This window comes from Azospirillum sp. TSH64 (assembly GCF_003116035.1).
GTDB lineage: Bacteria > Pseudomonadota > Alphaproteobacteria > Azospirillales > Azospirillaceae > Azospirillum.
Window position 1 is genome coordinate 3,182 of record NZ_LGQW01000015.1, and the last position, 115,343, is coordinate 118,524.

Annotated in this window: 90 protein-coding genes and 3 pseudogenes (1 of these 93 cut by a window edge); 45 read left to right on the forward strand and 48 right to left on the reverse strand. The window is 66.4% G+C overall.

The annotated features are described in order from the left end of the window. From TSH64_RS01555 to TSH64_RS01570, 4 genes are all read right to left on the reverse strand, one after another. A partial coding sequence (locus TSH64_RS01555; RefSeq protein WP_247872698.1) for a DUF4347 domain-containing protein occupies window positions 1-3,558 on the reverse strand: 3,558 nt, incomplete at its 3' end. 532 nt (window positions 3,559-4,090) lie between these two features. Then, on the reverse strand, window positions 4,091-4,777 hold the full coding sequence (locus TSH64_RS01560; RefSeq protein ID WP_109095379.1) for a tail fiber protein: 687 nt from the start codon (window positions 4,775-4,777) through the stop codon (window positions 4,091-4,093). Between the two features lie 77 nt (window positions 4,778-4,854). Further along, on the reverse strand, window positions 4,855-5,175 hold the full coding sequence (locus TSH64_RS01565) for a hypothetical protein (protein ID WP_109095380.1): 321 nt from the start codon (window positions 5,173-5,175) through the stop codon (window positions 4,855-4,857). A gap of 110 nt (window positions 5,176-5,285) precedes the next feature. Next, a complete protein-coding gene (locus TSH64_RS01570; RefSeq protein ID WP_109095381.1) occupies window positions 5,286-5,957 on the reverse strand; it encodes a tail fiber protein in 672 nt (223 codons plus the stop codon). Between the two features lie 421 nt (window positions 5,958-6,378). On the opposite strand from TSH64_RS01570, the gene TSH64_RS01575 reads away from it, so the two are divergent. From TSH64_RS01575 to TSH64_RS01585, 3 genes are all read left to right on the forward strand, one after another. Further along, window positions 6,379-6,948, forward strand: coding sequence for a GNAT family N-acetyltransferase (locus tag TSH64_RS01575; RefSeq protein WP_109095382.1), 570 nt, complete (start codon window positions 6,379-6,381; stop codon window positions 6,946-6,948). 217 nt (window positions 6,949-7,165) lie between these two features. Beyond that, a complete protein-coding gene (locus TSH64_RS01580; protein WP_109095383.1) occupies window positions 7,166-7,657 on the forward strand; it encodes an RT0821/Lpp0805 family surface protein in 492 nt (163 codons plus the stop codon). Window positions 7,658-7,772: 115 nt separating this feature from the next. Beyond that, complete coding sequence (locus TSH64_RS01585; RefSeq protein ID WP_109095384.1) at window positions 7,773-10,142, forward strand: HAD family hydrolase; 2,370 nt, start codon at window positions 7,773-7,775, stop codon at window positions 10,140-10,142. A gap of 72 nt (window positions 10,143-10,214) precedes the next feature. On the opposite strand, the gene TSH64_RS35540 is transcribed toward TSH64_RS01585, so the two are convergent. Beyond that, window positions 10,215-11,438 (reverse strand): glycosyltransferase family 9 protein, encoded by a 1,224-nt coding sequence (locus TSH64_RS35540; RefSeq protein ID WP_158285326.1) that lies wholly within the window; start codon window positions 11,436-11,438, stop codon window positions 10,215-10,217. 432 nt (window positions 11,439-11,870) lie between these two features. Here TSH64_RS35540 and TSH64_RS35545 point away from each other — a divergent pair, with 432 nt between their 5' ends. Next, window positions 11,871-12,044, forward strand: a complete 174-nt coding sequence (locus tag TSH64_RS35545) for a hypothetical protein (RefSeq protein ID WP_158285327.1) — start codon at window positions 11,871-11,873, stop codon at window positions 12,042-12,044. 121 nt (window positions 12,045-12,165) lie between these two features. Here the strand turns inward: TSH64_RS35545 and TSH64_RS01595 are convergent, their stop codons facing one another. The 4 genes from TSH64_RS01595 to TSH64_RS01600 form a co-directional block, all read right to left on the reverse strand. Beyond that, the gene (locus TSH64_RS01595; RefSeq protein ID WP_109095386.1) at window positions 12,166-14,514 is read right to left on the reverse strand and encodes a carbamoyltransferase C-terminal domain-containing protein; all 2,349 of its coding nucleotides are present in this window, start codon (window positions 14,512-14,514) and stop codon (window positions 12,166-12,168) included. A 35-nt stretch (window positions 14,515-14,549) separates the two neighbouring features. Beyond that, window positions 14,550-15,782: a hypothetical protein gene (locus TSH64_RS35205; RefSeq protein ID WP_146207970.1), complete on the reverse strand. Its 1,233-nt coding sequence runs from the start codon at window positions 15,780-15,782 to the stop codon at window positions 14,550-14,552. Between the two features lie 159 nt (window positions 15,783-15,941). Then, entirely contained in the window at window positions 15,942-17,126 is a 1,185-nt protein-coding gene (locus tag TSH64_RS35210) for a glycosyltransferase family 9 protein (protein WP_146207971.1), read from the reverse strand. Window positions 17,127-17,166: 40 nt separating this feature from the next. After that, on the reverse strand, window positions 17,167-18,366 hold the full coding sequence (locus TSH64_RS01600) for a radical SAM protein (protein ID WP_109095387.1): 1,200 nt from the start codon (window positions 18,364-18,366) through the stop codon (window positions 17,167-17,169). Between the two features lie 389 nt (window positions 18,367-18,755). Between TSH64_RS01600 and TSH64_RS01605 the strand changes: the two genes are divergently transcribed. From TSH64_RS01605 to TSH64_RS01615, 3 genes are all read left to right on the forward strand, one after another. Then, complete coding sequence (locus tag TSH64_RS01605; protein ID WP_158285328.1) at window positions 18,756-19,148, forward strand: transposase; 393 nt, start codon at window positions 18,756-18,758, stop codon at window positions 19,146-19,148. Continuing rightward, complete coding sequence (tnpB, locus tag TSH64_RS01610; protein ID WP_109095389.1) at window positions 19,145-19,492, forward strand: IS66 family insertion sequence element accessory protein TnpB; 348 nt, start codon at window positions 19,145-19,147, stop codon at window positions 19,490-19,492. The genes TSH64_RS01605 and tnpB (TSH64_RS01610) overlap by 4 nt, the downstream gene beginning before the upstream one ends. A gap of 82 nt (window positions 19,493-19,574) precedes the next feature. Next, entirely contained in the window at window positions 19,575-21,200 is a 1,626-nt protein-coding gene (locus tag TSH64_RS01615) for an IS66 family transposase (protein ID WP_109095390.1), read from the forward strand. A 448-nt stretch (window positions 21,201-21,648) separates the two neighbouring features. On the opposite strand, the gene TSH64_RS01620 is transcribed toward TSH64_RS01615, so the two are convergent. Further along, on the reverse strand, window positions 21,649-22,791 hold the full coding sequence (locus tag TSH64_RS01620; RefSeq protein ID WP_109095391.1) for an FkbM family methyltransferase: 1,143 nt from the start codon (window positions 22,789-22,791) through the stop codon (window positions 21,649-21,651). A 378-nt stretch (window positions 22,792-23,169) separates the two neighbouring features. Between TSH64_RS01620 and TSH64_RS01625 the strand changes: the two are divergent. Continuing rightward, window positions 23,170-24,250, forward strand: a pseudogene (locus TSH64_RS01625) (IS701 family transposase); the annotation flags it as partial. 250 nt (window positions 24,251-24,500) lie between these two features. On the opposite strand, the gene TSH64_RS01630 reads toward TSH64_RS01625, so the two are convergent. Further along, window positions 24,501-24,977 (reverse strand): transposase, encoded by a 477-nt coding sequence (locus TSH64_RS01630; protein WP_348770316.1) that lies wholly within the window; start codon window positions 24,975-24,977, stop codon window positions 24,501-24,503. Here TSH64_RS01630 and TSH64_RS01635 point away from each other — a divergent pair. From TSH64_RS01635 to TSH64_RS01650, 4 genes are all read left to right on the forward strand, one after another. Beyond that, window positions 24,966-25,358: a transposase gene (locus TSH64_RS01635; RefSeq protein WP_158285315.1), complete on the forward strand. Its 393-nt coding sequence runs from the start codon at window positions 24,966-24,968 to the stop codon at window positions 25,356-25,358. The genes TSH64_RS01630 and TSH64_RS01635 overlap by 12 nt on opposite strands. Then, complete coding sequence (tnpB, locus tag TSH64_RS01640; RefSeq protein ID WP_109095288.1) at window positions 25,355-25,702, forward strand: IS66 family insertion sequence element accessory protein TnpB; 348 nt, start codon at window positions 25,355-25,357, stop codon at window positions 25,700-25,702. The genes TSH64_RS01635 and tnpB (TSH64_RS01640) overlap by 4 nt, the downstream gene beginning before the upstream one ends. 82 nt (window positions 25,703-25,784) lie before the next feature. After that, window positions 25,785-27,407: an IS66 family transposase gene (locus tag TSH64_RS01645; protein ID WP_109095289.1), complete on the forward strand. Its 1,623-nt coding sequence runs from the start codon at window positions 25,785-25,787 to the stop codon at window positions 27,405-27,407. A gap of 6 nt (window positions 27,408-27,413) precedes the next feature. After that, window positions 27,414-27,626, forward strand: coding sequence for a hypothetical protein (locus TSH64_RS01650; RefSeq protein ID WP_109095290.1), 213 nt, complete (start codon window positions 27,414-27,416; stop codon window positions 27,624-27,626). Window positions 27,627-27,860: 234 nt separating this feature from the next. On the opposite strand, the gene TSH64_RS01660 is transcribed toward TSH64_RS01650, so the two are convergent. The 3 genes from TSH64_RS01660 to TSH64_RS01670 form a co-directional block, all read right to left on the reverse strand. Next, on the reverse strand, window positions 27,861-28,247 hold the full coding sequence (locus TSH64_RS01660) for an IS630 transposase-related protein (protein WP_109095180.1): 387 nt from the start codon (window positions 28,245-28,247) through the stop codon (window positions 27,861-27,863). Window positions 28,248-28,411: 164 nt separating this feature from the next. Next, window positions 28,412-29,887: a GSCFA domain-containing protein gene (locus tag TSH64_RS01665; protein ID WP_109095181.1), complete on the reverse strand. Its 1,476-nt coding sequence runs from the start codon at window positions 29,885-29,887 to the stop codon at window positions 28,412-28,414. Window positions 29,888-30,203: 316 nt separating this feature from the next. Then, window positions 30,204-31,421 carry a tetratricopeptide repeat protein gene (locus TSH64_RS01670; protein ID WP_109095182.1) on the reverse strand — a complete coding sequence of 406 codons (1,218 nt, stop codon included), beginning with the start codon at window positions 31,419-31,421 and terminating at the stop codon, window positions 30,204-30,206. Window positions 31,422-31,710: 289 nt separating this feature from the next. On the opposite strand from TSH64_RS01670, the pseudogene TSH64_RS01675 reads away from it, so the two are divergent. Continuing rightward, a pseudogene (locus tag TSH64_RS01675) lies at window positions 31,711-32,166 on the forward strand (transposase); the annotation flags it as partial. Window positions 32,167-32,353: 187 nt separating this feature from the next. On the opposite strand, the gene TSH64_RS01685 reads toward TSH64_RS01675, so the two are convergent. Beyond that, window positions 32,354-33,111, reverse strand: a protein-coding gene (locus TSH64_RS01685) for an IS5 family transposase (protein WP_109095184.1) whose coding sequence is annotated in 2 segments (ribosomal slippage) — window positions 32,354-32,778 and window positions 32,778-33,111 — 759 coding nt in all. Because the reading frame shifts where the segments join, the coding sequence is not laid out codon by codon here. Window positions 33,112-33,181: 70 nt separating this feature from the next. On the opposite strand from TSH64_RS01685, the pseudogene TSH64_RS01690 reads away from it, so the two are divergent. After that, window positions 33,182-33,451, forward strand: a pseudogene (locus TSH64_RS01690) (transposase); the annotation flags it as partial. Between the two features lie 276 nt (window positions 33,452-33,727). Beyond that, window positions 33,728-34,873 (forward strand): FkbM family methyltransferase, encoded by a 1,146-nt coding sequence (locus TSH64_RS01700; RefSeq protein ID WP_109095185.1) that lies wholly within the window; start codon window positions 33,728-33,730, stop codon window positions 34,871-34,873. Between the two features lie 70 nt (window positions 34,874-34,943). On the opposite strand, the gene TSH64_RS01705 is transcribed toward TSH64_RS01700, so the two are convergent. Continuing rightward, window positions 34,944-36,050: a ketoacyl-ACP synthase III gene (locus TSH64_RS01705; protein ID WP_109095186.1), complete on the reverse strand. Its 1,107-nt coding sequence runs from the start codon at window positions 36,048-36,050 to the stop codon at window positions 34,944-34,946. A 261-nt stretch (window positions 36,051-36,311) separates the two neighbouring features. Here TSH64_RS01705 and TSH64_RS01710 point away from each other — a divergent pair, with 261 nt between their 5' ends. The 6 genes from TSH64_RS01710 to TSH64_RS01735 all read left to right on the forward strand — a co-directional run bounded on the left by TSH64_RS01710 (window position 36,312) and on the right by TSH64_RS01735 (window position 40,038). Continuing rightward, window positions 36,312-37,076, forward strand: coding sequence for an SDR family NAD(P)-dependent oxidoreductase (locus TSH64_RS01710; RefSeq protein WP_109095187.1), 765 nt, complete (start codon window positions 36,312-36,314; stop codon window positions 37,074-37,076). 9 nt (window positions 37,077-37,085) lie between these two features. Then, complete coding sequence (locus TSH64_RS01715) at window positions 37,086-37,754, forward strand: Rieske 2Fe-2S domain-containing protein (RefSeq protein ID WP_109095188.1); 669 nt, start codon at window positions 37,086-37,088, stop codon at window positions 37,752-37,754. Continuing rightward, window positions 37,751-38,740, forward strand: coding sequence for an RHO alpha subunit C-terminal catalytic domain-containing protein (locus TSH64_RS01720; protein WP_109095189.1), 990 nt, complete (start codon window positions 37,751-37,753; stop codon window positions 38,738-38,740). The genes TSH64_RS01715 and TSH64_RS01720 overlap by 4 nt, the downstream gene beginning before the upstream one ends. Then, complete coding sequence (locus TSH64_RS01725) at window positions 38,737-39,300, forward strand: GNAT family protein (RefSeq protein ID WP_109095190.1); 564 nt, start codon at window positions 38,737-38,739, stop codon at window positions 39,298-39,300. Before TSH64_RS01720 ends, TSH64_RS01725 begins: the two co-directional genes overlap by 4 nt. A 73-nt stretch (window positions 39,301-39,373) precedes the next feature. Then, entirely contained in the window at window positions 39,374-39,619 is a 246-nt protein-coding gene (locus tag TSH64_RS01730) for a plasmid stabilization protein (RefSeq protein ID WP_109095191.1), read from the forward strand. Next, window positions 39,619-40,038, forward strand: a complete 420-nt coding sequence (locus TSH64_RS01735; RefSeq protein WP_109095192.1) for a type II toxin-antitoxin system VapC family toxin — start codon at window positions 39,619-39,621, stop codon at window positions 40,036-40,038. The genes TSH64_RS01730 and TSH64_RS01735 overlap by 1 nt, the downstream gene beginning before the upstream one ends. A 139-nt stretch (window positions 40,039-40,177) precedes the next feature. Here the strand turns inward: TSH64_RS01735 and TSH64_RS01740 are convergent, their stop codons facing one another. From TSH64_RS01740 to TSH64_RS01755, 4 genes are all read right to left on the reverse strand, one after another. Further along, window positions 40,178-41,461, reverse strand: coding sequence for a DUF1501 domain-containing protein (locus TSH64_RS01740; protein WP_109095193.1), 1,284 nt, complete (start codon window positions 41,459-41,461; stop codon window positions 40,178-40,180). 14 nt (window positions 41,462-41,475) lie between these two features. Continuing rightward, window positions 41,476-43,080, reverse strand: a complete 1,605-nt coding sequence (locus TSH64_RS01745) for a DUF1800 domain-containing protein (RefSeq protein WP_247872678.1) — start codon at window positions 43,078-43,080, stop codon at window positions 41,476-41,478. Between the two features lie 111 nt (window positions 43,081-43,191). Then, window positions 43,192-44,310, reverse strand: coding sequence for an SRPBCC family protein (locus TSH64_RS01750; protein ID WP_109095195.1), 1,119 nt, complete (start codon window positions 44,308-44,310; stop codon window positions 43,192-43,194). Window positions 44,311-44,380: 70 nt separating this feature from the next. Continuing rightward, window positions 44,381-45,532, reverse strand: a complete 1,152-nt coding sequence (locus TSH64_RS01755; protein ID WP_247872679.1) for a sialidase family protein — start codon at window positions 45,530-45,532, stop codon at window positions 44,381-44,383. 295 nt (window positions 45,533-45,827) lie between these two features. On the opposite strand from TSH64_RS01755, the gene TSH64_RS01760 reads away from it, so the two are divergent. From TSH64_RS01760 to TSH64_RS01780, 5 genes are all read left to right on the forward strand, one after another. Next, a complete protein-coding gene (locus tag TSH64_RS01760) occupies window positions 45,828-46,442 on the forward strand; it encodes an NUDIX hydrolase (RefSeq protein ID WP_109095197.1) in 615 nt (204 codons plus the stop codon). A 6-nt stretch (window positions 46,443-46,448) separates the two neighbouring features. Beyond that, on the forward strand, window positions 46,449-46,742 hold the full coding sequence (locus TSH64_RS01765) for a hypothetical protein (protein WP_109095198.1): 294 nt from the start codon (window positions 46,449-46,451) through the stop codon (window positions 46,740-46,742). Window positions 46,743-46,878: 136 nt separating this feature from the next. Continuing rightward, window positions 46,879-48,807 carry an alkaline phosphatase PhoX gene (locus tag TSH64_RS01770; protein WP_109095199.1) on the forward strand — a complete coding sequence of 643 codons (1,929 nt, stop codon included), beginning with the start codon at window positions 46,879-46,881 and terminating at the stop codon, window positions 48,805-48,807. A gap of 277 nt (window positions 48,808-49,084) precedes the next feature. Next, entirely contained in the window at window positions 49,085-49,309 is a 225-nt protein-coding gene (locus tag TSH64_RS01775; protein WP_109095200.1) for a hypothetical protein, read from the forward strand. Window positions 49,310-49,367: 58 nt separating this feature from the next. Further along, window positions 49,368-49,601, forward strand: coding sequence for a hypothetical protein (locus TSH64_RS01780; protein WP_109095201.1), 234 nt, complete (start codon window positions 49,368-49,370; stop codon window positions 49,599-49,601). A gap of 4 nt (window positions 49,602-49,605) precedes the next feature. Here TSH64_RS01780 and TSH64_RS01785 read toward each other — a convergent pair whose 3' ends face one another. The 3 genes from TSH64_RS01785 to TSH64_RS01795 all read right to left on the reverse strand — a co-directional run bounded on the left by TSH64_RS01785 (window position 49,606) and on the right by TSH64_RS01795 (window position 53,099). After that, entirely contained in the window at window positions 49,606-51,150 is a 1,545-nt protein-coding gene (locus TSH64_RS01785; RefSeq protein ID WP_109095202.1) for a glycosyltransferase, read from the reverse strand. Next, window positions 51,147-52,313: a lysylphosphatidylglycerol synthase transmembrane domain-containing protein gene (locus TSH64_RS01790; protein ID WP_109095274.1), complete on the reverse strand. Its 1,167-nt coding sequence runs from the start codon at window positions 52,311-52,313 to the stop codon at window positions 51,147-51,149. Before TSH64_RS01790 ends, TSH64_RS01785 begins: the two co-directional genes overlap by 4 nt. A 129-nt stretch (window positions 52,314-52,442) precedes the next feature. Next, a complete protein-coding gene (locus tag TSH64_RS01795) occupies window positions 52,443-53,099 on the reverse strand; it encodes a hypothetical protein (RefSeq protein ID WP_247872680.1) in 657 nt (218 codons plus the stop codon). Here TSH64_RS01795 and TSH64_RS35215 point away from each other — a divergent pair. Next, the gene (locus tag TSH64_RS35215; protein WP_146207961.1) at window positions 53,098-53,451 is read left to right on the forward strand and encodes a hypothetical protein; all 354 of its coding nucleotides are present in this window, start codon (window positions 53,098-53,100) and stop codon (window positions 53,449-53,451) included. The genes TSH64_RS01795 and TSH64_RS35215 overlap by 2 nt on opposite strands. Before the next feature lie 95 nt (window positions 53,452-53,546). Here the strand turns inward: TSH64_RS35215 and TSH64_RS01800 are convergent, their stop codons facing one another. Then, window positions 53,547-56,153 carry a right-handed parallel beta-helix repeat-containing protein gene (locus TSH64_RS01800; protein WP_109095203.1) on the reverse strand — a complete coding sequence of 869 codons (2,607 nt, stop codon included), beginning with the start codon at window positions 56,151-56,153 and terminating at the stop codon, window positions 53,547-53,549. A 189-nt stretch (window positions 56,154-56,342) separates the two neighbouring features. Continuing rightward, a complete protein-coding gene (locus TSH64_RS01805; protein WP_109095204.1) occupies window positions 56,343-57,395 on the reverse strand; it encodes a M23 family metallopeptidase in 1,053 nt (350 codons plus the stop codon). 128 nt (window positions 57,396-57,523) lie between these two features. On the opposite strand from TSH64_RS01805, the gene TSH64_RS01810 reads away from it, so the two are divergent. From TSH64_RS01810 to TSH64_RS36720, 3 genes are all read left to right on the forward strand, one after another. Next, window positions 57,524-57,778 carry a type II toxin-antitoxin system RelE/ParE family toxin gene (locus TSH64_RS01810; protein WP_109095205.1) on the forward strand — a complete coding sequence of 85 codons (255 nt, stop codon included), beginning with the start codon at window positions 57,524-57,526 and terminating at the stop codon, window positions 57,776-57,778. After that, on the forward strand, window positions 57,771-58,139 hold the full coding sequence (locus TSH64_RS01815; RefSeq protein ID WP_109095206.1) for a helix-turn-helix transcriptional regulator: 369 nt from the start codon (window positions 57,771-57,773) through the stop codon (window positions 58,137-58,139). The genes TSH64_RS01810 and TSH64_RS01815 overlap by 8 nt, the downstream gene beginning before the upstream one ends. Before the next feature lie 146 nt (window positions 58,140-58,285). Next, the gene (locus TSH64_RS36720) at window positions 58,286-59,725 is read left to right on the forward strand and encodes a carbohydrate-binding domain-containing protein (RefSeq protein ID WP_348770314.1); all 1,440 of its coding nucleotides are present in this window, start codon (window positions 58,286-58,288) and stop codon (window positions 59,723-59,725) included. A gap of 68 nt (window positions 59,726-59,793) precedes the next feature. Here TSH64_RS36720 and TSH64_RS01825 read toward each other — a convergent pair whose 3' ends face one another. After that, window positions 59,794-61,308, reverse strand: a complete 1,515-nt coding sequence (locus TSH64_RS01825) for an HlyD family type I secretion periplasmic adaptor subunit (protein WP_109095277.1) — start codon at window positions 61,306-61,308, stop codon at window positions 59,794-59,796. Between the two features lie 16 nt (window positions 61,309-61,324). Next, entirely contained in the window at window positions 61,325-63,616 is a 2,292-nt protein-coding gene (locus tag TSH64_RS01830) for a type I secretion system permease/ATPase (protein WP_247872681.1), read from the reverse strand. Between the two features lie 288 nt (window positions 63,617-63,904). On the opposite strand from TSH64_RS01830, the gene TSH64_RS01835 reads away from it, so the two are divergent. The 3 genes from TSH64_RS01835 (at window position 63,905) to TSH64_RS01845 (ending at window position 67,780) form a co-directional block, all read left to right on the forward strand. Then, a complete protein-coding gene (locus TSH64_RS01835; RefSeq protein ID WP_109095207.1) occupies window positions 63,905-64,882 on the forward strand; it encodes a hypothetical protein in 978 nt (325 codons plus the stop codon). Window positions 64,883-65,105: 223 nt separating this feature from the next. Beyond that, window positions 65,106-66,362 (forward strand): arabinose transporter, encoded by a 1,257-nt coding sequence (locus TSH64_RS01840; RefSeq protein WP_109095208.1) that lies wholly within the window; start codon window positions 65,106-65,108, stop codon window positions 66,360-66,362. 179 nt (window positions 66,363-66,541) lie between these two features. Beyond that, complete coding sequence (locus TSH64_RS01845) at window positions 66,542-67,780, forward strand: glycosyltransferase (RefSeq protein ID WP_109095209.1); 1,239 nt, start codon at window positions 66,542-66,544, stop codon at window positions 67,778-67,780. A gap of 237 nt (window positions 67,781-68,017) precedes the next feature. On the opposite strand, the gene TSH64_RS35550 is transcribed toward TSH64_RS01845, so the two are convergent. Further along, complete coding sequence (locus TSH64_RS35550) at window positions 68,018-72,697, reverse strand: DUF4347 domain-containing protein (RefSeq protein ID WP_158285313.1); 4,680 nt, start codon at window positions 72,695-72,697, stop codon at window positions 68,018-68,020. A gap of 571 nt (window positions 72,698-73,268) precedes the next feature. Here TSH64_RS35550 and TSH64_RS01855 point away from each other — a divergent pair. Then, window positions 73,269-73,931 carry a hypothetical protein gene (locus TSH64_RS01855; RefSeq protein ID WP_109095210.1) on the forward strand — a complete coding sequence of 221 codons (663 nt, stop codon included), beginning with the start codon at window positions 73,269-73,271 and terminating at the stop codon, window positions 73,929-73,931. A 20-nt stretch (window positions 73,932-73,951) separates the two neighbouring features. On the opposite strand, the gene TSH64_RS01860 is transcribed toward TSH64_RS01855, so the two are convergent. The 9 genes from TSH64_RS01860 to TSH64_RS01900 form a co-directional block, all read right to left on the reverse strand. After that, the gene (locus tag TSH64_RS01860; protein WP_109095211.1) at window positions 73,952-74,677 is read right to left on the reverse strand and encodes a hypothetical protein; all 726 of its coding nucleotides are present in this window, start codon (window positions 74,675-74,677) and stop codon (window positions 73,952-73,954) included. Window positions 74,678-74,842: 165 nt separating this feature from the next. Continuing rightward, window positions 74,843-75,436, reverse strand: coding sequence for a YigZ family protein (locus tag TSH64_RS01865; protein ID WP_109095212.1), 594 nt, complete (start codon window positions 75,434-75,436; stop codon window positions 74,843-74,845). Window positions 75,437-75,452: 16 nt separating this feature from the next. After that, the gene (locus tag TSH64_RS01870; protein WP_109095213.1) at window positions 75,453-77,861 is read right to left on the reverse strand and encodes a calcium-binding protein; all 2,409 of its coding nucleotides are present in this window, start codon (window positions 77,859-77,861) and stop codon (window positions 75,453-75,455) included. Between the two features lie 99 nt (window positions 77,862-77,960). Then, window positions 77,961-78,257, reverse strand: a complete 297-nt coding sequence (locus TSH64_RS01875; RefSeq protein WP_109095214.1) for a hypothetical protein — start codon at window positions 78,255-78,257, stop codon at window positions 77,961-77,963. A gap of 141 nt (window positions 78,258-78,398) precedes the next feature. Then, window positions 78,399-79,964 carry a flippase gene (locus tag TSH64_RS01880; protein ID WP_109095215.1) on the reverse strand — a complete coding sequence of 522 codons (1,566 nt, stop codon included), beginning with the start codon at window positions 79,962-79,964 and terminating at the stop codon, window positions 78,399-78,401. 220 nt (window positions 79,965-80,184) lie between these two features. Beyond that, window positions 80,185-81,432, reverse strand: coding sequence for an aminotransferase class I/II-fold pyridoxal phosphate-dependent enzyme (locus tag TSH64_RS01885; protein WP_109095216.1), 1,248 nt, complete (start codon window positions 81,430-81,432; stop codon window positions 80,185-80,187). Next, window positions 81,432-82,424: a UDP-N-acetylglucosamine 4,6-dehydratase (inverting) gene (gene pseB, locus TSH64_RS01890; RefSeq protein WP_348770315.1), complete on the reverse strand. Its 993-nt coding sequence runs from the start codon at window positions 82,422-82,424 to the stop codon at window positions 81,432-81,434. The genes TSH64_RS01885 and pseB overlap by 1 nt, the downstream gene beginning before the upstream one ends. Before the next feature lie 272 nt (window positions 82,425-82,696). Continuing rightward, complete coding sequence (locus TSH64_RS01895) at window positions 82,697-83,950, reverse strand: glycosyltransferase family 4 protein (RefSeq protein ID WP_109095218.1); 1,254 nt, start codon at window positions 83,948-83,950, stop codon at window positions 82,697-82,699. A gap of 106 nt (window positions 83,951-84,056) precedes the next feature. Continuing rightward, the gene (locus TSH64_RS01900) at window positions 84,057-84,725 is read right to left on the reverse strand and encodes a hypothetical protein (RefSeq protein WP_109095219.1); all 669 of its coding nucleotides are present in this window, start codon (window positions 84,723-84,725) and stop codon (window positions 84,057-84,059) included. Between the two features lie 191 nt (window positions 84,726-84,916). On the opposite strand from TSH64_RS01900, the gene TSH64_RS01905 reads away from it, so the two are divergent. Next, a complete protein-coding gene (locus tag TSH64_RS01905; RefSeq protein WP_146207962.1) occupies window positions 84,917-86,770 on the forward strand; it encodes an ABC transporter ATP-binding protein in 1,854 nt (617 codons plus the stop codon). Beyond that, the gene (locus TSH64_RS01910; protein ID WP_109095221.1) at window positions 86,767-87,294 is read left to right on the forward strand and encodes a hypothetical protein; all 528 of its coding nucleotides are present in this window, start codon (window positions 86,767-86,769) and stop codon (window positions 87,292-87,294) included. The genes TSH64_RS01905 and TSH64_RS01910 overlap by 4 nt, the downstream gene beginning before the upstream one ends. Before the next feature lie 188 nt (window positions 87,295-87,482). On the opposite strand, the gene TSH64_RS01915 is transcribed toward TSH64_RS01910, so the two are convergent. Next, window positions 87,483-88,427 (reverse strand): replication protein RepA, encoded by a 945-nt coding sequence (locus TSH64_RS01915; RefSeq protein ID WP_042695567.1) that lies wholly within the window; start codon window positions 88,425-88,427, stop codon window positions 87,483-87,485. Between the two features lie 707 nt (window positions 88,428-89,134). Between TSH64_RS01915 and TSH64_RS01920 the strand changes: the two genes are divergently transcribed. The 6 genes from TSH64_RS01920 (at window position 89,135) to galE (ending at window position 97,683) form a co-directional block, all read left to right on the forward strand. Next, window positions 89,135-90,622: a mannose-1-phosphate guanylyltransferase/mannose-6-phosphate isomerase gene (locus tag TSH64_RS01920; protein ID WP_109095222.1), complete on the forward strand. Its 1,488-nt coding sequence runs from the start codon at window positions 89,135-89,137 to the stop codon at window positions 90,620-90,622. Between the two features lie 248 nt (window positions 90,623-90,870). Further along, window positions 90,871-91,290 carry a hypothetical protein gene (locus TSH64_RS01925; protein WP_109095223.1) on the forward strand — a complete coding sequence of 140 codons (420 nt, stop codon included), beginning with the start codon at window positions 90,871-90,873 and terminating at the stop codon, window positions 91,288-91,290. A gap of 3 nt (window positions 91,291-91,293) precedes the next feature. After that, the gene (locus TSH64_RS01930; RefSeq protein WP_109095224.1) at window positions 91,294-93,498 is read left to right on the forward strand and encodes a peptidase domain-containing ABC transporter; all 2,205 of its coding nucleotides are present in this window, start codon (window positions 91,294-91,296) and stop codon (window positions 93,496-93,498) included. 4 nt (window positions 93,499-93,502) lie between these two features. Beyond that, window positions 93,503-95,011: an HlyD family type I secretion periplasmic adaptor subunit gene (locus TSH64_RS01935; protein WP_109095225.1), complete on the forward strand. Its 1,509-nt coding sequence runs from the start codon at window positions 93,503-93,505 to the stop codon at window positions 95,009-95,011. Between the two features lie 110 nt (window positions 95,012-95,121). Then, window positions 95,122-96,522, forward strand: coding sequence for a DUF2142 domain-containing protein (locus TSH64_RS01940; protein WP_109095226.1), 1,401 nt, complete (start codon window positions 95,122-95,124; stop codon window positions 96,520-96,522). Between the two features lie 165 nt (window positions 96,523-96,687). Next, the gene (galE, locus tag TSH64_RS01945) at window positions 96,688-97,683 is read left to right on the forward strand and encodes a UDP-glucose 4-epimerase GalE (protein WP_109095227.1); all 996 of its coding nucleotides are present in this window, start codon (window positions 96,688-96,690) and stop codon (window positions 97,681-97,683) included. 39 nt (window positions 97,684-97,722) lie between these two features. On the opposite strand, the gene TSH64_RS01950 is transcribed toward galE, so the two are convergent. The 8 genes from TSH64_RS01950 to TSH64_RS01985 all read right to left on the reverse strand — a co-directional run bounded on the left by TSH64_RS01950 (window position 97,723) and on the right by TSH64_RS01985 (window position 108,100). Then, the gene (locus tag TSH64_RS01950) at window positions 97,723-98,679 is read right to left on the reverse strand and encodes a UDP-glucuronic acid decarboxylase family protein (protein ID WP_199237387.1); all 957 of its coding nucleotides are present in this window, start codon (window positions 98,677-98,679) and stop codon (window positions 97,723-97,725) included. Between the two features lie 46 nt (window positions 98,680-98,725). Continuing rightward, window positions 98,726-99,589: a glucose-1-phosphate thymidylyltransferase RfbA gene (gene rfbA, locus TSH64_RS01955; protein ID WP_109095228.1), complete on the reverse strand. Its 864-nt coding sequence runs from the start codon at window positions 99,587-99,589 to the stop codon at window positions 98,726-98,728. 12 nt (window positions 99,590-99,601) lie between these two features. Continuing rightward, window positions 99,602-100,492 (reverse strand): dTDP-4-dehydrorhamnose reductase, encoded by an 891-nt coding sequence (gene rfbD, locus TSH64_RS01960; protein WP_109095229.1) that lies wholly within the window; start codon window positions 100,490-100,492, stop codon window positions 99,602-99,604. Continuing rightward, the gene (rfbB, locus tag TSH64_RS01965) at window positions 100,489-101,556 is read right to left on the reverse strand and encodes a dTDP-glucose 4,6-dehydratase (protein ID WP_109095230.1); all 1,068 of its coding nucleotides are present in this window, start codon (window positions 101,554-101,556) and stop codon (window positions 100,489-100,491) included. The genes rfbD and rfbB overlap by 4 nt, the downstream gene beginning before the upstream one ends. Before the next feature lie 84 nt (window positions 101,557-101,640). Further along, window positions 101,641-102,192 carry a dTDP-4-dehydrorhamnose 3,5-epimerase gene (gene rfbC, locus TSH64_RS01970; RefSeq protein WP_109095231.1) on the reverse strand — a complete coding sequence of 184 codons (552 nt, stop codon included), beginning with the start codon at window positions 102,190-102,192 and terminating at the stop codon, window positions 101,641-101,643. A gap of 3 nt (window positions 102,193-102,195) precedes the next feature. Then, window positions 102,196-105,630, reverse strand: coding sequence for a glycosyltransferase (locus tag TSH64_RS36550; protein WP_282188089.1), 3,435 nt, complete (start codon window positions 105,628-105,630; stop codon window positions 102,196-102,198). Between the two features lie 213 nt (window positions 105,631-105,843). Further along, complete coding sequence (locus TSH64_RS01980) at window positions 105,844-107,262, reverse strand: ABC transporter ATP-binding protein (RefSeq protein ID WP_109095233.1); 1,419 nt, start codon at window positions 107,260-107,262, stop codon at window positions 105,844-105,846. After that, a complete protein-coding gene (locus TSH64_RS01985; protein ID WP_199237388.1) occupies window positions 107,252-108,100 on the reverse strand; it encodes an ABC transporter permease in 849 nt (282 codons plus the stop codon). The genes TSH64_RS01980 and TSH64_RS01985 overlap by 11 nt, the downstream gene beginning before the upstream one ends. Window positions 108,101-108,911: 811 nt before the next feature. Here TSH64_RS01985 and TSH64_RS01990 point away from each other — a divergent pair. From TSH64_RS01990 to cysN, 3 genes are read left to right on the forward strand one after another with little or no spacing between them, the layout of a single operon-like run. Further along, window positions 108,912-109,742 (forward strand): sulfotransferase, encoded by an 831-nt coding sequence (locus TSH64_RS01990; RefSeq protein WP_109095234.1) that lies wholly within the window; start codon window positions 108,912-108,914, stop codon window positions 109,740-109,742. Continuing rightward, a complete protein-coding gene (gene cysD / locus TSH64_RS01995) occupies window positions 109,732-110,739 on the forward strand; it encodes a sulfate adenylyltransferase subunit CysD (RefSeq protein ID WP_282188090.1) in 1,008 nt (335 codons plus the stop codon). The genes TSH64_RS01990 and cysD overlap by 11 nt, the downstream gene beginning before the upstream one ends. After that, window positions 110,739-112,673: a sulfate adenylyltransferase subunit CysN gene (cysN, locus tag TSH64_RS02000; RefSeq protein ID WP_109095235.1), complete on the forward strand. Its 1,935-nt coding sequence runs from the start codon at window positions 110,739-110,741 to the stop codon at window positions 112,671-112,673. Before cysD ends, cysN begins: the two co-directional genes overlap by 1 nt. 249 nt (window positions 112,674-112,922) lie before the next feature. Here cysN and TSH64_RS02005 read toward each other — a convergent pair whose 3' ends face one another. Both TSH64_RS02005 and TSH64_RS02010 read right to left on the reverse strand, forming a co-directional pair. Next, entirely contained in the window at window positions 112,923-114,356 is a 1,434-nt protein-coding gene (locus TSH64_RS02005) for a UdgX family uracil-DNA binding protein (protein WP_109095236.1), read from the reverse strand. Window positions 114,357-114,367: 11 nt separating this feature from the next. Next, window positions 114,368-115,343, reverse strand: partial view of a putative DNA modification/repair radical SAM protein gene (locus TSH64_RS02010; protein WP_109095237.1) — the 3' portion only. 236 nt of this gene lie beyond the right edge of the window; the window shows 976 of its 1,212 coding nt (coding positions 237-1,212); its start codon lies off the right edge, out of view; its stop codon occupies window positions 114,368-114,370.

Consider the following 115,343-nt stretch of genomic DNA (forward strand, 5'->3'; position numbering starts at 1 on the left):
TACGCTCGGCACCACGCTGTTCACCGGCGTGCTGTTGGTGATGGCGGTGTAGGCCGAATAGGCGGTCGTCGTGTTGGAGTTGCCGTCGTTGGCGACCACCGCCACCCGCAGATATTTGTGCGCGTCGGACGTCGTCAGCGTGTAGCTGGCGCTGGTCGCTCCGCTGATCAGGGTCAGGTTGGTGCCGCTGTTGTCGTCGGCCCGGTACCATTGATAGCTGTAGCTCAGCGTGTCGCCGTCCGGGTCGCTCCAGTTGCCTGTTCCCCCGGTCAGGGCGTTGCCCACCGTCGCCGTGCCCGTCACGCCCGGCACCACGCTGTTCACCGGTGGGCCGTTGCCCGCTGCCGCAACCTGCGACGAGTAGACCGACGTGGCCGTCTGGGTGCCGCCCTGTCCGTCGTTGGCGGTCACCACCACGCGCAGGTACTTGTGGCCGTCCGAACTGGTCAGCGTGTAGCTGGAACTCGTCGCGCCGCTGATCGCGGTCAGGTTGGTGCCGCTGTTGTCGTCTGCCCTGTACCATTGGTAGCTGTAGGTCCGGCCATCGCCGTCGGCATCGCTCCAGGTGCCGTTGGTGGTGCTCAATGCGTTGCCGACCGTCGCCGTGCCCGACACGCTCGGCACCACGCTGTTCACCGGCGCGCTGTTGGTGATGGCGGTGTAGGCAGCGGTCGCCGTCTGGGTGCCGCCCTGTCCATCGTTGGCGGTGACCACCACGCGCAGATACTTGTGGGCATCGGACGTGGTCAGCGTGTAGCTGGCGCTGGTCGCACCGCTGATCGCGGTCAGGTTGGTGCCGCTGTTGTCGTCTGCCCTGTACCATTGGTAGCTGTAGGTCCGGCCATCGCCGTCGGCATCGCTCCAGGTGCCGTTGGTGGTGCTCAATGCGTTGCCGACCGTCGCCGTGCCCGACACGCTTGGCACCACGCTGTTCACCGGCGCGCTGTTGGTGATGGCGGTGTAGGCCGAATAGGCGGTCGTCGTGTTGGAGTTGCCGTCGTTGGCGACCACCGCCACCCGCAGATATTTGTGCGCGTCGGACGTCGTCAGCGTGTAGCTGGCGCTGGTCGCTCCGCTGATCAGGGTCAGGTTGGTGCCGCTGTTGTCGTCGGCCCGGTACCATTGATAGCTGTAGCTCAGCGTGTCGCCGTCCGGGTCGCTCCAGTTGCCTGTTCCCCCGGTCAGGGCGTTGCCCACCGTCGCCGTGCCCGTCACGCCCGGCGCCACGCTGTTCACCGGTGGGCCGTTGGAGGAGGAGCCGCCGCTGACGGTGATCTGGCTGGTCCGCGCGGTGCTGGTTGTTTCGCCGTCGTTGACGGTGATCGTCGCGGTGCGGGTGCCCGCGGTGGCGCTGCCGGCGGTGTTCTTGTACTGGATCAGCTGGATCACCGCCTGATACCCCGCCACGCTGGCGGCGCCCCGCAGGGTGATCGTCGACGAGTCGTTGCCGGTGACGCTGATTCCGTAGGTCTTGGCCGTCGCCACGGATGCCGTAAGCATGCTCAGGACTTCCGCCGCGCCGTCCGACGTGCCGGATAGGGTGATGGTGGCGCCGAGCAGGCGCGTGTCGCTGTCCGTCTGGGTCAGGGCGGCATTGGGAGCGATCAGCACACCGGAGGAGGGCGTGGAGGTGGTGACGGACTCCCCGGTACCGGTGCCCGCCCCGTTCAGGTCGACCGACGGCTCGCCCGCGTTCCAATGCACCTCATAGGCGCCGAGGTCGAGGGCGCCGTCGCGGATGCGGTCGATGCCGCGGATGTCGTAGCTGCCGCCGTAGCGGTTCGTGTTGCTGCTGTCGCCGGCGTTGAGGAAGGTCGTCGCGGTCGAGGCCGGACGATAGTCGCGCAGGCTCTTGGTGGCGTTGGTGGAGTCGACGAAGATCGCGTTGCCGGTTATGGCGCCCTGGTAATTGCTTCCTGTGTTGAGGGTGACCTTGCCGCTGTTGTAAATGATCGCGTTCGGGTCGGAGAAGTTCGTTGTGCCAAGTTTTCCCGAGTTTCCGGCAATGATCGTGTTGTAGACATTGACCGTGGCCGTGCCCGTCGATCCGCCGTAATAGGTGCCGATCGCCGCGGTCTGGATGGCGGCAGCCGCGGTATCGTTGTTGATGTAGCTGTTGTTGGCAATGGTGACGTTCCGGATATTGGCCGTAAAGGCCGACGTGGTGCTTTGCACCATGATGACGCCACCCGGATAAGAGACCGAGGCTGCGCCAGCATTCATCAGGTATGTGTTGTCGACAAAGAGGCTGTTTTCGATCGTGGTCGTTCCTGTCACCAATGATTTTATCGTCGAGAAAGCAGCGGTCCCGACCACAACGCTCGAATTCTCACGGAATACGGAATTTTTGACTGTCAAATCTGTGGCTGTATTTGCTGTAGCGATGATGTTGCTTAAATTATTTTTGAAGGTCACGCCATCAACTACGAGAGACCCGTTCTGCAACATCAGAAGGCCCTGGTTACCAAGCGAGGTGTAAAATCGCTCGAAGACCAAATTCTTGACCGTCAGCGTCTTGCCTGTCGCGTTGAAGGAGATGCCCCGGTAGTCACTCGACGTTGTTGTATTGTCACCATTGTCGCCGGAGATCGTGATATCGGCGATACCGTCGCCATCCACGTCGCCGTTGATCGTGAAGTCCTGAGCCGCCGCCGCCACAAGGGCCGTCGTGTTGCCCAGGGAAACCGTGCCGGACGTCAGCGTCGAGCTGAACTCGATCACGTCCCCGGCGGCCGCGTTCACGATCGCGTTGTTCAGCGTCCCGGCCCCCGTTCCAGTCGCCGTGGTGACGACGACGGTTGTCAGGCGACCGGTGAAGCTGTCCATGGAGGAGCGGGCGAAGGGATTCGTCGCCTCGATGGCTCCGCTCTGCACCTCCAGCGTCCAGTTCTGCCCGGCGGCGTTGCCGGTCTCGTCGTTGGACACCGCCACGTCGGCGCCGGTGAGCCGATGGACCGTCTGAACGAACTTCTGCCCCGCCTGTCCGGCGCCGACGTTGCAGGCATAGAAAAGAATGTCGCCGCCGGGCTTCAGCGCGGCGCCGATCGCCTGGAGATCCTGCCCACGGTTCGCCAAGCCGTCCGCCCAATAGGAGCGGCCGGCGATATAAAGATGGCCTTCGTTGCCGTGACTGACGACCTGGACCGAATCCAGGCCGGACATCCCGGACAGGGCGTCCGCCATCTGGCCCAGCGCTTCCTTCTGGGGATCGAGCAGGACGACCTTGGCATCGGGGGCGATGTCCTTGATCAGCGTCTGGTAGTCGGGCACCGACGTATCGACGAACACCACCGACCGGTAGCTTTGCTCGTTCTGCGGCTGCGCGTCCGAGGGCAAGCCCGGAGCGGGGAAAGACGCCCTGTCGGCCGCCGGCGCATCCGGTGCCTGTGGCGTCGCCGCGGCATCGGGTTGCAAGGCGTCGGTGGCATGCGGCTGGCTGTCAGGCGTCGGTTGGTCAGGCTGGACATGCTGCTCTGCCGCCGTCGCCGCACCGGCGGCGTCGAACATGAAGCGCGGCTCCAGCGCCATGGCAAACGATGGGGTCGGTTTGCGCGCCATGCCGGAACCCTTCTTCCCGCCAACGCCCTTCGCATTCCAAATCCGCATAGTATCCCCCACCGCTAGACCGCCCGGTCCCATGCCGAAATCGATTATCTATGAGTGTGCAAAGTGGGTAAAAATACCCTTTATCTGGCGCATAGCAATAGCTTGAAAATCCAAATTGAAGCTGTCATCCGGACATTTTTTGGATATCTGCACGCATGTTGTGTAAAGTTGTTTCATCAAGAGACAAATGGTTTTAAGTCCTATACATATGACAATTTTGTCATAATCGCGTCGGCCCATCATTGGTCGGGGTCTGGCTCAGGGTCTTTTCCGTGCTGCATCAGGCACTTGCAGTCACAGCGGCAAAACCGGATTTGGATTGGAAATCCCGATTTCCGCCATTCCGGCCGGATGAAAACCGCGTGGAAAAATGATTTGATATCAATGATTTATTCCGAGAGAGGCCCCCAATTGTACGGTAGGGATCGGGACGCCGCATGGGAGAAGCGCCCCGGTCCACCGGACGGAGCCGGGGCGCTCCGTATCAATCACGCGACGGGAAATAGCCCAGCATGAAGATGAAGAAGAACAGCGACTGGTAGGGTTGCAGGTTGTTGAGCGGGACCGGGGTGGACACGACGCCTCCTCCCGGGCTCACCTGCACGGTGGCGCCCGTGGGGCCTCCGCTGACCGTAGCCTGCGTGGAGAGCGCCCCCATCAGCGAGCTTCCAGTGGGTGGCGTCGGCAGGTTGGCGGCGTGGATGTACGGTCCGTCGACGGTCACGTCGGTGCTCGGGTCGATGAACGGTCCGCCCAGCACGGCAGGAATGGAGGACGGGATGTTGCTGGTGCCGACCGCGGGGTTCAGCGGCACGGTGACTGTCGCGTTGAACGGAACGGTGCCGCCCGCGCTGCCGCCCTGGAAGGTGGCGCCGTGGGTGTGCGCCGGCAGGTTGTTTCCGATGATCCCCGTGAACTGCGAGCCGCCCGCATTGCCGGTGTTGATCGTGCTGCTGGTGTAGGGGCTGGTGCCCGGCCCCACCATCACGCGGCCGCGCAGGTCCGGCAGATTGAACGTCGAGTTGTTCGATGCGCTGCCGAAGGCCCCGGCCGTGATCGCCCACAGGGCCTGGAATTGAGCGGAGTTCACCGCCTGCCCCAGGCATTGCTGCGTGTTCACGGGGGCAAAATTGCCGGCGAATGGAAAGACGGATCCTATGTAGAAATCCATGGCGAAATCTCCGGTGGAAACGATGCGCTGGGACGGACGGTGCGCGGTGTCGTGCGAAGGCGCCTGGCTGCCGGGGCTCAGTTCAGGATCAGCTCGAAGCAGCCCCGCTCGGGGTCGCGCGGAATGACGCGCACGATGTAGAATGGCCCCAGCGGTCCCATCGTCGGATGGTCGATCTGGAAATTGCCGTTCCACAGCTGGCTGGGGCCGTAGGTTTCGAACAGAGCCGAAAAGGACGTGCGTTTCGCCCAGCGCGGCGTGCATTCCGGACGAACCGTCAGCTTCGTCAGCTCGACGTCCATGATCACGGACCCGTCTTCCGGGGCCAGGAAGCGGAACGTCTGGCCGAGATGCGGGGCGAACATCTCGTGAGAGATGGTGGCAATGTCGATGGTCATCTCAAAGGTCCGGGCTCAAGTTCTGAAATCACGGCTGTCGTTCCGATCATGCGGAGCCAACGCGCCGCGTCCGTCCATCCGGTGTTCGACGATCGGGGAAGACGTCCGGATCAGTCGCGCATCGGGAAGATGCCGCTGGTGACGATCAGCATGGTCAGTGCCAGATAGGGCTGCATGTTGTTCACCGGAGACGGGTTGGTGACGCCGCCGCCCGCCGCGATGCTGACCGTGCCAGTCAGTCCGCCCATCGTAACGGTGCCGGTGGCCGAACCGACCAGGGCGGAGCCGTTCGGCGCGGTGCCGGAGCTGTAGGGGCCCTCCATGGTGATGCCGGAGCCGTTGGGGTCGTTGATTTGAAAGGCGCCCAGATAGTTGCTGCCGCTCGCCGGGATGTTGCTGCCGCCGACGACGGTGCTCAGCGGGATGGCTGCGGCGGCGGTGACGGTCGCGCTGGTGCTGCTGCCGACCGGAGTGAAGGTCGCGGCGTGTGTGTGCGCCGGCAGGTTCTGCTTGGTGAGCGTGTTGTTCGCGACGCCGCCGAAGTTCCCTGGATTGAGCGTCTGGTTGTTGAGATAGGGGCTGGTGCCCGAGCCGACCATCACGCGGCCGCGCAGGTCCGGAAGGTTGAAGTTGGTCGTGCCGTTGCCGCCATACATCGCGCCGGTGATCGCGAAGAGGGCCTGATTCTGACCGACCTGCATCTGCTGGCCCAAGCACTGCGCCGTGTATTGCGGAGCGTAGGCTCCGGTGAACGGGAAAACCAAACCGAGGTAAACTTCCATGGCGAAACCTCCTGAATATGAAACCCGTTGCGACGAGCTGTGAACGGCACCCCTCCGAGGACGCGTCACCACGTCGAATGCGATAAAAGCATGCAGGCACACTCTCTTATCAGGTTGATTGGGTGGCAATGGCCGATACAAAAAGTTACTTTTCTTCACAAAAATTTTTGATGATCCCGCCCTGATTGCATACTTTGATATGTATAATGGGCCGCGGCGCTTTCCGGTGAGCTATCCGGGGCGTCCCGCTAAGGGGCCCGTCCGTTTGTCTGTCCGGCAGCGCGGGAATCATTGCGCAGAGCGGCCGTTGCCTCTGTCGACCCGCATGACGCGCCGATGGGCCGGGTGGCGATTCTTGCGTTGGATGCGCGTCATCGGCTATGCAGAACCCTCGCATATGCTACCGGGAGGGGTGTGGCCGATGGCCGTTCTGAATGGGTCGCTGCCTCTGCTCGGCGGGCTGACGGTGCGTTTCCCGCGCCCGTCGGACGATGACTTCCTGCTGGGCCTGTTCATGGACGCGCGCCCCTGGCTGGGCAAGGCGCACCACGACCGCGACTTCATCCGGACGCTCTACGAACAGCAGTACAGCGCGCGGCGCATGGGGCAGGAAACCCGCTATCCGGAACATCTCGACTTCGTCATCGAGAAGACGGGACAGCCGGTGGGACGGATCGTCATGGATCTCGGCCGCTACGACTGGCGGGTGTCGGAGGTGGAGATCCATCGTCTGGCGCGCGGCAAGGGCATCGGTACCGATCTGCTGCGCAGCTTTCAGGGAACTGCGGCGCAGATGCGCATTCCGATCACCCTGTCGGTGGCCGAGGTGGATACGCGCGTCCACTGGTTCTACCACCGGCTTGGCTTCGATCTTCTGGCGAAGACGTCTCCGTCGCTGGAACTGATCTGGCTTCCGCCGGGCCATCCCGGTATTCAGCACCTGCCGCCGCAGATCCTGCCCGCCCAGATGCGGCCGGGCGGAGCCTCCTGACCTGACCCCGACGGTCGGCAGTGACGGCCGGGCGGACCGATGTCGCGGAGGTTGAACGCACCCCCTCGCTCCATGGCTCCGCAAGCTGGGTGGAATTGATGAGGTCGACCTGGAACGCCGCTGTGCCCTGGTGGCAGGCGTTCCGCCAAGGACGTCTGCACAAACGGCAGCGCTTGCGCTATGATCGGGGAACAATCCTCGGAAAAGAGAGCCTCCGATGCGTGCCCACATCCGCCCCACCCGTATCGCTGCCGTTGCTGTGCTTGCGCTGTCCACCGCACTGGCCGGCTGCCAGACCGGCTCGATGGGGACCAAGGAGGGGGTCGGCACCGTCGGCGGCGCCGTCGCCGGCGGCCTGATCGGGTCGCGCTTCGGCGGCGGTTCGGGCAAGCTGGTGGCGGTCGGCATCGGCACGCTCTTGGGCGCCTTCGCCGGCCGCGAGATCGGCGCCTCGCTCGACCACGCCGACCAGCAATATGCAGACCGCGCCGCCTATCAGGCCTACAGCGCGCCCATCGGCCAGCGGATCAGCTGGAACAACCCGCAGTCCGGCAACCAGGGCACCGTCGTGCCGGTCCGCGACGGCTATGACGGCTCCGGCTCCTATTGCCGCGAGTTCCAGCAGACCATCGTCGTCGGCGGCCGCACCGAACAGGCCTTCGGCACCGCCTGCCGCCAGCCCGACGGGTCGTGGAAGATCGTGGGGTAGGGGAGCAGGAGGGAGCGACGGCTTTTCTGCGTCCACTTGCCGACCTCCGCTTGACAAAGGAAGATGGGCGGCGCTTCCCGTCGCTCCCTCTGTCTAACGATCCCGGCCAGCTCCTATGAACCTGTCCACCATTCTCGACCGCCAGCCTCTGCTGGTGTCGTTCGACGTCTTCGACACCCTCCTGCTGCGCCGGTTGGAGCAGCCTGGCGACCTGTTCGAGGTGGTGGGAGAGCGGGCGCGCGCCGCAGGGCTGATCGATCCTGGATTGACGCCCGTGCTGTTCCGTCTGGCACGCGAGGAAGCGGAGCGCCGGGCAAGGACAAGGGTCGCAAGCGCAGAGGTGGGGCTCGCGGCCATCCATGCCGAACTTCGCCACCTCCTGTCCGAAACGGTCGATCCGGCGATGCTGGCCGCCCTGGAACTGGAGGTGGAGGCCGAATGGATCTTCGCCAATCCTCTGCTGCTGACCGTGCTGCAAGACCTGTCGGCAGCCGGGGTTCCGGTGGTCCTGCTGTCCGACATGTATCTGGAACCTGCCGATCTGGCGCGGCTGCTGACGGGAGCCGGGATTGGGCCGGAGCTTTATGGCCGCCTTCATGTCTCCGGTGTCGAAGGCTGCTCGAAACGGGATGGCGGCCTGTTCCGGCTGCTGCTGGCCACCCATCCAGGGATCCCTCCCGGACGCATCATCCATATCGGGGACGATCCGTTGGGCGACATCGCCATGGCGCGCGCCGCCGGGGTGGAGGCGATCCATTATGTGCCGGGACCAGGACTGACGCGCCTGCGCGAGCGAGAGCGCAGCGTGATGGGGCTGGTGGGCGAGGCATCCCCCCCGCCCCGGCGGCTGGCCGCACTAGCCGGACAGGAAGACGGGGCAGACGAGGCCTTCCCGCTGGAGTTCGGCGCCCTGGTGTTGGGACCGGCGGTGGCGGAATATTGCCGCTGGGTGGTTGAGGAATGCCGGCGCCAGAACATCCGCCGCATCGCCCCGCTGATGCGCGAGGCTGTGCTGTTCGCCCCGTTGATGCGCGACTGGATCGCCCATCGCGGCTATGACATGGAGGTGGTGGCGCTCCACCTGTCCCGTCAGGCGCTGATGCCGCTGGAGTTGGCAGGGTTGGACGCCGCTGCGGCCCGCCGCATCCTGGGGGAAAGGCCGCATCTGCCCTGGGACAGGCTGCTGGTCCAGGCGGGTGGGACGGTGTCGGCAGCTTTGCTGGACCTCGCCGGACTGACGCTGGAAGAACTTCTGGCCAAGCCGGCGACGGATGGAGGGAGTGCCGTTGACCGGGTGCTGACCCTGTTCGATGATCCGGAGCTGCGTTTCCGCGCCGCACGTCTGGCGGAGGAGGCGCGTGAGCGGCTGCTCGACTATCTGGCGCAGGTCCTGGGGCGGGAAGAGCCGGTGGCGCTGGTCGATCTTGGCGCGCGCGGCAGCACGCCCGCCGCGGTGGCCCGGCTGCTGCCGGAGGGGCGGCGGCGCTGCCGCATCTTCCTGGCCTATGCGGTTGCCGACATCGTCGCCGCCCTTGCCGACGGCATCAGAGTCCAGATTTTTGCCGGACAGGACAGGACGGGGATGGCCCTGGGCCGGGTGCTCTATCGCAGTCCGCAAATCCTGGAACGGGTGCTGACCGGGCTGGACGGCACGACATTGGGTCATCGGCGGGATGCCGATGGACGGGTGGTTCCGCTTTTGGCCCAACCTCCAGCGGCTGGGGAGGAGCGGCAGCTTTTGGCTCTGCTGCAGCAGGGCATTCGCCGCTATGCCGGCCTGATGACCGCCGTCTATCCGGCACGGGGGGAGACGGTGGCGGTGACGGGGGTGCAGGCCCTGCTGCCGTTGGCCGCGACCCTGCTGCGGCCGACCGGACTGGAGGCGGACATCCTGGGCGGCCTTGCCTATGACCAGAATGACGGCACGGACGGAGAGCGCATCCTCTGCGATGCCACGGCTTTGGCAACCGTGCAGCCGCTGATAGAGATGGGGGAGGGGCCGGTCTTGGCCCTGGCTCTGGGATTGCGCCCGGCTCTTGCCCCCTGGCCGCAGGGCGCATTGACCCGCCTGGTTCCCGGGATCTTCCACCAGCCGGCTGATCGGCTGGGGCTGGAAGGCGGGCATGGCCCGGTTTGCCGGGCACTGGTGGAGCGGTTGCGGGGACGGACGGACGGCCGCTTCGGCATCCTGGCCGTGGGCGGCGATGGTGGGATGGGGCCGGACTTCATCCGCTATGCCCGCGAGGCCGAACTGGAGCTTGCGGCCTATGCCGACCTGATGGGGCATCTCGTCCCGCCCCCCTTGTTCCATGGGGTGCCGGTGCGGGACATGGGCGAAATGGCCGGCTTGGAGTTGCCTCTGGTGCTGGTGACGCTGGGCTATGCCGACCGGCTGGCGGTGCTGATGCGCGATCAAGCTGTGGCCGGCGGACTGTCGCCGCCGCGCCTGATCACCCTGGGCCGACCGGACTTGGAGCGGGCCTGATCAGGCATTGGCATCGCAAAAGGGCCTCTTGTTGCGATGCCGATGCTTCCCTTGGCAGCCGTGAGGGCGCATCTATGGGATCATTGAGCCAAAGAGGTTGCGGCAAGCGGTCAGCACCTCGTTTACAGTGACGGCTGCAATGCAATGCGGGCTGTCGACCACACAGCCCTGCGCACAACGGGGATCAGATGGCTGTGCCGGTTGAACAATGACGGTGCGCACTCCCAATGGGCCAAAGCGTTGGGGATCATTGTCGTGCATGGGAGACGCTCCGTGGGGGTGGCACGAGATCTCCACCACGGGGATGCCAGCCGCCGCCGCCAGATGCAACGGGCCTGAGTCGTTTCCAACAAACCCTTGCAGATAGGACAACAGCGCCACCGACTGCCGTAAGGTCGTCCTGCCGCACATGTTGAGAACTTGGCGACGCAAGCCTGCGTCCACACCAGCCACAATGGCTTCGCCAATCGGCCGGTGTTGCGCGGCACCCAACAGAAAAATCCGCGCCCTTGGGTTGGTACAGAGGGTTTGCGCCACAGCGGCGAAGCGGTCCGCTGGCCAGCACCGCCGGCCATTTTGCGCACCAATGCCAAAACCAACCCCCTGGATGGCCTGTCCTCCCGCCTCCCAAAGCAGCGCCATCGCGACGGCTTGGTCGTCTGGTGTCAGGGTCAGGGTGTAGCGCGGTGTTATGGGCGCGCCCCCCAACTGCTCAACCAACAGCCCCATCGCCTGCGCTTCATGGCAGGAGGTGTTCAGGATCAGTCGATCTGACCAACTAGCCTGATAGCCCGTGTTGAACCGTTCAATGTCCTGAACATAGCTAGAGGTAACGGCCATTATGCGGGGGACTTGGGCCAGGACAGCAAAGTGTAGGGCGAAATAATGATCAGCGGCTGGGCGCAGAATGACGGCTGCGGCGACGCCATGCAGAAAGCGGCGCACCACAGGCAACCAGCGTGCAAGATGGGCTGCGCCCTGGGCCGGGTTTTGGAGGCTGCCCCCCCCCTCGATGAACAGAGTGCGATCGACATCAGGGCAGGTTTCAATGAGATTCCGGACCTTGTCGGAACCCAAGTATCGGATCTCGCCCTGCCACGCACGGCGTAATGTCTGCAAGGCCGGTGTTGCCATCACAGCATCGCCGATCTCATCCAGCTTGATCACGGCCAAGGGAGCCGTATGGTCCAGCATAGGCTGTGGGGGAGGCGGCTCTACTGGCGGGAGTCGCTGGCAAAGCTCGGCGGTCAGATCGGATAACGCGGCATCGACTGTGGCCTTGTCAGCCTCCGCCATTTCTCCGTCCCAGACATGCGCGCTGGGAGCAGTGTGCCGCTCCAAAACAGACAGAGCCTGTGTCAACCGTGAGCTCACCGCCATGGTGGAGGACTGAACACTGTCCCGCAACAGAGGCAATGCCAGCGGACGGGATTTGTGGCAATCGCGTCCGCTCCATTGCAAAGGAGCCGGCAAAACCAGCCAGTCTTGGGGCAGGCGCCCTAGGCGCCCACCTGCAGTGAGATGGCGCCAAGCAATGACGTGACCCAACCAGCGGTCCAAAGCAATGGGAGTATTGGCACACAGATGGGCCAATCTCTCACCGCTCAGCAGTGCACCTGCCAGATAATGCTCTGGGCGGCGAAAGGATGGGGGGGCATACGCGCCAGATGGTGGACAGGGGAGGGCTGTTCGGACCAGACACAGGTCGGTGGCGATTGGGAACGATGCTTGTGGACAGACGAGCAGTCCGTCATCGGCCAAGCAGAGAAGTATCGTTTCTTCGGCAATTCCGCAACGGGACAACACCTCAGCGTCCAGTCCCGTCCTGGGGGCTGGCAGGACACGCGTGCGCTGATCAACAAGCTCATCAGCATCACCTCGGCCATCCAATACAACAACTGACCAGTCCGTGGGCAGACCGTCGCGCCAAGCGGCAATGACGGCTGCCGGCCAAGCGCCGGTTCCAATCAGCACATGGGGCATGCGTCGTCTCTGCCAGCCAGCCGGTTCTGCAAACGCTCATTCATAGCATCACGTCGACCATACCTATGGTTTCCACCAAAACGCCATGGTCGGCCGCCTGTGTCGTGATCGCGGCAAAGATGTCGTCCTCAAACTGGTTCGCGGCGATGATGAACCGCCGTGCACCGGCATCCAAGGCTTGGGAGAGGGAAAGGACAGGCACTCCAGTTACGCTTTGCCCCGGTTTGGCATTGGCATCACTGAACATGCCCACCGTCAAACCATGACGGTGGGCATAAGTCAGCACCGCATGTCCAATAACACCTGCTCCGGCGATGCAGACATTCTGCCAACCACGGCTGAGCGCGGCGGCGACCATGCGTCGGGCTGCATCATCATCCCGCCGCAGGCGCTCCTGCTCCCAGTCCGTTTCCAAATGACCAGGAATATAGGTATCAAGCCGCTTGTAAAGCTCATGTGACCAATAATGCTGTATATAGCGGCCTTTTCGACGTTGCAGAAATTGATCTGCTGGAAGATCAATCCGCTGCGCAATATTTTGCTTTTTGGAAATCAAAAATCCTTCAATCGCTAAATAGTCGATATCTGTATACAAGAAACATTCCAAGGCGTCCTGTGGTGTCTCTACAATCGTTTCTCCGTTCACATTAAAAGATGTGTTCATGATTACAGGAATGCCGGTCAAGCCCTGAAAAGCTTTGATAATTGCATACATGCCTGGATTGGCATCTTGTCTGACAGATTGCACGCGAGCCGTACCATCGACGTGAACCACAGCAGGGATACGGTCACGTTTGTCCGGTTTGACCGGACAGATCAGCAACATGAACTCCGACCGATCGGCGACGTCAAAATACTCATTCACAAACTCCGCCAGACAGGCAGGCGCAAAAGGACGGAACATTTCCCGATGCTTGATCCGGGCATTGAGAATGTCCTTCATCTCAGCATGCAGTGGACTTGCCATGATGCTGCGATGCCCCAAGGCACGCGGTCCAAACTCTGAGCGCCCTTCAAACCGGGCCACCACCTTGCCCGCAGCCAAATGTTGCGCCACAGTCCAGGCAATGTCCTCTGGCTCGTCCCACGTTAAGCCCAGCGCGCGCATACTGGCCAGCAGCTCATCAGGGCCATAGTCTGGTCCAAGAAAGACATGCTCCAATCGTCGACCGGGTCTGCACCGTCCTTTTTCGGCAGCGATGTGGAGTGCAGCTCCCAATGCCGTACCATCATCGCCAGAGGCGGGTTGAACAAAGATGTGCTTGAAGCCTGCCTGCTGATAAATCCGTTGATTCATCAGACCGTTCAGCCCAACACCGCCAGAAATGCACAGCGCGTCCACCTCAGAGGGAAGGCGGGCGCGCAGATTTTGGGCGAGCTGCACCCCGATCCCTTCGATAAAGCGTTGAAGGCTGCACGCAATATCGAAATGTCTGGGTTCGAACGGAGTGCCGGGAACGCGCGCGCCACCCAGCAGCCTCTTAAATTTGCGACTGATTCCAGGCCAGAACTCCCCTGGGCAGTAGGGCATTTCTTGGCGGATCAGTAGATCATCAAATGTCAGATGCAGCGCGCCGTTGTGATCGACCGCTCCCAAACCGGCAAACAGGTCAGCGTAGCGGGGAGTGCCGTAGGCCGACATGCCCATGACCTTGTACTCGTCCCCCAGCCAGCCGAAGCCGAGAAATTCGGTGAAGTTGCGATAGAGAAGTCCGAGGCTGTGTGGCCAAACAGTGTTCCCCAAACGCCGAATGCCTTGAGCACTCCCTTCCGCCAAGCTGATGGTCTCAAACTCGCCGTGACCATCGATGGTCAAGATGGCAGCCTGGTCAAAGCCGGAAGGGTAAAAAGCACTAGCGGCATGACAGTCGTGATGGCGCACTCCAATGACTTCAGCATCAGGAAACTGGCTTACCAAATACTTCTCGACGTCAGCAAGTTGGAAGTAACGGTTAAGATTCCAGCGAATACGGCGCAAGGTCTCTTCTTTGACATCCTCATCCATTCCCAAACGATCACAGAGGGCCGCCAAATACGTAAAGGGGTACATCATGGGGCGGCACACCGTGGCGTGCGGTGCCACTTCACAAATGGCTGTCTTCAATACAGTGGCGGCTTCGGCGGGCAAGGCGCTGTCCAACCAGCTGAACAGCTTTTCCTCTAAGATCAAAATTGGCGCGTAGTTGAAGGCAACATAACGCACGCGGCCCCATTGATGCCGGTCTGCCAAAGCCAAGATTTCGCGAATACATGCTGATGGGTACCCACCATCATGCTTGATGTTGGAAAAGCGTTCTTCCGTCATGCAAGCCAGACTGTCGCCCTCAAGCGACACCAGCGCTGCCGATGAGTCGTGGTACAGGCTGAGACCGAGGACAAGATCGCGCATGATGGGCACTCGTATGATGAGCTATCAGAACCCGGTCACGACCAGAACCGGCCTGGACGAGGGCTCGGTACATGGCCTGCCATGCCTTTATACCCTTCTGTTAGGTAATACCGAGCTGGGTGATAGTAGTCAGCGGGATTATTGCTGATCAGAAAGCGTGACGTCAGGCAATCTTTGCGAACAAAGAAGGCGTTTGTGCCATTCAAATTGCACCCCACCATTTGATAACCTTTTTCCTGTCCAAGGTCGAACAATGCAGAGAGACTAGCTCCTTGATAGTCATCCAATTTCCAAGAATGATCAGGATCATAATCAATGGTCCACCGCAATGGTGGTGGGAACTTGCCATTATACTCAATAATTGTTACTAGAGGATTGACAGCAGAAATATTTTCCCAAACGTAGTAGTCATTTCCGTCAATGTCCACACTTAGGACGCCTATTTCACCACTATAAGCATTGGAAATCAGGTCATTGATATTGTCTCTATTAATAAAGCTATTCATGAGTTTTAATTTTCCGTCAGAAATATATGCAGAAAAATTGTTGCGAATTGAAGCGCAGCTAACTGAACTGCCTTCAATCCAGAGCCCCTCCCACCCCTGCTTTAGAAGGAGGAGACTGTTGTTTTCCATTCCATCGCCAACACCAAACTCAACAAAGCGACGCGGGATTGGCCGCTCCAGGCGATTGATGATTTCCGCCAGGATTCCATCCTCGTCATGCTGGGAATAACATTTGTAGCCATGCCTCTCAACCCGTCGCGGGTCGGACAGCCGCGGCTCTGACAAAAGCTTGCGGATTTCAGCCTGACACAACAGGGTATGAATGTGCTCCAGGCGGCGGGTATTGGAAAGCAGATCACCAAGATGCGGAGCTATTTGTGTGGCAGAGGCTTGAGTCTCGGCCATATCGAGCACTTCGATATTGGCAGAAACACAGCCAGGAATGAGCTGAAGAAGAATTTCTTGCCGGAAAGACAAGGAACAAACCAAAACGACGTCAGCTCCGCTTTGGGGCAGAGCATCTGGATGGATAACAGGCAGGCCAAAAACGCCCTCCGAATTACCCTCTGGTGCACGATCAACAACAGCCACAAGATTCAGTCCTGCCAGAAATCCGGAGGTCAGCAATGCCTTTGTCAAGGAACCTGCTGGCGAGAGGCAAACCTGCCGCTGATCTCGAAGAAGATCAGGCAAAATATGAATTAATTTTTCCAAGACAAAATCTGGTATTTTGATCTGGTTATTAAAAGGTGATTTCATCATATTTACGGTCCTGTGTGAGATGTTGAAGGTCAACAAGAAGACATAGAAGAAGACGTGAATTTCCAAAATCTGCTGCAGGGAAATTAATAAGGATGGATTTCCGATATGTTGAATATCACATTTATATTTTCCTAGGCTGCTTTATCTTATTAAATTGTTCTACAAAAGGGGAACGACAGCTTTGGTTACCTGCTCAACAACCTGCTCGGAGGCTGCCCGAATGCAGGTGTGAGGCCAGCCTGGATAATCGAGATGCCAATTTTCTCCATCATCGGGCACCCAAATCACACTGGGCACTCGATATGCGGAGGCAATGTGGGCACTGGCAGAACGCGGCGCCATCACCAGACGCGCATGCCGAACCGCACGGAGCATAGTCATTTCATCCCCCATTCCCAAGGGAATAACCCGTTGTAGCGCGATGCTCTGATCAGGCTTCCCAACCAAAACGACCGGAAGTGGACACTGGTCGATGATTTGTTGCAAGGCACTGTTTGACAGATTGGGACGAGCCCAATTGGCAGCGGTCTGCAACACGGCATACCGGCCCGGCTCCAATCCAGGCAGTGGGGGAACGAGCGGCAGGTCTAGATTGGGTAAGGCGTCGAAGTCTAAGCCTATACCCAAATAATAGCATCCCAGATAATTCCCTGCGGGTGATGTGTCTTTCTGCCTATGAAACAAAGAGGAGTTTTCCGGTATCACCAACCCATTATGCCCATGGATCAGGAGGGTATCGGAGTAAGCTGTTGCTATATCCTTCAAATACCGGAAGTGCACACGGTGCATGGGAAAGCGACGGGAGAATTCGCGAGCTGTGCTCAGCGCGCACAACCGATCGCCCAATCCCCAACCAGCGGGAATGGTGATGGTCAAGTCGCGCGGCAACGCTTGATCTTCGCCGACCCGCTTGGCCAACGTCTGACGGAAATCCAGATGTGCCGCCAACTCACTCCGGTAAGCCCGCTGGTCATAACGGTCACAAAGGGAAACGAGTTCAAATCCCAATCTTTGCGCTTCCGGTGTGAGGGTTCGCAAGATGTCCCCCCCATACCGGGTATGGGCAACCACCACAGCGTCGGGTCGCAGTCGCTCAATGTCATCATACGCAAAGACGTCCAGGTTTCCGATGATCTCACCCCGCTTCGCCACGTTGCGATCCAACGTTCCCAAAATGGTCGTCCCCAGGAACGCACCGCGCAGATACAGCACAGTCACCAGATCACAATGGGGAGCGATCAGAATGCGCGCACCCCGCTCGGAAAGCCGCGCCAAGTGCTGGCAGGCGTCATCAAGAACCACCTGAGGGGGCGGCATAAGCTCATTTTCGACAAAATAGACCATGCGGTCTTATTCCCTATCTCGTGCAGTCCACGTGATGCCGTCAGTCGAGATATCCGCCCAAAACGACCAGCTCCAATCCCTTTTCGCGCCAATGTCTCTGATCGAAGTAAATTTCTGAGCTGTAGGCGGGAGAAAAAACGAACATCAGATCAGGAGCAAAGGCACCAATTTCATCGTAGGAGACAACAGGGATGCCATGACTGGATGTTTTCCCCCTGGGCTCCCGATCAGCCAGGGCCACCACGTTCACGTCTCTCAAGGCGGTATTTTCCAACAGCTTGAGGATCATTGGATTGGTTGGAGCCAGCACCACACGCCGCTTATCGCGAGCCCATTCGCCAGCCCAGGCATTGATGCGCTCCGCGATACCGAACAGAGAATCAGAGACAGGACCAGCGCACCGATCGCACAAGGACAGCTTGCCGTTTACCCCATCTTTCAGTTGCCGTTGCATTTCACGATGGCGATGACCGTGCCAAATCGCACCAATATCCTCGTCAGGAACTTTGCCGATCGGTTGTTCGCCCTTTGCATCCCAACAGCACGGCACACAGGTGCCATCGACCAAAATACAGAGTTCTGTCTTGAGCTTGACGCAATTGCGGCGGTTTTCAACCTCATCTTCCGGCAAGAACAAGGTCAGATCACCCCCATTGGGGTGCTTGTCTGTACGCTTTTCAATAAATTTTACGTTCTGATGGCGGCCAAAATGCTCAGCCATCATTGAGAAATCTTCATCTTGATTGTATGATGTCCGCAAAAATTGGACAACGATTGTGGTATTGCTGCCGCGACGCTCATTCTCCCGAATAAACTTCGAAATGTTGTCCTTTACCTTTTCAAAATGATTGTTATTTCTAATTCTTCTGTAGGCTTCTGGTTGCATACTGTCCAAGCAGCAGAGAACATAGCTGGCATTTTCCAGCAAGAGATCAATTTTTTCATCGTTCAACAGAATAGCGTTGGTCGAGACCCGGCCAGGACCATAGCCATGCTCTTTAAAGTAACTCAATGCCTCGCGTAGGTATGGGTAGGCTAGCGTCTCGCCGAAGTGATGAAACCAATGAATAGGCATCTGATTGACCCAAGATTGGTCCACAATGGTCTTGAAAAGGTCAAGATCCATATGCCCAATGTTTCGATTGAGGCCGGCAGGCCGCGCGCACATCGCACAGTCGATATTGCAGACATTGGTGATCTCGACCTGAAACAGACCTGGAGGTGCAACACGGAAGCTCATAGTTATGTTCTCCTATCAGGCCTGACTTTGGCCGAGGGAAGGCTGACCATGCGATTGGTATAGGGCAAAAAATGCGAGGATGTCACGAGGTCACAATGAGATTTGATTCTACTACGGTATAAATGTCGCTTTTGTTAACAATAGCGGCATTGGTTGAGGCCATGGTGCGCCCCTCCTCCGCGGCAGATGACACGCGCCTGAAGAATGTCGAGTTTGCAACGGCCATACGTTTGCCGCTGCATGCAGCGTTTTCCCCCTCGGCGACGGCAGCGGATGCTGGTGATGATCCTGGTTGAAATCCGTACCCCTCTGCCGAGCACCGCCTTGTGACCGAGCGGGGAAGCTGAATCATGGGGCCTGTCCCTATGGCTATCCCTATGGCAGTCCCTATGACTATCCAACGCGTCGAGGTGATTACGGGTCTGGAGAAGCGGCGGCAGTTCACTGATGAGGAGAAGCTGCGGCTGGTCGAAGAGGCGTTCCGGCCCGGCGTCAAAGCGACCGAGGTTGCCCGACGCCAAGGCGTGGACGTCAGCCTGCTGTATCGCTGGCGCCGCCAGTTCTTCGGTCAGCAACCCCGGCTGCCGGCCTTCATGCCGATCACCGTCGCCACCGATGAGCCGTCGCTAGAGGACGCGCCGGAACCGACCCCAGCCTCCTGCACTCCGCCCGACGGCATCATTGAGGTTGAGTTCGCTGCGGCCCGCCTGCGGATCACCGGCCCGGCCGATCCGGCTCTGGTCGGAACGGTGATCGCCGCGTTGTCGGGGTGGTCAGCATGATCCCGGTGCCGTCAGGCGTGCGGGTCTGGCTGGTCGGCGGGGTCACCGACATGCGTTGTGGAATGAACTCGCTGGCGCTGAAGGTCCAGGAAGGGCTTGGCCGCGACCCTCATGCCGGCGATCTATACGTCTTCCGTGGGCGTCGCGGCGACATGGTGAAGTGCCTGTGGCACGATGGGCTCGGCATGTCGCTGTACGCGAAGAGGCTTGAGCGAGGCCGCTTTATTTGGCCCAGTCCGGCTGACGGAGCCGTGGCCATTTCCGCGTCTCAGCTCGCGTATCTGCTCGACGCAATCGACTGGCGCAATCCCCAGCAAACCTGGAGGCCACGCTCGGCCGGATAGGCTGCGGCACAGTGAATCAGCCCGCCGTGATCCGGCAGGAAGAGCAAGGATCGATGCGGGTTTCAGGGTATAATCCGGCCCTATGGACGCCTTGCCCGACGACATTGCCAGCCTGCGCGCCGCCTTGGCGCAGGCCGAGGCGCGGGCGGACGCGGCCGAAGCCGAAGCGGCGCGGGCCAGGGCGATGGCGTCGAATACCGAGGCGCTGATCGCCGGCCTGAAGCTGGAAATCGAGAAACTCCGGCGCGAACTCTATGGCACGCGCTCCGAGCGTAAGGCGCGCCTGCTGGACCAGTTGGAGTTCCAGCTCGAAGAGCTGGAAGCAACGGCCAGCGAGGACGAGTTGGCGGCCGAGCAGGCCGCTGCCAAAACCACCGCGGTGGCGGCCTTCACCCGCAAGCGGCCGTCGCGCCAGCCCTTTCCCGACCATCTGCCGCGCGAGCGCGTCGTTGTGCCGGCTCCGGTGAGTTGCCCGTGCTGCGGCTCGGACAAGCTGTGCAAGCTGGGCGAGACGATCACCGAGACGCTGGAGGTGATCCCGCGCCAATGGAAGGTGATCCAGACGGTGCGCGAGCGGTTCTCCTGCCGGGCCTGCGAGACGATCAGCCAGCCGCCGGCGCCGTTCCACACCACCCCGCGGGGCTGGGCCGGCCCCCACCTGCTGGCCACCCTCCTGTTCGAGAAGTTCGGCCAGCATCAGCCGCTGAACCGGCAGGCCGAACGCTTCGCGCGGGAGGGCGTGCCGCTCAGCCTGTCCACCCTGGCCGACCAGGTGGGCGCAGCCGCCGCGGTGCTGAAGCCGCTGCACGACCTGATCGCCGCGCATGTGATGGCGGCGGATCGCCTGCATGGCGACGACACGCCGGTGCCGGTGCTGGCCAAGGGCAAGACCGACACCGGGCGGCTGTGGGTGTATGTGCGTGATGACCGGCCGTTTGCCGGCCAAGCCCCACCGGCAGCACTGTTCCACTATTCGCGAGATCGCAAGGGCGAACATCCCGAACGGCACCTGGCCGGCTTCACGGGCTGGCTGCAGGCCGATGCGTTCGCCGGCTACAACCGGCTGTACGAACCCGACCGCAAGCCGGGGCCGATCCGCGACGTGCTGTGCTGGGCGCATGCCCGGCGCGGCTTCTTCAAGCTGGCCGACATCGCCGCGAACACCAAGCGCGGCAAGGACGCCCCGCCGCTCTCACCGCTGGCACTGGAAGCCGTGAAGCGCATCGACGCCCTCTTCGATCTCGAGCGCGCCCTGAACGGCAAGCCGGCGGCCGAGCGGCTGGCGGCCCGCCAGGAGCACGGCATCGCCCTGGTAGCCGCGCTGGAGGACTGGATGCGGACGGAGCGCGCCCGGCTCTCCCGCCATGCCCCCGTGGCCAAGGCGATGGACTACATGCTGATCCGCTGGGGCGGCTTCACCAAGTTCCTCAGCGACGGCCGGCTGTGCCTGACAAACAACGCCGCCGAACGCGGCCTGCGCGGCATCGCTCTGGGCCGGAAAGCGTGGCTGTTCTGCGGCTCCGATCGCGGCGGACAGCGAGCGGCGATCATGTACGGCCTGATCACCACGGCAAAGCTCAACGACGTTGACCCGCCGGTGTGGCTCGCCGACGTGCTGGCCCACATCAACGACATCCCCCAAACCCGCCTGCATGAACTGCTGCCCTGGAACTGGAAAGCAATCCGCGAGCAGACGAAAGCTGCCTGACCGCGGCACTCACCGGATGCTTACTGAAATCCGGGCGGTGCCCGCGGAATGGAGCCGCGGGCGCCACAATCCGCGCGTGGTGAAACGCAAGATGAGCAACTTTCCCACCCGCAGCCGAGCCGCCGCGCCGGACCATCGCCGCTGGAGCTACGAGGACCACATCCACATTCTACCGCCCACTGACCTGCAGTCGCTGGCGCCCCTTCCCGAAACGCCTGAACCAGTGTCCGCGGCCGAACTGCAACCACCACGGCAGATCGCCGTGCCGCAACACCAGACCGCCAACATGTCAAGGCGTGGCGCGCCAGCGGCCTACCGCGAGCCGACTACTGCCGCCGCCACGCCCTCAATCCAAACACCTTCAATCGTTGGGTGGACTGCCAACACCCCAGCGTCAGGCCAAAATACTGCAAGGTTCAAGGCGACGCTTAACAACACGGTATTGCGACTATGATACTAAAGAACCCTCAGGGGCAACACAATAAAGAACCGTTTCCCACGGCCCCCAGTGATGATGACGAATATACATCTCGTAGTCTGGATATATATCCTTGATCAAGATTGGAAGTGTCCAGAGATCGTTCCCCCAATGATAAATGCTAACTGCAAGCGTTGGGCGGTAGCGACGAATGAGCTCCTGGCTACCCAGTAATGCGCCCTCTTCGGCACCTTCCACATCATACTTGATGAAATTAGGAGGCGCATCAGCGAGGATAGCATCTAAGGTCACAACGGGGATAGCCTTTCCACGCCCCTGTTCGCCGGTAAGCTTTGCACATGCCTCTCCATCGTTTGACAAATAGTAGAGGCCGTTTTTGGACCAAGCTCCACATGAATAAGTAAGAAAACTTGTTTCCGGATATTCCGCATAGAGAGCAGACGCGGTTTTCTGTAGCCTTGTAAAGCAGCGGGGATCAGGTTCGAATGACGCAATGTAAGAGACAGGTACTCGACTGTTATTCATTACGTGCATCATAGTATCTCCATCAAACGCGCCAACGTCGGCGAATTTCAAGGAGTCAATTCCCCGATAGATATCAATTGTCATAGGAAAATAATGAGGTATTTGATCTGGCAAATCGATCAATGGTCCTTTGCGAAGATCAGAACGCAGTTTTAGAACTTTTTCAAGTATACTTATGCTTGTCTGGTCGCTTAAAAATGACCTAACCTCAGATATCGCCCGATGGTCTACATGGACATCTTCATATTGCGTCAGGCCAGGGTAAAAGCGTTTCAAAAAGTCCTCATAGTCACAATTTTTCCACGCCATATCCCAAGCAATGCGTAATCCAGGATAAGGCCACATGAACTTATCCCAGGTCAGTATACGGCCAAAGCCCTTTTCTTTTAATTCTTCAATTAGAGTCTTTTCTGGGAATCTTTCTGATTTGTGATCATTCCCAAGCGTAAATAGTAATTCAATGTTTTTGCGTTGCTCAACCTCAGAAATCCTTAGGACAGGCTTGCCTAGGACCTCACGCGCTTCAATGAATTCGTCCACAAAAAATTCGACATCATCCCCCCTAAGGTGCATGTTTTCCAAAACAGTACGTCCGCCGTTACCGGCACCGTAGATCGCCCTCTTCATAGGCAAGCTTCCCTCACATGAAAATGCACTGCATGACGAGATAACATTAAAGAAAGAGAGAATAGATTAAAACCCGAGAAAGTGTTTTTCAAAATTTTCCAACATTCCATGATTCTACCAAGCTATCATGGTCAAGGAGTTCGGCCATCCGGCTTTCGCCCTCGCAGATCCGGGTATGCGGGTTTCTTGCAAACGGCTGGTAATCCCCTCATACAGGACATCGCGTCCGTGGGGACGTGATACAAGGCGTTGGCAAGGCGAAGCGAAGCGCCTCAAAGCCTCGAACCTGTCCCCACCTGCCGGCTTTTCTAGTACTACAGCCGGGATTATTTGTCTGGCCGGCTGTTGAAGGGTTCATCCTACCGGAGGGAGGTCGGGATGACGACAGTGACGGAAGCGGCGAGTCGGGCAGGCGATCTGGAAGCCTTGGCCATCCGGATCGGTCCACGATTTTGCCGGCCCGAGGCGCGCGAGCGGCGCGCGAGCGGGCACGGCGCTATCTGGCCGGGCTTCTGGCGCCGCTGGAACGCAAGAATGGTTGGCATCTGGCTGAAGCTGCCGGCGATGCCAGCCCTGACAGCGTGCAGGATTTTCTGGCCCGGATGCGTTGGGACGCCGATGCCGTTCGCGACGACTTGCGGGCTTACGTCGTCGAGCATCTGGGTGCTCCCGACGCCGTGCTGGTGCTGGACGAGACCGGGTTCCTGAAGAAGGGCGAGCGTTCGGTCGGCGTGCAGCGTCAATACTCCGGCACGGCCGGGCGTATCGAGAACTGCCAGATCGGCGTCTTCCTGGGCTACGCCGGCCGGCACGGCTATGCCCTGATCGACCGAACCTTGTATCTGCCGCAGTCCTGGGCCTGTGACGAGGAGCGCCGCCGCACAGCCTGGGTGCCCGAGACGGTCGCGTTCGCCACCAAGCCCAAGCTGGGGCTGACGATGCTGGAGCGGGCGCTGGACGCCGGCGTCCCTTGCGCCTGGGTAGCGGGCGACAGCGTCTACGGCACCGACAGCGCCATCCGGCGAACACTGGAGCGCCGTCGGGTCGGCTACGTGCTGACCGTCACCAGCGGCCAGCGGCTGTGGCCTGGCACGGTGAGCGACTGGGTCGAAGAGGTGCCGGCCGATGGCTGGCATCGGCTCAGCGCGGGCGATGGCGCCAAGGGGCCGCGCTTGTATGATTGGGCCCGCCTGCCGTTCCGCGGTGCGCCCGAGGGCTGGAGCACAAAGCCCTGTTGATCCGGCGCCGCCTAGGGGATGGGGATTTGACCTTCTACCTGACCCTTGCTCCAGAAGGGACCGCTCTGGCCGATCTGGTACGGGTGGCAGGCGCGCGCTGGACCATCGAGAGCAGCTTCGAGATGGCCAAGGACGAGGTCGGGCTCGACCAGTACGAAGTCCGCTCCTGGACCGGATGGCACCGGCACATCACCTTGGCCATGCTGGCATTCGCCTTCCTCACCGTCTTGCGCAAGGCGGCCATCGGGGGGAGAGGACCCGCTCGATCTGGCAGCCGATCTCCTTCCCCTGACCGTGCCGGAAGTCCGTCGGCTCCTCTACCATCTCGTGGCCAGCCCACCACCCAATCAAAGCGCCGTTATCGCTTGGTCACTTTGGCGAAGACGTCACCAGCAACGGGCAAGACGGGCACATTGGAAACGACGCACCCAAGCCCATAATGCCCGGCTGTAGTACTAGAGCGGATTCCGATCATTCTGGTTCATAGCCTGCGGCGGTGAAGTAGGATCGGCAGTCATTGGGGGTGACGGCGTCGATGGCGTCGCGGATGGCTTCCCAGAGATCGGGCAGGGTTCGGGCGGCGGCTTTTCTCAGCCGGGTCTTGATTTTGGAGAAGGCCATCTCGATCGGATTGAAGTCGGGACTGTAGGGCGGCAGGAGCATCACCGTCGCCCCGGCTGTTTCGATGGCGTTTCGAACAGCGGGAAGTTTGTGGGGTGGCAGGTTGTCCATCACGACGATGTCGCCGGGCGTCAGCGTGGGCGCCAGAACGCGTTCGACGTAGGTGAGGAAGGCCGCACCGTTCATGGCGCCGCCCAGCGTCATCGGCGCGGTGACGCCGGACAGCCGTACCCCTCCGCCGAGCACCGCCTTGTGACCGAGCGGGGAAGCTGAATCATGGGGCCTGTCCCTATGGTTATCCCTATGGCAGTCCCTATGACTATCCAACGCGTCGAGGTGATCACGGGCCAGGAGCGGCGGCGGCAGTTCAGCGACGAGAAGAAACTGCGACTGGTCGAAGAGGCGTTCCAGCCGGGCGTCAAGGCGACCGAAGTCGCCCGGCGCCTGGGCGTGGACGTCAGCCTGCTGTACCGCTGGCGCCGCCAGTTCTTCGGTCAGCAGCCCCGGCTGCCCGCCTTCATGCCGATCACCGTCGCCGCCGACGCTCCGGCACCGGAGGAGGTGGCGGAGCCGACAGCGGCGCCGGCGGCCTCACCAGCCGGTCTCATCGAGGTCGAGTTCGCGACGGCGCGCTTGCGCATCACCGGCGCGGTCGATCCGGCCCTGGTCGGCACGGTGATCGCCGCGTTGTCGGGACGGTCGGCATGATCCCGGTGCCTTCAGGCGTGCGGGTCTGGCTGGCCGGCGGGGTCACCGACATGCGCTGCGGGATGAACTCGCTGGCGCTGAAGGTCCAGGAGGGTCTTGGCCGTGATCCTCATGGCGGCGATCTGTACGTCTTCCGTGGGCGTCGTGGCGACCTGGTGAAGTGCCTGTGGCATGACGGGCTCGGCATGTCGCTTTATGCCAAGAGGCTTGAGCGGGGCCGTTTCATCTGGCCCAGCCCGGCCAGCGGAGCCGTGGCCATTTCCGCGTCCCAGCTCGCGTATCTGCTCGACGCCATCGACTGGCGCAATCCACAGCAGACTTGGAGACCGCGCTCGGCCGGATAGGCTGCGGCACAGTGAATCAACCCGCCGCTCTCCGGCGGGAAGAACGAGGATTGGTGCGGGTTTCCGGGTACAATCCGGCCCCATGGACGCCCTGCCCGACACCATCGACGCCCTGCGCGCCGCGCTTCTCGAAGCGCGGGGCCGAGCTGCGTTGGCCGAGGCGGACGCCGCCCAGGCGCGGGCCGAACGGTCCGGCGACCAGGCGCTGATCGCCACCCTGAAGCTCCAGATCGAGAAGCTCCAGCGCGACCTCTACGGCCGGCGCTCCGAACGGACCTCCCGACTGCTCGACCAGCTCGAATTCCAGTTGGAGGAGGCGGAGGCAAGCGTCGGCGAGGACGATCTGGCGGCGGAACAGGTGGCCGAGGCGACCGGCGCGGCCCGCATCACCCGCAAGGCGCCGTCGCGCAAGCCGTTCCCGGCGCACCTGCCGCGCGAGCGCGTCGTGATCCCGGCGCCGGCGGTGTGCCCATGCTGCGGCTCGACCCGGCTGTGCAAGCTGGGTGAAAGCGTGACCGAGACGGCCGAACGCATTCCCGCGCGGTGGAAGATCATCCAAACGGTGCGTGAGAAATTCTCCTGCCGGGACTGCGAGACGATCAGCCAGCCGCCGGCACCGTTCCACACCACGCCGCGCGGCTGGGCGGGACCGAACCTGCTGGCCACGCTGCTGTTCGAGAAGTTCGGCCAGCATCAGCCGCTGAACCGCCAGTGCGAGCGCTTCGCCAAGGAGGGCATGGAGATCAGCCTGTCCACCGCGGCCGACCAGGTAGGGGCGGCGTGCGGGGTGCTGAAGCCGCTGCTCGACCGGCTCGAAGCGCATGTGCTGGCGGCAGAGCGGTTGCACGGCGACGACACGACCGTGCCGGTTCTGGCCAAGGGCAAGACCGACACCGGCCGCATCTGGGTCTATGTGCGCGATGACCGGCCGTTTGGCGGCGAGGCGGCGCCGGCAGCGCTGTTCCATTACTCCCGCGACCGCGGCGGCGGGCATCCCGAGGCGCATTTGACCGGCTGGACCGGGGTGCTTCAGGCCGACGCCTATGCCGGTTACAACCGCCTCTACGATGCGAGCCGCCAGCCGGAGCCCGTGGCCGAGGCCCTGTGTTGGGCACACGCGCGTCGGAAATTCTTCGAACTGGCCGACATCGCCGCCAACAAGCGGCGCGGCAAGGGAGCGCCGCCGATCTCGCCCTTGGCGCTGGAGGCGGTGCGGCGCATCGACCCGCTGTTCGACATCGAGCGTGAGGCGCTGGGGCGTTCGGCGGCCGACCGTCTGGCGGTGCGCACCGAGCTGTCCAAGCCCCGGATCGAGGAACTGGAAAACTGGATGCGAACGGCCCGGGCCGGGATGTCGAAGCACGCGCCGGTGGCCAAGGCGATGGACTACATGCTGACCCGCTGGGAAGGCTTCACCCGCTTCCTGCGTGACGGACGGGTCTGCCTGACCAACAATGCTGCCGAACGAGCGTTGCGCGGCATCGCACTGGGCAGACGGGCATGGCTATTCTGCGGATCGGATCGAGGCGGGCAGCGCGCCGCCGCCATGTACAGCCTGATCGTGACGGCAAAGATGAACGACATCGATCCCCAGGCGTGGCTGGCCGACGTTCTGGCCCGCATCAACGATCTGCCTCAGACCAAGCTGCACGAACTGCTGCCCTGGGAATGGAAGCGGCTGCACGAGGCGACCACGGCGATCTGAGGAACCATGGCCAGAACCCGCAACCTCGTGACCATGGAGCGCGTCGCCGAGATCCTCGGCGAGGACGTCGAATGGCTGATCGACATTGCCATCGAGCTGGAGCCGGAGGACGGTTGCCTGGCCGTGTTCGGCCCAGGCGAGCAGTGGTTCTATGCCCTGACCGAAGATGGCGTCGAAAGCCTCAAGGAACTCATCCAAATCCACCGAGCAGCACGCTGAACGATTCGATCCGCACCCGCGTCACTCACCGGATGCGTACGGACAGCCGGAGCGCGCCGACGAAGGTGGTCGTGTTCCAGTGGCCATGCGGGACCGGAGCGCGGCATCGCTCGCCCCTTGGCGCGCGGCCGTACATCCGGGCCATCTTCGTGGAGGTGCCGCACTCGTCGATGAACACCAGACGCTCCGGATCGAGGTCCGGTTGGCCGTCGAACCAGGCTTCGCGCTGTTCTGCTATGTCCGGCCGGTTCTGTTCGGCGGCATGCGCCGTCTTTTTTTCCGCGTCACGCCGTGGCGCTGGAAGAACCGGCACACGATGCTGGGCAAGGGGCGATAGCCCGTTGCCGCGTCCAGACGCTCGGCTACCTCCGCCAGGGTCAGGTCCGGCTCCGCCGTGATCAGAGCCAGGAGGAACTCCCGGTGCTCATCGATCCGGCGCGAGCGCACGTTCCCGCCGCGCTTGTCCGGTGTCAGGTCACCCCGCGTGCGCGCCCGTGCCACCCAGCGGATCGCAGACGATACGCCAACACCGAAGCGCGCCGCCGCCGCCCGACAGGAAGACCCGGCATGAACGGCATCGACAACGCGCTGACGCAGATCGACGGAAAGCGCCTTGGACATGCGGGCCAGCCTCCTTCACCAGCCCGAATCTTGAATCACATTTCCGACCTCACGGGAATCACCCGATTCACATGCACGTCAATCCGCTCTAGATGTTCCGCCATCGGTAGCCGGGCCAGATGCTACAATTACGATAGGCTACACAATTAGATCAGCATTACTCATTATACATTATGACTGATCATTTCCAAGAAAACATCTATAATGGAACTGATAACTTCTGATGACACATGGCGTGAAACACCATCGTCGTTACCGTAAACTTGGCCAATATGAGGATATATCCAGCGTACAACCTCGAAACTCGGCCAATAATATACATTCTGAAGGTTCTTCTTCATCACTTCATGGACCGCCACCCGCAATATAGATTTGCTCACACAATCGGCCAGGACCGCAGAAGCTCGCTCAAAGCTGACAAGAAGAGGAATCGGAGAAAGAGTAAGGACAATTTTGACATCTGGATTGATAATGCGAATCAATCTGATAATTTCCATTATATTTTGGACATTCTCATCCACTCCGGTCGTTCTAAATGTATAGGATTCTGATAGAATCCGACTCCCAACCCAGGTTGAATTCGGAATAACGGCGTTCCCTCCAAATTCTGCGTCAAAGAATGCCGCTCCTAATCCCAAGGTATATATAAAGCAATCAGCCTTTTTTAGTTGTTCTATAGTTTGTGCTTGAGATAGACCTAGAAGACTTTTCAGATTTTCAGAAGATTTCTCATCTAAATTTATGGTCCCAGAGGCCCATTCAAAAAAAATGCGATTTGTAAAAGTGTTGTTGATATCTTCTCCAATCGGCAGATGCCAGACCGATCGGCCATGACGCTTTAACTCTGCCGCGACATTACCAGCAAAGCAGGAACCAAAAGTCACGAAATGTGCCTCCCGTCCAAGTATTGGAGGAGAGTGGAAGAACTCGTTAGCCACATGCTTTCGAATGACATTGACAAAATTTTCTTCAAGATCTTTTTGTAGCGGATAACGAGCAAACGATTTTCTTCTGCTCCTGGCTTTTGGGTGATTGACGACGACAGTCGAGGAAACAGGAAGACCTGCCGCGACAACAGTCTCCAAAGGCTCTCCCATCCGCGCCAGCAGACTTCCAAGATCGTGTTGCGCCTCCCTATCATTTGGATCAAGCTCTAGCAACCGCTCATATGCTACCCTTGCTTGGGCCCATTCATCCACATACATCGATACCGTAGCCAAAACTCGCCACGCTTCCGTCCAGTGGGATGCCAGCCGAACCGCCCATCTCGCCAAACGAAAAGCCTCACGGTTTTTCGCTGGAATGCCGAGGCTCATTAAACATTTGGCCGCCCGCACCTGGGAGTGGACAGCACCTGGCCTTAGGACCGCTGCCAACATCAATTGATTGGCCATTTCCCTCAAACGGCGCTGGAAATAGAAAATTTCTGCCCGCAACTCGCAGGCCTTTGGGCAGGGTTTGACAGACTCAAGAGCATCGAGGCCCTCTTGATATCGGCCCAGGCGCAGCAGAGATTCCGCCAAGAGAACTCGTGCCTCTGCATCGTCTGGTTTTAGCAGCAAATAGTCGGTTAAGGCTGCAGCCACTTCCTGATCACCGTCCAGTCTGGAGAGCAGAAGCGCCAAGTTGTCACCGTTCATCCCAACCGTCCGTCCATATTCTGATAAGAATTCCTGTATTTCGAGTACCGAGCCGCCAATCCAGTGTACTGACACAGATCAAAGATCATAGACTGTCCAAGCGAAGCAATGCGATGCGTTGAGGATGGGCCACAAGCATCCTCCCACTGCACCCAAGCCCTATCGCTTCGCCACAGATACCATGACACCTCACACTAGACATCAGCACCGCCATCTATGGAGCACAGTGATGAAGCTTGAAGTGCTTATCGAAACCCCGCTCCGGCGCATTCAACCAATGATTGTGGTTGGCTTCAGACCAGTCGTGATATACCCCCTAGGAAAGAAACCGAATACCTCCCTCTTCATAGGCAGAGGCTAACTCTGCAAAAGCCCAAGGTCTCAGACAGGCTGTAAACCTAGACAACTGAGGAGTTAGACCCGTCTTTTGCAGCAACTCTACAGCTTCCTTGCGATTTCCTTGACGCAAGCGCAGCACTGCCATGGAAGAAAGAACCCAATGATTGTCTTCCGCAAGATGAAGGGCGGCATTCATCCATTGCTCCGCATTGCCCATGTCTCCAATTTGGAGCAAAGCTAAGCTCATGGTACTAGCTGCCATTGGATCTTTCTGACACCAGTCGCTTTCCGCATCACCCAGCGGCATTTTCAGCAACTCAACAGCCTTTTCAGGCTGGCCCTCAGCAATAGAGATTAGCCCCAAACCAACTCGTCCTCGCAGTTGGTAAGGGCTGTTTGATCTAGCAGCCTCTCGTTGATAGTGGGTTTTGGATTCGACGAGGTCACCTTGAGCATGCAACACTTGAGCAAGGTCGATTGTTCTCGCGCTGTCATCAGGGTGATGCGCCAAATGGTGACGCAAAGCTTTTTCAGCGGCAGGCCACTCACCCGCGACCAGATAAGCCCAAGCCAATTGATCCATCATGGTCATGTTGTCTGGATCCACGGATGCCAGTGCTTCCAGACAGGGCAAAGCACACGACCATTGCTGCTGCACAATCAAATTGTGCAGCACTTCGGCGATGTGGTCCGAAAAGTTGTCCGGAATGTCAGACGGTGATGGTCGAATCTTACTGGCCAACCTACGGGCCTCCTCGATTCGCCCCGAGAAGCTGAGAGCTATGGTCATTACTGACTGGACCCATGGGAGATCGCTTCCTGCTTGCATCGCTTCTGATGCGAGCCGCAACGCTCCATCACAATCTCCATCCTTTAGTTGGCGGATCGCAATAACGACCAAGCCCAAGGCAAAATAATTGGGTGACACCCGCAACGCTGCTTGTTCAGCAACGGTGCTATCCTGCCCAACGGCTTGAAGCAAACGGATCAGACGAACCTGACCCTCTAGCCGATGAGGCTGCAGATCAACCGCTCTACTGTAAGAAGAAAGCGCATTGGCTATGCTTCCCTCTCGCTCAAGCGCAATGCCCATTTCCAAACAATAATTGGCAAATGTAGACACACGGATATTTTGACGCCATTGCTCAATTGCTTTCGGAGATAAATCAATGGCTGATGCTTTATGAGAAAACATGTATGTACCCTTTGGTGCGCGGAAACGACCGAGGCAGCTCCGACCGTAAGCCACCTCACCATAGCAATAAGGGATACATCAAACCAGAGACTGTCACGAATCAGCACCGCTGTCTCGTCCTGCGCGGACAATGGCTGATACTGCATCACGAGAAAGGTTGGCTTATCAGGGCGCGGAAAAAGGGCTGTGCACGGCTCTCGTGTCGTGATTCCCTCCTGTGAGGGAAAAGGTGATGGGCGAGGGAATGATGCGGGGCTTGGACGAACGTAGCGAGGGTCTTTTCAGCTAAGTGAGCTGCGAGGCGCGGGTTCCGGCGACCCATCCATTGTGGGCGATCCGGCATCGTGGACGAAGCGCTGGAGGTGATGTCACGACCTTTGAGGGTCTGTACCCCAAGATCGGGCAGCCTTCGATCCCACCGGAGAAGCTGCTGCGGGTGTTGCTGCTCCAGGCCTTCTACTCGGTGCGCTCGGAACGGCAGTTGATAGAGCAGCTCGACTACAACCTACTGTTCCGCTGGTTCGTCGGCTTGTCGATGGACGCTCCGGTGTGGGACGTGACGGTGTTCACCAAGGGCCGGGAGCGTCTACTGGCCGGAGATGTGGCGGCCAAGTTCCTGGCCACCGTGCTGGGCCAGCCGAAGGTGAAGGCGCTGCTGTCGGACGAGCATTTTTCGGTGGACGGCACGCTGATCGAAGCCTGGGCCTCGGTGAAGAGCTTCCGGCCCAAGGATAGCAGCGGTGAGGGGCGTAGCTGGCATGGTTTGGGAGTGTCAGGAATTCCGTGCTTGGCGGGGTTATCCTAGAACTGAAGGAGACCCGACATGGCCCGACGCAAAGAGCCCGTTATTCCGGACGCGATCCTCGACCAACTGCTGGCTGGAGCTGACGCCAAGACGGCATTCGACCAGAACGGCTTGCTAGGGCTGGGACTCATAACCAGTAGCAGACGGCAGCGGCGATGCAGACGGCGGCATGGAAGTTTGTGGCCAGCCGGTCGTAACGGGTGGCGACACGTCGGAAATCCTTGAGCCGATTGAACATGCGCTCGATGGCGTTGCGGTTTCGATAAAGGTATGGCGAGAAACAGTTTTTCCAGATGCGGTTGATCTTGGGCGGGATGTTTGGCGCGGCTCCAATCGCCTCGATCTTCCGGCGCACGGCGTTGGTGTCATAGCCCTTGTCGCCATGGATCAGATCTGCGGCGGCGACTTTGTCGAGCAGGGTGTCGGCAGCGACGCAATCCGCGACCTGCCCGCCGGTGAGTAGGAAGGCGATGGGGCGGCAGTTCCGGTCGGTCAGGGCGTGGATTTTGGTGGTGCGACCGCCGCGCGAGCGACCGATCGCTTGGTTCCGCTCCCCCCTTTTCCGCCCGAGGCGCAGCGATGCGCCTTTACGGCGGAGGAATCGATCAAAACCTCCGCGGGCGGTCCTCCGGCGGTGGCCAGAGCGTGAAACAGGTTCGACCAGACACCCTTGGCCGCCCAGCGCTGGAAGCGGTTGTACAGCGTCTTGCGCGGCCCGTAGACCGCAGGGGCATCCTTCCACCGGCAGCCGGAGATCAGGACATGCACGATACCGCTGATGACCCGGCGATCATCGACCCGGGGCTTGCCACGGGTGTCCGTCGGCAGATGTGGTTCAAGCCGCGCAAACTGCGTGTCGGTCAGCCAAAAATAGTCTCGGTCCAACAGCGGTCTCCTTCCGGAGACCTTGAATCACAACCCCGAACCCTTGGGAATCCCTTTATGGGTCCCAGCCCTAGACCAGCTGAAGAAAGCGCTGACGGAGCGTGCTCTGAAGGCGGAGCTGGATCATCACCTGGCCGGTGACGAGAGCGGCAACCGTCGCAACGGCTACGGCCAGAAGACGGTGCTGACCGAGGGTGGCTCGGTGGGCCTGTCCATTCCCCGCGACCGGACGGGAACGTTCGATCCGGCGCTGATCGGCAAGTACCAGCGCCGCTTCCCCGGCTTCGACGAGAAGATCGTGTCGATGTACGCGCGGGGCATGTCGACACGGGAGTCAACCGGCAGCTCTACCGGCGGCGCAACGTAGTCGACCGCTGCGTCGGCTGGCTCAAGCACTGCCGTAATCTCGCCAGCCGCTCCGACAAGCTCGCTCTCAACTTCCTGGCCTGGATCAAACTCACCATAATCCGCCGGTCGCTGCGCAGGCTCTGTCCGTCAGACACTACCCATGCCTTCAGCCAGCTCGGTAAGCAAAAACCGAAGAAGGGGGTTTTTCAGCAGCCTGTTAGATGATAATCATCCTGGTATACGGTCTCATATAGATGGAGCTTAGAGAATGACTTTGGCAATTTACGGCGCTGGAAAAGGTGGCCGCCTTTTGCTTGATGTCGTACGAAGCAATGGAGGAACTGTTGATTTTTTCATTGATGAGCTTATCTCTATCCGTGAAATCGACGGCATACCCATTATAAGGGTATCAGATATCCAGGAAAAAACAAACTTAACAGTTTATTTTACCATTAGTGAAGATCAAGAAGACGTGCATAATTGTGAAAAAAAAGCAATAGATTATCTTCGCGATAGCGGGGTAAGAGAAATCATTACCTGGAGCGGCATTGCAGAAATATATCACGAAATCAAAGAATTTAACGAAAAATGCTATAATACCGTTGATTATCAAAAATTTTGCTATGAACGCCAGAATGGCTTGCGAAAATTCTCAGAAAATATTCCAAACGATAAAGAGATTTCTGAAATAAAGTCCATTCTGAGCGACCAGAAAAGCATTGAATTAATGGGAAAACTTATTCGCCATAGGAAAGAAATGTATGAAGGCCCATTGCTTAATCTTCCAGACCAGTTAACTCATTATTTCCCTAAATCTATTGATATATTTAGAGGAATTAAGCGGCTAAGGTTCGCCGACTGCGGCGCTTTCAACGGTATTACAGCAAAAAACGCTTTAAAGCTTTCTAAGGTTCCTGTTGATTACGTGGCTTCATTTGAGCCATCACCCACTTCATTTTTGAGGCTGCTACAGACGTTTAAGGATCTAAAGCACCTATATCCTCAGACGAAATTTTTTGCATATTCTTGCGGTGTCTGGTCTGGAAATGAATTTCTCCGCTTGGCAAATGAAGGCGTAGAGTCTGCTGCTATAGTTGGAAAAAAGAGCGATGGGTCAGATATTGCTGTTGTATCTCTCGATGCCATTCTGTCCACAGAACCCCCAAATTTCATCAAGCTTGATGTCGAAGGGGCAGAATCGGAAGCTTTGCAGGGTGCGCGTTTCTTGATCTCAGAATATCAACCAACTTTGGCCATCAGCGCGTATCACAAGGGTGATGATCTTTGGAAACTGCCAATGTTGGTCAAGAGCCTGTACTCCGATTATCAAATTTATATTCGACACCATCATTGGAGCCCTTTGGAAACCGTCCTGTACTGCGTCGCTCCGAATGGAACCAAAATTTCAGGGTGAAAATCCTTTCTAATCGTGGTTAGCGGGTCAAGGCGCAGATATCTTGTTAATGCTGCTTTGATCCGCGCTCTCATTTTGGCGCTGCTATACCCAGCACCGGATACCCCTCCGGCAAATCCATTACCTGCGGCTCCGGCATCGGCCCTAGCTCCGCCACCATCGCGCCCCAGGACCAGCCAACCCCGAATCCGGCCATCAGTGTCTTCACCGGCCCAACCGCCAGCACCCCCCCCATGCTGTGGCAGATCGCCAGCGGGATGGAGGCGGAGCTGGTGTTGCCGAAGCCCTGCATGTCGATGACGAACCGGTCGGCCGGCGCCTTGATGCGCTTGCGCAGATGCTCCAGCATGAATGCGTTGGCCTGGTGAAGGACGAAGCGGTCGATGCCGTCCACGTCGGTGCCGGCATGCTCCATCGCCTCGCGCAGCAGCGGCGGCACGGCGCGCAGCGTGAAGGAGAACACCTCCGCCCCGTTCAGCGTCAGGCGCGAGTCGCGCTCCAGCTGAGCGGCTGCCTCCGTGTCAGTGATTCGACCGGCTGTGCCGACCGGCGGGATCAGGCTATGGCGCTTGCCGCCAGACTTGACGAAGATGTGCGGCGCGCCGGCGCCGTCGGTGCCGATCACCACCGGGATGGGGGACGCTGCCGGGTCCACCTCCAGCGCGGTGGCCGATCCGGCATCGCCGAACAGCGGCAGGGTGGCGCGGTCCTCCGGGTGCAGGTGGCGGGTCGGGTTGTCACCGCACAGAACCAGCGCCCGCTTGGCTGTCGATCCGCCCAGCAGCTTTGCCGCGATCCACAGGCCGTAGACATAGCCCGAGCAGCCCAGCGGCACGTCGAAGGCCGCCGCACTGGTCGGCAGCCCCAGCCGGTGCTGCATGATGCAGGCGGTGGCCGGCAGCACGTAATCGGCGTCCTGCGAGACGAAGACCAGCACCTCCACCGTCGCCGGTTCCCAGCCCAGCTGCTCCATCAGCCCTTCAGCCGCGGCGAGGCAGAGATCCGACGCGCAATAGGGATGCTGCAGCACGCGGCGTTCCTGGACGCCGATGGTGGCGGCCAGCTTCTTCGCCTCCTCCACCGTGAACATGCCGGGGTCCTCGACGAAGGAATGGCGCTGGGGCGGCACCACCGCGCGCAGGCCGGCGATCCGGATGCCGTCGATGATGGCTTTCATGGCTGTCCTGTCCTTCGCGTCTTCGCAGCCCGGCAGGGGCGCTTGTCTCGGCCGGTGTCCGGCACCATAGCGCACAGTGACGCCGGATTGGTTTCCGAAAGATTGATTGCGCCGCATGGCTCCGCCGTAACCGCTGCTGCCGATCGGGAAAGGGGCATGGCGCCCGGCACCAAAAGGCCGCAGCCCCGGACGCGCTGATGTCGGCCGCCCGTCGTGCTATGGTCCGCATCCCGATCCGCCACCACCCTGGATTTCCTCACCATGACAGCCGCCTACAACCCCATGGACCTGACCGGCCGCCGTATCCTGGTGACCGGGGCGTCGGCCGGGATCGGCCGGGCGACGGCGGTGGTGCTGGCGAAGCTGGGCGCCCGGCTGGTGCTGAACGGCCGCGACGAGGAGCGGCTGGCAGAGACCGCCGACCGTCTGGAAGGAGACGACCACGCCATCGCCCCCTTCGACCTGTCGGACCTCGAAGCCGTGCCCGGCTGGGTAAAGGGGCTGTGCGCCGACGACGCTCCCCTCGACGGCATCGCGCACTGCGCCGGCATCCAGGCGCTGCGGCCGATCCGCATCTTCTCCGCCGCCTTCTTCGACGAGGTGATGCGGGCCAATCTGGGCAGCGCCTTGGCACTCGCCCGCGGGCTGCGGCAGAAGGGCTGCCATGCCGAGCGGGCGGCAATCGCGCTGATCTCCTCCACCGCCGCCACGGCGGCCTCGCCCGGCAACGTCGTCTATGCCGCCAGCAAGGGCGGCATCATCGCCGCCACCAAGGGGCTGGCGGTGGAGCTGCTGAGCGACGGCATCCGCGTCAACTGCGTCGTTCCCTCCATCGTCGAGACCGAGCTGATCGAGCGCGGCAAGCAGAAGCTGACCGCCGAGCAGTACGAGCATCTGCGCACGCTCCAGCCGCTGGGCTTCGGCCATCCCGACGACATCGCCCACATGATCGCCTATTTGCTCGCCGACACCAGCCGCTGGATGACCGGGTCCATCGTCACGGTGGACGGCGGCCGCACCGCCTGAGGCCCCGCGATGCCGAACGAAGCTCCCGAAAGCCGCCGGCCCGAAACCCGCTGGTTCCACCTCTGCCTGGCGGACAACCTCGCCAGCCCCAACGCCTTCGTCACCACGCGGGTGGGGGCGGTGCCGCTGGTGGTGCAGAACATCAAGGGGCGGGTGGTCGCCTTCCGCAACGTCTGCACCCACCGCTTCGCCGTGATCCATGGCGAGCCGGCGGGCTGCGGCCCGCTGCGCTGTCCCTATCACGGCTGGAGCTTCGACGCCGACGGCCTGCCGGTCGGGCTGCCCTTCAACCCGACCGACTTCCAGCTGGAGGCGGAGGGGCGCCGGCGCCTGGCCCTGCACCCGGCCTCCCTGGCTCGCTGCGGCCGGCTGGTCTTCGTCCGGGTGGCCCTCGACGGTCCGTCGCTGGAAGAGGAGTTGGGCGCCGACCTCTTCGCCCGGCTGGCCGCTTTGTCCGACGCCTTCCCCCACCGCGGCGTCGCGTTGGAGCCGGCGGACGGTTGGGAACGCATCGAAGCCGCCAACCTGCGCATCCATCGGGCGCCGGACGGTGCTCTGGTGCTGCACAGCGCCGCGCCAGACGGTGCAGACAGCCGCTTCTCCCGCACCGTCACCCTTTATCCCGCCACCGCCCTCACAACCGCCCCAACAACCGCCGATGCGGAGCTGCCGGCATGAGCGCGCATTCCGTCCACAGCATCGTCCCCGAAAACGGCGCCTTCCTGCCCCACAGCCATTTCTGGACAGAGGAAGCCTTCGCACAGGAGCGTGAGCGGCTCTTCGGCCGCTGCTGGCTCTACATGGGCGTGTTCGACGCCACGAATGTCCTGACCGCCGAGATGGCCGGGCTGTGCTTTGAACTGCGGCGCCAAGGCGAGGCCATGGACGGCGTCTGCCGCGACGGGGATCGGGTGCGGCCCCTGCAGATCGACCGCTGCGGCGCCCTGGTCTTCGCCCGCATCGCACAGGACAACGGTCCCACCCTGGCTGAACATCTGGCGCCCTATGGCGAGCGGCTGGCGACGATGTCGGCCAACTGCCTCAACCCGCAGGCCCCGGTCGGCATCGCGTTCCAGGCCAACTGGAAGGCGCTGGTCGAGAACACGATGGACGATTTCCACGGCTCCACCGTGCATCCCGACACCATCCATCCCGCCGTGCATCCCGACTGGCAGAACGGGCTCGTCACCGAACGCCATGGCGCCAACAGCGACTCCCGCTGGCTGCTGGCCGACGGCACCGCCGGCTGGTGGGCGAAGCTGGACGCCAAGCTGCGTATGCGCCGCTTCGCCGAAGAGCCCGTCTACCGCCACATTTTCATCTTCCCGAACTTCTATCTGGCGACCTTCTACGGTGCCACGGTGATCCCGCACCGGGTCGATCCGGTCGCTCCCGATTCCGCGGTCCTGCGGTGGCAGCTGTTCCTGCCCACCACCCGGCTGGAAACGGCGCGCGAGCAGGCCTTCCACCGCTCCACCGCCGCTTATCTGATCGAATCCGCCAGCACTGTGATCGCCGAGGACCGCCCGGTCTGCGAGGCGGTGCAGCAGGGCCGCCCGGGCATCGCGGACCTTCCCCACATCACCGGCATCTACGGCCGGCGCGAGCGCCGCATTCTCGACTTCCATCAGGCGATGCTGCGCCAGTTGGGAGAGGCTGCATGAGCGGAACCCTCACCTTCATCGAGCCGACGGAGGACCACGCCCAACTTATGCTCGACTGGCGCACCCGGCCCGACATCGCCGGCCAGATGCTGAGCGTCGTACCCTATGACGTGGAGCGCCAGAAGGCATGGCTGCGGCGCTGTGCGGAACGGGACGACTATGTCCACCGCATCCTCTGCGTCGACGGCGTGCCGGCCGGCCATGTCTCCATCACCATCACCGAACCGGAGTGGCGGATCGCCACCATCGGCGTGCTGATGGGCGAGCGGGCAGGGCGGACGGGGGCGGCCCCGCTGAACTTCGCCTACATGCTGAACCACGTCTTCTTCACGCTGGGGCTGCGCAAGGTGGTGAACCACATCCTGGGCACCAACAGCCCCCGCCTGCTGAAGGGCCAGCCGATGATCGGCTACCGCCCGGTCGGCGTGCTGAAGCGCCAGGTGGTGAAGGACGGGCAGGAGATCGACCTGCACATCTTCGAAATGCTGGCCGAGGACTGGCTGGCGGTGCGCGACCGGTTCAGGGTCTATCAGGACATGGACGGGCGGGAGTGGCGGTGAGGGAGAGAACGCTATCATTGAAATCGATGCAATCACGACCTAACCTTCTTCCCAACATGCCGAGGAGCACAGGATGGCCAGCCTCACGATTCGGAACTTGGAGGATCCGTTGAAAGCCCGGCTGCGGATCCGTGCCGCCCATCACGGGCGTTCCATGGAGGATGAGGCCCGCCACATTCTGCGTGCAGCACTTACGGAAGAGCGGCAGCCGGTTCCGGATCTCGGTGCAGCAATCCACCGGCGCTTCGCGCGGCTCGGCGGCGTCGAGGTAACGGAGGCAAGACGGGAAGCCCTGCGACCTCCGCCCAGCTTCGACTGATGATCGTCCTCGACACGAACGTGCTTTCGGAACTGATGCGCCCGGCCCCGTCCGAAGCCGTACTTCGCTGGTTCGCCGGACACCCCGCCACCACCCTGTTCACGACGACGATCACCCAAGCGGAAATTCTCTTCGGTCTCGCCCTGCTGCCGGAGGGGCGGCGGCGAAGCGACCTGCTGATGGCGGCGGAGCAGATGTTTGCCGAGGACTTCGCCGGCCGGGTGCTGCCCTTCGACAGCATGGCGGCAAAAGCCTTCGCGCCCATCGCTGCGGGACGACGGCAACAAGGCCGGCCAACCGGGGCCTTCGATGCGCAGATCGCTGCTATCGCTGCATTCCGTGGCGCTTCCTTGGCAACCAGGAACGTGGCGGATTTTCTGGATTGCGGGGTGCCAATCATCAATCCGTGGGAAAGTTAAAGTCAGCCGCCCTGCCAGACCGCGACCATTTTCCCCTCAACTCGCTGCCCCCGGATGCGGAGAAGCGGCGCAGCGCCGACATCCAGAATGTTCCCGTCGATCCGCGGCTCTTCACACCAATGTCGGCGGACTGACCGCCTTACCCCCGCAGCACCCCCAGCGGCGCCCCCTGGAATCCTGGAAAGCCGCGCGCCGCCGGTGCGCCGATCAGTTCCGACAGCACCGTCCGGTAATCGGTGGTGACCGCCAGATCGACGCCGCGGTCCAGCTGGTGGCTGGCCAGCCCCGGCCAGCGGCCCAGCATGCGCCCGCCCGCCACCCGGCCGCCCAGCACCAGCATGGCGCCGCCATGGCCGTGGTCGGTGCCCTGGCTGCGGTTGCCGCGCAGGCGCCGGCCGAACTCGCTCATCACCACCACCGTCAGGTCGCGCTCATAACGCAGGGTATCGGCATGGAAGGCGGCAAGCGCGCGCGACAGCTGACCGGCGGCACTGGCGAAGCGCCCCTGCTGGTTCTCGTGGGTGTCCCATCCGCCGACATCGACGCAGGCCGCCCGCAGGCCGATGTCCATCTTCAGCATGCGGGCCACCGTCTGCAACGCCCGCCCGGCCTCGGTCTCCTCATAGACGGCCCCGCCCTCCGCGTCATAAGCGGCGACCTTGCCGCCAGCCTCCCGAGGCAGCCGGCCATCGACCGCCGACAGCCCGTCGAGCGCCGCCCGAGCCGCCCGCTCATAGGCGCCGTCGCCCTGCCGGCAGAGCGCCGCCAGCACCGCCGCCGCCTGCGGCCCGCCGGGAGGGGCCAGCCCGCCGCGCAGGTCGGGCACGGCAAGCGCGCCGCCCATACCGGCCAGGGCGGCGGCCGGAGCAGCGGCGGTGCCGATGGCCGGAACGCGTCCTTGCAACCCCTCACCATGCCCGCCCTCGCCAAGCCAGCGGGCGACCCAGCCGCTGCCGGTGCGGGCAAGGTCCTCCTCGCGGGCGATGCCGCGCTCCATCAGGTCCTGGGCGACGAAATGGCTGCGGGTGCCGTCGGTCAGCCCCACCGCATGGACGATGGCGAGCCGGCGGGCGGCATACAGCTCCGCCAGCGGGGCGGCGTCGGGATGCAGGCGGAAGTCGAGGGAAGGGGCCAGCGTCTGGTCCAGCCGGATGCCGGCCTTCGGCCCCTCCGCCATCACCCGCAACTCCGGCGTCCGCGCGGCGCGATAGTCGGGGTCGTCGGCCGGCGCCACCAGTGCCAGCATGTCCGCCCCACCGCGCAGGAACACCACCACCAGCGTGCCGGCCGGCGCTTCGGTAGAAAATCCATCGGCGGCAAAGGCGAGGCTGCGGACGCCGGGCAGCCCCGTCAGCACGCTCCCGGCCAGCCCGAGACCGGCCGCCAAGCCGCCCTGCATCACACCGCGGCGTGAAATCGTCATGGCTCAAGCCTCCCTCAACGCTGGTTGAAGCGTGGCGCCATCGCCACGAAGGCGGCGACCCGCCGCAGCCGGCCATCGTCGGTCTTGGCGCCCGCCGTCGTGCCGGGCGTCAGAATCGCGTCGGCCGCCAGCCCCATGCCGGACAGGATGGCGGCGGTGGTCGCCCGCTCCGGCTCGCCGCCATGCAGGATCTCCTGCCAGCGGTCCACCGCCGCCGCGGCCGACAGCGGGGCCGGGAAACGGGCAGCGAGGTCGATGGCCCCGGTCTCCCAGCGGTTCTCCGCCAGCCCGAGCAGCAGCGACCAGCGCCGGCGCATGGCGGCGGCTCCCAGCCATGCCTCCATCCGGTCGGGATGGCCGACCGGGGCGGGCCAGCCGAACAGCCGCTGGCCGCTGCCGTCCAGCTCGCCCAGCAGGGCGTTGGTGGGGACGAGATCGATGCCGGCGCCGCGGGCGAAGGACGCCACCAGCTCCAGCGGGCGCTTCACCTTGGCATCGCGGATCCGGGCGAAGTCGGGGGACAGCGCGATGGCGCGGACGACGCGGGCGATCTGGTCCGGCTTGCTGCGGCTCTCCGTCCACACCCGCGCCGCCAGGGCGACCAGCCCGGCCGGCGGATCGTCGGCGACCAGCCGGCGGCACAGCGCGGTGCAGAGGTTGCGCGCTGTCGCCGGATGGTCGGCGACGAGGTCGAGCACGCGGCGCCCGTCGTCCATCGGCGACTGGAAGGGGTCGAACTCCCGCCCCAGCACCCGCTTCTGGTAACTGTCGTGCCAGCCCTCGACATAGGTGAAGCGGCCGGTCACCGGCAGCCTGGCATCGCCGCCCAGCCCGGCGCCGTCCTCCAGCGTCCAGCCGGTGAAGGCGCGGGCGGCCTCGTAGACATCCTGGTCGATGTAGCCGTCGGGGGCGCCGCGCAGCGCCCCCGGCACGTCGCGCCAGCGGTTGTAGAGCGCGTTCAGATAGGCGTCGCGCCCCAGCCCGTGCAGCTCGAACAGTTCGCGGGCGTAGTTCTCGTTGGCGGCGCCGGCACGGGACGAGCGGTTGTTCAGATAGACCTGCATGGCGCTGCTGGTCGCCACCGCCTCCAGGAAGGCGCGGAAATTGCCCAGCGCATGGCGGCGGATCACGTCGCGGTCATAGACGGGGAGGGCGGCGGCCACCGCCGGCTCGCCCGCCGCGTTGACGTTGAAATGGTTGTGCCAGAAATCGACCAGCACCTCGCGCAGCTGCCAGCGGCTGTGGACGGCGCGGATCAGGGTGGCGGCTGCGGTCTCCAGCCGCGGCCTCTGCCGCTCCGGACCGGCGACCGCCGGACGGTTGGCGGCCAGCGGCCACAGCGCCTCGATGGGTTGGCTCAGGCAGGCCAGCGGCCGGTCCTCGTCCACCGCTTCCCAGCCGTCCCCGGCGGGATAGCGGATGCGCAGCCTGGCAGCTGCGAGATGGCGCTCGACCTCGGGGTCGTCATGACCATCGGAGGAAAGATCGGGAGACAGCTGCCGGTCGAGCCAGCGGGCCAGCCAGTCGGGCCGGCCGGTATCGATATCACCGGCGCCGATTTCCGCGGTTCGTGGACCGAAGGCAAGCCGGCCGAAAACGACGGCAGGGGGAATCGTCATGGTGCCGCCCATGGTGGATGAACCTCCGACGACCAAGCCCCCTGCCCGATGATGACAGACCCCCAGTTCCCCGGACAGCGACAAAAAAGCGGCGGCAGGGGGGAGACGGCGTCAGCCCATCATTCCCCGCCACACCGCGTGGAACTGCTGGATGCGCTCCTCGTTCAGGCCGAGCATCGCCGGGCGGTCCGTCTGGCGGCACCCCCGGAAGGCCAGCTCCGACGCCTCTTGGTCCTCGCGCAGCAGGGCGACGTTGAGGTCGCGGGCACCCTCCTCGATCAGGCGGCGGGCGGCGGGACCGCCCCTGCCGGCATCGCCGTCCGGATCGGCCAGGAACAGGCGGAGGCTCAGCGCGCAGCGGTCGGGCCCCCGCGGATCGTAGGTCTGGACGCTCATCACAGCACCGCGGGTGAAGCCGATCTCCAGGTTGGGGAAGATGTGCAGGTGGTCGTACTCGCGCAAAACCGGGCTGGGGCGGAAGCCCAGCCGGTCCGACACGCCGTCCCACCAGCGGGCACTCCTGTCCGACACCGACGTGACGCCGCGGGAATGGGCGCCGTCATAGTCGCAGCGCCAGTCGCCCTTCACCAGCTTGCGGAAGGTGGTCGGGTGGGTGAGGTCGGCGTGATAGACCTCCAGCACGCTTTCCACCCCCATCTTCCAGTTGGCGGCCCACTCCATCGATTGCTCGTCGAAGGAGCGGACGAAGATCTCCGAGGCATGGCGCAGCACGTCGGCAGTGACGCCCAGCCAGTCGTCGAGATCCGGCCCCTCCGCCGCCACCCGCAGGAAGACGAAGCGCCCGCACACCCCCACCGCCACCGGGGTCAGGGAGCGGCCGCAGCGGCCCTCCCGGTCGAGACCGAAATTCGCCTCGTTGCCGGGGATGCCATAGGGCACGCCGTCGCGGTCGAAGGTCCAGCCATGATAGCCGCAGCGCAGCATGCCGTTGCCGCGCTGCGCCCGGTGGATCAGGGCGAAGCGGTGGGTGCAGACATTGCGGAAGCCCCGCAGTTCCCCCTCGAAATTCTGCACCAGCACATCCAGCCCGCCGATGCGCCGGGTCAGATAGTCGTTGGGCCGGGCGAGGTCGTCGGTGAAGCCGGCGAAAACCCAGGACCGGCGGAAGACCCGCTCCTCCTCCGCCCGGAAGATCTCCGGGTCGTGGTAGGCGGCGGGGGCGATGCCGGGAACGGCCTTGGCGGCGAAGAAGGGGAGGGGGCTTTCCATGATGCAGGAAGGGTAGCCTGCGCCCCGCCGGCCGGTCCAGGGCACAGCGGGTCGCAGGCACTCTCTCCCCTCACGGCCGGAACAGCGTCGCCTCGATCCCGCGCAGCCCCGTGGCGTCGCAGATGTAATAGGCGACCATGGCACGGCCGTCCGGCAGCACCGCCGCCCAGGGATATCCCAGATCCGGTGCCGGCCCGTCGTCGCGCAGCACCAACTCCGTCCCCTCGTCCGGCTGCTGGCGGCGCGGGTCGTAGAGGCGGGCGCGGACTCCATAGGGCGCATGGCGGTAGCCGCCGGCGAGCAGCAGCCGGCCATCCGGCAGCGGGCAGGCGTCATAGGGATGGCCGACCACCGCATGGCGCCGCCAGGGCTCCCAGCTGTGGCCCATGTCGGTGGAGCGCGAGGTCGCCAGATGGTCGTCCAGCCCGGTGGTGCGGTGGAAGGCGTGCAGCACGCCGTCGGCGTCCAGATGCAGCGCCGTCTCGCAGAAGCCGGCCCTGGCCTCGGGATCGATGGCGATGACCGCCCGGTGCCCCCAGCTTTCCCCCCGGTCGGTGGAGGCGAAGAGATGGCTGGCATAGGTGCCGGTGGAGGGGTGGTGGGTGTAGCCGGTCTGCAGGATCGTGCCGTCCGGCGCCTCCACCGCCCGGCCGCGCACCGCCCCGCCATGGAAGGGCCGCCGGCCCGGCACGATGTCGGGATGGCCGGGCAGCGGGGGCAGGTCGCGGTGCGCGGTCCAGCTCCGCCCGCCATCGTCGCTGTGCCGGCTGTAGCCGCCCCAGAAGATGTAGAGGTCGCCGGTCTTCTGCGGGTTGCCGGTCAGCCCGATCCCCAGCGCGCGCAGCGCGTCCCCCTGGGACGACGGCACCGGATACCAGCGGAATCCGGTCAGCAGGATGCGGCCGTCGCGAAGAATGAGCAGGCTGGCGTCCTGGTCGGCCGCCTGCGGATCGGCGGGCAGGGCCGTTTCCTCTCCCAGCGGCTCCGCATCGGGGCCGAGCCGCAGCAGGACGGTATGGGAGCGGGAATCGAGATGGTCGACATGGTTGAACCCGGTCTCTCCCGCCCGGTATTCTGCCCCGCGCAGCCAGCGATGGTCGCGGGCCCGCCGGAAGGCCAGCAGCATCGTTCCCTCCTGTCCCGGCACGGTCGGGGCCAGCGACGGGAAGGACGCATAGAAACGCGGGTCGCGGTACAGCACGCGATGCTCGACACCGGTCATGGCCATCGGATTCCCTGCCTTCTTCAGTCCTCACAAGACCGCAAGGCTTATAACCCGTAACGCCGCGCCTCGGCAGCAGAGCGGCAAGGCGAAGGCCGACGGTTCCGGCCCGACGGCCCGCAGGGGCTGGAGGCGGCGGGAGTTTCGGCGGACGGGCTGGCCCCTTCGTGAACCGGCTCTCCGCGGCGGCCTGAAGCCCCATCCCGGTCCTTCCCCATGAGGGGGACTGGACGCCGGTGGGCGGGGGCTGATAGGCGATAGGGCCAACCGCACCTGACACAGAACAGCCCAGCCTATGCCCGGACACCGCCCCTACCGCCTGCACCGACCCTGGACCGTGCTGGGCAGCCGCGAGCTGCTGGACGCCGATCCGTTCCTGAAGGTCCGGGTCGAGACGGTGGAGCTGCCGGACGGGCGGCGGATCGACGATTACTACCAGTTCGACCAGCCCTCCTTCGCCTGCATCTTCGCCGAGACGGCGGACGGGCGGATCGTCACCTACCGCCAATACCGCCACGGCCCGCGCAAGGTCGGGCTGGTGTTTCCAGGCGGGCATCTGTCGCCCGGCGAGGATCCGCTGGCCGCCGCCAGGCGCGAACTGATGGAGGAGACGGGGATGGAAGCGGAGGCCTGGACCGACCTCGGCGCCTATATCGTCAACGCCAACCAGGGCGGGGCCTGGTCGCACATGTTCCATGCCACCGGCTGCCGCCGGGTCGCCGATCCGGTCTCCGACGATCTGGAGGACACCGAGATCCTGTTCCTGACGCGGACGGAGCTGCAGGAGGCCATCGGCCGCGGCGAGATGCATCTGCTGACCCAGATCGCCCTGGTCAGCATGGTCTGGCAGGCCGAGATCGCCCGGGCGGTCTCCCGTCCCCAGTCACCGGACACAAGCAGCCAAGGATAAAGCCGGATGATCCGCTCTCCCCATATGCCCCTGATGGCCGCCCTGCTCCTGGCCGCCGCCCTCCCGACCGCCTCGCCCGCCGCCGCCGAGCCGATGAAGGGCCGCTACGAGCTGCGCTGCCAGGACCCGCAGACCCGGCAATGGACGGTCGCCGGCCAGGTCACCGACCCGGAGATCGCAGAACAGCCGGCAGCCGGCGGGAAAGCCGGCGGACGCGTGGTGCGCGGCACCGGGGCGGACGGCAAGCCGGTGGCGCTGCCGATGCCGTCGGACCGCACCTGCATGCTCAGCGCCCGCTGACCGTCAAACTGTAACATCCCCGCGGTAGCTTCCCGACGCTCGCCAAGAACAAGGCTGCGCCGAACGGGCTCCCATGGCCCGGCGGCGCGCCGCATGCCAGCCGCTTGCCCTGATGAGGGTTCGGGAGACATCCGCCATGACCGATCTGTCCGTCCATCTGCCTGAAACGTCGCGCCGTTCGGTGCTCCGCGCCCTCGCCGGGCTGCCGCTGCTGCCGGTCGCCGGCATCGGCGCCGGCGAGCTGCTGTTCGCCTCGGGCGCCGAGGCCGCCGCCGCCAAGGGTGCGCCGGTCGCCGTCGAGTTCGTCGGCATGGCCGCCCCCACCGCCGCCGCGGCGCAGGCGAAGACCACGGTCGAATCCAGCATGGTCGTGACCTGGGCCGACGGTTCCAAGCAGAGCTTCGCGCTCGGCTACCAGCCGCTGTTCATCACCGGCGATCACGTTCCGGACGGCAAGGGCGGCACCATCCTGGCCGGCGGCTACGTCGACATCGCCGGCAAGCCGATCCTGGACGCCTCGCTGGCGACCCCGTCGCAGTTCTTCTCCGACTGCCCGGACGGCTGCAACCTGCTGGCCCCGATCCCCGGCGCCAAGGTGGCCGGCGTCACCGGCAACACGCTGTTCGCCGTCGTCCAGTTCGAATACACCACCCGCGATTCCAAGGACGCCTCGATGTACGGCAAGCTGCCGTCGCCGATCGCCGTCCTGACGCTGGACCAGAACAAGGAGACGGGCGCGCTCAAGCTGGTGCAGTACCACAATGTCGACACCAGCGGCGTGCACGGCCTGTGGATCACCTGCGGCGCCAGCCTGTCGCCCTGGAACACCCACCTGTCGAGCGAGGAGTACGAGCCGGACGCGGCCGCGCTCGACGACCAGTTCCGCGCCTACAGCAAGAACCTGTTCGGCGACGAGACCAAGGCCAACCCGTACCATTACGGCCACCTGCCGGAAGTGACGGTGAACCTGGACGGCACCGGCAGCATCAAGAAGCACTATTGCCTCGGCCGCATCTCGCACGAGCTGGTGCAGGTGATGCCGGACGAGCGCACCGTGCTGATGGGCGACGACGCCACCAACGGCGGCCTGTTCATGTTCATCGCCGACAAGGCCAAGGACCTCTCCGCCGGCACCCTCTATGCCGCGAAGATGGAGCAGGAGGCCGGCAAGGATCTCGACAAGGGCGGCGCCTTCGGCCTGAAGTGGGTCAAGCTGGGCCATGCCACCAGCGCCGAGATCGAAAAGCTGGCCGACAGCCTGAAGGCCGCCGACATCGTCGAGGTGAAGAAGGAGGATCCAAAGGACCCGTCCTTCACCCTCATCCCCTTCAGCGGCAAGACCCAATGGGTCAAGTTCAAGCCGGGCATGGAGAAGGCCGCCGCCTTCCTGGAGACCCACCGCTACGCCCCCACCGTCGGCGCCACGCTGGCGCTCACCAAGCTGGAGGGCGTCACCGTCAACGCCAAGGACAAGACCGCCTACATGGCGGTGTCCTACATGTACAAGTCGATGAGCGACGGCAAGAGCGGCATCAAGGTCGACGCCATCAACGCCGGCGCCGTCTATCAGCTGCCGATGAAGGCCGGCCAGACCGACATGGCCGGTGCGGCCATCGACAGCGAGTGGGTGCCGGTGCATTTCAGCGCCGTCCCGGCCCTGGTTGGCCGTGACCTCGCCACCCCGGACGCCATCGGCAACACCGCCGACGCCGACCGCATCGCCAACCCCGACAACCTGAAATTCTCCGAGAAGCTGCGCACGCTGCTGATCGGCGAGGACAGCGGCGCCCACGTCAACAACTTCCTGTGGGCCTACAACGTCGACACCAAGCAGCTGTCCCGCCTGCTGTCCTGCCCGGCGGGCGCGGAGTCGACCGGCCTGCAGGCGGTCGACGACGTCAACGGCTTCTCCTACATCATGAGCAACTTCCAGCACCCCGGCGACTGGGAGAAGGGCCTGCACGACAAGGTCAAGGACAGCGTCGCCGGCCTGATCGACGATGCCTACCGCAACCGCCGCAGCGGCGGCGTCGGCTACATCCACGGGCTGCCGCAGGCGGTCTGAGAAACACAGCCGGGCAGGGTCTCTGCGGGGGCTGGAAGGGCAGGGAAGAACGCGGCCGGGCAACCGGCCGCGTTTTTTCATGCCTGCATCGTTCATGGCCGCATCGAAAGAAGTAACACTACCGCCAAATCGCGCAGCTGCGTTTTTCTTGGAAGAGGTAATCACCAATCGACCTAGGACCAATCGGTGATCTTAACACCTCGTTAACTGGCGGAATGGCTCAATAAGCTCATCAGAACGGGCAAGAGCCTCCACCTCGAATACAGGGATCGCCACCATGTCCAAGATCGAATGCGCCGCCGGCATCTTCGCTTCTGCTTCCCTGCACCTGGATGTGGTCGATGAGTTCATCGCGATCACCCAGTCGAAGCTGGACGGCAGCACCAGCGATTTCACCCGCGACAGCCTGGCCGACCTGCTCGCCGGCCTGACCGAGCAGCGCGAGACCTACCGCTCCGTTCTCGCCGCCGCCGACCCCATCGTCACCGCGCTCGCCGCCTGATCCGGCCGCTCCGGCCCGCTCCCGCCGCCCCCTCTTCCTTCCGCGAAAGACCGCCATCATGACCGCCCAGAACGCTGCTCCCACCGCCGCTCCCATCGCTCAGGACGTTCTCGCCTCAGCCACCCTGCACCTGGACGTGCTGGAGGAGTTCATCGCCGTCGTCCGCCGCCGGCTGGCCTCGACCACCGACATTTTCGCCCGCGACAGCCTGACCGACCTGCTGCTGAACCTGACCGAACAGCGCGACGGCTATCAGGCCTTCCTGCCGCTCGCCGCCGCCGAACCGGTGTGAAGGCTCAGAAAGCCTTCAGCTTCTTCCAGGCGAACACCACCATGCGGGCCAAGAGCCAGCCGTGGGTGAAGCGGGAGATCTGGGTTTCGCCATAGCTGCGGTCGGCGTAGCGCACCGGCACCTCGACGATCTTCAGGTTCTGCTTGGCAGCGCCGAAGATCAGGTCGAAGTCGCCGAACGGGTCGAAGTCGCCGAAGTAATGGCGGTTGGCGACGATGGTCTCGTAATCCTTGCGCCACAGCACCTTGGTGCCGCACAGCGTGTCGGTGAAGCGCTGGTTCAGCAGGAAGGAGAAGATGCGCGCGAAGGCCCGGTTGGCCAGGAAGTTCAGGAAACGCATCGCCTCCGGCGCCATCGGGTAGACGAGCCGCGTGCCGTTCACGAATTCGCCGCGCCCCGACACCATCGCCTGGTAGAATTTCCCCATCGTCTCCGGCGGCACCGTCAGGTCGGCGTCGAGGATGATCAGGATGTCGCCGCGCGCCACATTGAAGCCGGCGCGCACCGCGTCGCCCTTGCCCTTGCCGGGCTGCTTCATGACCTTGATGTCCCAGTCGGGATAGGCGTCGCGGACTCGCAGGCATTCCTCGTAGGTGTTGTCCTGGCTGTTGCCCTCGACATAGATCACCTCGACGTCGGGAGCGAAGCGGGGCAGCCGGCGGATGGCGTTCTCGATGTTGCCGCGCTCGTTGCGGCAGGGGATCAGCACGGTGACCGAAGCCGGCTTGCCGTCGACCGTCACCGCCTCGACGGTGGGTTGCGGCCGGGCGACGACATAGTTGCGCACGCACAGCCGGCGGATGCCGGGCAGGGGGGCGATGTAGCGGTTGACCAGCGTGCCGAGCCCGAGCAGCCGCTTCGGGATCAGCTGGCGCCATTCGCGGCGCACCGGCTCCCAGCCGGCCAGATCCAGCAGGTTGACGATGTCGCTGGTCGACAGCCAGTTCTGCTTGCCCTGCGGCATGCGCATCCCGAGCTTCTCCGCCGCCCACAGAATCGGTTCCCAGACGCGCGAATGGTAGCTGACGATGATGCGGGTCTTCGGCGTCGCGACCCGGCGCAGCAGGCGCAGCGTCTCCTCGATGTCGTCCAGGAAGCCGATGGTGCCCGACAGCAGGATGTGGCTGAACGGCCCTCCAATGGCCGCTATGCTGTCGATGGTCGCCGGATCCTCGGCATCGGCGGCGATCAGCTCCAGCTGCGGATGGCGGGCCTTGGCCTCGGCGATGGTCGCCGGGCTGAGGTCGATGCCGACGCCGCGCGCCGGCTTCAGCGCCGCCAGCGTGTCGCCGACGCCGCAGCCGATCTCCAGCACCGTCGCCCCTTCCGGAATCAGGAAGCGCAGATAGGCGCGGTCGGCGTCATGGAAGGCGCGGTTGCGCTCGGCCCAGCGGTCGCGCAGGGGAGCCATGGCGTCGAACAGCGAACGGATGCGCTGCTGGCGCGGGGAGAGGCCGCGCGTCCCGGCAGCGGCGTGGGGCGTGGCATCCGGCATGGCAGCCGTCACGGTGACGGGCTGGGAAAGCGTCGAGGTCGGCTGGTCGGTCATCGCGAAAAATCCGTGGGAAAGGCCTCAGCCCCGCCGGGAGCGGTCTGAAGGGACGTTTGGTCGGCCGTTTGGGACGGTGTCTGGGCCGGTGTCCGGTGGTCTGGCTGGATGGCGGTCTCGTTGCGCAGCAGCAGCCAGAAGACGCCGCCGGGCAGCGACAGGACGGCAATCGACAGTCCGATCAGCAGCGAGACCAGAAGGGCCGCGTCGGCATTGAAGCCGAGCAGCGCGAAGCCGGCGACCATCGCGCCCTCGCGCACGCCCCAGCCGCCGAGCGAGACGGGCAATGCTGCGGCGACGATGGCGGCCGGCACGATGGCCAGCCCATCGAGCCAGCCGACCGGCAGGCCGACGGAGCGGGCGAACAGGATGGTGGCGCCGATGGTGGCGAGGTGGACACCGATGCTGTGGCCCAGCGCCGCCCAGGCGGCCGGGTTGCCGCCCATGGCGCGCAGCTGCGCCACGGCGGTCCACACCGTCCGCCCCAGCGCCCCGTCGCGCAGCCGCTTCGGGATCGGCAGCCGGTCGCGCGGGATGCGCCCGGCCAGCAGCAGAAGCCCCATGGCCACCGCCAGCACCAGCGCCCCGGCCAGCACGGTGGCGGCGACGGCGGGCGGTGCCACCGCGGCCAGATGCGGCAGCCCGACCAGCCCGATCAGCACGACGCCCAGCAGGGCCATCAGCCGGTCGACCAGCAGGGCCAGCATCACCGGGCCTGCGGGATGGCCGAGCCGCCAGGTGAACCAGCCGCGCAGCAGGTCGGCCCCAACCGATCCCGGCAGGATCTGGCCGAGGAATCCGCTGGCCATCTGCAGGCGGAAGGCGGTCCAGCGGGTCAGCGAGAATCCGGCGGCGCGGCCGACCGACCGCCACCGCTGCGAGGCGAAGGGGAGGGTCAGCGCCTTCACGGCGAAACCGGCGGCGAACAGCAGGGGATCGGCGGCCGACAGGCGCGCGGCGATGCCGGACCAGTCGGCTCCGGCGGCGAGCGCGCCCAGCACCGCGACCGTCACCGCCAGCTTGACCAGCACCGGCCACCGCCGTCCGGCCGGCTTCTCCGGATCCGGTTGGCCTGGGCTGGGTTGCCCCGGACCGGGAGCCGGGCCGGAACCGGGCTTCGCCGATTGGGCGAAGGGGGTGTCGAGCAGAGCCTGGGCCATCATTCCCGCATGGAAATCCGGGTGCCGCGGGACAGCGGCGCCGAACGGGCCGTTGTAACGGCTCACGCCCGGCTTGTCACCCGGTCAGGCGGGAGAGGGGGCTGGCGGGCAGGGGGGCTGGCGGAAGGGGAATCAGCCTGCCGTGCGCCCGGCCGCCCCTTCCTTGAGGATCGACATGACCGTATCGACCAGCTTGCCGGCATTCTCCTGGACATAGCCCGGTTCGCTTCTCGACTGGATCATCAGCCAGGGCTGGGCGCTCGTCCCCTGCTCGGGATCGAAGAAGCCGAGCCGAGCCTTGGACTTCTGGAATTCCGAATGGTGCTCGCTGTCAGCCCGCATCGCGGCACCGAACGCACCATTGTCCACCGCCGCCTGCGACGCCGCGGCATCGGGACCGTTCAGCATGTCGACCAGACCGGCCTTGACCTCGTCGGCCGACATCTTGCCCAGCTTGTCGAAGGCCCGGTTGTCCAGCCAGATCTCCACCTGCTTGTCGTCGGTTCCCTGGGATCCCGGCAGGAACAGCGTGATCAGGGAGGATTTGTCCCAGCCTTCCGGCGGTACCGACGCTCCCGATTGACGTTTGGCTTCCCAGTCCTTCACCTCCTGGGATTTTTCCGGCATGGCGATGCCCCTCGACACCGCCTGCCGCTCCACGACCTTGCCGATCTCGCCACTCAGCAAGACGTTGCCGGTGCTTTCGCCCTCCGCCTCGAAGCCGAACTGGCTGCGCAGCGACTGCATGCTTTGTCGGATGAATTCTCCTCTCGCCAGGTGATAATCCATGACCTTCTCCATGCGCGCACTCATCGCCTTGAAATCCGCGAAACTGAGCTCGCCTTCGATCTTCAGCTGGACCGGCGGTGCGGACGGACCTCCCGGAGCGTCGGCTGCCCCGGTCATCTTCGAGATCGCCTGTGCCGACAACGACACCGTATCGCCCGCAGTCTTGGTCTGGGGCGAGGCTGGCGACGCGGTCTTGGAGGATGCGGGAGAGGAGGATGGAGCAGGAGGAGGCGCGGAAGGCGGTGCCGACTTCAGCTTCGTCAGCAACGAGAGCGGCGACATGGCGCCTTCCGGTATAACCTTGGCAACCATGTTATCCCCCCCACGAAAGGATGTATCCGTGGAAGGATAACGTCGTTATCGGCTAAAAATTTATTAATTCCTGCAATCTGCGGTAAACGCCCCTCTCGGTCGAAGGGCGCCCCGGATCGATGATGCCGTGCATGCTCACCCCATTCCGGCGGCGGCCAGCATGGCGCTGTCCGGCAACAGGCCCGCCGCCCCCGCGCGCGCGGGGGCGGGGCTCAGCGCCCGGCCTTCCAGCCGGCCGTTCAGGATGTAGTGCCGCATCGCCGCCGTCAGGTCGCCGCCGGTGGCCGCCGCCACGTCGGCGTTGGCCGCCAGATAGGCCGAGGCATTGAAACCGGTGCTCCGCCCCTCCGTCCGGCCGCTGCCCAGGTAATGCAGGTCGGCCCGGGTGGTGTCGGTGCCGAAGGCGGCGGCGAGGTCGGCATTGGCCGCCAGATAGGACAGCGGGTTGAAGCTGACCGTCCGCCCCTCCGCCCGGCCGCTGCCGATGTAATGCATCGCCGCCGCCGTCCGGTCGGTGCCGAGGGCGGCCGTCAGGTCGCCATAGGAGGCGATATAGGCCAGCGGATCGAAACTCACGGCTCGCCCCTCCGCCCGGCCGCTGCCGATGTAATGGGCGGCTCCGGCATCGCCGTTGGCACCGAAAATCGCCGACAGGTCGCCGTAGGAGGCGATGTAGGCCAGCGGGTCGAAACTCACGCTCCGGCCTTCCGCCCGGCCGCTGGCCGCGTAATGCGCCGCACCGGCGGCGGCGTTGGCGCCGAAGGCGGCCGACAGGTCGGCATAGGAGGCGATGTAGGCCAGCGGCGAGAAGGCCGGCCCGGCCGCGGCGGCGGGGGTGTTGCCCGTGCCGGTCGCCGGGGCGGTCCCGCTTCCCGATCCTCCACCGGCGCCGGGGCTGGGGATCCCCGGCACCGTCAGGGGAGCGAAGCCCATCCGGCCCCAATCCAGGTCATGGATGCCCAGCGCTGCCGCAGCACCGCTGCCCAGCCGGAAATCGCCGGCCGCCGGGTTGGCGAACAGTCCCGACGACAGGGTGTCGCCGCCGTTCAGCCCGCGGATGCCCTGCAGCAGGTTGCCGCTGACGGTGTAGGAGCCGGGGGTCCAGAACTCCCAGTAATCCGTCCCGGTGGAGGAGGAGATGACGTTGCCGGTCACCCGGTTGTTGCTGAGCAGCCCGATGGTGCCGGCGCTCGGCACCCATTCCAGCCGGATGAAGCGTTCGCGCGGGTTGGACAGGGTGGCGAAGTTGTTGGTGACGGTGTTGGAATCGCCGCCATGGATGAAGACGCTGGCCCAGCCGGTGTTCTGGATGAAATTGTCCTGGACGGTGACGCCGTTGGCCATGTCGTCCAGATAGATGCCGAAGCTCTTCTGGCGGTCGAGCCAACCCGACCCGTCGGTCGCAAGCCCGCCGACGTTGCGGATGTCGTTGCCGCGGATGACCGTGCGGGTGTCGACGTTGGACCGGCCCAGCATCTCGATGGCGCCGCCGTCGGCGGTCTCGGTCATCGTGTTGTAGAGGCGGTTGTACTCCACCACCGTGTCGGTGTTGACGGTGGCGCCGTCCCAGTTCTTGATCGAGATGCCGTAGCGCGTGCTGTTGCGGATGTCGTTGCCGGAGATCAGCGTGCCGCTGGTGCCGTAGAGCTGGATGCCGGCGACGTCCTTCAGCACCTCGCCGATGCCATCCATGCTGTTGGCGCCGATGCGGTTGCCGTTGCTGCCGTAGGTGACCTTGATGCCGCTGGCTCCCAGATGCTCCATCCGGTTGGCTTCGATGGCGTTGGCCGACGATCCGGTCAGCGTCATCCCGGTGCCGACATTGACGAAGCGGTTGCCGGCGATGCTGTTGCCAGACGCGTTGGTCAGCGTCAGGGCCGAGCCGTCCCACGTCGTGTCGGCGAAGGTCAGCCCCTGGAGGGTGACGCCGCTCGCCCCGTTCAGCGAGATGAGCGTTCCCAGCCGCGCCACCACGGCACCCTGGCTCAGCAGGGCGCCGGGGTCCTGCGGCTTCACCACCAGCCGGCCGGTCTCGGCGCTCCAGGCGAATTCGCCGGTATCGCGGATGAAGGCGTCGTCGTTCAGCAGGCGGTAGGTGCCGCCGCTGCGCAGGGCGTATTTCGCCGCTTGCGTGAAATTGACGGTCCGGCTGCCGGCATCGATGGAGGCGACGCCGACGATGTTGTCGGACAGCCGCTCTGTGTCGAAGGTCTGGACCATCGTGCCGGGCTGCACGCCGGCGGCCAGCACCGCCGCCATCGCCCCGTCGCCGGCGCCGATGCGCAGGCTGGTTTTGCTGGCGCCGCCGGCCGCCGCCTCCAGCACCGACCAGCCGGACTTGGCATCGCCGGCATTCCAGTCGCCGGTCTGCGCCACCTTCTGCCGGATGCCGCCGATGGAGAGGTCCAGCCCCGTCGCAGAGGTCGCCGCGGCATAGAGGCCACCGCCGATGGCGGTGAAGCCGCCGACCCGCTCGCCGCCGCTGAACACCGGCGTTTCGCCCGGAAAGGCCATGATGCGCACGCCGTTGTCGGCCGCGGTCAGCGTCACCGTGCGGGCCATGGCATAGGTGCCGCCGCGCACATAGGTGTCGCGGATGCCGGTCGCCCGCATCGCGCCCTGCGCGCGTTCCAGCGTGGCGAAGGGACCGTCGGTGCCGTCGGCGTTGGGGGCCGCCAAACGCCCCGACCAGGAATCGTTGCCGTTGGTCGCGACGTAGAAAGCCTGCTGAGTGTCTGTCATTGCCGGATTGCCTTGCCGATACCGGGCAATCTCACGGCAGAAACACTTAATAAGGAGGTAGCCTCATCCTTTCGGAGATACTCTTTCGTACGAAAACGCGGTGTTCATTTCGTGACAAATGGCCGCGCCGCCGCAGTTGTCACTTGCCTTGTCTTTTTCGGTGTCTGCGCCGGACTTTACTCAACCCGGTCAGCGCAGCTCGACCCTCCGCTCCTCCCGCAGCACCGTTTCTTCGCCATGGCTCAGCGTCACCGTCACCCGGTAGGAGCCGGTCGCCCAGGGGGCAGGGGCGGGTTTCTTCACCTCGGTGCCGAAGAAGAGGACGGCCAGCGGACGCGGCACCGCGCCCTCTTTGCGGAACAGGCGGCGGCCGTCTGGGCCGGTCACCTCCAGCGTCACCCGGTCGCCCTGCCGCCCGCCCATCAGCTCCGTCCACACACCCAGCACCGGCGTGTCCGCCGGCACAGGCTTGCCGCCATAACCGCCGTTCCGGGCCACCTCCGCCTTCGGCGCCTCGGGCGCCAGACCGGCGCCGAGCACGGCACTCGACCGGTAGGCGAGCGTCCGGCGCGCCTCGGCGCTCCACAGCGTGCCCGACGGCACCGGCGCGGCGCCCTGATCGGCGGTGCAGGCCGGCGCCTCCGCGGCCCCGACCTCCTTGCCGGTATAGGGGTCGAGGGTACGGCCGTCGTGGCGGATGCCGAAATCGACATGGGGGAATTCGGTGTTGCCGGACAGCCCGACCTGGGCCAGCGGCGTGCCGGCCTCCACCCGGTCGCCCGGCTTGACCGCGATGCTGCCGCGTTTCAGGTGGCTGTACTGGGTCTCCCAGCCATTGCCGTGGTCGACCACCACCGCATTGCCAGCCTCGCGCCCGGCCGGCGCGCCGCCGCTCTGGCGGATGCTGACGTCGTCCATCCCGTCGCGCACGCGCGCCACCGTTCCGGGAGCGGCAGCCACCACCGCCACCCCGCGCCGCATCGCCTCCAGATCGGGCAGCCGGAAATCGGTCCCCTTGTGCCCGTCATAGGTCAGCCGCCCGCAGGCGAAGTCCCGCATCCCCGGCCCCGGATCGGCATCGACGTAATTCTGGACAAAGCAGTCCGCCCCGATCCGGCAGCGCACCGGCACCTCCAGCGCCGGAGCCCCGGCGGAAAGGGCGGCGGGAGAATCGGCGAAGGCCGCCGATGGCAGCAAGGCCAGGGCGGCAAGACCCCAGCGGTAATGGACCGGCACCCTCATCCAAACCCCTCGCACCATACAGCTCCAGCTTGCTTGATCGTCCCCAACAGGTGGGATGCCTGAGGACATGGGCCAATCTCTGCCGGCTTGCCATTGCAATGTACATTACAAAAAGCAATAATTCTGCCATGCACACGATCAGATACACTGCCGCGGCCTTGAAGGCTTTGCGCCGGATACCGCGCAACGTCGCGGATCTGATCCGTCAAAAAGTGCAGGACGTGGCGGCGGACCCAGCGACAGCCCGAAACGTGAAGAAGCTCAAGGGCCGCGACGGCTACCGGCTGCGCGTCGGAGACTGGCGGGTCGTCTACGACATCGAGGATGGGGTTCTGGTGTTGATCGTGATCGATGTTGGACCGAGAGGAGGCATCTATGACTAGCCCGGCGCAGATCATCCGCGACGGCAACGGCAAAGCCGCCTTCGCCGTGCTGCCGATTGCCGAATATGAACGCCTGCTGGAGGCCGCCGACGAAGCCGCCGCGATCCAGGCTTACGATGCCTACCGGCATTCCTCACCGGAAACTTTTCCCGACGAGGTCGCGGAACGACTGCTCGAGGGAGAGCACCCTGTGAAAGTGTTCCGCGACCACCGCGGCCTGACGCAGACCCAACTCGCCGAAGCCGCCGGCCTCAAGCAGTCCTACGTCTCGCAGATCGAGGCCGGCACGCGGAAGGGCTCGGTAGACGCCTTGAAGCGCATCGCCGAAGCGCTGCGCGTGGAGTTGGACGACCTGACCTGATCTCCATGCGCCCCCTATGCGCCGTCGCATAAGGGGCACCACGTCCGAAATCCGCCCCGTCCTTATCATCCGAAAGCCACATCGCCAGACGGCATACTCCACCCTGCATCTTCATCGACGACGGCAGCAGGACGGGGACCGACAGCATGGCGAACAGCACCTATACCGGCCGGGGCGAGACGGTCGTCGTCATCGACAGCGGCTGGTCGCCGACCTGGGAATCCGCGTCGCGCATCGTCTATCAGCACGACTACGCCAACAACGACGCCGATGCGCGCAACCCCAACGCCGACACCCATGGCGCCCTGGTGACCTCCAACATCCTGTCGCAGGCGCCGGACCTCAACATCGTCGCGCTGAAGGTGATCCCGGACGGCACCTCAACCGCGTCGGGGGCGGCGATCGAGCAGGCGCTGCAATGGGTCGTGGCCCATGCGTCGGACTACAACGTCGTCGGCGTCAACCTGTCCCTGGCCGGCGGCTCCGCCGCGTCGGAGATGACGACCCTGCTGTCGGACGAGCTGGCGAGCCTCGCCGCCAAGCGGGTGCTGGTGTCGGCCGCCGCCGGCAATGCCGGGCAGAACGGGACGGCGACCGACGTGTCCTATTTCGCCGCCGACCACAACACGATCTGCGTCAGCGCGTCGGGCGGCGACGGCACCATGCCGGGCTGGGCCCAGCGCAATCCGGGCATCACCGACCTCTGCGCCGACGGCACCGACATCCGGCTGACCGATCTGGCCGGGCGGACGGTGACGGCCAACGGCTCCTCCTTCTCGGCCCCTTCGGTGACCGCCGCGGTGGCGCTCGCCCAGCAGGAGGCCATCGCGCTGCGCGGCAGCGCCCTGACCCAGGACGAGTTCCTGTCGCTGGCGAAGCAGACCGGCACGCCGATCGCCGGCACCGGCTACACCGACCTCAACACCCAGGCGCTGCTGGCGAAGATCGGCCAGCTCTATGGCACGACGGCGACGCCGACGGTACCGGATCCCGGAACCGGCGCCCCCGCCACCACCACGGCCGCCATCCTGGTCAACGCCAAGGGCACCGCGGCGGCCGGCGTGAACGCCCATTTCACCCTGCTGGTCGACGGCCATGCGGTCGGCAGCGCCACGGTGGGTGCTGCGGCCAAGAACTACGCCTTCACCGCCACCGTGTCGGCCGACAGCGCCCACACGGTGCAGATCCAGTACGACAATGACGGCTTCTCCGGCGGCCAGGACCGCAACCTGTTCGTCAACAGCGTCAGCGTCAACGGCCACGGCTATGCCGCCACCGACGCCGCGGTGACCTACGACAAGGGCGCGCTCGACGGGCACGACGTGGTCAAGGGCCAGAGCGGGATGTGGTGGAACGGCACGCTGGTGGTCGCCGCCGACAAGAGCCTGTTCGGGGTGCAGGCCCCCGCGCAGGCGCAGGTGGCGGAGCTTCAGGCCGGCGACCTGCTGGGTCACGCCGTGTCGGCCGATGCGGCCTCGCCGGTGGCAGCCGACGGCGCCGGCTGGACGCCGGAGCTGCTCCCGGCCTTCGAGTATGCCGGCCACGGCCTGCACGCCTGGTACGACACGCACGACATGGCGGTGTAAGGAGCCGAGACCGGAGCGTATCCCCTCTCCCCGGGAGGGAGAGGGGGATCCCCGAGAAGGCACACATCTCACCGCTCGTGCATGGCCTCCTGGGCGCTGCGCGACAGGGGGGAGAGCAGATAGTCGGCGATGCGGCGGCGGCCGGTCTTGATCTCGGCGCTGACCGTCATGCCGGGTTGCAGCCGCGTCTGCTTGCCGTCCACCTCCAGCGTGTCGCGGTCCAGCGCGATGCGGGCGGCATAGACCGATCCCGCTTCCGGCGTCTTCGCCGTGCTCTTGTCCGTCCCCTTGTCGGCCTGCTGCTGCTGTTGCACGGCGTCGCTGGACAGCGAGGCGACGCGGCCGGGGATCAGCCCGTATTTGGTGAAGGAGAAGGCCTCCACCTTCACCTCGGCCACCTGTCCGGTCTGGACGAAGCCGATGTCCTTGTTGGGGATGAAGGCCTCGACCTCCAGCCGGCTGTCCTCCGGCACGATGACCATCACCGGCTGGGCGGTGGTCACGACACCGCCCACCGTGTGCACGGCCAGCTGCTGGACATAGCCGTCCACCGGTGCCGTCAGCCGCAGGAGGTCGACCTGCTGCTCGGCCTTGGCCAGCTCCTGCTCCAGCGAGGCGGCCTTGCGCTCGGCCTCGGCGAGGTTGGTGTAGAGCTGGCGGCGGAACTCGGCCTCGGTCTGGCGGCGCTGCTCGGCGGTGGCGGCGATGGAGGCGTCGGACTCCGTCAGCTTGATCTTCTGGACCAGAAGCTCCTGCTCCTGCCCGACCAGATCCTGCTGGAGCTGGAGATACTGGAAGCGGGACGAGGTGCCGCGCTTCGACAGGTCGTACAGCGCCTCCGCCCGCTCGCGGATCAGCGGCAGGGTGGCGTTCAGCTTGGCGATGGTCTGCACCACGGTGGCGCGGTCGGCCTCGCGCCGGGCCTGCTCGCGGTCGAGTGCGGCCAGCTTGGCGCGCTGCTCGGCGATCTGGCTGGCGAGGAGCTGGCCCTGCATCCGCGCCAGTTCAGGCGACAGGCCGGCCGGGGCGGCGAATTCGGCGTTTGGGTTGCCGTTCACCACCTCCAGCGCCGCCCGCAGCCGCGCCGCCTCGGCCCGCGCCGCCGACAGGTCGGAGCGGATGCGGCCCCGGTCGGCCACCGCCTCGGTCGGGTCGAGTTCGATCAGGGTCTGGCCGGCCTTGACCAGCTGGCCGTCCTCCACGGCGATGGCGCGGACGACGCCGGTCTGCATCGGCTGGATGGTCTTGGTCCGGCCGCTCGGCACCACCCGGCCCTGCGCCACCGCCACCACGTCGACATGGCCGAACCAGGCCCAGGCGCAGGCGGCGGTGAAGGCCAGCATGATCACCGCGGTGAAGGTGCGCGCGGTGGGGGAGGGCGGACGCTCCAGGATCTCCAGCGCGTCGGGCAGGAAATCCATCTCGTCGCGGCGGCGCTTCTGCAGCCGGCCCTGGGGTTTGGTCGGCGGACGCGGGCCGCCGGGCGTGCCCGGCGCGTTGGCGGGCGGCTTGATGCCGGGAGGGGTGGAAAGAGGGGCTGTTCCGGCAGGGGTGGTCTGCACCGCGGCGGTCGTCTTGCTCATGGCGTTCATTCCCCCGTTAGCCCGCGGCACGCTGTTCGATCAGCCCGTCGGCGGGCGGCGGGTTCGCACCCGACAGCTGCCCCATCTGGCCGCGGAACAGCGTGGCGTAACGCCCGCCGCGGCGCAGAAGCTCGTCGGGCGCGCCGTCCTCGACGATGCGGCCGCGCTCTACCGTGACGATGCGGTCGGCGATGGCGACGGTGGACAGGCGGTGGGCGATGATCAGCACGGTGCGGCCGGCGCAGATGCGGCGCATGTTGGCCTGGATGATGCGTTCGGATTCATGGTCGAGCGCCGAGGTCGCCTCGTCGAAGATCAGGATGCGCGGGTTGGTGACGAGCGCGCGGGCGATGGCGATGCGCTGCCGCTGCCCGCCGGACAGGCTGGCACCGCGCTCCCCCACCACCGTGTCATAGCCGTCGGGCAGCTCGACGACGAAGTCGTGGGCGCCGGCCAGCTTGGCCGCGGCGACGACGCGGGCCATGTCCATGGTCGGATCGGTCAGCGCGATGTTCTCGCGGATGGTGCCCGAGAACAGGACATTGTCCTGGAGGACGACGCCGATCTGCCGGCGCAGCCACACCGCGTCGGCGGTGGACAGATCCGTGCCGTCGACCATCACCCGCCCGCGCTCCGGCACATGGAAGCGCTGGAGCAGCTTGGCCAGCGTGCTCTTGCCCGAGCCGGACGTACCGACGATGCCGACCACCTGCCCCGCCGGGACATGCAGCGACACGTCGCTCAGCGTCTCCGGCCCGTCATGGCGGTAGCGGAAGGTGACGTGGTCGAAGCTGAGGTCGCCCTTGATCGCCGGCATGGCGGCGCGGCCGGCGCTCTGCAGCGGTTCGGGTGCGGTGTTCAGGATGTCGCCGATGCGGTGCATCGACAGCCGCACCTGCTGGAAGTCCTGCCAGAGCTGGGCGATGCGCAGCACCGGTTGGACGACGCGGCCGGCGAACATGTTGAAGGCCACCAGCTCGCCCACCGTCAGGCTGCCCTCGATCACCAGCTTCGCCCCCAGCCACAGCACCAGCATGGTCGAGATCTTGGAGACGAACTGCACCGACTGGCTGGCGACGTTGTTCAGGTTGCCGGCGCGGAAACCGGCGCGGACATAGCCCGAGAGCTGGTCCTCCCAGCGGCGCTGCATGCGCGGCTCGACCGCCATGGCCTTGACCGTTTCGATGCTCGACACCGTCTCGACCAGGAAGCTATGGTTCTCGGCGCCGCGGGCGAACTTCTCGTCCAGCCGGCGGCGCAGGATCGGCGTCGCCACCAGGCTGATGGCGACATAGACGGGGAAGGAGGCCGCGACGATCGCCGTCAGCATCGGGCTGTAGACCAGCATGACGCCCAGGAAGACCACGGTGAACAGCAGGTCCAGCACCAGCGTGATGGTGGAGCTGGTCATGAAGTTGCGGATCGTCTCCAGCTCGCGCACCCGGGCGACGCTGTCGCCGACCCGGCGCGAGGCGAAATAGCCCATGGGGAGCGACAGCAGCCGCTGGTACAGCTTGGCCCCCAGCTCCACGTCCAGCCGGTTGGCGGTGTGGGCGAAGGTGTAGGTGCGCAGGCCGCCCAGCACCGCCTCGAACAGGATGACGGCCAGCATGCCGGCCATCAGCACGTCGAGCGTGCCCAGGCTGCGGTGCACCACCACCTTGTCGACCACCACCTGGAAGAACAGCGGCGTCACCAGCGCGAACAGCTGGATGAAGAAGGAGGCGAGCAGAACCTCGCCCAGGATGCCGCGGTATTTCCAGGCGACCGCGCCGAACCAGCGGGCGTCGAAACGCGGCTGGCCCATGCCCATCGTGCCCTTGCGGCCCAGGCAGATCAGCCGGCCGGTCCACAGCGGCTCGAACCCCTCGCGGTCGAGGATGCGGGTCTGGTTGGTCGCCGCGTCATGCACCAGCACGCGGTCGCCGCCGGCCTTGGCCAGCACCAGGAAGCCGCCGTCCGGGCCGGGGACCAGCGCCGGCAGCGGCGTGCGCTCCAGCCGTTCCCATTTGGTCTTCACCACCCGGGCCTTGGCGCCCAGCCGGTGGGCCTGGCGGACCAGCCCGGTCAGGTCGGGGGATTCGCCGCCGCAGGCATGGCGCACGCCGTCGTAATCGGCCGGAATGCCCAGGATGCGCAGCGCCGACACCAGCCCGGCAATGCCGGGATCGAGACGGGGCCCAGGGTTGGAGCCGGGGTTGGGGCCGGTATTGAGACCGGGGCTTGGACCTGCCTGGGCTCCAGGGGGAGGAGGGGAGGAGGGGTCCCGCGCCGGATCGGCCGGCGACCCGTCTCGCATCTGTTCCATGAAGGCTTCCCGGTTCCGAAACTCTAAGGGGTGCCGCCGGACGGCTGCGGCCAACCGAAGGTGAGGATCGCGTCCCCGCGCGGCCACCCGAACGATGGGGTACCCCGCATCGTCGGTGTCCGAAGGGAGGGAGCCGAAGGGCGGCCGGGCGCTCTTCCGGGGTTTCCCCGATGGTCCGCCTCGACAGGCTGCTTTTTCTAGACCCGGTGCGGTGCTTGGGAGTAGGCATGCAGGACAGCCGGGCCAGCGGGACCGGCGCCGTTTTCCCTACACCGGACAAAAGCCGCCTTGTCGCCGATTCCCCAGCTCCTGCGCCTTCTGATCCTGCTGCTGACGCCCTTCTGGCTGTCGCTGGCGGTGGAGGGGCTGGGCCTGTACGGGTCGATGCCGTCGCTGCTGTCCAGCTGGCGCCGCCCCGCGGACGTGGACACCGCCACGGCGCAGCCGACCGGCTGGCGGGAACGCGCCTATCTGGCCGCCAATCCCGACGTCGCCGCCGCCGTCCGCAGCGGGCAGCTCTCCAGCGGCTACGCCCACTATGTCCAGCAGGGCCGCGCGGAAGGCCGCCGCGGCGGCTTCGTGGAGCAGGTCAGGAAGCCGGCGGAGGCGCAGCCCGCCGCAAGCCAGCCGGCTCCGGTACAACCTGCTCCCGTCCAGGCTCCTCCCGGCCCGGAAACTCCGGTCCAGACGGCTCCGTCCCCCGCCTCCGTCCCGGCTGCCCCGCTGCCGGCGGCGAAGCCCGGACCGCAGGACCCCGCCCCACGGACGGAACCGGCGGTAGAGTTTCTGCGTCCCGGCGTCAAGCCGGTCCCCGACGCGCCGGCCCGGCCAGCCGGCATCCAGACCGTGGCAAGCACCGCGGCCCCCCGCACCGTGGAGCGCATCCGCACCGCCAACGGCGGCGACGGGCTGCGCGTCGTGATGGATTTCGACCAGGAACCGCGCTTCGAAACGCCGGTGCGCCGCCCCGACGGCCGGCTGGAGCTGACGCTTCCCGGCACCCAGTGGCAGGCCCCGGCGGCGGGCCGCCTGCCGGCGACGGCGCTGGGCTACCGGGCGGAGCGCACCGGCAGCGGCACCCGCCTGCTGTTCAGCGACGAGGATGGCGGAAGCGACGGCAGGGGAGATGGCAGGGGGGATGGCAAGGGCGAAGCGGTCCGGCTTCTCGCCGTCTCCACCCTGGCCCCCGACAAGGACCGAGGCCACCGTCTGGTGATCGATCTGATGCTGCCCTCCACGGCGAAGGCCGACAGCAAGAGCCGCTGAAACACCCGCTGGGCGGGCTGTGCCGATGGCGCTTGGCCGCGGCCATACCCCCATTGCCTTCGGGGTTGTGCTGCTTGACCGGATCGGTTAGCTGTCTGTCAGTCGTCAGTCACACTGGCCGTAAGCGTTCAACGTCAACCAACGCACTCAACGATCCCCAGCGGTCGGAGTGCGTTCGCTTGTCCGGAACGCGCGTCGACCGCGGACCAGTGTGGAGCACACCATGCGTCCCCAGCCGACATACGATCCGGCACGCGGCCAGCCGCAAAATCCCTCGCACAACACATCGCCGGACCGGTCCCAGGCCCGCCTGTTCGTCCTGGCCGCCATCCTGTTCGTCTCCTATCTCTGCGTCGCCATTTCCCTTCCGGTGACGCCGCTGTTCGTGACCCAGACCCTGGGACTGGGCAATTTCTGGGCCGGGCTGGGCGTCGGCAGCGCCTTCCTCGCCACCATCCTCACCCGCAGCTTCGCCGGCAATCTCGTGGACGGCGGCGGCGCCAAGCCGGCGGTCGCCCGCGGACTGGCGCTCTACATCGCCGGCGGGCTGGTCTCGCTCGGCGCCGGCATGCTGCCGCACCTGCCTTGGGCCGGCCCCTGGACGGCGTTCGCCGTGCTGGTGGCCGGGCGCCTGCTGATCGGGCTGGGCGAGAGCCTCGTCGGCGTCGGCGTGATCGCCTGGGGGATCGGCATCGTCGGGCCGCAGCGCTCGGGCAAGGTGCTGGCCCTGGTCGGGGCGGCGCTCTATGGCGCCTTCGCAGCGGGCGGGCCGCTGGGTCTCCTGCTGCTGGACGGCATCGGCTTCGCCGGCACCATGGCGATCGGCGCCCTGCTGCCGGCGCTGGGGCTGCTGGCGCTCCGCCCGATGACGGGGGTCGCGGCGCATCCCGGCGCGAAGCGCCCGCCCTTCCGCAGCGTGCTCGGCCGGATCTGGCTGCACGGCGCCGTCGTCAGCCTGCAAGGCATCGGCTTCGCCGCCATCGGCGCCTTCTTCTCGCTGCACTTCGTCCATGAATCCTGGCCGTTCGCCGGGCTCGGCCTGACCGCCTTCGGGGTCGGCTTCGTCCTTGTCCGCTTCGCCTTCGGCCATCTGCCGGACCGCATCGGCGGCCTGCCGGTGGCGATGGGATCGCTGGCGGTCGAGGCGTTCGGCCAGCTGCTGGTCTGGAGCGCCGGCGACCCCACGCTGGCCCTGGTCGGCGCCTTCCTGACCGGGCTCGGCTGCTCCCTGGTCTTTCCCGCCATGGGCCGGGAGGTGGTGCATCTGGTGCAGCCGCATCTGCGGGCGACGGCGCTCGGCGCCTTCGCCGCCTTCCAGGACGTGGCCTATGGCCTGACCGGCCCGGTGGCCGGGCTGCTCGCCGACCGGGCCGGCTACGGCAGCGTCTTCCTGCTGGGCGGGGCCGCGGCGGCGGTCGGCTTCCTGACCGCGCTCCATATGCGCCGGACCCTGGTCGCCGCCGGCCCCCCGCCGGCCTGAAAACGCCGGCTTGAAAAGGCCGTGTCTGGTCGCGCGAAACCGGATCCATCCAGAAGCGTGGGAGGCGGAATTTTCCAGCACTTCACATCGAATGCGGGAAATTCCGGCGGGGACTTGCCGTTGCGCCGTGGCATGATCGCCCCCTTCGCAGCCTTTTCCGCAGGACCGTGACGCCCTCCATGAAGATCCTGTTCATCCATCCCAGCTTTCCCGGCCAATTCAAGGCTCTGGCCCCGAGCCTGGTGCGGCGCGGACACACGGTGCATGCCCTGAGCCGGACGATGGAGGTGCCGTCCGGCTGGGGCGGGATCACCGTGGCCGCTTACGCACCGTCACGGGCGCCGGCCTTTGGCGTCCATCCCTGGGCCACCGAATTCGAAATCAACACGATCCATGGCGAGGCCCTGTTCCAACGGGCGCTGACGATGAAGGCGGAGGGCTATGGTCCCGACGTGATCGTCGCCCATCCCGGCTGGGGCGACAGCCTGTTCGTGAAGGACGTCTGGCCGCAGGCCCGGCTCGGCATCTATTGCGAATTCTATTACCGGATGGAGGGCGCGGATGTCGGCTTCGATCCCGAATTCCCGTCGCAGGATGTCGGCGAGCCGTGCCGCCTGCGCCTGAGAAACGCCATAAACCTGCTCCAGTTCGAGACCGCCGACGCCGGCCTGTCTCCCACCCGCTGGCAGGCGGACAGCTTTCCCCGTATTTTCCGCGACCGCATCACCGTGGTGCATGACGGCATCGACACCGGGACGGTGGCCCCGAACCCCGATGCCCAGGCCATCCTGAACGGCACCCTCACGCTGACGCGGGCGGACGAGGTGGTGACCTTCGTCAACCGGAGCCTGGAGCCCTATCGCGGCTATCACAGCTTCATGCGTGCCCTGCCGCGGCTGCTGGCCCAGCGCCCCCGGGCCCATGTGCTGATCGTCGGCGGGGCCGGCACCTCCTATGGGGTGCCGCCGCCGTCGGGAAGCTGGCGGGACATCTTCATTGAGGAGGTGCGCGGCTCCATTCCGGACGCCGACTGGGCACGGGTGTTCTTCCTGGGCAACCTCCCCTACGACCACTTCATTCCTCTGCTCCAGCTTTCCTCCGTCCACGTCTATCTCTCCTACCCCTTCGTGCTGAGCTGGAGCCTGATGGAGGCGATGAGCGCGGGCGCCGCCGTGGTCGCCGGCGATACCGCTCCGATCCGCGAGATCGTCGAGCATGACCGGACGGGGCGGCTGGTGGACTTCTTCGACCATCGCGGACTGGCCGACAGCGTGGCCGATCTGCTGGCGGACCGGGCAGCACGCGACCGGCTGGGCGCCGAGGCCCGCGCCTCCATCCGCGCCAACCACGATCTGCACAGCGTCTGCCTGCCGCGCCAGTTCGCCTGGATCGATGAGCTGGCGGACGGGCGGGGCTAGGCGGCCATTATTAATTCATTAAATCATGATATAAAATAATGATTGTAAGTCCCGGTTATGCCGGTTCTTTTCCGCCCGGACGGGAAGCACTGAAGCAATCGCGCACCCGCATCGACTGAGACGGAAGCCTCCCAAAAAGAAGGGCGGCTTGCCGCCGCCCTCCATGGTTCCACCCCGATGGGTCCATCCCTTGTCCGCCGGCGACCATGGGCTGCCGGCGGACAGGCGGGAGGGAGGTTACGCGGGAAGCTCCGTCCGCTGCCGGTTGGACAGCCCGCCGTCGCCCGCCGCCAGCAGGCCGGACGCCGTGCCCGACGAGGCATCGTGGAAGCCGCCGTCTATCCCCAGCGACTGCGACCCGGTCATCCCGGCCGCCAGCATGGTGACGGCGATGGGCGCCTCTGCGTTGGCCGCTGCCACGGCCTCCGCCGCGGTGGAGGTGCTGCGCTTGATGTAGGCCAGCTCGACCGCGGCGGCGCTGGTGCCGAACTCCGCGGCGATCTCCGGATTGCTCGCCAGATAGGCCGCCGGGTCGAAGGCGGTCAGCGACCGGTTCTCGGCATAGCCGCTCTGGACATAGTGGATCTCGGCCGCCTGGACGTCGGGACCGAAGGCCTGGATCAGGTCCGGGTTGCTGGCGATGTAGCGCAGCGCGTCGAAGCCCTGGGCCGGCCGGCCCTCGGCCTGGCCATGCTCGATGTAGTGGCGGGCGGCGGCATCCGCGTTGGTGCCGAAGGCGACCGCCAGGTCGCGGTTGGCCGCGAGGTAATTGTAGCCGTCGAAGGTCGTGCTCCGACCCTCGGCATAGCCGCTCTCGATGTAATGCCGGGTGCCGGCATCGGCGTTGGCGCCGAAGGCCGCCGACAGGTCCGGGTAGGAGGCGATGTAGGCGAGCCCGCTGAAGTTGGGGTGCCGGCCCTCGGCATAGCCGTGCTCGATGTAATGGCGGGCGGCGGCGTCCGTGTTGGTGCCGAAGGCCGAGATCAACTCGGGATAGGAGGCGGTGTAGGCCAGCGGGTTGAAGCTCACCGTCCGCCCCTCCGCCTGCCCGGCCTGGAGGTAATGCTGGGTCGCGGCGGCGGTGTTGGTGCCGAAGGCGGCGATCAGATCCGGATAGGAGGCGATGTAGGCGAGGGCGTTGAAGCCGGCCGGCAGCCCGCCGGCGGCCGGCGGGGTGGTGGAGGCGGGATCGGCCGCCGGCACCACCTGCAGGGCGATGCTCTGCGCCGCGACGCCGCCATGGCCGTCGGCGACGATGTAGGAGAAGGACCCGGCATCGCCGGCAGCACCGGCGGCGGCCAGGAAGGTCAGCCCCGGCAGGTCGGCCGCCGTCAGGGTCTGGTTCGCCGTCACGGTGCTGCCGTCGGCCATCCGCACGATGCCGCCACCGGGCAGGCCGGCCACCGTCACCGTCAGCGCGTCGCCGTCGATGTCGGCGGGGGCCGCGATGCCGAGCGACACCGCCGTCCGGTCCTGGGCACTCACCGTCTTGTCGGCCTGCACCGTCGGAGCATGGTTGACGGCCGGCTCCACAACGGGATCCACGACGGGATCCGGCGAGGAGGTGACGGGCGGCGGCGGGGGAGGAGGAGGAGGCGGGGGCGGCGAGACGACCGGCGCGGCCTCCACCGTCAGGGCGACGCTCTGGGCCGCCGTGCCGCCATGGCCGTCGGCGACGCTGTAGGCGAAGGAGCCGGCGTCGCCGACCGTCCCGGCCGCCGCGGTGAAGGTCAGGGCCGCGAGCTGGGCGATGGTCAGGCTCTGGTTCGCCGTCACCGCCGTGCCGTCGGCCAGCCGGACGGTGCCGCCGGCCGGCAGGCCGGTCACCGTCACGGTCAGGGCGTCGTTGTTGTCGTCGGTCGGAGCGGCGATGCCAAGCCCGACCGTGCCGCCGGCCTGGGCCGTCATCGTCTTGTCGGCCTCCGCCACCGGGGCGGCGTTCACCGTCAGCGCCACGCTCTGGGCCGCCGTGCCGCCATGGCCGTCGGCGACGCTGTAGGCGAAGGAGCCGGCGTCACCGACCGTGCCGGCCGCCGCGGTGAAGGTCAAAGTGGCGAGCTGGGCGGTGGTCAGGCTCTGGTTCGCCGTCACCGCCGTGCCGTCGGCGAGCGCCAGCGTGCCGCCGGTCGGCAGGCCGGTCACCGTGACGGTCAGCGTGTCGTTGTTGGCGTCGGTCGGAGCGGCGATGCCGAGCCCGACCGGGAAGCCGGCCTGCGCCGTCACCGTCTTGTCGGCCTCCGCCACCGGGGCGGCGTTCACCGTCAACGCCACGGTCTGGGCCGCCGTGCCGCCATGGCCGTCGGCGACGCTGTAGGCGAAGGAGCCGGCGTCGCCGACCGTGCCGGCCGCCGCGGTGAAGGTCAATCCTGCGAGCTGGGCTGCGGTCAGGCTCTGGTTCGCCGTCACCGCCGTGCCGTCGGCGAGCGCCAGCGTGCCGCCGGTCGGCAGGCCGGTGACCGTCACGGTCAGCGTGTCGTTGTTGGCGTCGGTCGGGGCGGCGATGCCCAGAGCGACCGGGGAGCCGGCCTGCGCCGTCACCGTCTTGTCGGCCTCCGCCACCGGAGCGGCGTTCACCGTCAACGCGACGGTCTGGCCGGCGGTGCCGCCATGGCCGTCGGTGACGGTGTAGGCGAAGGAGCCGGCGTCGCCGGCCGTGCCGGCGGCGGCGGTGAAGGTCAGGGCCGACAGCTGGGCGAGCGTCAGGCTCTGGTTGGCGGTGACGGCCGTGCCGTCGGCCAGCTGGATGGCGCCGCCGGACGGCAGGCCGGTGACCGTCACGGTCAGGGCGTCGCCGTCGGCGTCGGTCGGCGCGGCGATGCCGAGAGCGACCGGGGCGCCGGCCTGGGCCATCACCGTCTTGCCGGCTTCCGCCACCGGCGCGTTGTTGGCCTGGACGATGGTGACGCTGCCGCCAGTGCCGACCTGGAACTGGCTGGCGGCGAAGCTGCCGGTCAGCGTCACCGCCAGATCGGTGCCGACCCGCAGAGTGGTGGAGGTGGCGCCCGTCTCGACCTGCATGGCGGTCAGATCGGCGCCCGTCATCACCAGCCGGTCGCCGACGGCGGCATCGGCGATGGTGACGGAACCGGTGGTCCCGGCGGCGATGCGGATGACGTCGTTGCCGCCATTGCCGGTGACGGTCGCCCCGGCCCCGACGGTCAGGTCGTCGGCCCCGGCGGTACCGGTCAGGGCGACCCGGTCGAAGCCGGTGGCGCCGGACAGATCCACCGAGGCCCCGGTCCCGGACGCCGTCACGGCGAGCGCGTTGCCGGTGCCGGTGCCCGTGCTGGTCAGGGCCAGCCCGGCCAGCTGCGAAGCGGCGAGCGTCAGGGTGGCGTTGCTGCCGGTCACCTCGATGGCCTCGATGCCCGACATCGCCACCCCGGACAGGTCGGCGCTGCCGGCGATGCGCAGGGTGTCGGACGCGGCACTGCCGGCGATGACCTCGAAGCCGGCCGCCTGCGCGCCGGTCAGGGTGACGTCATGCGCCTTGCTGCCGGTCAGCTCCAGCCGCTCCACCCCGGTCAGCGTCATCCCCGTCAGGTCGATCGCGGGGGAGGCGACGGCGGTGTAATATTCCAGGTCGTAGCCGTTGTAGCTGCTCAGGTCGTCGGAGTGGATCTCCAGCGTGTCGGTGCCTTCGCCGCCGTCGAAGCTGACGGTGCCGGCATCGTACTGGCTGACCACGATGTAGCGGTCGTTGCCGGCCTCGCCGAAGATCTGATCGGCCTGGAGTTGGCCATAGCTGCCGGCGCTGACGATGCCGGCGAGGATGGTGTCGTCGCCGTCGCCGCCATGGATGGTGTCGCGTTCCCAGTCGCCCTTCAGCAGGTCGTTGCCGGCCCCGCCATAGATCAGGTCGGCACCGCCGCCGCCGGCCACCGTGTCGTCGCCGGCGTCGCCGTGCAGCTCGTCATTGTCGGCGCGGCCATAGATCAGGTCGTTGCCGCCGCCGCCGAACACGGTGTCGTTGCCGTCGCCGGCCTCCAGCGTGTCGTTGCCGGCCCCGCCATGCTCCAGGTCGTTGCCGCCATGGCCCCAGAACCACACGGCGGTGTCGCCGGCGGTCAGGCTGTCGTCATGCTCCGACCCGACCCAGCGCTGGATGTCGACGAAGGTGTCGCCGGCGGCCTCGCCGGTGTTGTTGGCACCGTTGGTCAGGTCCAGCGTGATGCCGGTGGTGGCGTTCTCGTAGGTGACGATGGTGAAGCCGTTGCCGCCGACATAATGGTCGGCGCCCAGCCCGCCGTTCAGCGTGTCGCCGGCCGACTGGCCGCTGTTGCCGCCGCCGACCAGCGTGTCGTCGCCCGCCCCGCCGATCAGGCTGTCGTTGCCGGTGCCGCCGACGATGCTGTCGTTGCCGGCCCCGCCATTGATGGTGTTGCCGGTGTCGTCGCCGATCAGCGTGTCGTCGCCGTCGCTCGGCGTGCCGGTGTAGGCCAGCCGCTGGACCCAGGCGCCGGTGTCGGAGACGGGCAGGGCCGCGGCGATGGGCCCGGTGGTCACGTCGAGGTCCCAGGAGGCGCCGAGCGACGGATGGCCGACCGGATGGCTGGCGGCGGCGACGCGGGCGCCGGTCGCCTGGGCGAGCGCCTGGGCGAACCGGCCGCCGTCGGCGCCGGTGTCGCAGGCATGGATCAGGATCTCGGTGTCCGGGGCCTGCGGCCAGGACCGTCCATCCGCCTCACGGCCGGACAGCGCCGCGATGTCGAGCCGGCCTGCACCCAGCCGGACCGCGCCCGGCTCGCCATGGGCCAGCAGATGGATGGCGGCGGGACGGTCGGCGAGTGCGGCGGCGAGAGCCGCCCCGCCATCCTCATCGGCCGCGACCCGGACGATCCGGACATCGGGCCGGCAACGGTCGAGCAGCAGATCGAGATCGTCGAGGCTGGCGTCCGCAATCAGTACGTCGCGCACGGATGATCCTCCTTGATGGCGGCAGGGCAGAGGAGCTGGGACAGGGCAGTCCATCGGCCGTCGGTCCACACCGCACTCCGGTGATGATTATTGAGGCCAATCGGCCGTATTCACCCAAATGTGAGGAGGAAGACGCCACTAACAACTCAATAAAGCGGAGTATCTCCGGCAAGAATGGGGGAGACTTGCAGTTAAATAAAAAGAAGGCTGCCTCATACGCAGGCGGGTATTTCGTCTTTTCTCCATACCACCCAGAGATATTCCAAAAAATCCGCCTTCTGATAGGGAACCTTTTTTCCCACACGAAAAAGTGGTAGGGCGGCTCCGGCCGGAGGCCTGGCCCGGAACCGTCACAAGGCGGACCGCGACAAGAGGAACCGAAACAAAGAGAGGGCCGCGACAAGGCTCCAAAGTTCAGCGGCGCAATGTCCGGCCCCAACCCCATCGGGGGTTGCGCAGGCGACTCTCCCCCACATCACATCGCCGGCCCTGGCCTCCGATCCGCAACCCGGATCGTTGGCTTCCGCCGGGATACCGGTATGGTGGGCGGCGAGGCGGGCAGAGGCGGGCGATGCACAGCTGGTATTTCGTCGGTGACAGTCATGTTCAGGCCTTCGAAATTGCCGCCACGCTCGGTCTGCTCCGCCGCCCGTCCCGGTTCCTGATCGTCCCCGGCGCCACGGCCGTCGGCCTGCGCAATCCTGAAAGCCACACCCAGGCTATCGCCCATTTCCGGGAGGCGCTGCTGCCCGCCCTGCCGGACGTCGTGCCGGTCATCCAGCTCGGCGAGGTCGATTGCGGCTTCGTCATCTGGTGGCGGGCGCAAACGCTGGGCGAGTCGGTGGAAACACAATTGGCGGCGTCCATAGAGGCTTACGCCCGTTTCATCGACACGCTGATCGATGCCGGCTACAGCCGGGTCGTGGTGACCGGAGCCGTCCCCCCCACCATTCCCGACGGTCATCGCCAAGGTGCCGTGGCGCGCGCCCGCCACATGGTGACCGCAAGCCTGCGCGACCGCACCGAGCTGACGATGCGCTACAACCGGCTGCTTGCGGCGGAAGCGGCCCGGCGGCGGCTTCCCTATACCGACATTTCAGCGCATGTCCTCGATGCCGGAACCGGGCTGATCGCCGACGCCTACCGCAGCCCCAACCCACGCGACCACCATCTGCATCCGATCCAGGGCGCCTATGCCTGGGCCGAGGCGATCAACGGCCTGGAGGCCCGGTGAACGGACATGGCGGACGATTCTCAGACCGCGCCGCGCCGTGACGGCCGGCGGGTCTCCACCACCGCGAAGGCGATCAGCAACCGCCGCTCACAGGGAGCCGCAACCGGCTCCACCCCATGGAACGAGCGGTCGGACGGCGCATAGGCCAGCAGATGGTTGGGGCGGTAGGGAGCCTGGGCCACCAGCTCGAAATCCGCGCGCCGGTAGCGCTCCACCCCCCGTCCGCGGAAATCGGGATCGCGGGGCCGGTACAGCGCCGTACCCAGGGACGATGCCTGCGGGTTGGACGGGCCGCCGTCCGCCGGCATGTAGAGCAGCATCGAGAACATCGTCGCCTCGATGTCCGTGTGCGGCAGCATGGCGTGGCCGGTATGGTCCTCGATGATGCGCATGTTCAACACCGGCGGCGCGTCGACCCAGCCCAGCTTGTCGCGGACCTGGGGAAAGCGCTCGGCCATCGCTGCGACGATGTCGGGATTGAACAGGCAGTCGCGCACGTCGCGCCAGACCGCCGCCCGCTCCACGCCGCACCGGGCCAGCCAACCTTCGGTCAGCGGCACCTGATGGCGCGACGGCAGCTCATCGGGTTGAAGGACGCCGAAGGCAGCGGCATCCGGCCATTGGGCGCAGGCCCGGGCATAGAGGTCGGCGGGCAGGAAATCCGGCACGACCAGATGGGGGAAAGGATCGGTGCTGATCGCCGTATCGGACAAGCGGTTCAGAGCGTGCAATGCAGCGGCGGTCATTCATCCTCCGGATACTACCGGGGAAACAATAGCAACCCATGCTTGGGCGGGCAACGCACCCGCCCCGCCACGTCATGCACGCAGAAGGACGGAATTGCGGCCCCCTGCCTTCCAGGCAGGAGAAAAACACATAAGAATGCTTATGGAAAAATATACGTCAGCCGCTCATTCCCCGCCGCGCTCGACCACCGCCTGCCCGCGGGAAATGTCGGTGACCAGCCGGACGAAGGCATCCGCCCGGTCCTGGGGAAGCGTGACCAGAAGCTGGACCCCGTCGGCGGTGAAGCCGGTGGTCTCCACCCGCGTGCCGGGGAAGCTGCCGAGGCTGGAGCGGATGCGCGCCTCCTCGGCGAATCCGCAGGCGACCGACAGGGTGGCATAGGCGACGATGGGCTCGCGCTCCGCCGCTTTCAGGCAGCTTGCCGCCGTGCCGCCATAGGCGCGCACCAGCCCGCCCGCCCCCAGCAGGATGCCGCCGAACCAGCGGCTGACCACCACCGCCACCCGGTCCATTCCCTGCCCTTCGATGGCCTGGAGGATCGGCCGCCCAGCGGTCCCGCCCGGTTCGCCGTCGTCGCTGAAGCGATAGACGTCGCCGACCCGCAAGGCCCAGCAATTATGGCCGGCATCCGGCAAGCTGCACGCGGCGATGAAGCGGCGCGCCTCCTCCTCGCTGCCGGCCGGGGCGGCCTGGGCCAGGAAGCGGCTTTTCTTGATCTCCTGCTCGAACCGTTCGGTCCTGACGAGGGTGAACATCATGAGGGTGACCGCCGGCCTACAGCACGAAGTCGAAGGCGGAGAAGCTGTAGTTGGCGATGTTGACCTGGATGCGGAAATCGGCCGTCCGGTCGCCGTTCACATCGCCCTCGATCAGCGTCACCGAACCGGAGGACTGGTAGCGCAGCTGGCCCGCCGCGCTGAAGGCGGCGGTGCCGATGAAGGTGAAGGCGTCGTTCGCGGTGGTGCCGGCGATGGCGTCGATCTCCGACAGGTCGATGCGGTCGCCCTCGGCGCCGGCGGTGGCATAGCTCGCCAGCCCCTTCAGCGCCGCCGCCGCCACGACGGCACCGTTGAAATTGACGATCACGTCGGGGGCGGCGAGGGTCGATTCGTTCAGGTTGCGGATGGAGAAGACATCCGCCCCGGCACCGCCGTCCAGCAGGTCGGCGGCGTAGCCGCCGATCAGCGTGTCGTTGCCGTTGCCGCCCAGCAGCACGTCCTCATAGCCGGTGACGGTGTCGTTGGGGTTGACCGAGATCTCGTGGCTGCGGTCGGAATAGACGTCGCCGAACAGCACGTCGTCGCCGCTGCCGCCGCGCAGCACGTCGCTGCCCAGCCCGCCATAGAGCGTGTCGTTGCCGGCGCCGCCGTCCAGCCAGTCATTGCCGGCCCCGGCGTCGAGCCAGTCGTTGCCGTCCTCGCCCAGCAGGGTGTCGTTGCCGACGACGTCGATCACGTCGCCGCGCATCAGGTCGTCCCCGGCACCGCCGAACATCAGGTCGTTGCCGGCCCCGCCCTCCAGCTGGTCGGCGCCATCGCCCCCCAGCAGGACGTCGTTGCCGGCATTGCCGAACAGCGTGTCGTTGCCGGCCAGTCCGGCGATGGTGTCGTTCCCGGCGCCGCCGCCGATGGCGTCGTTCTGGAGGCCGCCCACCAGATAGTCGTTGCCGGTGGTGGCCGCGGCCGAGACGGTCAGACCGCTCAGCGAGGGCTGGGAGAAACCGACCAGCGACCCCAGCGGATAGACCCCGTCGGTGGCCTGCAACAGCTCGATGCCGGTCAGCGTGTCGGTGCCGTCGGGACCGCTGATCTGCAGGGTGCCGCTGCCGTCGAAGGACAGGCTGTAGGAGGCGAGCGCCCCGGTCAGCACGAAGCTGTCGATCCCGGCAAGCCCATCCACCGCATCGCTGATCGGGTTGCCCAGCGCGTCATAGGCGGCGCTGCCGCTCAGCGTGTCGTTGCCGGTCGTGCCGGTCACCACCACCGGCGCCGCTTGCGGAAACAGCAGGTCCGCCGCCCAGGCGGGAGCGGCCTGCGCCATGGCCAGCCCTTCGGCGGCAGCCGTCACCGACCGGCCGGGCGCCGCCCGTAGCGGCCGGCCCTCGCTGCGGCCGAAGGAGAGGTAATGGAGCTTGGCCGCGGTGGCGTCGCCGCCGGTGGCCGCCGCCACGTCGGTGTTGGCCGCCAGATAGGCGGCGGCATCGAAGGTGACGCCGCGCCCCTCGCTCCGGCCGAAGCGGGCGTAATGGACCACCGCCGCCGCCGGATCGATGCCGACAGCGGCCAGCACGTCCGGGTTGGAGGCGAGATAGCCCAGCGCGTCGAAGCCGGCTGTCCGCCCTTCGCGGGCGCCATAGGCCAGATAATGCCGGATGGCGGCCCCGGCATCGAGACCGACCGCCGCCAGCACGTCCGGATTGGCCGCCAGATAGCCCAGCGCGTCGAAGCCGCTCAGGCTGCGCCCCTCGTTCCGGCCGTTCCAGGCGTAATGGGCAGCCGCGGCGATCGCGTTGTCGCCGAAGGCGGCGGCAAGGTCGCGATTGGCCGCCAGATAGCTGCGCGCATCGAAGGCGAAGGCCGCCGGGGCGGCGGTGCGTCCGTCGACGGTCAGCAGCTCGACATCGGTCAGGGTATCCGTGGCGAGGCTCGACACCACGGCATAGCGCCGGCTGTCCAGCGCCACCACCACCGGCGTCTCCGCGCGGTAGCTGCCGCCCTGGGCGGCATAGCGGCGCGGGTCGGCGGTGTAGATGGCGCGGTCGGTGCCGGCACCGCCATCGAAGCTGCGCCCGCCGGGAATCCCCAGATAGACGCTGTCGTTGCCGTCCGCCCCGACGAAGCCGTCGATCTGCTGGAAGATGCGGGCGCCGAGCCGGTCGAGCGTCCCGCCGGTCAGGGCGACATCCAGCCCGTCGATGCGGTAGCGCAAGAGCCCGGCCGCATCGCGGTCGGTCAGGCCGGTGAAACGGACGGATGCCGCCGCCCCGCTGCCGGCGGCGGCATAGTCGAGCGTGGCGGCATGCGCCCGGCCGGCGACCGTGCGGGTGACGGCCAAGCTGCCGGCGCCGGCGGCGATGGAGGAGGCATCCGGCACGGTGGTGAAGGCATCGGCAACGAAACCGTTCGCCAGCCGGGCCTCATCCAGATCGAGGGCGAAGCCCTGCCCCGCCACCAGCCGTGCCATGCACGCTCCCCCAAACCCCTACCGCAGGACGGCACCGGCCGCCGGGTCAGGGCTGATCGGGCAACGTCAACCGGATGACTGAGATCAGATGACCTCTGATCAGATGACCTGGAGATAGGCCGGGTCGAGCGCGCCGTGGCGGAACGGGATCCAGTCCTTGTGGTCGGCGCGGTACTGCAGGCCGTAGGGGTTCTTGAAGAAGATCTTCTGCAGCGGCTGGCCGCCCTCGGCGCGGGTGCGCTCCAGGTCGATCAGCGCCGACGAGGCGAACACCTTGTCCCACAGCTCGGTGTTGTCCACCTCGCGGCCGGCGTTCTTCACGTAATCGCGCGCGGTGTCGCTGAGCTGCCAAGCCTCTTCGACCATCGCGTAATAGTCCACAGTACCCTCGGCCATGGCCTTCGAACTCCAACCAGCGTTGCACAGAGTTTCCGCTCACATAGCGCATTTTCGGCGGCAAAGGAACCACCTGCGCGCCGCAGCGGCCGGGCATGGCCGGACCCCGTCCGGATAGACGGCCATGCCCCGACCGGGATGTTACGGGCGGTCCGCCGCCGCTCCGTCGATGGCCTGCCCGTTCATGCGGGGGGCCGGCAGCGCGGCGGGCAGCGGGACCGCCCGGTTCTTGCGCAGCGGTGCCGCCAGCTTCTCCCAGGACCGGGTGCGCAGCAGCCGGCCGGCGACCCCCAGCCCGACCGCCAGCAGGCCGGCCAGGCTGATCGCCGCTCCCACCGGCCCGCCGACCAGGAGGCCGGCCAGCCCGGCGACCCCGGCCAGCAGGGCGCGCAGGCCGATGGTCAGCGCCACCGTGCCCGTCCCCGGCGCCACGCGCGGCAGCAGCACCAGCAGCAGCCCGCAATCGACCGCCGTGCGCAGGCTCCAGGCCGCGGCGGCGCCGACCGCGCCATAGCGCTCGGCCAGCAGCCACAGCACGCCGAGATAGACCGGCAGCTCGGCCAGCTGCAGGCGCGCCGTCACGTCGACGCGGCCGACGCTCTGGATCAGCGTGTTGGGCACATAGGCGGTGGCGTTGAAGAAGACGCCCAGCATCAGGATCGACAGCACCGAGGCGCTGTTGGCGGCGAAGGCCGGCCCCAGCCACAGCTCCAGCGCCGTCTCGCCGCCGACGATGGTGGCGGCCTGCATCGCCAGGAACACCGCGAGCGTCAGGTGGCCGCCGGCGTCCAGGATGCGGCCCAGCGCCGGCGGATCGCGCCGGAACAGGCTGGAGGCCAGCGGGAACAGCGCCAGCGACAGGGCGCCGGGGATCACCATCAGCCGCGACAGCAGCTCGAACGGGGTGGTGTAGAAGGCGACCATCGCCGCCGGCACCAGGCTGAGCAGGATGAAGCGGTCGGCATAGAGCATCGCCGGGCCGACCAGATTGTTCAGCATCATCCAGGCGCTCATGGTGAACAGCCCGCGCAAGGACGGGCGGCCCCAGCGGCCGGGGCGCAGCAGATCCGGCACTTGGCCCACCGCCAGCACGCCATAGCCGACCAGCCCGATGAAGCGCCCGACCGCGATGGCGGCGATCACCGGCACCAGGCTCTGGCTGAAGGGCAGCACGAAGAGCGGGCTCAGATAGTTCAGCACCCCCACCGTCATCCGCACCAGGCTGATCGGGCGGAAGCGCTGGTGCGCCTCCAGCACGCCGCGCAGGCCGGCGGAGACCAGGGCGATGGGCACGATGGCCGCCGCCACCAGCAGGCTGAACCGGATCTCGTCCGGCGAGGTGCCGGTCTCCAGCTGGAAACGGTCGGCCAGCAGCCCGGCGCCCAGCGCGACCACCCCGCCGGTCAGGAGGCCGATGGCCCCCATCAGGGCGATGGCCGGCCCGGCGATCCCTGCCGTGTTCGCAGAGCCCTCCCCCTGCCCGTCCCCCTGCCCACCGGCATGGCCGATCCGGTCGGCGACGACCTGCACCAGCGACCGTCCCAGCCCGAGGTCCAGCACGCCCAGATAGCCGAGCAGCGCCCAGATCAGGGTCAGCGCGCCGAAGCGCTCCATCCCGACGGCGGAGATGAGCCACGGAATCGACAGCAGGGCCGCCGCCATGGGCAGCCCCTCGCCGAGCAGATTCCAGAGCGTGTTGCGAAGCAAATTCGGAGGTCCGTACGCGAAACACTGTGAAACGGCATTCGGGACGACCCGACCCCGGCCATCCGGCTCTCCAGCCGTTCGACCTAGGTCTATGCCCTCCTGACGACGCCATTGTTATCGGTCCATCCCGTCCAAAACGCTAACGGAATCGCTTGGGCGAAATGGTCATGACTCTGAACGGCCACCTGAACGGCCGCACGCGTTCCGGGCTGGGCACCCGTCAGGACAGGACCCGCTCCAGCGCCGCGGCGACCCGGTCGACGTCGCCGTCGGCCATGGCCGGGAACAGCGGCAGCGACAGCGTCTGGGCGTAATGGCTCATGGCGCCGGGCAGGGCGAGGTCGCCGTAGCGGCGGCGCCAGTAGGGTTGGCGATGGACCGGGATATAGTGCACCTGGGTGCCGACGCCCAGGGCGCGCAAGGCCGCCATCACGGCCGAACGGGTCCGCCCGGCCGCTGCGAAATCGATGCGCGCGGCGCACAGGTGCCAGGCCGGCCGGCACCAGGGCACCAGGGCCGGCGGCCGCACCAGCGGGGCCAGCGGCCCCAGCCGTTCGGCATAGAGCGCCATCAGCCGCGCCCGCCGCTCGACGAAGCGGTCGAGCCGGCCGAGCTGGCTCAGCACCAATGCCGCGTGGATGTCGGACAGGCGGTGGTTGAAGCCCGGCTCCGCCATCTCATAGTACCAGGGGTTGGCGTTCCCCTCCGCGTCCAGGGCGGCGTCGGGATCGGCGAAGCCCTCCCCCGGCCCGGGCTCGCGCATCATGCCGTGGTTGCACAGGCGCCGCACCCGCGCCATCAGCGCCGGGTCGTTGCCGGTGACCGCCCCGCCCTCCCCGGCCGCGATGGTCTTGACCGGATGGAAGGAGAAGACGGTCAGCGATCCCACCTCGACCTCCGGCCACCCGGCGCCCACCGGCCTCTCGGCTCCCTCCGACAGATCGCCCCCTGATGAATAGGCCGTGCCGATGGCGTGGCAGGCATCCTCGACCAGCGCCAGCCCCTCCGCCTGCGCGAGCGCCGCCAGCCCATCCATCGGCGCGGTCTGTCCGGCATAATGGACGGGGGCAAGCGCACGGACGCGCCAGCCGGCGTTGCGGGCGCGGGCGATGGCGGCCTCGGCCTCGGCGACGCCCATCAGGCCGCTGTCGGGATCGACGTCGGCGAAGGCGACCTCGGCCCCGGCATGGCGGGCGGCCGACGCCGTGGCGAGGAAGGTGTTGGACGGCACAACCACCGCGTCGCCCGGCCCGATGCCCAGCGCCGCATAGGCCAGCCGCAGCGCCGCGGTGCCGTTGGCGCAGGACACGGCGTCTGCCGCCCCCACCCTCGCGGCGAGCGCCCGCTCGAACCCGGCGACCGCCGGCCCCTGGGTCAGCCAGTCGCCGCGCAGCACCGCCGTCACGGCGGCGACGTCCTCCTCCTCCACCGACTGGCGGCCATAGGGGAGGAACGGCAGATCCGCCATCAGGGCGCTTCCGCCAGCAGGTCGCGCAGCCGCTCGCCATCGAGCCAGTCGTCGTTGCCGTCGCTGGCATAGCGGAAGCCGTCGGCCACCGGGCGGGCATTCAGCCGCTCGTACGGCGCATGCTGCCAGAAGGTGAAGGCCGGCTCGATGACATAGCGGTCGGCCAGCTCGTAGGTCTGGCGGGAATCGTCCTCGGTGATCATCACCTCGTGCAGCTTCTCGCCCGGCCGGATGCCGACGATCTTCTGCGGCAGGTCCGGCGCCATGGCGCGGGCGAGGTCGGCGATGCGCAGGCTGGGGATCTTCGGCACGAAGATCTCGCCGCCCTGCATCATGGCGAAGCAGGACAGCACGAAGTCGACGCCGTGCTGCAACGTGATCCAGAAGCGGGTCATCCGCTCGTCGGTGACCGGCAGATGGTCGGCGCCCTCGGCGATCATCTTGCGGAACAGCGGCACGACGCTGCCGCGCGACCCCACCACATTGCCGTAGCGCACCACCGCGAAGCGGGTGTCGAGCGCGCCCGACAGGTTGTTGGCAGCGATGAAGATCTTGTCCGACGCCAGCTTGCTGGCGCCATAGAGGTTGATCGGGTTGGCCGCCTTGTCGGTCGACAGCGCGACAACGCGCCGCACCCCCATCGACAGCGCCGCCCGCACCACGTTCTCCGCCCCGTAGACGTTGGTGTGGATGCATTCCATCGGGTTGTATTCGGCGGCCGGCACATGCTTCAGCGCCGCGGCATGGACGCAGAAATCGACGCCGCGCATCGCCAGCTCCAGCCGCTCGCGGTCGCGCACGTCGCCGATGAAATAGCGCAGCGTCGGCGCCCACTCCGCCGGCATGCGCTGCTGCATCTCGTACTGCTTGAACTCGTCGCGGGAGAAGATGATGACCCGGCGCGGCCGGGCGTGGCGCATCACCGTCTCGACGAAGCGGCGCCCGAAGGAGCCGGTTCCCCCCGTCACCAGCACCGACCGGCCGTCCAGCATGCGCAAGCCCGCCTCGAGCCCGGTGCCCGGCATGTCGGCCCCATCCGCAGGGATCCCCGGCTTCGTCGCGCCCGCCTTGCTGGAATGTATCGTCACCGCCGGTTCCGTCCTTTAAAGCCGCATCGCCCGAAGCCGCCGCACCCGGTGCCCACCGGCCCGATCCGGAGCGGGTGCTGCGTCGGGATCGAAATGAACCCCGACCGTAACCGGTGCTTTCTGATGATCGGGTTAATTCAGGATGTCCCCCGGCGCAAGGTCTGTTGGGACGCGGATCAGGCCGGCGGCATCCGTCCCGCCTGCAAATCCTCCAGCAGACGGATCTGCGCCGGCAGGCAGACGGTGGCGAGGTCGAACCGCTCCACCGCCGTCCTCCTTGCGGCGGTCGACAGGGCGGCACGCAGTTCCGGATCGTCCAGCGCCGTCTCCACCCGGTCGGCGAGCGCCATGGGATCGTGGAAACCGGTCAGCAGCCCGTTTACCCCGTCCTCGATCACCTCGGCGACCGGCGGCGTGTCGGACCCGACGATGACGGCGCCGCAGGACATCGCCTCCAGCATCGACCAGGACAGGACGAAGGGGAAGGTCAGGTAGATGTGGGCGCGCGAGATGCGCAGCACCGACAGGTAGCTGTCATAGGGCAGCTTGCCCAGCACATGCAGCCGCGACGATTCCGGCCTGGGAGTGCCGGAGGCGTCCAGCATCGTCTCCCGCCACATCGTCTCGCGCCAAGTGCCGCCGCCTTCCGGCGCCGCGCCATAGCTGACCTCGTCGCCGCCCACCATCAGGATGTGCAGCTTCGGCCGGCGCCGCAGCAACTCCGCCGCCGCCCGCATGAAGGTGGGAAAGCCGCGGTAGGGTTCCAGGTTGCGGGCGACATAGGTCACCACCTCGTCCCCGCGCGACAGGGTGCGGCCGTCGGGCAGGGTGACGGTGGCGGCCGGATCCGGCCGGCAGACCGCGGTGTCGACCCCGTCATGGATCACCGAGATGCGTGGGCGGAAGGGCTCGGGATGCTGCTGGCGCTGCCACAGGGTCGGGCTGACGCCCCAGTCCATCGCGTCCAGCCCGGTCAGCAGCGAGGCGTTCTTGGTGCGGATGCGGCAGCGGGTCTCCAGCGTCACCGGCTTTTCCGGGTCGAAGCCGACATCCGACCCGTCGGCCCGGTAGAAGAACTCGCAATAGAGCAGCAGCCGGGCGTCCGGGAACAGGTCCTTCAGGAACAGGGCCTCGCCCCAGCCGGGATGGGCGCAGATCACGTCGGGGGTGAAGCCCTCCTTCTGCAGGGCAAGCCCGGCGCGCACGGCGCCCTGCCCATGCAGGACCTGCCCCTCGAACATGCGGATATAGGGGTGGGTGTTTTCTCCCGCCTCGCGCGTCGGCCGGTAGAGCGCCATCTGCACGCCGCCCGGCAACTCGCGCCGGACCTTGCCGATGAAGGCGACCTGGTGGGCCGGATCCGCCGCGAAATGGCGGACGAGATGCTTGTACTGGCCGGGGGTGTTCTGGTGGACGAACAGGATCCGCATGGAAAGACAATGCCCGGAAAACGGAGGAACGGGGCGACAGCCTGCAACCATCCGTCGCCGCTGTCGATGGCTAAGACCATCCGCTTAGTCAGGGCGCTTCGCCTTCTTAACGGCTGCGGACCAGCAGGGCCTCATAGCGCCGGACGGTCTCCCGCATCTCCTCCAGCAGCAGGCGCTGCTCTTCGGCCGCCGCCCGTGCCCGCTCCGCCTCGGTCCGCGCCTGCTCGGCATAGAGACGGGCCTCCTCCTGGAGGCGCCGCGCCCGCTCCTCGGCCTGGCGCGCCTCTTCCGCCTCACACCTCGCCTGCTCTCCCGAGCGCCGCCTCTCCTCGTCCTCGATCCGCCAGTCCTCGGCTTCCTGCCGTTGCGCTTCGCCGGTGATCCGCCCTTCCTCGACCATCAGACGGGCGCCCTCGGCCTCCATGTGGTGGTCGAACGCCGCACTGCGCTCCTCTTCGGCCTTCTCGCGCCTCAGCTCGGCGGCACAGCGGGCCTCCTCGCCCCTGTTGCGGCGCGTTTCGCTGCGCCGCCGCCAGTCTTCGGCATCGGTCCGCCGGCCCTCGGCTTGCTCCAGGGGTGACTGGCCTGGGGGGACTGGTCCGGGGGGAGGTGTATTCGGGGCATGCTGCTTACCCTCCATCAGGCGATGGGACGCCGTCAGCGCCCTTTCGGTCAGGCGCAGGCGTTCACGGCTCTGGTCCAGCAGGTACCGCCTTCGTTTCAACGACTGACGGAGGACCGCCTGCAGGGCCTTGAGGCGTTCGAGGGTTTCCATTCCACCGTCAACAGGCGAACCCGGCAACCCGCCTCAAGGGCATAGACACAGGCCGTGAAATGGCCGGAGAGGGACCGTCCGGAGCAGGGTCCGCCGGAAGGACCCGTTTCCCCCCTGCCGCCTTGCGCCTATAAGGTCCTCTTGTCCGCCGGCGCTGCCCGGCCCATCGCGCGACGGAGCGCCGACGCCCCTTGCCCTCTTCCCGACCCTCGTCCTCCCTGCCCTCCTCGCCCTGGCGTTTCCTGTGGATGTTCGTGCGCAACGGTTTCCTCGGCCGCGCCATCCTGCTGAACCTCGCCGCCGCCGGCGGGATCGGGCTGATGGGGATGGAGCCGGTGGCGATGCGCGGTCTGGTCGATGCGCTCACCGGACTATCGGGGGCGGGGAGCCAGCCCTCCGGCTCCCCCGCCTGGACGGCGGAGGTGATGCGCTGGTTCCTGCTGCTGGGCGGGCTGTGGATCGCGTCGGCCCTGTTCAACCGCCTGCGCGAACTGGTCGACCTGCACACCTCGCCGGCCTTGCGCCATGCCATCCAGCTCCAGCTGTTCGATCACCTGATCGACCATTCGCCGCGCTACTTCCAGGACAATTTCGCCGGCAACCTGGGACAGAAGGTCAAGCAGGCCGGGCAGAGCGCCATCCAGATCCTGGAGATCCTGACCAACGACATCATCCGCATCGTCGTCATCCTGGCCATCGGCCTGACGCTGCTGGCCTCGGCCCAGACCCTGTTCGCCGGGCTGCTGGTCGGCTGGACCGTGGCGCATCTGGGCCTGTCGGCCCTGCTGGCGAGACGCTGCCTGCGGCTGTCGCACGCTTTCTCCGAGGAGGTGTCGTCGACCACCGGCCGCATGGTCGACATCATCGCCAATGCCGAGCTGGTGCGCGCCTTCGCCCGCCGCCGCCAGGAGCTGTCCGGCCTGTCCGACGCGCTGACCGGCGAGATCGACCGGTCGAAGGAGCTGCGCTGGTTCCTGACCAAGATGTGGTTCTGGCTGTTCAACGCCCTGCTGGTCTTCCAGATCATCCTGATCGGCCTCGCCGTGTCGGAGGCGATGGCCGGCCGCATGAGCATCGGCGATTTCGCCATGATCTTCTCGCTGGCCAGCATCGTCGGCGCCAATGTCTGGGGCCTGTCGACGCGCATGCTGGGCTTCTTCGAACAGCTGGGCATCCTGTCCGGCGCCCTGGACCTGATCGTCCGCCCGCACGAGATCCCGGATCCGCCCGGCCGCCCCGACCTGACCGTCGGCGACGGCGCCATCCGCTTCGAGGAGGTCCGTTTCGCCCATCCCGGAAACGGGGCGGTGTTCGATGGCCTGTCCCTGACCATCCGGCCGGGGGAGCGGGTGGCGCTGGTCGGCCCGTCGGGGGCGGGCAAGAGCACGCTGGTCCGCCTGCTGCGCCGGCAGTTTCCGTTGCAGGGGGGCCGCATCCTGATCGATGGGCAGGACATCGCCGCGGTCAGCCTCGCCTCGCTCAACCGCGCGGTGGCCGAGGTGCCGCAACTGCCCAGCCTGTTCCACCGCTCCATCCGCGACAACATCGCCTATGGCAGCGAGGGGCCAGATGGCAAGGGAGTTGCCGACGAGGCGATCCGCGCCGCAGCCGCCCGCGCCCATTGCGACCGCTTCATCGAGGGCCGCGCCGCCGGCTACGACACCGTGGTGGGGGAGCGCGGCATCCAACTGTCGGGCGGCGAGCGCCAGCGGGTCGCCATCGCCCGCGCCTTCCTGAAGGACGCGCCGATCCTGGTGCTGGACGAGGCGACCTCCTCGCTCGACTCTGAGACGGAGCATCTGATCCAGGACGCGCTGCTCGGCCTGTTCGAGGGCCGCACGGTGATCGCCATCGCCCATCGGCTGTCGACCGTCACCGGCATGGACCGCATCCTCTATATGGAGAAGGGACGCATCCTGGAGGACGGCGACCACGCCACCCTGCTGCGCCGCGACGGTCCCTATGCCCGGCTGTGGCGCCGCCAAGTCGGCGGTTTCCTGCCGGACGATGCAGGCTCCACAGCCGACCTGGAGGAGACGCGATGAGACGCATCCTGGGACGGTTCCGCCCGATACTGCCGCTCGCCGCCAGCCTGTTCATCCTCGCCGCGGAGGCCGCCGCCATGTCGCCTGCCCTTTCGCCTGCTCTTTCACCCCTGCCCTTCTTCCAGCGGGTCGAGCGCGTCGGCCTGCTCTGCGCGGTGGATGCCGAGGGCGGCCCGGCCACCGATGTGGGGGATGACGCGCTGTGCGGCCGCGCCGCGGCGATGCTGTCGGGGCTGCTGGCCTCCGGTCCGGCGGTCACGGCGCTCGCCCCCAACGATGCCCGCATCGCCGAGCCGGGCACCCTGCTGGTGCTAGTCCATGCCACGCTGCGGCATGAGGAGGGGCGCCGTCTGCTGGCGCTTGCCGCCACCCTTCAGCGCAGCGGAACCGCCGGCGACGCCCCGTTCTTCATGATGCCGCCCCAGGCATTGGCCCTGTCCGGCAGCCTCGATGAAAGCCTTCTGGATGCAGCGCTCCACCGCCTGCTGACCCCGTTGGGCGGAGCGCTGCGCGCCAATCCCTGAGCGGGTGGGCTGCTGCGGAGTTTGGAGTCTTGTCGCAGGGGGGTGAAAGCGACAGCCTGAACGGGAATTTCCATGAGCTGTCCTTCCCGTGAAGGCGGGAATCCAGCCATATCAGTCACTTATACAGAAACGCCGATCCCCGCAAAGGCGGGGATCGGCGTTCTACGGGCGGTGGGTGCGTTTCGCCGTCACCGGCAAAGCTGGGCGAACTTGCGCTCCGGGATCGGCGGCGGCGAGGGATGCAGCATCAATCCCTGCTCTTCCACATCGACCCGCGCGTCCGGATAGACCGCAAGCGCCAGTTGGAGCGCCTCGATGAAGCGCTTCCTGAAATCGCGCAGGCGGCTGTATCCGGCGCCGAACTGCTCGAAAACCGCCGGCCAGGTGATCGGGGTGGAGCGGTTCAGGCTGTGCAACCGGTAGGCCAGCCAGATATAGATGTCGATGCTGGTGCTGTTGTTCTGGATGTGGCGCAGCGCCGGCTCCCAGATGGGCACCGGATGGGCCTTCAGCTCGCGGAAGAAGGCCTCGGACAGCAGGACGCGGTCTTCCCACAGCGACCCCTGGCCCGGTTCCGCCCCGGCATTGGTCGAGAAATGGATGCCGCCCTTGACGATCGACCCCTTTTCGAAGCCGATGCTGTGGGCGTCCTCCCAGGCGAAGGTCAGGTTGCAGGCGGCGATGCGCGAGGCCTGCTCGCGGATGTCGCGGTAGGTCTGGCCGCCCACCGACAGGCCCATGCGGTCAAGCCATTCGTGCATGCTGCGGCCCAGCTCGACCTCGCGGCTGTCGGTCTGGATCGCCCGGGTCTGCAGATACAGCAGGATCATCCGCGCGCGGCTGCCGTACGGAACGCCGTAAAGCTTAAAGCCACCGTTGCGGATCGGCAGTCGTCCAGGCTCGATCAGCAAGCGGATCTTATGTCCGCGACGCTCCCACGGCTGGTCATCGGGAAGACGACGATGCGGAAGGGCCGTCAGCGCAAAACCCGAATAGGTGATGCCAAGCTCCTGCCGCTCCTCTTCGAGGACGGCAGCAGCCACATCGACTAGCGAACGCTGATCCGGATCCGTCTGGAGCGCCTTCGCCTGGTCGCGTCCCAGCTGGGTAATCAGGGTGTGTATCTGTCCCATATCGAGCTGACCTTGGCACGACTTTGCGGTCAACGCTATATCACGGTCGGTTGGCGCCCAGCAATTTGGAGTCTTGTCGCTCAAACTATTTGTACGGTTATTTGATTCAGTTAATAGTTTGCGCGACAAGACTCCAGTAGAGAATCGCGAGTCGCGCGACAAAACTCCAGAACTCCCGCGACAAGACTCCAGCGGATAGTCCGTGTTGCCTGTGGATTTTTCGGCAGACGCGACAAGACTCCAGCCGGGACATTTCGATTCGACCCCGAATCGCTTCCGATTCGTCGATTTCCGAGTCGTGGAGGCCAAACGGCCACGACTCGCCGGTGATTCGCCCCCCTGCACCGATGCTGTCGGCAGCCGGATTTGGAGTTCTGTCGCGCCCCACCCGGCCCAACCTTCCCCCGATTGCCGGCCGGAACCGCCTCCGGCCGCCGTCCGCCCCTGTCCGCGGCAGACGGACGGCAGGGGGGCGCGACAAGACTCCAACCTTGACCCTGGCCTATCGCCGCCGCAGGGGAGGGTGTTTGGAGTCTTGTCTCGCCCCCCGCCGGAAGAGGCGCTCCGGTCGGGTGGGTCTCGGAGGGGTGCTTGTGAAGGGCGGAAAGCGCGGTCTATAACGAACCGCCATGGCGCCGGCCCTCAGCTTTTGCCCCTGTGCGGCTGCCGGCGCCCGACCACATGCTCACACAACAGATGGCGGCAGGATGAACGGCAATTCCGCGCAGAAGATCGTCCCGGTGCTGCTGTCCGGCGGTACGGGGTCCCGTTTGTGGCCCTTGTCGCGCGAACTGTATCCCAAGCAGTTTCTGCCGCTCTGCTCCGACCGGACGATGCTCCAGGACACCGCGCTCCGGGTCAGCGCGCAATCCGGCTCCACAGGGTCCGGCTCCCCGGCTGCTGCCGGGGCCGCCGCGGAGGCCGTCTTCTCGGTTCCCCTGGTGATCTGCAACCAGGAACACCGCTTCCTCGCCGCCGAGCAGCTGCGCCAGTCGCGCTGCACGCCGCGCGGCATCATTCTGGAGCCGGCCGGCCGCAACACCGCCGCCGCCTGCGCGCTCGCCGCCCTGGCGGTCGCGGCGGACGATCCGGACGCGCTGCTGCTGATCCTGCCGGCCGACCACGAGATCCGCGACGCCGAGGCCTTCCGCCGCGCCGTCGGCATCGCCGCCCGGGCCGCCCAGGCCGGCCGGCTGGTCACCTTCGGCATCGCCCCGACCCGGCCGGAGACCGGCTACGGCTATATCCGCCGCGGCCATTCGATGGACGAGGCCGACGGCGCCTACAATGTCGCCGCCTTCGTCGAGAAGCCGTCGCTGGAGGTGGCGGAGCGCTACCTCGCCGAAGGCACCTATGCCTGGAACAGCGGCATGTTCCTGTTCCCGGCCTCCCGCCTGCTGGCCGAGCTGGAGCGCCATGCCCCGGCGGTGCTGGCCGCCTGCCGCGAGGCGCTGGAGCAGGGCTCGAAGGACCTCGACTTCTTCCGCCTGGACGCCGCCGCCTTCGCCAAGGCGCCCAGCATCTCCATCGACTATGCGGTGATGGAGCGCACCGACCGCGCCGCCGTCGTCCCCTGCGAGATCGGCTGGACCGACGTCGGCGCCTGGTCGGCGCTGTGGGACGTCGGCAACAAGGACGGCGAGGGCAACGTCATCGTCGGCGACGTGCTGCTGGAAGGCGCCCGCGACTGCTACGTCCGCAGCGAGAACCACCTGACCGCGGTGGTCGGGGTGGAGAATGCCGTGGTGGTGGTGGTGGACGACGCCGTTCTGGTCGCCGACCGCTCCCAGGCGCAGGACGTCAAGCGCATCGTCGACCGGCTGAAGGCCGAGGGGCGCAGCGAGTCCGTCAGCCACCGCCGGGTCCACCGCCCCTGGGGCTCCTACCAGTCGCTGCACACCGGCGAGCGCTTCCAGGTGAAGAGCCTGACCATCGCCCCCGGCTCGCGCCTGTCGCTCCAGAAGCACCATCACCGTGCCGAGCATTGGGTGGTGGTCAACGGCACCGCGCTCGTCACCCGCGGCGAGGAGCAGGTGATGGTCTATGAGAACCAGTCGATCTACATCCCGATCGGCACGGTCCACCGGCTGGAGAACCCCGGCAAGGTGCCGCTGACCATCATCGAGGTGCAGTCCGGTTCCTATCTGGGCGAGGACGACATCGTCCGGCTCGAGGACGTCTACGGCCGCAACTGAGCGGCAACGGCCGTTGCCGCCGCAGGGCGGCGACCCGCGGGCACGTGCCCGCGACAGCCAAGCGGGCGGACGGCCTCGCCGGCGATTGAGGTCAATGATGACAGGCGACGCCTTCGCGCAAGCGGAGGCGTCGCCTGTGTCTTCCTGCGGTTGCGGACATTGGCGGCTTGGTCCGGGTCGCCGACTTCCGGTAGAAAGGGGCGCGAGGGTGCCGCAGCGGCGCCCCGCCTTCTGCTGCCGGGACCATCATGACCATCGAGCCGCCGCCGGACGACCGCATCCCCGAACTCTATGCCGACGGGGTCTTCGACATCGGCTTCGGCAACGGCATGGTCCGCATCGACCTGTTCAGCCTGTCGGCGCTGCGCAAGGACGGCAACGGCCAGCCGCTGCCCGCCATCCGCCAGCGGGTGGTGATGAGCCTGCCGGGATTCCTCGCCAGCCTGTCCGCGCTGGAGGGCATGCGCCAGCGGCTGGAGGCGGCCGGCGTGCTGCCGCCCAATTCCGGCGCCATGCCGGCTCCCGCTTCCCCTCACGGCTCTCCTGCCGCTCCGGCCTTCCAGGGCAATGCGCAGGCTCCGGTGCCGGGGGCGGTCCAGCCGGCTTCCCCCTCCCAGGCGCCCCCGCCCGCTCCACCCACCCGGCCCCGCTCGCCGAATTTCGGCTGACCGATGCCGGACGCCAGCACCACCGTCGCCGCCCCGCCCCCCGGTCCGGAGGCCGCGCCGAACCACGACGAGAGCACCGCGCTGCGCTGCCTGACGCTGGTGGCGCGCCATCACGGCCTGTCGGCCTCGCCGTCCGCCCTGCGCGCCCGCGTCGCCCCCGGCAGGGGGGAGCCCTCCACCGCCGACCTGCTGCGCATCGCCGCCGCCACCGGCTTCAAGGCGACCGCCCGCCGGCTTGACTGGAAGGGCCTGCAATCCCTCCCCCCCGTTTTCCCGCTGCTGGCCCGGCTGTCCAACGGCAACACCGTCATCCTGATCGGCCTGTCGCGCCCGACCCGTCCCGACGAAGAGCCCATGGTCGGCGTCGTCGATCCGCTGGCCGACCGGCTGGACGTGATCGACGTGCCGCGCGACCGCTTCCTGGAGCGCTGGGACGGCGAGCTGGTCTTCCTCAAGCCGCGCCACGGCCTTGCCGACCCGCGCCAGCCCTTCGGCCTGCGCTGGTTCGTGCCGGAGATCCTGCGCCAGAAATCCGCCTTCCGCGACGTGGTGGTGGCGGCGCTGGTGCTGCACGCGCTCGCCCTCGTCGTCCCGGTCTATTTCCAGATCGTGATCGACAAGGTGCTGGTGAACGAGACCGTCGCCACGCTCCAGGTGCTGACCATCGGTGTGCTGGGCGCCCTGCTGTTCGAGGCGGGCTTCCGCTTCCTGCGCCAGTTCATCCTGCTGGCGGCGGCCAACCGCATCGACATCCGCCTGTTGAACCGCACCTTCGGCCATCTCCTCAACCTGCCGATCACCTTTTTCGACGGGCATTCGGCCGGCGTCACCGTGCGCCACATGCAGCAGGTCGAGCGCATCCGCGAGTTCCTGACCGGCAACCTGCTGTCCACCGTGCTCGACAGCCTGGTGCTGCTGGTCTTCCTGCCGGTGCTGTTCTTCTATTCGGTCAAGCTGACGCTGGTGGCGCTGCTGTTCGCAGGATTGATCGCCGGCGTGGTGGTAGCATTGGTGCCGGTCTACCGCAGCCGCTTGCATGACCTCTACAACGCCGACGCCGAGCGGCAGGCCATGCTGGTGGAGACCATCCACGGCATGCGCACCGTCAAGTCCTCGGCATTGGAGCCGCAGCAGCGCCGCAGCTGGGACCGCAAGGCCGCCCGCGCGGTGACCAGCCATTACCGGGTCGGCCGCATCTCCATCGCCGCCCGCACGGTGACCGAGTTCCTGGAGAAGGCGATGATGGTGGCGGTGGTCGCCGTCGGCGCCTTCGACGTCTTCGACCGCCAGCTGTCGGTCGGCGCGCTCATCGCCTTCCAGATGCTGTCGGGCCGGGTGGTGACGCCGCTGGTCCAGATCGTCTCGCTGATCCACCAGTACCAGGAAACGGCACTCTCGGTGCGCATGCTGGGCGAGGTGATGAACCACCCGGCCGAACCGCGGCGCGAGGGCAGCGGCGCCTGCCCCGCCCTGATCGGCCGCATCGAGATCGAGGGGCTCGGCTTCCGCTACGACCGCAACCGGCCGGCGGCGCTCGACGGCGTCACCCTGACCGTGCCGGCCGGGTCGGTCGTCGGGCTGGTCGGGCGCAGCGGCTCGGGCAAGAGCACACTGATGCGGCTGCTCCAGGGCTTCTACCCGGTGCAGGAGGGCAGCATCCGCTATGACGGGCTCGACATCCGCGAGCTGGACCTGGCCCATCTGCGCCGCTCCATCGGCGTGGTGCTTCAGGAGAATTTCCTGTTCCGCGGCACCATCCGCGACAACATCGCCATGACCATGCCGGAGGCCAGCCGCGAGGAGATCGTCGAGGCCGCCCGGCTGGCCGGCGCCGACGAGTTCATCCACCGCCTGCCCGACGGCTACGACACGCTGGTGGAGGAGGGGGCGAGCAACCTGTCCGGCGGCCAGAAGCAGCGCATCGCCATCGCACGCGCCCTGCTGCCCCAGCCGCGCCTGCTGATCCTGGACGAGGCGACCAGTGCGCTCGACCCCGACAGCGAGGCCATCGTCATGGCCAATCTGCGGCGCATCGCCCATGGCCGCACCGTGCTGATCGTCACCCACCGGCTCTCCACCCTGACCGGCTGCGACACCATCGCCGTGCTGGAGCAGGGCCGCCTGCTCGACCTCGCCCCCCATCCCATCCTGCTCGACCGCTGCGCCGAATACCGGCATCTGTGGCAGCAGCAGAACCGGGGGCGCTGAAGCCATGCCCGACACGCAAATGCCCGAAGCAGGGGTGCCCGAAATCGACAGCCGGGACGCAGCACCGGCGGAGACCGGCCGCGAGGTCGTGCCGGCCAAGGCCGAGCCCCCGCCCGCTCCCGCCCCTGCGCGCCGTCGCCCTGCCCTGCCCGCCCCGTCGTCCCCGCCGCCGGGCTTCGCGCTGGACTATCTGCCGGACGGGGCGGCCATCGAGCATGCGCCGCTGCCGCGGGCGGCGCGCTCCACCCTCTATGTGCTGGCCGGGCTGCTTGTGGCGCTGGTGCTGTGGGCCGGCTTCGCCCAGGTCGACCGCATCGTCACCGCCGGCGGCCGGCTGGTGACCACCGCACCGCTGGTGGTGGCCCAGCCGCTGGAGACCGCGGTGGTGCGCGGCGTCGACGTGCAGGTCGGCGACTTTGTCCGGGCCGGCGACCGTCTGGCGACGCTCGACCCCACCTTCGCCGCGGCGGATCTGGCCGACCTGACCGCCAAGCTCGCCAGCGTCGAGGCGCAGATCGGCCGGCTGCGCGCCGAACTGGACGGCGGCGATTTCATTCCCGCCAACAACCCGGATGCGGCGGTGCAGGCCGCCATCCTCGAGCGCCGCCGCGCCGAATACCGCTCCCGCCTCGCCTCGCTCGACGAGAAGGCAGGCCAGCTGGACAGCGCCATCGCCGCCGGCCGCCGCGCCCAGGCCGGGCTTGCCGAGCGCCTCGCCGTGGTGGGCGAGGTCGAGGATATCCGCCGCCAGCTTCAGGAGCGCCAGACCGGGTCCCGCCTGACCTGGCTGGAGGCGCGGGTCGAGCGGCTGCGCATGCGCGATGAGCTGACCGCCCTCCAGGACCGCGAGCAGGCGAGCGCGCACGAGCTGCGCGGCGTCCAGGCCGACCGCGCCGCCTTCATCGACGAATGGAGGCGCAAGACGGCGGAGGAACTGGTGGAGCAGACCCGCCAGCGGGCCACGCTGGTCGAGCAGATCGCCAAGGCCGAGCGCCGCCGCTCGCTGGTCACCCTGACCGCCCCGGTCGACGCGGTGGTGCTGGAGGTGGCCAAGCGCTCCGTCGGTTCCGTCATCCGCGAGGCCGAGCCGCTGGTCACCCTGGTTCCCGCCGACGTGCCGCTGGAGGTGGAGGCGGAGATCCCGTCGCGCGACATCGGTCTGGTCCGTGTCGGCGACTTCGTGCGGGTGAAGCTCGACGCCTTCCCCTTCCAGCGCCACGGCACCCTGCCCGGCGAGATCCGCACCATCAGCGCCGACGCCTTCACCCACGATCCCTCGGGCGCCCAGGCCGCCGCCGCCATCAACCCGGACGGCCCCCGTCCAACTGCCGGCGCCGTCTTCCGCACCCGCATCCGCCTGACCGACACCCGGCTGGAGGGGGTGCCCGCCGGCACGCTGCTCAGCCCCGGCATGGTCGCCTCGGCCGAGATCCGCGTCGGCACCCGTTCGGTCCTGTCCTACTTCCTCTACCCCGTCATCCGCGCCCTGGACGAAAGCATCCGCGAGCCGTAACGGGCCGGGTCCGTCCCCAGCCCCTTCCCTGCCGCGTCAAAGTTTCCAAGTGGCGCCTGTCCGGCGGATGGGGTACCCACCCACCAGCCCATTCAGCGACAGGTCTGGTGATGCAGCGGATAGGTCCTTTCCTCTTTGCCGTCCTGGCAACCATCTCGGCGTTCTTTCTGGTCTGGAGCCTTCCGCCCTTCCAGACCGCCGACGAGCCCGCCCACATCTACCGGGCCAACATGATCACCCACGGCTTCTGGGTGGCCGCCAAGGTCCAGACCGACGGCCGGATCGCGGCGGGCGGCCCGTCCGACCTCGCGATCATCGAGGCCTATTTCCCCTTCCACCATGTTCCCTTCAAGCCCGACGAGAAGGCCAACCTGGAGGATTTCGCCAAGTCCTTCACCGCCCGCTGGGACGGCCGGGTCTTCAACGTCGCGGCGGAGAACACCGCCCCCTACCCGCCCTTCTTCTACCTGCCGCAGGCCGCCGCCATCGCCGTCGGCAAGGCCATCGACCTGCCGGTGGTGCAGACGCTGTATCTGGCGCGGGCGGCCAACGCGCTGACCTGCATCGCCGTCGGCTTCTTCGCCCTGCTGCTGGCCGGCCGGGCGCATCTGCCGCTGTTCGCGGTGCTGCTGCTGCCGATGTCGGTCTCGCTCTACGCTTCGATGAGCCAGGACGGGCTGGTGATCACCGTCACGGCACTCGGCATCGCCTTCCTGGCCCGGGCGCTGTCGGAAGGCCGGCCGCTGCGCAGCGCGGAGGTCTGGGCCAGTGCGGTCTGCTTCGCCCTGGTGGGCATGACCAAGCAGCCCTACGCCCTGCTCTGCCTGATGCCCCTGGCGGTCCCGGCCGAGCGGGCGGCGGTGAAGCGCCTCGCGGTCGCCGCCTCGCTGGCCGCCGCCGTCGGCTGGGCGGTGTGGATGGCGCTTGCCGTGCAGACCCCGCTGATCCGCCAGGACGCCCCGACCGACGCCATGGGGCAGCTCCGCTTCCTGCTGGGCGACCCGCTGGCCGTCCTCATCATCGCGGTGAAGACCTTCCAGGTCTGGGGCAACGAGTATTACCAGCAGTTCGTCGGCATCCTCGGCTGGGTCGATACAAGGCTGCCCAGGCCCTATTACGCCGCCGCCTATCTGGTCCTGCTGCTGTCCTTCCTGCCGCTGCTGCTCGGCCGCCGGGCGGTGGACTGGTATTCCGGCGCGCCGGCGCGGGCCTCGGCGGTGACCGCGGCCATCGTGCTGGCGACCGGGGCGCTGCTGTTCGGGGCGCTCTACATGGTGTGGACGCCGGTCGGCCAGCTGTGGGTCGACGGCGTGCAGGGACGCTATTTCCTGCCGTTGGCGGCCCTGCTGCCGCTGGCCTTCGCCAGCGGCCGGCAGGAGGCGGGAGCCGGCTGGTCCTCCGGTGTCGCGGGCGTGCTTGAGCGCGGCCTGACCTGGATGGTCTGGCTCTTCCCGATCGTCAGCATCCTGGTGGTCCAGCGCACCGTCATCCTGCGCTACTACCTCGACTAGCACGTCCCCACTCCCCATCCGGCCCGCCCATCGGGGTGGGCCGGGGCGTTGGAGGCCGTTCCAATGATGTCGCCCGTTCGGCGGAAAAGCCCGCAGTGCAGCATGGGCGGGCGACTATCTTCCGACTCTGCCCCAATCGGCCCCAATCGAAGACGAAGAGCGGACATGACCACGAGCGACAACGCGACCGTGCTGGTGACCGGCGGCGCCGGCTATATCGGCTCCCATGTGGTGCTGGCCCTGCGCGACCAGGGACGCGCCGTCGTGGTGCTGGACGATCTCTCCACCGGCCGGCGCTCGGCCCTGCCCGATGGGGTGCCGCTGGTCGAGGGCGATGTCGGCGACAAGGCCCTGCTGGCCGACATTTTCGCCCGCCACGGCATCGGCACCGTGATGCATTTCGCCGGCAGCATCGTCGTGCCGGAATCGGTGGAGCGGCCGCTCGCCTACTACCGCAACAACACGGTGAAGAGCCACGCCCTGGTGGAGGCCTGCGTCGAGGCCGGGATCGGCCGCTTCATCTTTTCCTCCACCGCCGCCGTCTACGGCATGCCGGAGCGGCTGCCCATCGACGAGCAGACGCCGACCAGCCCGATCAACCCCTACGGCTCCTCCAAACTGATGACGGAATGGATGCTGCGCGACACCGCGGCGGCGCACGATCTGAGGTATGTGGCGCTGCGCTACTTCAACGTCGCCGGCGCCGATCCGCAGGGCCGCTCCGGCCAGGTGTCGAAGGTCGCCACCCATCTGATCAAGATCGCCGCCCAGACCGTCACCGGCCAGCGGGCGGAGCTGCAGATCTTCGGCGACGACTACGACACGGCGGACGGCACCTGCGTGCGCGACTACATCCATGTCAGCGACCTCGCCGACGCCCATGTCGCCGCACTCCGCCATCTGGAGGCGGGCGGTGCGTCCGAGGTGATGAACTGCGGCTACGGCCGCGGCTATTCGGTGCGCGAGGTGCTGGCGATGGTGGAGTGGGTGACCGGCAAGCCGCTGCCGATGCGCATCGGCCCGCGCCGCGCCGGCGATCCTCCGGCCCTGGTGGCGGGCGTCGAGCGCATCGGCCGCACGCTCGACTGGACGCCGCGCCACGCCGACCTGGAGACCATCGTCGCCTCGGCGCTTGCCTGGGAGGAGCGGCTGGTCCGATAAGGAAGCCCGCTCTCCCGCAAGGGAGAGCAGGTTTTTCCCTCAGGCGAAGAAGCGCCCGCGGAAATAGGCGATGGTGCGGTCCAGCCCCTCGTCCAGCGGCACGGCCGGTTCCCACTGCATCATGGCGCGGGCCTTGGCGATGTCGGGGCGGCGCTGCTTGGGGTCGTCCTGCGGCAGCGGCATGTGCTCGATCGTCGAGGCCGAGCCGGTCAGGCGGATCACCTTCTCCGCCAGCTCCAGCATGGTGAACTCGCCGGGGTTGCCCAGGTTGATCGGGCCGGTGGCGCCGGCCGGCGTGTCCATGAAGCGCAGGAAGCCTTCGATCAGGTCGTCGACGTAGCAGAAGGAGCGCGTCTGCTGGCCGTCGCCGTAGATGGTGATCGGCTCGCCCTTCAGCGCTTGGATGATGAAGTTTGACACCACGCGCCCGTCGCTGGGGTGCATGCGCGGGCCGTAGGTGTTGAAGATGCGGATGACCTTGATGTCCAGCCGGTGCTGGCGGTGATAGTCGAAGAACAGCGTCTCAGCGCAGCGCTTGCCCTCGTCGTAGCAGGCGCGCGGGCCGATGGTGTTCACGTTGCCCCAATATTCCTCGGGCTGCGGATGCACCGCCGGGTCGCCATAGACCTCCGAGGTCGAGGCCTGCATGATCCGCGCGTGCACCCGCTTGGCCAGCCCCAGCATGTTGATGGCGCCGATGACCGAGGTCTTGGTCGTCTGGACGGGGTCGTGCTGGTAATGGATCGGCGAGGCCGGGCAGGCGAGGTTGTAGATCTCGTCGACCTCGACATAGAGCGGAAACGTCACGTCGTGGCGCATCAGCTCGAAATGCGGGTCGTCCAGCAGGTGCAGGACGTTGTCGCGGCTGCCGGTGAAGAAGTTGTCGACGCACAGCACGTCGTTGCCGGCCGCCAGCAGCCGCTCGCACAGATGCGAGCCCAGGAAGCCGGCGCCGCCGGTGACGAGGACACGCTTGCGGTTCGTCAGGGCCTGCATGGCGTCCATCCTGTCCGGTCGGCCAGTTTGTCCGGCTGGAACGGCATCAGCCCAGCAGCCCGAGCAGATAGCGCCCGTAGTCGTTCTTCTTCAGCGGTTCCGCCAGACGGCGGACCTGCTCGGCGTCGATCCAGCCGGAGGTGTAGGCGATCTCCTCCGGGCAGGCGATCTGCAGGCCCTGGCGGTGCTGGATGGTGCGGACGAACTCCGCCGCCTCCAGCAGGCTGTCGTGGGTGCCGGTGTCGAACCAGCCATAGCCGCGGCCCATCTGCTCGACCGACAGTTTGCCGAGATCGAGATAGGCGGCGTTGACCGAGGTGATCTCCAGCTCGCCTCTGGCCGACGGCTTCACCGCCGCGGCGATGTCCAGCACCTCGTTGTCGTAGAAGTAAAGCCCGGTCACCGCCCATTTGGAGCGCGGGGCGACCGGCTTCTCCTCGATGCTCAGCGCCCGGCCTTGCGCGTCGAACTCCACCACGCCGTAGCGCTCGGGGTCGCGCACGGCATAGGCGAAGACGCTGGCGCCCTCGGTCTTCTCGCCGGCGGCGCGCAGGATGTTGGTCAGGCCGTGGCCGTAGAAGATGTTGTCGCCGAGGACCAGCGCGCAAGCATCGTTGCCGACGAACTCGCGGCCGATGATGAAGGCCTGGGCCAGCCCGTCGGGCGAGGGCTGGATGGCATAGGTCAGGTTCAGGCCCCACTGCGACCCGTCGCCCAGCACCGTCTGGAACAGCGGCTGGTCGTGCGGGGTGGTGATGACCAGGATGTCGCGGATGCCCGCCAGCATCAGGGTGCTGAGCGGGAAATAGATCATCGGCTTGTCGTAGATCGGCAGCAGCTGCTTGCTGATCGCCCGCGTCACCGGGTAGAGGCGGGTGCCGGACCCGCCGGCCAGGATGATGCCCTTCATGGTCTTACGCCCTCACGCCTGCGGCGGGTTGGTGAACAGCTCGTCGATCACGCGGTCGACGCTCTCCTGCCACGGCGGGCAGGACACGCCGAGACGCTCCCTGGCGCGCCCACAGTCCAGCCGCGAATTGGCCGGGCGGCGTGCCGGGGTCGGGTAGTCGGCCGTGCCGATGGCGGTCAGGCGCGGCCGCTTGCCGGTGCGCTCCTCCAGCCGTTGGAAGATGTGCTCGGCGAACTCGTGCCAGGTGGTGTAGCCGCTGCCGGTCAGGTGGTAGGTGCCCCAGGCGGCGCTGCCGGTCTTCTTGATCGTTCCGGCGATCTGCACGATGGCGGCGGCGAGGTCGGCGGCGGCGGTGGGCGAGCCGTGCTGGTCGGCGACCACCCGCATCTCCTCGCGCTCCTTGCCGAAGCGCAGCATCGTCTTGATGAAGTTGTTGCCGTAGGCGCTGTAGACCCAGGAGGTGCGCAGGATGACGTGCTGCGGCGTCGCCGCGCGCACCGCCTCCTCGCCCGCCGCCTTGCTGGCGCCATAGACGCCCAGCGGGTTGATCGGGTCGTCCTCGGTGTAAATCCCGTCCTTCGTCCCGTCGAACACATAGTCGGTCGACACATGGATGAAGGGGATGCCGCGCGCGGCGCAGGCCGCCGCCATGGCGCCCGGCCCGTCGCGGTTGATGGCGAAGGACAGGTCGACCTCGCTCTCGGCCTTGTCGACGGCGGTGTGGGCGGTGGCGTTGACCAGCAGGTCCGGCGCGTGGGCGGCGACCGCCTTCTCCACGTCGCCCGGCCGGGTCACGTCGAACTCGGGATAGGGCAGGCCGACCACATCGGTGCCCGGTGCCCATTGGGCCCGCATCAGTTCGAAGCCGAGCTGGCCGTTGCTGCCCAGGACGAGAACCTTCATTGCGCGGCCCCCTCTTCCTTCAGGCCGAGCCGCTCGCCCTGATAGGAGCCGTTGAGGATGGCCTGCCACCAGTCGCGGTTCTCCAGATACCAGGCGACCGTCTTGCGCAGGCCGCTCTCGAAGGTCTCCTGCGGGGTCCAGCCCAGCTCGCGCTCGATCTTGCCGGCGTCGATGGCATAGCGCTTGTCATGGCCGGGGCGGTCGGTGACGAAGCTGATCAGCCGGTCGTGCGGGGCGCCGGCCGGGTCCATCTCGTCCAGATGCGCGCAGATGGCGCGGACGACCTCCAGGTTGGTGCGCTCGTTATGGCCGCCGATGTTGTAGCTCTCGCCGACCTTGCCCTTCTCCAGCACCAGCCGCAGGGCGCGGGCATGGTCCTCGACATAGAGCCAGTCGCGGATGTTGTCGCCCTTGCCGTAGACCGGCAGCTTCTCGCCCGCCAGACCCTTCAGGATCATCAGCGGGATCAGCTTCTCCGGAAAATGGTAAGGGCCGTAGTTGTTGGAGCAGTTGGTCAGCACCACCGGCAGCCCGTAGGTCTCGTGCCAGGCGCGGACCAGATGGTCGCTCGACGCCTTGCTGGCCGAATAGGGCGAGTTGGGGCTGTAGGCGGTGGTCTCGGTGAAGAAGCCGTCGTCGCCCAGCGTGCCGAACACCTCGTCGGTCGAGATGTGGTGGAAGCGGAAGCGCTCCTTGCGCTCCGCCGGCAGGGCCGACCAGTAGCCGCGCGCCACTTCCAAGAGGCGGAAGGTGCCGACCACGTTGGTCTGGATGAACTCGCCCGGCCCGTCGATCGAACGGTCGACATGGGATTCGGCGGCCAGATGCATCACCGCGTCGGGCTGGTGGGTGTCGAACACCCGCCGCAGCTCGGCGGCGTCGCAGATGTCGACCTTCTCGAAGGCGTAGCGCGGATTGCCCTCGGCCCCCGGCAGCGAGGACAGGTTGGCCGCGTAGGTCAGCTTGTCGACATTGACGACGAAGGCGTCGGTTTCGGCGAGAAGCTGGCGGACCACCGCCGAGCCGATGAAACCGGCGCCGCCGGTGACGAGAATGCGCGTCATCAAACCACCTTACCGCCGAGAAAGCGGGGCCGCCCGCGGCCCCCCGTTGTGCGAAGAATGTCGTCTTGAGGCCCGGAACCGCCGTCAGAACAGGTCGGTCAGCTGCGCCAGGGTCGGATGCTTGTGGTCCTTGTCCGACAGCCGGGCCTTGTCCGCCGACACCGGCCAGTCGATGCCGAGCGCAGGGTCGTTCCACAAGAGGCCGCGGTCATGCTCGGGCGAATAATAGTTGGTCACCTTGTAGATGACCTCGGTGTCCGGCTCCAGCGTGCAGAAGCCGTGGGCGAAGCCGACCGGCACCAGGATCTGGTTCCACTCCGCCGCACTGATCACCGCGCTGACATGCCGGCCGAAGGTGGGGGAGCCCTTCCGGATGTCGACCGCCACGTCCAGGATGGCGCCGCGCACCACCCGCACCAGCTTGTCCTGGGCAAAGGGCGGCAGCTGGAAATGCAGGCCGCGGATGGTGCCGACCTCGGCCGACAGCGACTGGTTGTCCTGGACGAAGTCGTAATGCAGCCCGGCCGCCTCGAAGGTCTTCTTGGTGTAGGTCTCCGAGAAGAAGCCGCGATGGTCGCCGAACTTCTTCGGGCGGATGATCTTAACGTCGGGAATGTCGAGGGAGACGACGTCCATGGCTCAGATGCTTTCCTTCAGGCGCTCTTTGCGCAGCTCGGGGCAGGACTTGCGCAGCCAGGGCTTGACCGTGCGCGGCGGGAAGGCCAGCCCGAAATTCTCGGCGTCCAGCGTCAGGTTCGGGTTGTAATAGGGGTCGTCCAGCAGGCTGTCGCCCCAGCGCTCCTGCATGTAGGCCACCTCGCCCATGAAGCGCTTGACCTTGTCGGGGGCGGTGTCCGGCCCGCGCGAGGCCGATTCCAGATGGTACAGCTCGGCGAACGGCGTCCAGACGACCAGATGGCCCGCCTCGCGGATGCGCAGGCAGAAATCGACGTCGTTGAAGGCGACGGCCAGCTTCTCGGAATTCAGCCCGCCGACCTCGTCGAAGATCTCCTTGCGCAGGATCAGGCAGGCGGCGGTGACGCAGGACAGGTCCTGGGTCAGCTGGGCCCGGCTGAAATAGCCGTAGGCGTCGCGGGTCAGGCCCTTGTGGACATGGCCGGCCACGCCGCAGATGCCGGTGACGACGCCGGCATGCTGGATGGTGCCGTCGGCGTAATAGAGCTTGGCGCCGACGGCGCCGACCTCCGGCCGCAGGGCGTGGGAGACCATCTCGGCCAGCCAGCCCGGCTCCATCACCTCGATGTCGTTGTTGATCAGGCCCAGCACCGTGCCGGTCGCCTCGGCGGCGGCGAAGTTGTTGATCGAGGAGTAGTTGAAGGGCGCCTTGTAGGTCAGCACCCGCACCCGCGGCTCGTCCTTCAGCGTGTCGAAATAGGCGAAGGTCGCCGCTTCCTCGCTGTTGTTGTCGACGATCAGGATCTCAAGGTCCGGATAGTCGGTGCGGTGCAGCAGCCCGTCGACGCAGCCCTTCAGCAGATCGGCCTTGTCGCGCGTCGGCACGATCAGCGACACCCGCGGCAGCTTGGCCGGCAGGGCGTAGCGGATGCGGGTGAAGCGGGCGGTCGACGGCGAGGTCTCGACCGTGGCGTCGATTCCGCGGCGCTGGAAATGCTCGGTCAGCGCCTTGTGGGCGGCGGCGGTGGCGCGCGGCAGATCGACGGTGGAGAAGGCCGCGGATTCCGGGAAGACGCGCCAGTGGTAGAGGATCGCCGGGATGTGGCGGATGCGCGCCGGTTCCGTCGCCTCGACCGCGCGCAGGGTCAGGTCGTAATCCTGGCTGCCCTCGAATCCCAGGCGGAAGCGCCCGGCCCGCTCGATCAGCGAGCGGCGGAAGACGCCCAGGTGGTTGACCATGTTCTGGCCGTGCAGCAGGTCCAGGTTGAAGCCGGACTTGAAATGCGGGTCGTAGCGCTCGCCGTCCGCATCGATCTTGTCCTCGTCGGAATAGAGGATGTCGGTGTCGGGATGCTGCGCCAGCTCGGCGGCGACGGTGTAGAGCGCGTGCGGCGGCAGCCGGTCGTCATGGTCCATCAAGGCCACGAAATCGCCGGTCGCCAGATCCAGCGCGCTGTTGCTGGCGGCGGAGATGTGGCCGTTGGTCTCGCGCCGGACGATCTTGATCCGGTTGTCGCGCGCCTTGTACTCGGCCAGCACCTTGCTCACGTGGGGGGCGGTGGAGGCGTCGTCGGCGATGCACAGCTCCCAGTCCGGGTAGAACTGGGCCAGCACGGAGTCCAGCGCCTCGCGCAGGTAGGGCTCCGGCGTGTTGTAGACCGGCATGACGACGGAGAAGCGCGGGCGCGCCGGCAGGCGGGCGATGTCGGCCTTGATCGCCGCCGCGTCCTCCGGCGTCAGGGTGTCGTACATCCGCACCCACGACTTGTAGTCGGCCGACCAGCGGTTCGGCTGCAGCTCCTGCAGGACGCGCTGCTTGGTCGCCTGCCAGCCGTGGCGGCGCAGGTAGTCCAGCACGCGCGCCGGCTGGTTCTGCCGGACATAGTCGACCAGGATGTTGGTCTTGCCGATCTCGCGGATGGTGAAGTCGGCGATCTCGAAGGACACCGGCCGGGTGGCCGGGTCGAAGCGCAGCGCCTTGACCGTCTGCGGCAGCAGGGCGAGCTGGCGGAACTCGCCCACCGTGTCGACCGGCAGGCGGATCATCGTCCGCTCGTCGAAGCCGTTGCCGTCGTCGACATAGATCACCGGCACCAGCGGGGCCGAGGCGCGGACCACCCGGTAGGAGATCACGCACCAGTGGCCGGGCAGCCGGCCGCGGTCGGAACGCAGCAGGAAGGCGGGGTCGCTGCCGGTCGCCTCGTAGCCGCCCTGCGGGCTCGGCACCACGTCGTGCAGCGGCTCCAGCGTGATGCTGTGCAGGCGGCGGCGGTAGAAGCGCCCGGCCTGCTGGGTCAGGCGGCCCAGCTTGCGCACCGGCGCCGACAGCTTCCAGGAGGTCGAGTTGACCAGGCTGTGGATGTGCTGGTCGCGGCTGGCCACCACGCCGTGCAGATGGGCGATGGCCTGTTCGCGGGCGACCAGTTCGCGGGCATGGGCGGCGAGGTTGCGCTCGCGGTCGGCCAGCTCGTGCTCGCGCTCGGCCAGCTCCTGCGCCATTCCGGCGAGCGCATCGCCCTGGCGGCGGATTTCGGCCTGATGGTCGCCGAGCCAGCCCTGGATGACGCCGATGTCGCGGTCGCGCGTCGCGATCATGCCCTTCAGATCTTCGCTGTGGGCGATCTGGTCGTCCAGCACCTTGCGGACCATCGCCACCTCGGTGCGCAGGTGTTTCTCCTGCTCTTCCAGGCGCTGGATGGTCTCGGTCTCGATGGCGGCGTCGCCCAGCCGGTCGAACCAGCTGCGGACGGCCCGCAGCCCCTCGCCGCCGGCCTTCTGCACGGCGAACAGCTCGCGCACCGCGTCCGGCAGATCCTCGCCGACGCCCAGCACGCCGAGGCCGTTGGAATGCAGGAAGCTGAAGGACGGGCGGTCGCGGGTGATCTCGTCCCACAGGCGCCAGACGCCGAAATCGTCCTTGCGCACGTTGATGTCGTGGAACAGCACAACGCCGCGGCGGCTCATCTTCGGCAGCCACGTCTCGAAATCGTGGCGCACCGCCTCGTAGGTGTGCAGCCCGTCGATGTGCAGCAGGTCGACGCTGCCGTCGGCGAAATGGAGCAGCGCGTCGTCGAAGGTCATCCGCAGCAGGCGCGAGAAGCCGGCATAGCGCGGGTCATGATAGGCGGCGAGCGTGTTGTAGATGTCGTCGCCGTAGAAGCCGGCCTGCGGGTCGCCGGCCCAGGTGTCGACGGCGTAGCAGGAGGTCGGCAGCCCGACATGGCGGACCGCCTGGCAGAAGGCGGCATAGGAGTTGCCGGTGTGCGTTCCCAGCTCCACCAGGCTGTCCGGGCGGAGCGCCTCGACGATCCAGAAGGCGAAGGGGACATGGCCGAGCCAGGAGGCCGGCGCCGTGACGAGATCCGGGGTCAGGAGCGTGATCGGCCGGCAGATGCGACGGAGAGCGTCCGATCCCTGGTCCTTCAAAAACGAATCCACCTGTGCCTCTTCTTCTGCCTGGCTTCGCGGCGGGGAGCGGTCCATCGGGACACCGTTTCAGGCCCGGCGGACGGTCCCGTCACAGCCGCCGACACACATACGCTGACACCAAGCCGGAATGCAAGCCGCTGTCCGGAGCCCGCTTTGCGGCGTCAAACAATGCCTGGAACTGCGGTTTTCCTGCCTCAGTCCGGGGGGATCCGCGCCCTGTCGCTATTTTGTCGCGGGTGCCGTTTGGGAGGTTGCCCGGGGTGCCGCCTGAGGGGATGAGGCCCCCTCCGCCTCCAGCGTGATCGCCAGCATCGGCATGCCGACCAGCCCGCGCACGACGTGGCTGGCATGGACCTTGAAGAACAGCGCGTCCTCGACCCAATGATGCTGGACGTGGTCCTCCTGCGTGCCCTCGGCGAGCGCCACGGTGATGGAGAAGTCGCCGCTGGGCAGGTAGGGCATCTGGAAGCGGAAGCGGGCGGCGAAGTCCTGCCCGGCCGGGATGGTGACGGGGTCGAGCTGGTAGCTGAGGAAGGTGTTGTCGCCGAACAGGTTCTGGCCCAGCTTGTCCTTCACGTAGAAGCCGACGATGGGGCGGTAGACCTGCTGCTCGGCCCGGCAGTCCACCTTCAGCACGATGACCTCGCCGCCCTCCAGCACGCTGAGCGGCTGTTCCTCGGCGTCCAGGATCGAGACGTTGGCGATGGTGGCGCCGCGGTTGCCGAACCAGGGGCCGCTGTCGTTGAAGTCGAACAGCTCGATGGCGTTGCGGAGCTGCGAGCCCTTCAGCAGCTCGGCGCGGGCGTCCTCCACCGGCTCCTCGCGCTTGGCCTGGGGCAGCGCCTGGCGCGCCCCGCCGATGCGGAAGCCGCGCGAGGTGTCCTGGTCGCTGTAGAGCGCCGCCAGATAATCGTGGCAGACTTCCCGTGCCGGGCCGATGGCCCGCACCGACCCGTTGTCCAGCCAGACCACCCGGTCGCAGAGGTTCACCACCTGTCCGGTGTCGTGCGACACGAAGAACAGGGTGCCGCGCTCCTTGAAGCGGTGGATGAAGCGCATGCATTTCTGGGTGAAGGACGCGTCGCCGACCGCCAGGATCTCGTCGACGATCATGATGTCGGCGTCGACATGCGCCGCCACCGCGAAGGCGAGGCGGGCGTACATGCCGCTGGAATAGAGCTTCACCGGCTGTTCGATGAAGTCGCCGATGCCCGCGAACTCGGCGATGGACTCGTAGCGCTGGGCGATCTGTTCGTTCGACAGGCCCAGCACCGAGGCGGCGAGATAGACGTTCTCGCGCCCGGTGAATTCGGGGTTGAAGCCGGCGCCCAGCTCCAGCAGCGCCGCGATGCGCCCGTCCACCGCGATGCGGCCGGAGGTCGGTGTCAGCGTGCCGCAGAGAAGCTGGAGGAAGGTCGACTTGCCCGAGCCGTTGCGGCCGATCAGCCCGACGGTCTCGCCGCGGCGGACCTCCAGGTCGACGCCGCGCAGCGCCCAGTACTCGTCGTAATATTTGCGCCGGCCGCGCACCAGCATCTGCTTCAGCCGGTCCTGCGGGCGCTTGAAGATGGCGTAGGCCTTGCCCAGCCCCTCGGCGCGGATGACGATAGGGGTGTCGGCGGCGGGAGTCTCAGACGACATCGGCGAACCCCCGGCGGGTCTTCATGAACCAGAGATAGCCGAGCCACGCCACCACCCAGGCGCCCAGCGTCGCCAGACCCCACTCGAGCGGCGACGGGATGCGGCCCCAGAACAGCAGGTCCTTCGACTGCTCCAGGATCGCGGTCATCGGATTGAGGTGCAGGATGGCGCGGAAGCGCTCGGGGATCGCGGTCATCGGATAGAAGATCGGGCTGAGGAACATCAGCACGGTGACGGCCACCCCCACCACCTGCCGCAGGTCGCGCAGGAACACGCCGGCGGCGGCGAAGAACCAGCTGAGCCCCAGCGTGGTCAGGCACAAGGGTACCAGGATCAGCGGCAGCAGCAGCGCCGTCGGCGGCGGCAGCCCGGCCACCATCAGATGGAAGACCACCAGGATGACGAAGCCGATGCCGGCATTGAACAATGCCACCGCCAGCGACACCAGCGGCAGGATCTCCAGCGGGAAGACCACCTTCTTGATGTAGCTGACATTCTCCAGCAGGAGGCCGGGCGCCCGGCTCAGGCATTCGCCCAGCACGTTGAACAGGATCAGGCCGGAGAACAGCAGCAGGGCGAATTCCGTGTTGCTGCCCCCCGTCGCCCCCCAGCGCGCCTGGAACACCACCGAGAAGACGAAGGTGTAGACCGCCAGCATCAGGATCGGGTTCAGCACCGCCCAGACGATGCCCAGCACGGACCCGCGGTACCGGGCGTCGATCTCCCGCCGGGCCAGCCGCAGGATCAGCGACCTGTGATGCCAGGCGGTCTGGAAAAGGGCAAAGGGACCGGCGCCGAAACCCGCTACCGTAGGGTTCCCCGACTGAGAGTTAAACAATTTAGAGTATTCCCCGTCTGCGGCCGACCGACCATAACCCCCGCTCCGGCGGCGTTCAAGCGAAAGCATCGGCCCGGCCGGAGGGGTGGCGGAAGAGCGCGGAAGAGGCGGTCCGGTCCGAAAAAGAGCGGGTGGGGGAACGGACCTTTGGTTTCCCTCGTTTACCCGAAAGATCGGAGAGGTAGTGAAGCGGTCCAGGAATTTTCGTTATCACGAAGGAAAACAACAAAATAAACATTCGAGTAATTCGTGCCGTACGGGCTAGTTCTACAGATAAAGCAGGAGAATGCCGCCCTATGCGTATCAGTAAATGACGAGTACCGATCAAACGTGACTTCTCTATTGTGAAGATAGGGACATGCCTTCTCATGTAGTTTCTACGTAGCCTTTGGTCAAACATTGAGGATTGCATCCGTATATTTGTAAGACCATGGGGTTAGATCCGGATGAGATCTAAAAAAGCTTATCTGGCAGGACCATAACTAGCCTGGAGAGAGGGCGCTTGGCCGATTTTCAGGAAAGACGCACCGATTGCCGGGTTCACGGGAAAAACGGATCGCCCGGGGACAGGGTGACGCAAAAGGAGGCTGTTGTGTTTTGGAATGGAAAGACCCTGGCAGCCGATCACTATGCCACATCGTTAAGACATCATTTCGGTGACGGTGCGGTTCATCGTCTTCAAAAAGAGATCGGGTTCGTCGGGAAACGGCTTCTTCGACTTCCAAGCACAGAAAGATCGGCCTTCTTCGACCCCTGGTTTACCGAGGAGAACGCCCGCCATCTGCGCTCGGTCGCCCGATCCGTCCGCGGGATGACGTCCGATGCGCCGGCCCCGGCCCTGGCGTCCGCCCCCCGCATCGTCTTCCTGCATGGCGTGATGCCGCGCAGCGGCACCAACTATCTCCAGAGCCTGCTGGAGCTGCATCCCGACGTGCTGGTCAATCCCTACGGCATCCGCGAGCTTCCCTTCCTGAACACGCTGGAGGATGCGCGGACCTACGAGGGGCGCTTCCTGCGTCTTTACCGGCGCAACCGGGAGTCGTTCAGCGATCTGGAAACCTTCTGCTACATGGTGAACGGCTTCCTGCGCCGGATCGAAGCCGAGTTCCCGGCCGGCAAGACGGTGGTGATCAAGTCGCCCCACACCCGGATGATGCGCTATTTCCCCTACCTGTTCCCGGCGGAACGCTGCCTGATCGTGCTGCGCGACGGTCGCCGCGCCGTGCAGTCCACCATCGACACCTGGCCGCTGCGCTTCCTGGGCCGGACCTTCGCCGACGTCTGCCGGGAATGGAGCTTCGGCACCGAGGCGGCGCTGGAGGCGCAGAGCCGGATGAGCGCCGACGCCTGCCGGCTGGTCCGTTTCGAGGATGCGGTGGCCGCTCCCGACGGCACGGCCCGCGACCTCATGCGCTTCCTGGATTTGGACGAGGGCCGCTATCCGTTCGAGCGGATCGGCGACCTTCCCATCCTGGGATCGTCCCGCGCCTCGCGCAGCAACGGCGAGGTCAGCTGGACCCCCGTCAGCAAACCCGAAGGCTTCGACCCGTCGAAGCGCCCGATCCAATGGTCGCGCAAGCGTCTGACCGTGTTCGACGCCGTGGCCGGAGACATGCAGAAGAAGGCCGGCTATGCTGCTTGATCCACTGTTCGACACCCGTCCCGCGGCCAGGGATCTCCCCCAGCCCGCTCCCGCTTCCGGTGTTGAGGACGCGCTGCCCGCCATCCTGACCACGCCGGCCCGCCTCACCCACCTGCAAAGGCTGGAGGCGGAGAGCATCCACATCATGCGCGAGGTGGCGGCCCAGTTCCACAAGCCGGTCATGCTCTATTCGGTGGGCAAGGACAGCTCGGTCCTGCTGCATCTGGCGATGAAGGCCTTCTATCCGTCGAAGCCGCCCTTCCCGCTGCTGCATGTCGACACGACCTGGAAATTCCGGGAGATGATCGAGTTCCGCGACCGCATGGCGCAGGATCTCGGGCTGGACCTGACGGTCCACATCAACCGGGACGGCGTGCGGCAGGGCATCGGCCCGGTCAGCCACGGCTCGGCCGTCCACACCGACGTGATGAAGACGCAAGCGCTCAAACAGGCGCTCGACGCCCACGGCTTCGACGCCGCCTTCGGCGGGGCGCGCCGCGACGAGGAGAAGAGCCGCGCCAAGGAGCGCATCTTCTCCTTCCGCACGGCCACCCACCGCTGGGAGCCGAAGAACCAGCGGCCGGAGCTGTGGAACCTCTACCAGGGCCGCATCCACAAGGGCGAAAGCATCCGCGTCTTCCCGCTGTCGAACTGGACCGAGCTGGACATCTGGCAATACATCCACCAGGAGGCCATCCCGGTGGTGCCGCTCTATTTCGCCAAGCCGCGCCCGGTGGTGGAGCGCGACGGCACGCTGATCATGGTCGACGACGACCGGCTGCCGCTGAAGCCCGGCGAGGTGCCGGAGATGGCCTGGGTGCGTTTCCGCACGCTCGGCTGCTATCCGCTGACCGGGGCCGTGCGCAGCACCGCCGCCACCCTGCCCGAGATCATCCGCGAGATGCTGCTGTCCACCGGTTCGGAACGGCAGGGCCGGGTGATCGACCAGGATGCCGCCGCCTCGATGGAAGCGAAGAAGCAGGAAGGCTACTTCTGATGCTGACGGATCTCGACCCCATCGCCACCGCTCCTGCGGATGCCGCCCCCTCCGATGCCGCCAATGAGGTGCAGGTGTATCTCGCCCGCCAGAACGGCAAGGACCTGCTGCGCTTCATCACCTGCGGCTCGGTGGACGACGGCAAGTCGACGCTGATCGGCCGGCTGCTCTACGACTGCAAATGCCTCTTTGAGGACCAGCTGGCCAGCCTGGAGGCGGATTCGGGCCGCTTCGGCACCACCGGTGCCGGCCAGCTCGACCTCGCGCTGCTGGTCGACGGGCTGGCGGCGGAGCGCGAGCAGGGCATCACCATCGATGTCGCCTACCGCTTCTTCACCACCGAGCGCCGCAAGTTCATCGTCGCCGACACGCCGGGCCACGAGCAGTATACCCGCAACATGGTCACCGGCGCGTCCACCGCCGACGCCGCGGTCCTGCTTGTCGATGCGCGCAAGGGCGTGCTGACCCAGACCCGGCGACACAGCACCATCGTTTCGCTCCTGGGCGTGCGCCATGTCGTGCTGGCGGTCAACAAGATGGACGCGGTCGGTTGGAGCCGCGAGACCTTCGAGCGGATCGCCGCCGACTACCGCGTCTTCGCCCAGCGCATCGGCATCGACGAGGTCACCTGCATCCCGGTCTCGGCGCTCACCGGCGACAACGTCACCAAGCCGTCGGACGCCATGGGCTGGTACGGCGGCCCCACCCTGCTCGGCCATCTGGAGAGCGTCGACGCCGCGGCGGAGGAAAAGCTCGGCGCCTTCCGCATGGCGGTGCAGTGGGTCAACCGGCCCAACCAGGATTTCCGCGGTTTCTGCGGCACGGTGGCCGGCGGCGCGCTGCGCGTCGGCGACGAGGTCGCCATCCTGCCCGGCGGGCGGACCAGCCGGGTGGCCCGGATCGTCACCATGGACGGCGATCTGGAGACGGCGCAGCCCGGACAGGCGGTCACGCTGGTGCTGGCCGACGAGGTCGATGCCAGCCGCGGCGACATGATCGCCGCCGCCACCGGCCGTCCGGAGGTGGCCGACCAGTTCGCGGCGCATGTGGTGTGGATGGACGAGCAGCCGCTGCTGCCCGGCCGCTCCTACCTGCTGCGCGCCGGCACGGCGACGGTCGGCGCCCAGGTGACCGAGCTGAAGCACGCCATCAACGTCAACACCCAGGAGCATGCCGCCGCCAAGCATCTGGATCTCAACGACGTCGGCTTCTGCAATCTGGCGCTCGACCGGCCGATCCCGTTCGACGCCTATGCCGACAGCCGCGAGACCGGCAGCTTCATCCTGATCGACCGGCTGACCAACGCCACCGCCGGCTGCGGCATGATCCGCTTCGGCTTGCGCCGGGCGTCGAACATCCACCGCCACGCCTCGAAGCTGGACAAGGCGGCGCGGGCCGGCGGGCTGCAGAAGCCCTGCGTGCTGTGGTTCACCGGCCTGTCCGGCTCCGGCAAGTCCAGCGTCGCCGACCGGCTGGAGCAGGAGCTGCACCGTCTCGGCCGCCGCACCATGATCCTCGACGGCGACAATGTCCGCCACGGGCTGAACCGGGATCTGGGCTTCACCGACGAGGACCGGGTGGAGAACATCCGCCGCGTCGCCGAAGTGTCGAAGCTGATGGTGGACGCCGGGCTGATCGTGCTGGTCAGCTTCATCTCCCCCTTCCGCGAGGAGCGCCGGATGGCGCGCTCCCTGGTGGAGGAGGGCGAGTTCCTGGAGATCTTCATGGACACGCCGCTGGAGGTCTGCGAGGCCCGCGACCCCAAGGGGCTCTACCGGAAGGCGAGAGCCGGCCAGCTCCCCCACTTCACCGGCATCGACAGCGCCTACGAGCCGCCGGACGCGCCGGAGATCATGTTGAAGGGCGCCGAACAGACCGCCGACGAGATGGTCGCCCAGGTGATCGGGGAGCTGCGGCGGCGCGAGGTGATCTGAGGGCGCTGGATCCTTGGTGCGCTGATGGATTGTTCGACAAGATAGACACGGATGTCACGGATTTGAACACGGATTACACGGATGTTTTCCGAGACGTAGATGACGTCTGCAAAACACGGCTTCTGCAAGTAGAAGAAATATCCGTGTAATCGGTGCCTAAATCCGTGACATCCGTGTCTATCTTTTCCGACATCATTCGGCTTCCTTGGAAAACAGTGTTGTAAACCCTTGTGATCATAGGGGAGGTCGTCAACCCGCCCCCTCCACCACCTCCCGCGCCCGCCGCAGGTCGGCGACGAAGTCGCGGTAGGCCTGCTCCGCCTCCTCGCCCGCCGGCAGGCGCAGCAGGTAGGAGGGGTGGACGGTGACGAATCCCTCCCAATCGCCGAACCCCATCGGCCCGCGCTCCCGCAGAACCGAGACGCTGCGCCCGCTCAGCGCCAATGCCGCGGTGGCGCCCAGCGTCACCACCAGGCGCGGGCGGACGAAGGCCAGCTCCTTCATCAGCCACCAGCGGTAATGCTTCACCTCGCCGGCGGTCGGCGACTGGTGCAGGCGGCGCTTGCCGCGGGCGACGAACTTGAAATGCTTGACCGCGTTGGTCAGGTAGGCGGCGCTGCGCTCGATCCCGGCCTCCTCCAGCGCGCGGTCCAACAGCTGGCCGGCCGGGCCGACGAAGGGCCGGCCTTCCATGTCCTCCTGGTCGCCGGGCTGCTCGCCGACGATGGCGATGGCGGCCTCCTCCGGCCCTTCGCCCAGCACCGCCTGCGTCGCCCCCGGCACCAGCGGGTCCGCCGCCCGGATGATGCGGTTCAGCTCGGCCAGCGTCGCCGGTTCCTGCCGGGCCATGGCGGCGACGGCCTTGTCGGGGTTGCGGCGGCGGGGGGCCGCGGCCTCCGCCTCGATCATCGCCTGCACCCGCGCAGGCGCGGAGCGGATCATCGCCGGGATCGCCGCGGCCTCCGGCAAATTGGCCCAGTATTTCCGCGGCATCTCCGCCCGCATCGCCGTCGGGTTCACCCGCGCGGGATTGAAGGTGCTCTCGTAATAGCGCTGCCAGCCTTCGGCGAAGCGGTCGTCGCGGTCGAGCCCCTCCGGCCTCAAAGCCGCCGGCCCGACCGTCAGCGAGCGCCGGTCCCAATGCAGAGATCCCACCGGCGTCAGGATCGTCCAGACCAGGCTCTCGAACCGTTCGACGAAGAAGGGCGCGGTCGCCTCGACGATGAAATGGTCGGGCTCGAACCACGCGACGTAGCGCTCCCCGCCCCGATCTTCGGAGTTGGCCGGATCCCGAACCTCGCGGAAGCGCAGGAAGGCGTGCATCTTGTGCAGGTCGCGCCGCACCGCCTTGTCCAGCAGCGCCAGCCGGTGGATCAGCGGGTCGGCATGATGGTCGAGGATGTCGCGCTCCCCCCGCACCACCCGCCGGACCAGCCGGTGCAGCAGGGCATAGCGCTCCGGATCGCGGTGGCAGACCACGCTTTCGATCAGCGCCCCCACCGGGCGCGGCAGCGGAACCGGCGGCGCGTCCGCCGGCAGCGGAGCCGTATCGCCGAACAGCGACGGCGTCGCCCCGCCGCTCCACACCACCGCGTCCGGTTCGACATCGAGCGCGACCAGCCCGCGCAGCGCGCGGCGGAAGCCATCCAGATCGGCGCCGTCCTTCAACTCCACATGCCGCATGGCTCAACCCCTCAGAACAGGCTGAGCTGCTTGGGCGGCGCCACCAGCCGCTGCCGCAGGTCGGCGCGGTCGGTCAGCCCGCCCGGATGGTGGTCGGCGGCGATCAGGAAGGCGCGCGCCCGCTTCAGTCCCGACGACAGCCGCGCCACATCCTCCAGCCGCAGGGTGGTGTGGCGCCGCGCCTCGACGATCTTGTCGACCGCCCGCGCCCCCAGCCCCGGCACGCGCAGCAGCATCTCGCGGTCGGCGCTGTTCACGTCCACCGGGAAGCGCTCGCGGTTCTTCAGGGCCCAGGCCAGCTTGGGGTCGATGCCCAGATCCAGCATGCCGCCCTCGCCCCCGGCGGCGATCTCGTCCACGGTGAAGCCGTAATAGCGCAGCAGCCAGTCGGCCTGGTACAGCCGGTTCTCGCGCTGGAGCGGCGGCGGCTTGGCCGGCAGGGCGGAACTCGCCTCCGGGATCGGGCTGAAGGCGGAATAATAGACCCGGCGCAGCCCGTAGCGGCGATAGAGCGTGTCGCTGGTCTCCAGCACCGACAGGTCGGTCGAGGCGTCGGCGCCGACGATCATCTGGGTGCTCTGCCCGGCGGGGGAGAAGCGGCGCTTTTCCTCCTTGGCCTCCAGGATGCGTTCGCCGACCTGCCCCATCACCGCCTTGATCGAGCTGCCGTCCTTCTCCGGCGCGAACTGCTTCAGGCTGCGGTCGGAGGCCAGTTCGAGGTTGATCGACAGCCGGTCGGCCCACAGCCCGGCCTGCTCGATCAGCCAGGGGCTGGCCTCCGGGATCGTCTTCAGATGGATGTAGCCGGCGAAGCCATGGTCGCGCCGCAGCGTGCGCGCCACCAGCATCAGCTGCTCCATCGTGTGGTCGGGCGAGCGGATGATGCCGGAGGACAGGAACAGCCCTTCGATGCAGTTGCGCTTGTAGAAGCCCAGCGTCAGCTGCACCACCTCGTCGACGCTGAAGCGCGCGCGCCGCACGTTGGAG

Coding starts and splice junctions, on each gene's coding strand:
- rfbA (WP_109095228.1), bottom strand. CDS start 99,589: ATGAAGGGCATCATCCTGGCCGGCGGGTCCGGCACCCGCCTCTACCCG.
- TSH64_RS35215 (WP_146207961.1), top strand. CDS start 53,098: ATGACCTTCTCCATGCGCGCACTCATCGCCTTGAAATCCGCGAAACTG.
- TSH64_RS01810 (WP_109095205.1), top strand. CDS start 57,524: ATGCACACGATCAGATACACTGCCGCGGCCTTGAAGGCTTTGCGCCGG.
- TSH64_RS01840 (WP_109095208.1), top strand. CDS start 65,106: ATGCGTCCCCAGCCGACATACGATCCGGCACGCGGCCAGCCGCAAAAT.
- TSH64_RS01780 (WP_109095201.1), top strand. CDS start 49,368: ATGACCGCCCAGAACGCTGCTCCCACCGCCGCTCCCATCGCTCAGGAC.
- TSH64_RS01875 (WP_109095214.1), bottom strand. CDS start 78,257: ATGGCCGAGGGTACTGTGGACTATTACGCGATGGTCGAAGAGGCTTGG.
- pseB (WP_348770315.1), bottom strand. CDS start 82,424: ATGCTGGACGGCCGGTCGGTGCTGGTGACGGGGGGAACCGGCTCCTTC.
- TSH64_RS01935 (WP_109095225.1), top strand. CDS start 93,503: ATGCCCGACACGCAAATGCCCGAAGCAGGGGTGCCCGAAATCGACAGC.
- TSH64_RS01910 (WP_109095221.1), top strand. CDS start 86,767: ATGAGACGCATCCTGGGACGGTTCCGCCCGATACTGCCGCTCGCCGCC.
- TSH64_RS01865 (WP_109095212.1), bottom strand. CDS start 75,436: ATGATGTTCACCCTCGTCAGGACCGAACGGTTCGAGCAGGAGATCAAG.
- galE (WP_109095227.1), top strand. CDS start 96,688: ATGACCACGAGCGACAACGCGACCGTGCTGGTGACCGGCGGCGCCGGC.
- rfbD (WP_109095229.1), bottom strand. CDS start 100,492: ATGAAGGTTCTCGTCCTGGGCAGCAACGGCCAGCTCGGCTTCGAACTG.
- TSH64_RS01980 (WP_109095233.1), bottom strand. CDS start 107,262: ATGTCGTCTGAGACTCCCGCCGCCGACACCCCTATCGTCATCCGCGCC.
- TSH64_RS01920 (WP_109095222.1), top strand. CDS start 89,135: ATGAACGGCAATTCCGCGCAGAAGATCGTCCCGGTGCTGCTGTCCGGC.
- TSH64_RS01715 (WP_109095188.1), top strand. CDS start 37,086: ATGCCGAACGAAGCTCCCGAAAGCCGCCGGCCCGAAACCCGCTGGTTC.
- TSH64_RS01580 (WP_109095383.1), top strand. CDS start 7,166: ATGCGTGCCCACATCCGCCCCACCCGTATCGCTGCCGTTGCTGTGCTT.
- TSH64_RS01830 (WP_247872681.1), bottom strand. CDS start 63,616: ATGGAACAGATGCGAGACGGGTCGCCGGCCGATCCGGCGCGGGACCCC.
- rfbB (WP_109095230.1), bottom strand. CDS start 101,556: ATGACGCGCATTCTCGTCACCGGCGGCGCCGGTTTCATCGGCTCGGCG.
- TSH64_RS01915 (WP_042695567.1), bottom strand. CDS start 88,427: ATGGGACAGATACACACCCTGATTACCCAGCTGGGACGCGACCAGGCG.
- TSH64_RS01595 (WP_109095386.1), bottom strand. CDS start 14,514: ATGCGCGATCTTGTCCTCGGTCTCAGCCTGTACCACGACTCATCGGCA.
- TSH64_RS01635 (WP_158285315.1), top strand. CDS start 24,966: ATGACTATCCAACGCGTCGAGGTGATCACGGGCCAGGAGCGGCGGCGG.
- cysD (WP_282188090.1), top strand. CDS start 109,732: ATGCTGCTTGATCCACTGTTCGACACCCGTCCCGCGGCCAGGGATCTC.
- TSH64_RS01925 (WP_109095223.1), top strand. CDS start 90,871: ATGACCATCGAGCCGCCGCCGGACGACCGCATCCCCGAACTCTATGCC.
- TSH64_RS01950 (WP_199237387.1), bottom strand. CDS start 98,679: ATGCAGGCCCTGACGAACCGCAAGCGTGTCCTCGTCACCGGCGGCGCC.
- TSH64_RS01735 (WP_109095192.1), top strand. CDS start 39,619: ATGATCGTCCTCGACACGAACGTGCTTTCGGAACTGATGCGCCCGGCC.
- TSH64_RS01900 (WP_109095219.1), bottom strand. CDS start 84,725: ATGGAAACCCTCGAACGCCTCAAGGCCCTGCAGGCGGTCCTCCGTCAG.
- rfbC (WP_109095231.1), bottom strand. CDS start 102,192: ATGGACGTCGTCTCCCTCGACATTCCCGACGTTAAGATCATCCGCCCG.
- TSH64_RS35205 (WP_146207970.1), bottom strand. CDS start 15,782: ATGATGAAATCACCTTTTAATAACCAGATCAAAATACCAGATTTTGTC.
- TSH64_RS35540 (WP_158285326.1), bottom strand. CDS start 11,438: ATGGCGGAGGCTGACAAGGCCACAGTCGATGCCGCGTTATCCGATCTG.
- TSH64_RS01800 (WP_109095203.1), bottom strand. CDS start 56,153: ATGACAGACACTCAGCAGGCTTTCTACGTCGCGACCAACGGCAACGAT.
- TSH64_RS01645 (WP_109095289.1), top strand. CDS start 25,785: ATGGACGCCCTGCCCGACACCATCGACGCCCTGCGCGCCGCGCTTCTC.
- TSH64_RS01940 (WP_109095226.1), top strand. CDS start 95,122: ATGCAGCGGATAGGTCCTTTCCTCTTTGCCGTCCTGGCAACCATCTCG.
- TSH64_RS01575 (WP_109095382.1), top strand. CDS start 6,379: ATGGCCGTTCTGAATGGGTCGCTGCCTCTGCTCGGCGGGCTGACGGTG.
- TSH64_RS01855 (WP_109095210.1), top strand. CDS start 73,269: ATGCACAGCTGGTATTTCGTCGGTGACAGTCATGTTCAGGCCTTCGAA.
- TSH64_RS01990 (WP_109095234.1), top strand. CDS start 108,912: ATGACGTCCGATGCGCCGGCCCCGGCCCTGGCGTCCGCCCCCCGCATC.
- TSH64_RS01660 (WP_109095180.1), bottom strand. CDS start 28,247: ATGTCCAAGGCGCTTTCCGTCGATCTGCGTCAGCGCGTTGTCGATGCC.
- TSH64_RS02005 (WP_109095236.1), bottom strand. CDS start 114,356: ATGCGGCATGTGGAGTTGAAGGACGGCGCCGATCTGGATGGCTTCCGC.
- TSH64_RS01790 (WP_109095274.1), bottom strand. CDS start 52,313: ATGATGGCCCAGGCTCTGCTCGACACCCCCTTCGCCCAATCGGCGAAG.
- TSH64_RS01775 (WP_109095200.1), top strand. CDS start 49,085: ATGTCCAAGATCGAATGCGCCGCCGGCATCTTCGCTTCTGCTTCCCTG.
- TSH64_RS01605 (WP_158285328.1), top strand. CDS start 18,756: ATGACTATCCAACGCGTCGAGGTGATTACGGGTCTGGAGAAGCGGCGG.
- TSH64_RS01765 (WP_109095198.1), top strand. CDS start 46,449: ATGATCCGCTCTCCCCATATGCCCCTGATGGCCGCCCTGCTCCTGGCC.
- TSH64_RS01885 (WP_109095216.1), bottom strand. CDS start 81,432: ATGGCGGATCTGCCGTTCCTCCCCTATGGCCGCCAGTCGGTGGAGGAG.
- TSH64_RS01565 (WP_109095380.1), bottom strand. CDS start 5,175: ATGACCATCGACATTGCCACCATCTCTCACGAGATGTTCGCCCCGCAT.
- TSH64_RS36720 (WP_348770314.1), top strand. CDS start 58,286: ATGGCGAACAGCACCTATACCGGCCGGGGCGAGACGGTCGTCGTCATC.
- TSH64_RS01870 (WP_109095213.1), bottom strand. CDS start 77,861: ATGGCACGGCTGGTGGCGGGGCAGGGCTTCGCCCTCGATCTGGATGAG.
- TSH64_RS01750 (WP_109095195.1), bottom strand. CDS start 44,310: ATGGAAAGCCCCCTCCCCTTCTTCGCCGCCAAGGCCGTTCCCGGCATC.
- TSH64_RS01785 (WP_109095202.1), bottom strand. CDS start 51,150: ATGACCGACCAGCCGACCTCGACGCTTTCCCAGCCCGTCACCGTGACG.
- TSH64_RS01895 (WP_109095218.1), bottom strand. CDS start 83,950: ATGCGGATCCTGTTCGTCCACCAGAACACCCCCGGCCAGTACAAGCAT.
- TSH64_RS01725 (WP_109095190.1), top strand. CDS start 38,737: ATGAGCGGAACCCTCACCTTCATCGAGCCGACGGAGGACCACGCCCAA.
- TSH64_RS01860 (WP_109095211.1), bottom strand. CDS start 74,677: ATGACCGCCGCTGCATTGCACGCTCTGAACCGCTTGTCCGATACGGCG.
- TSH64_RS01665 (WP_109095181.1), bottom strand. CDS start 29,887: ATGAACGGTGACAACTTGGCGCTTCTGCTCTCCAGACTGGACGGTGAT.
- TSH64_RS01705 (WP_109095186.1), bottom strand. CDS start 36,050: ATGAAAGCCATCATCGACGGCATCCGGATCGCCGGCCTGCGCGCGGTG.
- tnpB (WP_109095389.1), top strand. CDS start 19,145: ATGATCCCGGTGCCGTCAGGCGTGCGGGTCTGGCTGGTCGGCGGGGTC.
- TSH64_RS01795 (WP_247872680.1), bottom strand. CDS start 53,099: ATGGATTATCACCTGGCGAGAGGAGAATTCATCCGACAAAGCATGCAG.
- TSH64_RS01845 (WP_109095209.1), top strand. CDS start 66,542: ATGAAGATCCTGTTCATCCATCCCAGCTTTCCCGGCCAATTCAAGGCT.
- TSH64_RS01805 (WP_109095204.1), bottom strand. CDS start 57,395: ATGAGGGTGCCGGTCCATTACCGCTGGGGTCTTGCCGCCCTGGCCTTG.
- TSH64_RS01585 (WP_109095384.1), top strand. CDS start 7,773: ATGAACCTGTCCACCATTCTCGACCGCCAGCCTCTGCTGGTGTCGTTC.
- TSH64_RS01620 (WP_109095391.1), bottom strand. CDS start 22,791: ATGAAGAGGGCGATCTACGGTGCCGGTAACGGCGGACGTACTGTTTTG.
- TSH64_RS01600 (WP_109095387.1), bottom strand. CDS start 18,366: ATGAGCTTCCGTGTTGCACCTCCAGGTCTGTTTCAGGTCGAGATCACC.
- TSH64_RS01650 (WP_109095290.1), top strand. CDS start 27,414: ATGGCCAGAACCCGCAACCTCGTGACCATGGAGCGCGTCGCCGAGATC.
- TSH64_RS01825 (WP_109095277.1), bottom strand. CDS start 61,308: ATGAGCAAGACGACCGCCGCGGTGCAGACCACCCCTGCCGGAACAGCC.
- TSH64_RS01755 (WP_247872679.1), bottom strand. CDS start 45,532: ATGACCGGTGTCGAGCATCGCGTGCTGTACCGCGACCCGCGTTTCTAT.
- TSH64_RS01730 (WP_109095191.1), top strand. CDS start 39,374: ATGGCCAGCCTCACGATTCGGAACTTGGAGGATCCGTTGAAAGCCCGG.
- TSH64_RS01745 (WP_247872678.1), bottom strand. CDS start 43,080: ATGACGATTCCCCCTGCCGTCGTTTTCGGCCGGCTTGCCTTCGGTCCA.
- TSH64_RS01930 (WP_109095224.1), top strand. CDS start 91,294: ATGCCGGACGCCAGCACCACCGTCGCCGCCCCGCCCCCCGGTCCGGAG.
- TSH64_RS01740 (WP_109095193.1), bottom strand. CDS start 41,461: ATGACGATTTCACGCCGCGGTGTGATGCAGGGCGGCTTGGCGGCCGGT.
- TSH64_RS01760 (WP_109095197.1), top strand. CDS start 45,828: ATGCCCGGACACCGCCCCTACCGCCTGCACCGACCCTGGACCGTGCTG.
- TSH64_RS01615 (WP_109095390.1), top strand. CDS start 19,575: ATGGACGCCTTGCCCGACGACATTGCCAGCCTGCGCGCCGCCTTGGCG.
- TSH64_RS01815 (WP_109095206.1), top strand. CDS start 57,771: ATGACTAGCCCGGCGCAGATCATCCGCGACGGCAACGGCAAAGCCGCC.
- cysN (WP_109095235.1), top strand. CDS start 110,739: ATGCTGACGGATCTCGACCCCATCGCCACCGCTCCTGCGGATGCCGCC.
- TSH64_RS01720 (WP_109095189.1), top strand. CDS start 37,751: ATGAGCGCGCATTCCGTCCACAGCATCGTCCCCGAAAACGGCGCCTTC.
- tnpB (WP_109095288.1), top strand. CDS start 25,355: ATGATCCCGGTGCCTTCAGGCGTGCGGGTCTGGCTGGCCGGCGGGGTC.
- TSH64_RS35210 (WP_146207971.1), bottom strand. CDS start 17,126: ATGGTCTATTTTGTCGAAAATGAGCTTATGCCGCCCCCTCAGGTGGTT.
- TSH64_RS01700 (WP_109095185.1), top strand. CDS start 33,728: ATGACTTTGGCAATTTACGGCGCTGGAAAAGGTGGCCGCCTTTTGCTT.
- TSH64_RS01710 (WP_109095187.1), top strand. CDS start 36,312: ATGACAGCCGCCTACAACCCCATGGACCTGACCGGCCGCCGTATCCTG.
- TSH64_RS01570 (WP_109095381.1), bottom strand. CDS start 5,957: ATGGAAGTTTACCTCGGTTTGGTTTTCCCGTTCACCGGAGCCTACGCT.
- TSH64_RS01560 (WP_109095379.1), bottom strand. CDS start 4,777: ATGGATTTCTACATAGGATCCGTCTTTCCATTCGCCGGCAATTTTGCC.
- TSH64_RS01670 (WP_109095182.1), bottom strand. CDS start 31,421: ATGTTTTCTCATAAAGCATCAGCCATTGATTTATCTCCGAAAGCAATT.
- TSH64_RS01770 (WP_109095199.1), top strand. CDS start 46,879: ATGACCGATCTGTCCGTCCATCTGCCTGAAACGTCGCGCCGTTCGGTG.